At 72.0% G+C, this 114667-nt stretch carries 100 protein-coding genes, 1 pseudogene and 2 riboswitches; of the genes and pseudogenes, 39 read left to right on the top strand and 62 right to left on the bottom strand.

Annotated elements, in window-relative coordinates:
• Positions 1–776, bottom strand: a 776-nt coding sequence (locus ACFY0I_RS27305) for an acyl-CoA carboxylase subunit beta (protein ID WP_388900806.1), incomplete at its 3' end; no start/stop codon positions are given.
• A gap of 296 nt (positions 777–1072) precedes the next feature.
• Between ACFY0I_RS27305 and ACFY0I_RS27310 the strand changes: the two genes are divergently transcribed.
• A complete protein-coding gene (locus tag ACFY0I_RS27310) occupies positions 1073–1675 on the top strand; it encodes a YceI family protein (protein ID WP_388900808.1) in 603 nt (200 codons plus the stop codon).
• Between the two features lie 65 nt (positions 1676–1740).
• On the opposite strand, the gene ACFY0I_RS27315 is transcribed toward ACFY0I_RS27310, so the two are convergent.
• The 6 genes from ACFY0I_RS27315 to ureA form a co-directional block, all read right to left on the bottom strand.
• Positions 1741–3099, bottom strand: coding sequence for a hypothetical protein (locus ACFY0I_RS27315; protein WP_388900809.1), 1359 nt, complete (start codon positions 3097–3099; stop codon positions 1741–1743).
• Positions 3100–3217: 118 nt separating this feature from the next.
• Positions 3218–4858, bottom strand: a complete 1641-nt coding sequence (gene cimA, locus ACFY0I_RS27320; protein ID WP_388900811.1) for a citramalate synthase — start codon at positions 4856–4858, stop codon at positions 3218–3220.
• 282 nt (positions 4859–5140) lie between these two features.
• On the bottom strand, positions 5141–5806 hold the full coding sequence (locus ACFY0I_RS27325; RefSeq protein WP_388900813.1) for a TetR/AcrR family transcriptional regulator: 666 nt from the start codon (positions 5804–5806) through the stop codon (positions 5141–5143).
• A gap of 30 nt (positions 5807–5836) precedes the next feature.
• Positions 5837–6907, bottom strand: a complete 1071-nt coding sequence (locus ACFY0I_RS27330) for an agmatine/peptidylarginine deiminase (RefSeq protein WP_388900815.1) — start codon at positions 6905–6907, stop codon at positions 5837–5839.
• A gap of 28 nt (positions 6908–6935) precedes the next feature.
• Positions 6936–8669, bottom strand: coding sequence for an urease subunit alpha (locus tag ACFY0I_RS27335; protein ID WP_388900817.1), 1734 nt, complete (start codon positions 8667–8669; stop codon positions 6936–6938).
• The gene (gene ureA, locus ACFY0I_RS27340) at positions 8666–9412 is read right to left on the bottom strand and encodes an urease subunit gamma (RefSeq protein WP_388900819.1); all 747 of its coding nucleotides are present in this window, start codon (positions 9410–9412) and stop codon (positions 8666–8668) included. The genes ACFY0I_RS27335 and ureA overlap by 4 nt, the downstream gene beginning before the upstream one ends.
• Positions 9413–9569: 157 nt before the next feature.
• Here ureA and ACFY0I_RS27345 point away from each other — a divergent pair, with 157 nt between their 5' ends.
• On the top strand, positions 9570–11021 hold the full coding sequence (locus ACFY0I_RS27345; RefSeq protein ID WP_388900820.1) for a cytosine permease: 1452 nt from the start codon (positions 9570–9572) through the stop codon (positions 11019–11021).
• Positions 10997–11155: a hypothetical protein gene (locus tag ACFY0I_RS27350; protein WP_388900821.1), complete on the top strand. Its 159-nt coding sequence runs from the start codon at positions 10997–10999 to the stop codon at positions 11153–11155. The genes ACFY0I_RS27345 and ACFY0I_RS27350 overlap by 25 nt, the downstream gene beginning before the upstream one ends.
• 99 nt (positions 11156–11254) lie before the next feature.
• Here ACFY0I_RS27350 and ACFY0I_RS27355 read toward each other — a convergent pair whose 3' ends face one another.
• The 4 genes from ACFY0I_RS27355 to ACFY0I_RS27370 form a co-directional block, all read right to left on the bottom strand.
• Positions 11255–12355, bottom strand: a complete 1101-nt coding sequence (locus ACFY0I_RS27355) for a branched-chain amino acid aminotransferase (RefSeq protein ID WP_388900823.1) — start codon at positions 12353–12355, stop codon at positions 11255–11257.
• 230 nt (positions 12356–12585) lie between these two features.
• Positions 12586–13626 carry a 3-isopropylmalate dehydrogenase gene (locus ACFY0I_RS27360; RefSeq protein WP_388900825.1) on the bottom strand — a complete coding sequence of 347 codons (1041 nt, stop codon included), beginning with the start codon at positions 13624–13626 and terminating at the stop codon, positions 12586–12588.
• 112 nt (positions 13627–13738) lie between these two features.
• Positions 13739–13870: a hypothetical protein gene (locus ACFY0I_RS27365; RefSeq protein WP_362883963.1), complete on the bottom strand. Its 132-nt coding sequence runs from the start codon at positions 13868–13870 to the stop codon at positions 13739–13741.
• A 261-nt stretch (positions 13871–14131) separates the two neighbouring features.
• On the bottom strand, positions 14132–15016 hold the full coding sequence (locus ACFY0I_RS27370) for a LysR family transcriptional regulator (RefSeq protein WP_388900827.1): 885 nt from the start codon (positions 15014–15016) through the stop codon (positions 14132–14134).
• A gap of 101 nt (positions 15017–15117) precedes the next feature.
• Here ACFY0I_RS27370 and ACFY0I_RS27375 point away from each other — a divergent pair, with 101 nt between their 5' ends.
• On the top strand, positions 15118–16131 hold the full coding sequence (locus ACFY0I_RS27375) for an NADP-dependent oxidoreductase (protein ID WP_388900829.1): 1014 nt from the start codon (positions 15118–15120) through the stop codon (positions 16129–16131).
• Between the two features lie 119 nt (positions 16132–16250).
• On the top strand, positions 16251–18278 hold the full coding sequence (locus ACFY0I_RS27380; protein WP_388900831.1) for a phosphocholine-specific phospholipase C: 2028 nt from the start codon (positions 16251–16253) through the stop codon (positions 18276–18278).
• Positions 18279–18294: 16 nt separating this feature from the next.
• Here the strand turns inward: ACFY0I_RS27380 and ACFY0I_RS27385 are convergent, their stop codons facing one another.
• Together ACFY0I_RS27385 and ACFY0I_RS27390 are read right to left on the bottom strand one after the other, a co-directional pair.
• Positions 18295–18846, bottom strand: a complete 552-nt coding sequence (locus ACFY0I_RS27385; RefSeq protein WP_388900832.1) for a GNAT family N-acetyltransferase — start codon at positions 18844–18846, stop codon at positions 18295–18297.
• The gene (locus ACFY0I_RS27390; protein ID WP_388900834.1) at positions 18797–19492 is read right to left on the bottom strand and encodes a tyrosine-protein phosphatase; all 696 of its coding nucleotides are present in this window, start codon (positions 19490–19492) and stop codon (positions 18797–18799) included. Before ACFY0I_RS27390 ends, ACFY0I_RS27385 begins: the two co-directional genes overlap by 50 nt.
• Between ACFY0I_RS27390 and ACFY0I_RS27395 the strand changes: the two genes are divergently transcribed.
• Positions 19491–20192: a nitroreductase family protein gene (locus tag ACFY0I_RS27395; protein WP_385572506.1), complete on the top strand. Its 702-nt coding sequence runs from the start codon at positions 19491–19493 to the stop codon at positions 20190–20192. The genes ACFY0I_RS27390 and ACFY0I_RS27395 overlap by 2 nt on opposite strands.
• Before the next feature lie 97 nt (positions 20193–20289).
• On the opposite strand, the gene pruA is transcribed toward ACFY0I_RS27395, so the two are convergent.
• Together pruA and ACFY0I_RS27405 are read right to left on the bottom strand one after the other, a co-directional pair.
• A complete protein-coding gene (gene pruA, locus ACFY0I_RS27400) occupies positions 20290–21921 on the bottom strand; it encodes an L-glutamate gamma-semialdehyde dehydrogenase (protein WP_388900836.1) in 1632 nt (543 codons plus the stop codon).
• A gap of 51 nt (positions 21922–21972) precedes the next feature.
• Positions 21973–22899 (bottom strand): proline dehydrogenase family protein, encoded by a 927-nt coding sequence (locus tag ACFY0I_RS27405; RefSeq protein WP_388900838.1) that lies wholly within the window; start codon positions 22897–22899, stop codon positions 21973–21975.
• A 199-nt stretch (positions 22900–23098) separates the two neighbouring features.
• Between ACFY0I_RS27405 and ACFY0I_RS27410 the strand changes: the two genes are divergently transcribed.
• Entirely contained in the window at positions 23099–24355 is a 1257-nt protein-coding gene (locus tag ACFY0I_RS27410; RefSeq protein WP_388900840.1) for a PucR family transcriptional regulator, read from the top strand.
• 154 nt (positions 24356–24509) lie between these two features.
• Positions 24510–25484, top strand: coding sequence for an NAD(P)-dependent alcohol dehydrogenase (locus ACFY0I_RS27415; RefSeq protein ID WP_388900842.1), 975 nt, complete (start codon positions 24510–24512; stop codon positions 25482–25484).
• 37 nt (positions 25485–25521) lie between these two features.
• Here the strand turns inward: ACFY0I_RS27415 and ACFY0I_RS27420 are convergent, their stop codons facing one another.
• Positions 25522–26097 (bottom strand): TetR/AcrR family transcriptional regulator, encoded by a 576-nt coding sequence (locus ACFY0I_RS27420; RefSeq protein WP_388900844.1) that lies wholly within the window; start codon positions 26095–26097, stop codon positions 25522–25524.
• Between the two features lie 102 nt (positions 26098–26199).
• Here ACFY0I_RS27420 and ACFY0I_RS27425 point away from each other — a divergent pair, with 102 nt between their 5' ends.
• Complete coding sequence (locus tag ACFY0I_RS27425) at positions 26200–27741, top strand: MFS transporter (RefSeq protein WP_388900846.1); 1542 nt, start codon at positions 26200–26202, stop codon at positions 27739–27741.
• A 74-nt stretch (positions 27742–27815) separates the two neighbouring features.
• Here the strand turns inward: ACFY0I_RS27425 and serA are convergent, their stop codons facing one another.
• The 6 genes from serA to ACFY0I_RS27455 all read right to left on the bottom strand — a co-directional run bounded on the left by serA (position 27816) and on the right by ACFY0I_RS27455 (position 37565).
• Positions 27816–29405, bottom strand: a complete 1590-nt coding sequence (gene serA, locus ACFY0I_RS27430; RefSeq protein WP_388900848.1) for a phosphoglycerate dehydrogenase — start codon at positions 29403–29405, stop codon at positions 27816–27818.
• Between the two features lie 273 nt (positions 29406–29678).
• Positions 29679–30680, bottom strand: a complete 1002-nt coding sequence (gene ilvC / locus ACFY0I_RS27435; RefSeq protein ID WP_281206934.1) for a ketol-acid reductoisomerase — start codon at positions 30678–30680, stop codon at positions 29679–29681.
• A gap of 102 nt (positions 30681–30782) precedes the next feature.
• Positions 30783–31307: an acetolactate synthase small subunit gene (gene ilvN, locus ACFY0I_RS27440; RefSeq protein WP_362880315.1), complete on the bottom strand. Its 525-nt coding sequence runs from the start codon at positions 31305–31307 to the stop codon at positions 30783–30785.
• A 32-nt stretch (positions 31308–31339) separates the two neighbouring features.
• Positions 31340–33223, bottom strand: a complete 1884-nt coding sequence (locus ACFY0I_RS27445; protein WP_388900850.1) for an acetolactate synthase large subunit — start codon at positions 33221–33223, stop codon at positions 31340–31342.
• A gap of 227 nt (positions 33224–33450) precedes the next feature.
• Positions 33451–36342, bottom strand: a complete 2892-nt coding sequence (locus ACFY0I_RS27450) for a putative bifunctional diguanylate cyclase/phosphodiesterase (protein WP_388900852.1) — start codon at positions 36340–36342, stop codon at positions 33451–33453.
• A gap of 275 nt (positions 36343–36617) precedes the next feature.
• On the bottom strand, positions 36618–37565 hold the full coding sequence (locus tag ACFY0I_RS27455) for a 2-hydroxyacid dehydrogenase (protein ID WP_388900854.1): 948 nt from the start codon (positions 37563–37565) through the stop codon (positions 36618–36620).
• A gap of 73 nt (positions 37566–37638) precedes the next feature.
• Here ACFY0I_RS27455 and ACFY0I_RS27460 point away from each other — a divergent pair, with 73 nt between their 5' ends.
• From ACFY0I_RS27460 to ACFY0I_RS27470, 3 genes are all read left to right on the top strand, one after another.
• Positions 37639–38646: an aldo/keto reductase gene (locus ACFY0I_RS27460; protein WP_388900856.1), complete on the top strand. Its 1008-nt coding sequence runs from the start codon at positions 37639–37641 to the stop codon at positions 38644–38646.
• Positions 38647–38888: 242 nt separating this feature from the next.
• Positions 38889–40046 (top strand): PQQ-dependent sugar dehydrogenase, encoded by a 1158-nt coding sequence (locus tag ACFY0I_RS27465; protein WP_388901111.1) that lies wholly within the window; start codon positions 38889–38891, stop codon positions 40044–40046.
• A 48-nt stretch (positions 40047–40094) separates the two neighbouring features.
• Positions 40095–40283 (top strand): DUF6191 domain-containing protein, encoded by a 189-nt coding sequence (locus tag ACFY0I_RS27470; protein ID WP_388900858.1) that lies wholly within the window; start codon positions 40095–40097, stop codon positions 40281–40283.
• A gap of 34 nt (positions 40284–40317) precedes the next feature.
• Here ACFY0I_RS27470 and ACFY0I_RS27475 read toward each other — a convergent pair whose 3' ends face one another.
• The 5 genes and pseudogenes from ACFY0I_RS27475 to ACFY0I_RS27495 all read right to left on the bottom strand — a co-directional run bounded on the left by ACFY0I_RS27475 (position 40318) and on the right by ACFY0I_RS27495 (position 47518).
• The gene (locus ACFY0I_RS27475; protein ID WP_388901113.1) at positions 40318–43401 is read right to left on the bottom strand and encodes an AAA family ATPase; all 3084 of its coding nucleotides are present in this window, start codon (positions 43399–43401) and stop codon (positions 40318–40320) included.
• A gap of 80 nt (positions 43402–43481) precedes the next feature.
• Entirely contained in the window at positions 43482–43649 is a 168-nt protein-coding gene (locus ACFY0I_RS27480; protein ID WP_388900859.1) for a hypothetical protein, read from the bottom strand.
• A gap of 167 nt (positions 43650–43816) precedes the next feature.
• Complete coding sequence (locus ACFY0I_RS27485) at positions 43817–44434, bottom strand: hypothetical protein (RefSeq protein WP_388900861.1); 618 nt, start codon at positions 44432–44434, stop codon at positions 43817–43819.
• 191 nt (positions 44435–44625) lie between these two features.
• Entirely contained in the window at positions 44626–46857 is a 2232-nt protein-coding gene (locus ACFY0I_RS27490; protein ID WP_388900863.1) for an MMPL family transporter, read from the bottom strand.
• Between the two features lie 210 nt (positions 46858–47067).
• Positions 47068–47518: pseudogene (locus ACFY0I_RS27495) on the bottom strand (signal peptidase I).
• Between the two features lie 151 nt (positions 47519–47669).
• Here ACFY0I_RS27495 and ACFY0I_RS27500 point away from each other — a divergent pair.
• Together ACFY0I_RS27500 and ACFY0I_RS27505 are read left to right on the top strand one after the other, a co-directional pair.
• On the top strand, positions 47670–48485 hold the full coding sequence (locus ACFY0I_RS27500) for a GNAT family N-acetyltransferase (RefSeq protein ID WP_388900864.1): 816 nt from the start codon (positions 47670–47672) through the stop codon (positions 48483–48485).
• 51 nt (positions 48486–48536) lie between these two features.
• Positions 48537–49118: a DinB family protein gene (locus ACFY0I_RS27505; RefSeq protein ID WP_388900866.1), complete on the top strand. Its 582-nt coding sequence runs from the start codon at positions 48537–48539 to the stop codon at positions 49116–49118.
• Positions 49119–49151: 33 nt separating this feature from the next.
• Here ACFY0I_RS27505 and ACFY0I_RS27510 read toward each other — a convergent pair whose 3' ends face one another.
• The 11 genes from ACFY0I_RS27510 to ACFY0I_RS27560 form a co-directional block, all read right to left on the bottom strand.
• Positions 49152–49883, bottom strand: a complete 732-nt coding sequence (locus ACFY0I_RS27510) for a siderophore-interacting protein (RefSeq protein ID WP_388900868.1) — start codon at positions 49881–49883, stop codon at positions 49152–49154.
• Positions 49884–50143: 260 nt separating this feature from the next.
• A complete protein-coding gene (gatB, locus tag ACFY0I_RS27515; RefSeq protein ID WP_388900869.1) occupies positions 50144–51658 on the bottom strand; it encodes an Asp-tRNA(Asn)/Glu-tRNA(Gln) amidotransferase subunit GatB in 1515 nt (504 codons plus the stop codon).
• Positions 51659–51674: 16 nt separating this feature from the next.
• Positions 51675–51920 carry a hypothetical protein gene (locus tag ACFY0I_RS27520; protein ID WP_388900871.1) on the bottom strand — a complete coding sequence of 82 codons (246 nt, stop codon included), beginning with the start codon at positions 51918–51920 and terminating at the stop codon, positions 51675–51677.
• Complete coding sequence (gene gatA, locus ACFY0I_RS27525; RefSeq protein ID WP_388900873.1) at positions 51917–53425, bottom strand: Asp-tRNA(Asn)/Glu-tRNA(Gln) amidotransferase subunit GatA; 1509 nt, start codon at positions 53423–53425, stop codon at positions 51917–51919. The genes ACFY0I_RS27520 and gatA overlap by 4 nt, the downstream gene beginning before the upstream one ends.
• Before the next feature lie 5 nt (positions 53426–53430).
• A complete protein-coding gene (gatC, locus tag ACFY0I_RS27530; RefSeq protein WP_281206952.1) occupies positions 53431–53727 on the bottom strand; it encodes an Asp-tRNA(Asn)/Glu-tRNA(Gln) amidotransferase subunit GatC in 297 nt (98 codons plus the stop codon).
• A gap of 105 nt (positions 53728–53832) precedes the next feature.
• On the bottom strand, positions 53833–56034 hold the full coding sequence (locus ACFY0I_RS27535) for a putative bifunctional diguanylate cyclase/phosphodiesterase (protein ID WP_388900875.1): 2202 nt from the start codon (positions 56032–56034) through the stop codon (positions 53833–53835).
• A gap of 388 nt (positions 56035–56422) precedes the next feature.
• Complete coding sequence (gene ligA / locus ACFY0I_RS27540; protein WP_388900876.1) at positions 56423–58624, bottom strand: NAD-dependent DNA ligase LigA; 2202 nt, start codon at positions 58622–58624, stop codon at positions 56423–56425.
• A gap of 30 nt (positions 58625–58654) precedes the next feature.
• Positions 58655–59638: a methionine synthase gene (locus ACFY0I_RS27545; protein ID WP_388900878.1), complete on the bottom strand. Its 984-nt coding sequence runs from the start codon at positions 59636–59638 to the stop codon at positions 58655–58657.
• A complete protein-coding gene (locus ACFY0I_RS27550) occupies positions 59635–60324 on the bottom strand; it encodes an SDR family oxidoreductase (RefSeq protein ID WP_388900879.1) in 690 nt (229 codons plus the stop codon). The genes ACFY0I_RS27545 and ACFY0I_RS27550 overlap by 4 nt, the downstream gene beginning before the upstream one ends.
• A gap of 125 nt (positions 60325–60449) precedes the next feature.
• A complete protein-coding gene (locus tag ACFY0I_RS27555) occupies positions 60450–60794 on the bottom strand; it encodes a DUF1330 domain-containing protein (protein WP_388900881.1) in 345 nt (114 codons plus the stop codon).
• Positions 60795–60891: 97 nt separating this feature from the next.
• Complete coding sequence (locus ACFY0I_RS27560; protein ID WP_388900882.1) at positions 60892–61962, bottom strand: GlxA family transcriptional regulator; 1071 nt, start codon at positions 61960–61962, stop codon at positions 60892–60894.
• A gap of 131 nt (positions 61963–62093) precedes the next feature.
• On the opposite strand from ACFY0I_RS27560, the gene ACFY0I_RS27565 reads away from it, so the two are divergent.
• Positions 62094–63017 carry an NADP-dependent oxidoreductase gene (locus ACFY0I_RS27565; RefSeq protein WP_388900884.1) on the top strand — a complete coding sequence of 308 codons (924 nt, stop codon included), beginning with the start codon at positions 62094–62096 and terminating at the stop codon, positions 63015–63017.
• A 69-nt stretch (positions 63018–63086) separates the two neighbouring features.
• On the opposite strand, the gene mnmA is transcribed toward ACFY0I_RS27565, so the two are convergent.
• Complete coding sequence (mnmA, locus tag ACFY0I_RS27570; RefSeq protein ID WP_388900886.1) at positions 63087–64217, bottom strand: tRNA 2-thiouridine(34) synthase MnmA; 1131 nt, start codon at positions 64215–64217, stop codon at positions 63087–63089.
• A gap of 68 nt (positions 64218–64285) precedes the next feature.
• Here mnmA and ACFY0I_RS27575 point away from each other — a divergent pair, with 68 nt between their 5' ends.
• Positions 64286–64957: an N-acetylmuramoyl-L-alanine amidase gene (locus ACFY0I_RS27575; RefSeq protein WP_388900887.1), complete on the top strand. Its 672-nt coding sequence runs from the start codon at positions 64286–64288 to the stop codon at positions 64955–64957.
• Between the two features lie 66 nt (positions 64958–65023).
• Here the strand turns inward: ACFY0I_RS27575 and ACFY0I_RS27580 are convergent, their stop codons facing one another.
• The 11 genes from ACFY0I_RS27580 to ACFY0I_RS27630 form a co-directional block, all read right to left on the bottom strand.
• Positions 65024–66187, bottom strand: coding sequence for a cysteine desulfurase family protein (locus ACFY0I_RS27580; RefSeq protein ID WP_388900889.1), 1164 nt, complete (start codon positions 66185–66187; stop codon positions 65024–65026).
• A gap of 91 nt (positions 66188–66278) precedes the next feature.
• A complete protein-coding gene (locus ACFY0I_RS27585) occupies positions 66279–67130 on the bottom strand; it encodes a thioesterase family protein (RefSeq protein WP_388900891.1) in 852 nt (283 codons plus the stop codon).
• A gap of 78 nt (positions 67131–67208) precedes the next feature.
• The gene (locus ACFY0I_RS27590) at positions 67209–67865 is read right to left on the bottom strand and encodes a trimeric intracellular cation channel family protein (protein WP_388900892.1); all 657 of its coding nucleotides are present in this window, start codon (positions 67863–67865) and stop codon (positions 67209–67211) included.
• A gap of 85 nt (positions 67866–67950) precedes the next feature.
• Positions 67951–69066 (bottom strand): ABC transporter ATP-binding protein, encoded by a 1116-nt coding sequence (locus tag ACFY0I_RS27595; protein WP_388901115.1) that lies wholly within the window; start codon positions 69064–69066, stop codon positions 67951–67953.
• Between the two features lie 8 nt (positions 69067–69074).
• On the bottom strand, positions 69075–70082 hold the full coding sequence (locus ACFY0I_RS27600) for an ABC transporter ATP-binding protein (RefSeq protein ID WP_388901116.1): 1008 nt from the start codon (positions 70080–70082) through the stop codon (positions 69075–69077).
• A gap of 98 nt (positions 70083–70180) precedes the next feature.
• Positions 70181–71182, bottom strand: a complete 1002-nt coding sequence (locus tag ACFY0I_RS27605; RefSeq protein ID WP_388900893.1) for an ABC transporter permease — start codon at positions 71180–71182, stop codon at positions 70181–70183.
• A 145-nt stretch (positions 71183–71327) separates the two neighbouring features.
• Positions 71328–73094: an ABC transporter substrate-binding protein gene (locus ACFY0I_RS27610; RefSeq protein WP_388900894.1), complete on the bottom strand. Its 1767-nt coding sequence runs from the start codon at positions 73092–73094 to the stop codon at positions 71328–71330.
• 40 nt (positions 73095–73134) lie between these two features.
• A complete protein-coding gene (locus tag ACFY0I_RS27615) occupies positions 73135–74127 on the bottom strand; it encodes an ABC transporter permease (RefSeq protein ID WP_388900895.1) in 993 nt (330 codons plus the stop codon).
• Between the two features lie 576 nt (positions 74128–74703).
• The gene (locus tag ACFY0I_RS27620; protein WP_388900897.1) at positions 74704–75444 is read right to left on the bottom strand and encodes an enhanced serine sensitivity protein SseB C-terminal domain-containing protein; all 741 of its coding nucleotides are present in this window, start codon (positions 75442–75444) and stop codon (positions 74704–74706) included.
• Positions 75445–75500: 56 nt separating this feature from the next.
• Positions 75501–76235 carry an enhanced serine sensitivity protein SseB gene (locus ACFY0I_RS27625; RefSeq protein ID WP_388900899.1) on the bottom strand — a complete coding sequence of 245 codons (735 nt, stop codon included), beginning with the start codon at positions 76233–76235 and terminating at the stop codon, positions 75501–75503.
• A 69-nt stretch (positions 76236–76304) separates the two neighbouring features.
• On the bottom strand, positions 76305–76988 hold the full coding sequence (locus ACFY0I_RS27630) for an AAA family ATPase (protein ID WP_388900901.1): 684 nt from the start codon (positions 76986–76988) through the stop codon (positions 76305–76307).
• A 188-nt stretch (positions 76989–77176) separates the two neighbouring features.
• A riboswitch (glycine riboswitch) is annotated at positions 77177–77280 on the top strand.
• A 185-nt stretch (positions 77281–77465) separates the two neighbouring features.
• On the opposite strand from ACFY0I_RS27630, the gene gcvT reads away from it, so the two are divergent.
• The 9 genes from gcvT (at position 77466) to ACFY0I_RS27675 (ending at position 86145) form a co-directional block, all read left to right on the top strand.
• Entirely contained in the window at positions 77466–78581 is a 1116-nt protein-coding gene (gene gcvT, locus ACFY0I_RS27635) for a glycine cleavage system aminomethyltransferase GcvT (RefSeq protein WP_388900903.1), read from the top strand.
• Positions 78582–78714: 133 nt separating this feature from the next.
• Positions 78715–79098, top strand: coding sequence for a glycine cleavage system protein GcvH (gene gcvH, locus ACFY0I_RS27640; RefSeq protein ID WP_362880262.1), 384 nt, complete (start codon positions 78715–78717; stop codon positions 79096–79098).
• A 17-nt stretch (positions 79099–79115) separates the two neighbouring features.
• Positions 79116–80372, top strand: a complete 1257-nt coding sequence (glyA, locus tag ACFY0I_RS27645; RefSeq protein ID WP_388900905.1) for a serine hydroxymethyltransferase — start codon at positions 79116–79118, stop codon at positions 80370–80372.
• Between the two features lie 184 nt (positions 80373–80556).
• On the top strand, positions 80557–82203 hold the full coding sequence (locus ACFY0I_RS27650; protein ID WP_388900907.1) for an APC family permease: 1647 nt from the start codon (positions 80557–80559) through the stop codon (positions 82201–82203).
• Positions 82204–82362: 159 nt separating this feature from the next.
• The gene (locus ACFY0I_RS27655) at positions 82363–83745 is read left to right on the top strand and encodes an L-serine ammonia-lyase (RefSeq protein WP_388900909.1); all 1383 of its coding nucleotides are present in this window, start codon (positions 82363–82365) and stop codon (positions 83743–83745) included.
• Between the two features lie 280 nt (positions 83746–84025).
• The gene (locus tag ACFY0I_RS27660; protein ID WP_388900911.1) at positions 84026–84340 is read left to right on the top strand and encodes a hypothetical protein; all 315 of its coding nucleotides are present in this window, start codon (positions 84026–84028) and stop codon (positions 84338–84340) included.
• A 220-nt stretch (positions 84341–84560) separates the two neighbouring features.
• Entirely contained in the window at positions 84561–85010 is a 450-nt protein-coding gene (locus ACFY0I_RS27665; RefSeq protein ID WP_388900912.1) for a hypothetical protein, read from the top strand.
• 49 nt (positions 85011–85059) lie between these two features.
• Positions 85060–85473 carry an SsgA family sporulation/cell division regulator gene (locus ACFY0I_RS27670; RefSeq protein WP_388900914.1) on the top strand — a complete coding sequence of 138 codons (414 nt, stop codon included), beginning with the start codon at positions 85060–85062 and terminating at the stop codon, positions 85471–85473.
• 144 nt (positions 85474–85617) lie between these two features.
• Positions 85618–86145, top strand: a complete 528-nt coding sequence (locus tag ACFY0I_RS27675; RefSeq protein ID WP_388900916.1) for a hypothetical protein — start codon at positions 85618–85620, stop codon at positions 86143–86145.
• A gap of 102 nt (positions 86146–86247) precedes the next feature.
• On the opposite strand, the gene ACFY0I_RS27680 is transcribed toward ACFY0I_RS27675, so the two are convergent.
• On the bottom strand, positions 86248–87000 hold the full coding sequence (locus ACFY0I_RS27680; RefSeq protein WP_388900918.1) for a flavodoxin family protein: 753 nt from the start codon (positions 86998–87000) through the stop codon (positions 86248–86250).
• A gap of 66 nt (positions 87001–87066) precedes the next feature.
• A riboswitch (cobalamin riboswitch) is annotated at positions 87067–87263 on the top strand.
• Positions 87264–87291: 28 nt separating this feature from the next.
• Between ACFY0I_RS27680 and ACFY0I_RS27685 the strand changes: the two genes are divergently transcribed.
• From ACFY0I_RS27685 to ACFY0I_RS27705, 5 genes are read left to right on the top strand one after another with little or no spacing between them, the layout of a single operon-like run.
• Positions 87292–87990, top strand: a complete 699-nt coding sequence (locus tag ACFY0I_RS27685) for an energy-coupling factor ABC transporter permease (protein WP_388900920.1) — start codon at positions 87292–87294, stop codon at positions 87988–87990.
• Positions 87987–88376: an energy-coupling factor ABC transporter substrate-binding protein gene (locus ACFY0I_RS27690; RefSeq protein WP_388900922.1), complete on the top strand. Its 390-nt coding sequence runs from the start codon at positions 87987–87989 to the stop codon at positions 88374–88376. Before ACFY0I_RS27685 ends, ACFY0I_RS27690 begins: the two co-directional genes overlap by 4 nt.
• A gap of 4 nt (positions 88377–88380) precedes the next feature.
• Positions 88381–89130: a cobalt ECF transporter T component CbiQ gene (gene cbiQ / locus ACFY0I_RS27695; RefSeq protein ID WP_388900924.1), complete on the top strand. Its 750-nt coding sequence runs from the start codon at positions 88381–88383 to the stop codon at positions 89128–89130.
• On the top strand, positions 89127–89948 hold the full coding sequence (locus ACFY0I_RS27700) for an energy-coupling factor ABC transporter ATP-binding protein (RefSeq protein ID WP_388900926.1): 822 nt from the start codon (positions 89127–89129) through the stop codon (positions 89946–89948). The genes cbiQ and ACFY0I_RS27700 overlap by 4 nt, the downstream gene beginning before the upstream one ends.
• 29 nt (positions 89949–89977) lie before the next feature.
• On the top strand, positions 89978–90550 hold the full coding sequence (locus tag ACFY0I_RS27705) for a PadR family transcriptional regulator (RefSeq protein ID WP_388900927.1): 573 nt from the start codon (positions 89978–89980) through the stop codon (positions 90548–90550).
• Positions 90551–90630: 80 nt separating this feature from the next.
• On the opposite strand, the gene ACFY0I_RS27710 is transcribed toward ACFY0I_RS27705, so the two are convergent.
• A complete protein-coding gene (locus ACFY0I_RS27710; protein WP_362880244.1) occupies positions 90631–90843 on the bottom strand; it encodes an EF-hand domain-containing protein in 213 nt (70 codons plus the stop codon).
• A gap of 254 nt (positions 90844–91097) precedes the next feature.
• Between ACFY0I_RS27710 and ACFY0I_RS27715 the strand changes: the two genes are divergently transcribed.
• Together ACFY0I_RS27715 and ACFY0I_RS27720 are read left to right on the top strand one after the other, a co-directional pair.
• Positions 91098–91919, top strand: coding sequence for a tRNA-dependent cyclodipeptide synthase (locus tag ACFY0I_RS27715; protein WP_388900929.1), 822 nt, complete (start codon positions 91098–91100; stop codon positions 91917–91919).
• Entirely contained in the window at positions 91900–93141 is a 1242-nt protein-coding gene (locus ACFY0I_RS27720) for a cytochrome P450 (protein ID WP_388900930.1), read from the top strand. Before ACFY0I_RS27715 ends, ACFY0I_RS27720 begins: the two co-directional genes overlap by 20 nt.
• Before the next feature lie 150 nt (positions 93142–93291).
• On the opposite strand, the gene ACFY0I_RS27725 is transcribed toward ACFY0I_RS27720, so the two are convergent.
• Positions 93292–94482: a YncE family protein gene (locus ACFY0I_RS27725; protein ID WP_388900932.1), complete on the bottom strand. Its 1191-nt coding sequence runs from the start codon at positions 94480–94482 to the stop codon at positions 93292–93294.
• Complete coding sequence (locus tag ACFY0I_RS27730) at positions 94479–95276, bottom strand: polysaccharide deacetylase family protein (RefSeq protein ID WP_388900934.1); 798 nt, start codon at positions 95274–95276, stop codon at positions 94479–94481. Before ACFY0I_RS27730 ends, ACFY0I_RS27725 begins: the two co-directional genes overlap by 4 nt.
• 459 nt (positions 95277–95735) lie before the next feature.
• On the opposite strand from ACFY0I_RS27730, the gene ACFY0I_RS27735 reads away from it, so the two are divergent.
• Complete coding sequence (locus ACFY0I_RS27735; protein WP_388900936.1) at positions 95736–96845, top strand: ABC transporter substrate-binding protein; 1110 nt, start codon at positions 95736–95738, stop codon at positions 96843–96845.
• Positions 96846–96868: 23 nt separating this feature from the next.
• Here ACFY0I_RS27735 and ACFY0I_RS27740 read toward each other — a convergent pair whose 3' ends face one another.
• The 6 genes from ACFY0I_RS27740 to ACFY0I_RS27765 form a co-directional block, all read right to left on the bottom strand.
• Positions 96869–97480, bottom strand: a complete 612-nt coding sequence (locus ACFY0I_RS27740; RefSeq protein WP_388900938.1) for an ATP-binding protein — start codon at positions 97478–97480, stop codon at positions 96869–96871.
• Between the two features lie 180 nt (positions 97481–97660).
• Positions 97661–98428 (bottom strand): enoyl-CoA hydratase/isomerase family protein, encoded by a 768-nt coding sequence (locus tag ACFY0I_RS27745; RefSeq protein WP_388900940.1) that lies wholly within the window; start codon positions 98426–98428, stop codon positions 97661–97663.
• Between the two features lie 87 nt (positions 98429–98515).
• Positions 98516–99757, bottom strand: a complete 1242-nt coding sequence (locus tag ACFY0I_RS27750) for an Ig-like domain-containing protein (RefSeq protein WP_388900941.1) — start codon at positions 99755–99757, stop codon at positions 98516–98518.
• Between the two features lie 120 nt (positions 99758–99877).
• Positions 99878–100582 (bottom strand): L,D-transpeptidase family protein, encoded by a 705-nt coding sequence (locus ACFY0I_RS27755; protein ID WP_388900943.1) that lies wholly within the window; start codon positions 100580–100582, stop codon positions 99878–99880.
• 135 nt (positions 100583–100717) lie between these two features.
• Complete coding sequence (locus tag ACFY0I_RS27760) at positions 100718–103240, bottom strand: SpaA isopeptide-forming pilin-related protein (protein ID WP_388900945.1); 2523 nt, start codon at positions 103238–103240, stop codon at positions 100718–100720.
• Between the two features lie 203 nt (positions 103241–103443).
• On the bottom strand, positions 103444–104688 hold the full coding sequence (locus ACFY0I_RS27765) for an Ig-like domain-containing protein (protein WP_388900947.1): 1245 nt from the start codon (positions 104686–104688) through the stop codon (positions 103444–103446).
• A 173-nt stretch (positions 104689–104861) separates the two neighbouring features.
• Between ACFY0I_RS27765 and glgX the strand changes: the two genes are divergently transcribed.
• On the top strand, positions 104862–107120 hold the full coding sequence (glgX, locus tag ACFY0I_RS27770) for a glycogen debranching protein GlgX (protein WP_388900948.1): 2259 nt from the start codon (positions 104862–104864) through the stop codon (positions 107118–107120).
• Between the two features lie 42 nt (positions 107121–107162).
• Here glgX and ACFY0I_RS27775 read toward each other — a convergent pair whose 3' ends face one another.
• Positions 107163–107744 (bottom strand): MarR family winged helix-turn-helix transcriptional regulator, encoded by a 582-nt coding sequence (locus tag ACFY0I_RS27775; protein ID WP_388900950.1) that lies wholly within the window; start codon positions 107742–107744, stop codon positions 107163–107165.
• Positions 107745–107840: 96 nt separating this feature from the next.
• Here ACFY0I_RS27775 and ACFY0I_RS27780 point away from each other — a divergent pair, with 96 nt between their 5' ends.
• Together ACFY0I_RS27780 and ACFY0I_RS27785 are read left to right on the top strand one after the other, a co-directional pair.
• Positions 107841–109040, top strand: coding sequence for an MFS transporter (locus ACFY0I_RS27780; protein ID WP_388900952.1), 1200 nt, complete (start codon positions 107841–107843; stop codon positions 109038–109040).
• A 64-nt stretch (positions 109041–109104) separates the two neighbouring features.
• The gene (locus tag ACFY0I_RS27785) at positions 109105–109827 is read left to right on the top strand and encodes a CDP-alcohol phosphatidyltransferase family protein (protein WP_388900953.1); all 723 of its coding nucleotides are present in this window, start codon (positions 109105–109107) and stop codon (positions 109825–109827) included.
• Here the strand turns inward: ACFY0I_RS27785 and ACFY0I_RS27790 are convergent.
• Positions 109808–110296 carry an adenylyltransferase/cytidyltransferase family protein gene (locus ACFY0I_RS27790; protein ID WP_388900955.1) on the bottom strand — a complete coding sequence of 163 codons (489 nt, stop codon included), beginning with the start codon at positions 110294–110296 and terminating at the stop codon, positions 109808–109810. The two genes, ACFY0I_RS27785 and ACFY0I_RS27790, sit on opposite strands and share 20 nt — an antisense overlap.
• 172 nt (positions 110297–110468) lie before the next feature.
• On the opposite strand from ACFY0I_RS27790, the gene ACFY0I_RS27795 reads away from it, so the two are divergent.
• The 3 genes from ACFY0I_RS27795 to ACFY0I_RS27805 are packed head-to-tail and all read left to right on the top strand — an operon-like array spanning position 110469 to position 114648.
• A complete protein-coding gene (locus ACFY0I_RS27795) occupies positions 110469–111674 on the top strand; it encodes a glycosyltransferase family 4 protein (RefSeq protein WP_388901118.1) in 1206 nt (401 codons plus the stop codon).
• Entirely contained in the window at positions 111671–113410 is a 1740-nt protein-coding gene (locus ACFY0I_RS27800) for a lipopolysaccharide biosynthesis protein (protein WP_388900957.1), read from the top strand. Before ACFY0I_RS27795 ends, ACFY0I_RS27800 begins: the two co-directional genes overlap by 4 nt.
• A complete protein-coding gene (locus ACFY0I_RS27805) occupies positions 113407–114648 on the top strand; it encodes a hypothetical protein (RefSeq protein ID WP_388900958.1) in 1242 nt (413 codons plus the stop codon). Before ACFY0I_RS27800 ends, ACFY0I_RS27805 begins: the two co-directional genes overlap by 4 nt.
• Positions 114649–114667 lie beyond the last annotated feature (19 nt).

Genomic DNA, 114667 nt, shown 5'->3' on the forward strand with positions numbered 1-114667 from the left:
GGCAGCATCGTGATGAGGTAGCGGACCTCGGAGATGCAGGTCTCCTCGTCGTCGTACGCGAAGTGCGCGACGCCCGAGGTCTCGGCGTGCACGTCCGCGCCGCCGAGCCCGTTCTGGGTGATCTCCTCACCCGTCACCGCGCGGACCACGTCCGGACCGGTGATGAACATCTGCGAGGTCTCACGGACCATGAACACGAAGTCCGTCAGCGCCGGCGAGTAGGCGGCGCCGCCCGCGCACGGACCGAGCATCACGCTGATCTGCGGGATGACACCCGAGGCCCGCGTGTTGCGCTGGAAGATGCCCCCGTACCCGGCCAGCGCCGAAACGCCCTCCTGGATGCGGGCGCCCGCGCCGTCGTTGAGGGACACCAGCGGGGCACCGGCCGCGATGGCCATGTCCATGATCTTGTGGATCTTCGTCGCGTGGGCCTCGCCCAACGCACCACCGAAGATCCGGAAATCGTGCGCGTAGACGAAGACCGTACGACCCTCGACCGTCCCCCACCCGGTGATCACACCGTCCGTGTAGGGCTTCTTCGCCTCCAGGCCGAAACCGGTCGCCCGGTGCCGACGCAGCTGCTCGACCTCCTTGAAGGACCCCTCGTCGAGCAGGAGCGCGATGCGCTCCCGGGCCGTCAGCTTGCCCTTGGCGTGCTGCGCCTCCGTCGCCCGATCGCTCGGCCCGCGCCGCGCCTCCTCACGGAGGGAGTGCAGCTCGGCCACGCGTCCACGGGCGTCGGTCGGCTCGCTCGAAGTCTGGTCCACAACGGTCATGTACCGACCTTACGAAGTCCGACGGCGAAAACCCTCCGTTGGTTCCGCACAGTCTCGGACCCGATCCGCTGTCCGGCCCGGACAGAACCGGCGAAGGATGCATGGACTCCCCCAGTCGGGACCTTGGCCCTTTGTGGAGGTTCGACAAACCGGCGGGACCCACCTCCATAGAAGTTGAAATTTGAACGGAATGGGTCTAGCGTCTCTCTTGTTGAAAGTTCAACGAGTTCGGAAGTCGCCGAACCGTCGGACGCACCGCCGGACACGCCGGCAGCAACTCTTCCGAGGAGGAAGTCATGGGTCTCTTCACCCGCCGCACCGCCCCCACCGCCGTCGCCACGCTCGAAGTGGACCCGGCGCTCGCCGCACTGACCGGCGACTACGTGATCGACGCCGCGCACAGCAGCATCGGCTTCACCGTCCGGCACGCGATGGTCACCAACGTCCGCGGCGCTTTCGCCGAGCACGAGGGCACCCTCCACCTCGACGGCAGTGACCCGTCCCGCTCCACCGCGGTCATCGACGTGAAGATCGCCTCGATCGGCACCGGCATCGCCGACCGTGACACGCACCTGCGCAGCGGTGACTTCTTCGACGCCGAGGCCTTCCCCGTGATGAGCTTCCACTCCACCTCGGCCGAGACCCTCGGCGGGGACACCTACCGGATCACCGGCGAGCTGACGATCAAGGACGTCACCCGCCCGCTCTCCATCGACCTGGAGTTCACCGGCTCGGCCACGGACGTCTACGGCAACGAGCGCGTCGGCTTCGAGGGCGCCGCCGAGATCCTGCGCTCCGACTGGGGTCTGACCTGGAACGCCGCGCTGGAGGCGGGCGGCGTCATGGTCAGCGACAAGGTGAAGCTGACCTTCGACATCTCGGCGATCAAGCAGGCCTGATCACCCGCGCGCGACGCCGGCCCGGGGCGGCCACCCGGCCGCCCGAGCCGACCGCGCGAGCGGTGCTACCAGCCGCCCCCGCCGTCGAACCCGCCGCCCCCGTCGAACCCGCCTCCGCCACCGAAGTCCCCGCCGCCGAAGTCGGACGGGTTGAAGTCGGCCCCGGAGACGTCCCCGCCCTCGAAGCCGCTCCCCGCGCCACCGAAGTCCGAGGCGTAGGCGGGGCTGGACATCATCGATCCGAGCATCGTGCCCATCAGCAGGCCGGGCAGGATTCCCCCGCCGAAGTACCCGCCGGCCCAGGGACCGTACGCCGGGCCGGCGTCGTAGTACGGACGCGGTCCGCGCTCGGTGTCGACCGTACGGACCGCGGGGTCCAGGCCCTCGCGCAGCCGTACGGCGTCCGCCGCGCAGACCGGAACGGTGCGGGCGGCCCCGGCGGGCGGCGCCCAGGCGGCGTCCTCGGCGCTCGGACCGTGGCGCGGGTCGAAGAAGCAGGGCGAGCGGCGCTCGGGCACGGGCTTGCCCTGACGGCGCGCGTCGAGGGACGCCAGGGCGTAGCGGCCGTCCTCCAGGGCCTCGGTCACGCCCCGCACCTCTTCCGGGCGCCGCACGGAAGCCATGATCTGCTTGGCCTTCTCGTACGAGTCGAGTCCCTGTTCGTAGTCGCGCCGCATGGCGTCGTCGGCTCCCGGTTCGCCGGGGTGGAAGTCCAGGCGCTCCAGCTCCTCGCCGAAGGCCGTGATGTCCTCGTCGACGACCACGGCGAGCCGGTCGATCGCCTCGCGCCGCGCCTCTTCCTTCTTCTTGCGGTTCCGCTTCACCAGCAGGTACGCGCCGCCGCCGCCCGCGACGGCGACCGCGCCGAGCGCGATGAGCCCGCCGACCGGCGCTCCGTCGGAGGCGCCGGTCGTGCCCCAGGACGCCGGGGCGGAGCCCTTGGCCTGGCTCAGGGCCTGGTCGACGAAGCCGTCGAGCTGGGTGGCCGCGTCCACCGGGGTGCCGGTCTTCACGGCCGCGGTGAGGTTCTGCACCGCGTTCCTCGACATGACGGCCGGGTCGGCACCCGCCTTGAAGCCGTCGCCGAGGCGGATCGCGTACAGGCCGGTGACGCCGGTCTCGGCGCGGACCGCGGGGAGCACCCTGTCCTGCGGGAACTCCGCGGTGGCCGGCAGCACGGCGACGAACACCGGCTTGCCGGAGTCCTTGATCTTCTCGGCCAGCGCGTCGGCCTGCGCCGCGGACAGCTGGTCCCGGGCGCCGGGGTCCACGTACACCGGGCCCTTCTTGAGGGCCTCCCCCACCGCGGCGACCCCGGTGGCGGCCGATGCCTGCGGGGCGGCCACGAGCGCGGTCGTCGACAGGGCCAGCAGCAGACCGGCCAGCAGCGGTCCGAAACGTGCGGATATCAGTCTGGTCCTCATGCGTACGACGCTACCTGAACTGGTCGTTTCCCGTGTTAACGGGACATAAGGCCACCCGGTCCGGGCGCCGACGCTCCGGACCCGCGCCCCGCCCCGGGCCGCGGAACCCGAACCCGACCTACTCCGCCGGCTCCACGCCCGCGTGGAGGAGCCCGAAGGTGTAGGCGTCCTCCAGTGCCTGCCAGGACGCGGCGATCACGTTCGGGGCGACGCCCACGGTCGACCACTCGCGGACCCCGTCCGTCGTGGCGATCAGCACGCGGGTCGTGGACTCCGTGCCGTGCGTGCCCTCCAGGATGCGGACCTTGTAGTCGACCAGCTCGAACTTGGCCAGCTGCGGGTAGAACCGCTCCAGCGCCACTCGCAGCGCCCGGTCCAGGGCGTTGACCGGGCCGTTGCCCTCGGCCGTCGCGACGATCCGCTCGCCCTTGGCCCACAGCTTGACCGTGGCCTCGTTGGCGTGGGTGCCGTCCGGGCGGTCCTCCACGATCGCGCGCCAGGACTCGATGCGGAAGTACTTGCGGGCCCGGCCCTCGACCTCGGCCCGCAGCAACAGCTCGAAGGAGGCGTCGGCGGCCTCGTACGTGTAGCCCTGGAGCTCGCGCTCCTTGACCCGCTCGACGACCCGGGCGATCAGCGCGCGGTCGCCGCCCAGGTCGACGCCGAGCTCCTTGCCCTTGAGCTCGATCGACGCGCGGCCGGCCATGTCGGAGACGAGCATCCGCATGGTGTTGCCGACCCGCTCGGGGTCGATGTGCTGGTACAGGTCGGGGTCGACCTTGATGGCCGAGGCGTGCAGGCCGGCCTTGTGCGCGAAGGCGGAGACGCCGACGTACGGCTGGTGCGTGGACGGCGTGAGGTTGACGACCTCGGCGATGGCGTGCGAGATCCGGGTCATCTCGGCGAGGGCGCCCTCGGGCAGGACGGTCCGGCCGTACTTGATCTCCAGCGCGGCCACGACGGGGAACAGGTTGGCGTTGCCGACGCGCTCGCCGTAGCCGTTCGCGGTGCACTGGACGTGGGTGGCGCCCGCGTCGACGGCGGCGAGGGTGTTGGCGACGGCGCAGCCGGTGTCGTCCTGGGCGTGGATGCCGAGCCGGGCGCCGGTGTCGGCGGCGACGGTCGCCACCGTCGCGGAGATCTGCGCGGGCAGCATGCCGCCGTTGGTGTCGCAGAGGATGACGACGTCGGCGCCGGCCTCGTACGCGGCGCGCACGACGGATTTGGCGTACTCGGGGTTCGCGCGGTAGCCGTCGAAGAAGTGCTCGCAGTCGACGAAGACGCGGCGGCCCTGCTCCACGAGGTGGGAGACGGTGTCGCGGACCATCTCCAGGTTCTCGTCGAGGGTGGTGCGCAGCGCGAGTTCGACGTGCCGGTCGTGGGACTTGGCGACCAGGGTGATCACCGGTGCGCCGGATTCCAGGAGGGCGCGGACCTGCGGGTCCGCGGCGGCGGAGCCGCCGGCGCGACGGGTGGCGCCGAAGGCGACCAGCTTGGCGTGCTTGAAGTCGATCTCGGCGGCGGCGCGGGCGAAGAACTCCGTGTCGCGGGGGTTGGCGCCGGGCCAGCCGCCCTCGATGAAGCCGACGCCGAAGTCGTCGAGGTGCCGGGCGATGGTCAGCTTGTCCGCGACCGTGAGGTTGATGCCCTCACGCTGGGCGCCGTCGCGCAGCGTGGTGTCGAAGACGTGGAAGCTGTCGTCGGGCCCGGTGCGCGGCTCCGTCGGCTCGGTCGACTCCGTCGCCTCTGTCGTCGTCATGCTGATCTGGCTCCTGTCGGATGAGTGGTTCCGGAGACCCGGGATCCACTGCCCCCATCATCGCGCGCCGCCCGGTCCCGGCATGATTTCGGGCCGGGAAACGAAAAGACCCCTCGCGGGTGCGAGAGGTCTGCGCGCGGGTCCGAGGCACGGTGGCCGCTGCCGCGAAGGTCTTCCACGGTTCAGCGGTCACAGAGGACCGGCGCGCTGCTGTCCATAATCATGAGCTGAGCAGGCACGTCCGCAGTGTGCCACACGACTCGCCGTACATGGACGGCGATCTCACGATGCGGGCAGCCCCGCACGGGGTGGGGTCCCCGGGTCGGCCGGGGAGGGGGCGGTGAGGGTCTCGGTGAGGAACTCCCGTACGTGTTCCAGGATGTCGCCCCGGCCTATGCCGGGCAGGCCGACGGCGACCTGGATGCTGAAGCCGTCGAGGAGGGCGCGGATCCGGGCGGCGTACCGGTCGGGGTCCACCGGGCGGAGCTCCCCGCGCGAGACGCCTTCCGCGAGGAGGGCGACCAGGTCGCGGTGCCAGGCGCCCTCGATGGCGGCCTGCCGGTCGCGTTCCTGGGGGCCGGCGTTCTGGGAACGGTTCCAGACCTCCAGCCACAGGGTCCAGTGCGGGTCCCGGGGGCCGTCGGGGACGTAGAGGTCGACGTACGCCTGGAGGCGGACGCGGACCGGGTCGCGGCGGGAGAGCAGGGCCCGCCGCTCGGTGCCGAGGGCGGCCTCGCTCCACTCCAGGGTCTGCAACAGGAGCTCGTCCTTGCTGCGGAAGTAGTAGAGGAGGTGGCCGCTGCTCATGCCGACCTGGCGGCCCAGACCGGCCATGGTCAGGCCCTCCAGGCCGCGCTCGGCGATCGTGGCCATGGCGGCGACGAGTACGTCTTCGCGCGGGGGCGCGTTCTTGCGCGCCGCCCGTACCGGTACTCCACCCGCCACCATGGGCCACTCCTTCATGAGGTCCGCCGTAGGTCAGACCTTCGGCTGCTGCTGGGTGATGCAGTGGATACCGCCACCCCCGGCGAAAATCGTACGTGCGTCAACCAGCGTCACGGTCCGCCCGGGGAACAGACCGCGGAAGATCTCGGCGGCCTCCTCGTCGCGCGGGTCGTCGAAGGCGCACAGCACGACCCCGCCGTTGCAGAGGTAGTGGTTGATGTACGAGTAGTCGACCCACTCGCCGTCCTCCTCCAGCACGGTCGGCGCCGGGATCTCCACGACTTCCAGCAGCCGGCCCTGCGCGTCGGTGGCGGCGCGCAGCAGAGCGGCGATGGTCTTGCAGCGCTCGTGGTCCGGGTGGGCCGGGTCGGGCTGCGTGTGGACCATGACGACGCCGGGGCGGGCGAAGGCGGCGACGATGTCGACGTGGCCCTGGGTGCCGTAGGTGCCGTAGTCGCCGGCGAGGCCGTAGGGCAGCCAGATCGCCTTGGTGGTGCCGAGGTGGGCGTGGATCTCGGCCTCGACCTGGGCGCGGGTCCAGTCGGGGTTGCGGCCCCGGCCGAGCTGCACGGTGTCGGTGAGGAGCACGGTGCCCTCGCCGTCGACGTGGATGGCGCCGCCCTCGTTGACGAGGCGGGTGCTGTACGTGCGGGTGCCGATGAGGTCGGACACGTGCCGGGCGACCTTGGAGTCGTGGTCCCAGCGGGCCCATTCCTGGGCGCCCCAGCCGTTGAAGGTCCAGTCGACGGCGGCCAGTTCGCCCGCGTCGTTGGTGACGAAGGTGGGGCCGATGTCGCGCATCCAGGCGTCGTCGAGCTCGCGCTCGACCAGTTGGACGTCGTCACCGACGAGCGCGCGGGCGCTCTCGGCGTCGCCCGGGGAGACCACGAGGGTCACCGGCTCGTACGCGCGGACCGCGCGGGCGACGGCGCCCCAGGCCTCGCGGGCCTCGGCGAGCTCCTGCTCGTTGGTGAAGGTGGGGTTGGGGCTGGGCCAGGCCATCCAGGTGCGCTCGTGCGGGGTCCACTCGGCGGGCATCCGGAATCCGGCGTCGACGGGCTTGGACGGCTGGGCCGGCTGCGTCGGCTGCGTCGGCTGGGTCATGGCGGGGATCCTCACAGGCTGGCTGGGCTTACAAGAAGTACAGGCGGTTCAGGGAGACCGATTCGGCCGCTTCGGAGCGCAGCGGTTCCCCGTCGAGGGAGACGAGTCCGCTGCGCGCGTCCACATCGACCGCGCCCACCCGGGAGTTGCGGAGCATGTCCTTCGGTCCGATGCCGCGGGTGCCGCGGACGGCGACGCGGCGCCGTCGGGTGGGCATCTCGTCGGAGCCGAGCGCGGCGGCCGCGGCGGAGACGAAGGCGACGGAGATGTCGGCGGCGGTGGCTCCGTAGGAGCCGAACTGCGGTCCGAGGACCAGCGGTTCGCAGGTGTCGGTGGCGGCGTTGGGATCGCCGGTGACGCCGTAGGCGGGGAAGCCGGACTTGAGGACGAGTTGCGGCTTGGCGCCGAAGAACTGGGGGCGCCACAGCACGATGTCGGCGAGTTTGCCGATCTCGATGGAGCCGATCTCGTGGGCCAGGCCGTGGGCGATGGCCGGGTTGATGGTCAGCTTGGCCATGTAGCGCAGCACGCGGGCGTTGTCGTCGCCCTCGCCGTCGCCGGCCAGCGGGCCCAGCTCGCCCTTCATCTTCGCGGCCATCGCGAAGGTCCGTCGGATCGTCTCCCCCGCCCGCCCCATGCCCTGCGCGTCCGAGGAGGTGATCCCGATCGCCCCGAGGTCGTGCAGCACGTCCTCGGCGCCCATCGTCCCGGCGCGGATCCGGTCACGGGCCATCGCGGCGTCGCCCGGCAGGTCGGGCTTGAGGTCGTGGACGGAGACGATCATGCCGTAGTGCTCGGCGACGGCGTCCCGACCGAAGGGCAGGGTCGGATTGGTGGAGGAGCCGATGACGTTCGGCACGCCCGCCATCTTCAGCACGTTCGGCACGTGCCCCCCTCCGCACCCCTCGATGTGGAAGGCGTGGATGGTCCGCCCCTCCAACACCCGCAGGGTGTCCTCCACCGACAGGCACTCGTTGAGGCCGTCCGAGTGCAGGGCCACCTGCACGTCGTGCTCCTCCGCCACGCGCAGCGCGGTGTCCAGCGCACGGGTGTGGGCCCCCATGTCCTCGTGGACCTTGAAGCCGCTCGCACCGCCCTCGGCGAGGGCCTCGACCAGGGGGGCGGCGTCCGAGGAGGAGCCGCGGGCGAGGAAGCCGATGTTGACGGGCCATGCGTCGAAGGCGTTGAAGGCGTGCCGCAGCGCCCACGGCGAGTTGACGCCCACACCCCAGACCGGGCCGAACTCCTGGCCGATGATCGTGGTGACGCCCGCGGCGAGCGAGGCTTCCATGATCCGCGGGGAGAGCAGGTGGACGTGGGTGTCGACGGCTCCGGCGGTGGCGATCATGCCCTCGCCGGACACGATCGAGGTGCCGGTGCCGACGACGACGTCCACCCCGTCGAGGGTGTCGGGGTTGCCGGCCCGACCGATCGCGTGGATGCGCCCCTCGCGGATGCCGATGGACACCTTGCGGATGCCGAGCACCGCGTCGATGACCAGCACGTTGCTGATCACCACGTCACAGGTCTCGCGGACCGCCGCCGCCTTCAGGTGCAGGCCGTCGCGCGCGGTCTTGCCGAAGCCGGCCAGGAACTCGTCGCCGGGCTTCTGCGCGTCGTGCTCGACGCGCACCGTGAGGCCGGAGTCGCCGAGGCGGACCCGGTCGCCGGCGCGGGGGCCGAAGACCGAGGCGTACTCGTGCGGGTCGATGTGCCGACCGCCGGGGGCGCAGTGGTCGCTGTGCGGGGTCTTCTTGCTCACGCCGGATCTCCGTCCACGTCGTCCGCGCCATCGGGGAATTCGGCGCCGTCCGTACGGTCGGCGGCGACGCCGAGGTAGCCGCAGGCCGCCGCGCGGCGCAGGGCCTCCTCCTTGGCACCGGGCGCGTCCAGCGGCCCGTCGACCAGGCCCGCGAAGCCGATGGCGATCCGCTCGCCGCCGATCGGGACCAGCCCGACCTCGGCCTCGCCGTGCGGGTCGAACCGTACGGAGGAGCCCGCCGGCACGCACAGGCGCATGCCGTAGGCGGCGGCGCGGTCGAAGTCGAGGCGCGGGTTCGACTCGAAGAAGTGGAAGTGCGAGGTGACGCTCACCGGCACGGACGCGGTGTTGCGCACGTGCAGGTGCAGCTGCGGCTGCGGCTGCGGGGCTCCGGGACCGGGTACGACCGCGCCGGGAGCGGCGTCGCCGAGGGAGCGGGCGCCCCGGATCGGCGCGGAGACCACCGCGAGGCGGGAGCCGTCGTCGAAGACGGCCTCCACGTGCACCTCGGTGACCACGTCGGACACGCCGGGCAGCACGTCCTCGGCGCCCAGCACGTCACGGGCCTCCTCGATGGCCTCGGCCAACCGCTTTCCGTCCCGGGCCGCCTCGCAGACGGTGTCCGCGATCAGCGCGGTGGCCTCCGGGACGTTGAGCCTCAGGCCGCGGGCCCGCCGGGCCCTGGCCAGTTCCGCGGCGCCGCGCAGCAGTAGCCGGTCGCGCTCCGTAGGGGTCAGCCGCACGCCGATCCACCACCTCTTGAGTCGATGGGTTAGAGCATCACTCTAACTCTTCAGTTCCTTGCAGGGAACCATTGACCGGAGGGCAACGCCTGGGCCACATTGAGTGTCGCTCAAATGCCAGCGCAACCACCCCCCGCCCTGCCAAGGGAGTCCCCCCATGCCCATCGAACAGCGCGGAGTCGACACCGTCCCCGAGGAGGAACGGACGAGCGGTCCCCGCGACCTCGTCTCGATCCTGCTCGGTTCCAATCTCTGCCTCGGTGTGATCGTCTTCGGCTGGCTGCCCCCGTCCTTCGGGCTGGGGCTGTGGCCCTCGGTCACCGCGGTGGTGACCGGCACCCTCGTCGGCATCGCCTTCACCGCCCCGCTCGCGCTGGTCTCCCTGCGCACCGCGACCAACCTGTCCACCTCCAGCGGCGCCCAGTTCGGCGTGCGCGGTCGGCTGGTCGGCTCGGTGGTGGGGCTGCTGCTCTCGCTCGGCTACACCGCGCTGACCCTGTGGATCGGCGGTGACGTGATGGTCGGTGCCCTGTCCCGGCTCACCGGACTGCCCGACACGGGCTTCTCCCGGGCCGCGATGTACGGCGCACTCGCCGCCTGTACCGTCGTCGGGGCCGTGTTCGGCTACCGGCTGCTGCTGCGCATGAGCAAGATCCTGTCGGTCGGCATGGTGATCCTGCTGGCCGTCGGCGTCTTCGCGTACGCCCCCGACTTCACCACCGCCGCGCCGCCGGAGACCTCGTACCTGCTGGGCTCCTTCTGGCCGACCTGGCTGCTCGCCACCGTCGCCGCCGGGCTCAGCGGGCCGGTCGCCTTCATCACGCTGCTCGGCGACTACACCCGCTACATCTCCCCGCGCCGGCACAGCCCCCGCAAGGTGCTGTGGGCCACGGTCGTCGGCCTGCTCTTCGGCCTGCTGATCCCGCAGCTCTTCGGCACCTGGACCGCGCTCGCCGCCCGCGCCGGAGCGGACTACGCCGGGCCGCTCGTGGCCGCCTCGCCGTTCTGGTACCTGGTTCCGCTGCTGGTGGTGGCCGCCGCCGGCTCGATCGGCAACGCGGGCCTGATGCTCTACTCCATGGGCCTGGACCTCGACGCCATCGTCCCGAGGGCCACCCGCACCACGGCCACCCTGGTCGCCGCGGCCGTCGCCACCGCCTTCGTGTTCATCGGCTCCTTCGGCTGGAACGCCCAGGCCGCGATGACCTCGTTCGTCCTCGTGCTCACCGCGATCGGCACCCCATGGGCCGTGATCACGCTGATCGGGTACGTGCGCTGCCGCGGCCGGTACGACGAGAAATCGCTCCAGGTGTTCAACCAGCGCGCCCGCGGCGGCGTCTACTGGTACAGCGGGGGGTGGAACCCGCGTGCGACGGTGTCCTGGGCACTCGGAGCGGCAACCGGCCTCGCGGCCGTCACCACACCGTTCTACGAGGGCCCCCTGCTGGCCCTCACGGGCGGCGTGGACTGCAGCTTCGTCCTCTCGGGGCTCGTCGGCGGACTCGTCTACGCCGCGCTGACCCCGCGGTCGGCGGACGCGCCCGCCGTGGTCGCGCAGGAGCAAGGAAAGAACGCGGAACAGACATGGACGAGCTCGCAGGCCCTGTGATCATCCGGACCCTCAAGGGGATCGGCGCGGCGGTGTACCTCTTCGGTGACGCCGTCGTCGCGCTGCTGCCGGACGGCGCGGCCCGCTCCGACGCGCGCCGCGCACGGCGGGCCGCGCGACGCCGGAGCCGCTGACGGCGACCGTTCGAGCCGCGGCGGCGCGACGACGGAAGGCCCCCGACCGGTCCGGTCGGGGGCCTTCCGTGCGAGCGGGCGACGACCGCGCCCGTACGACTAACCGAGCGGGTGCATCCAGCCGTGCGCGTCGGCGGCGCGGCCGGTCTGCAGGTCGAGGAGCGCCTTGCGGAGCTCCATCGTGACCTCGCCGGGCTCGCCGTTGCCCTGGGTCCAGTTGGCGCGCTCGGACTTGACCGAGCCGACCGGGGTGATCACGGCGGCGGTGCCGCAGGCGAACACCTCGGTCAGGGTGCCGTTCTCGTTGTCGCGCTTCCAGTCCTCGGTGGTGATCCGGCCCTCCTCGGCGGTGTAGCCGAGGTCGCGGGCGATGGTGAGGAGGGAGTTGCGGGTGATGCCCGGAAGGAGCGAGCCGGTGAGTTCCGGAGTGACGATCCTGCGGGTGCCGTCCTTCTCGGCGTACACGAAGTACAGGTTCATGCCGCCCATCTCCTCGATCCAGCGGTGCTCGACCGCGTCGAGCCAGACGACCTGGTCGCAGCCGTGCGAGGCGGCCTGGGCCTGGGCGACGAGGGAGGCCGCGTAATTGCCGCCGGTCTTCGCGGCGCCGGTGCCGCCCTTGACCGCACGGACGTACTCCTCGGAGAGCCAGACGGAGACCGGCTTCACGCCGCCGGGGAAGTAGGCACCCGCGGGAGAGGCGATGACCATGAAGAGGAACTCGTTCGCGGGGCGGACGCCCAGGCCGACCTCGGAGGCGAACATGAAGGGCCGCAGGTAGAGGGAGGCCTCACCGGAGTCCGGGACCCAGGCGCGGTCCTGCGCGATGAGGGCGTCGCACGCGGCGATGAACAGCTCGGACGGCAGCTCCGGCATGGCCATCCGGCGGGCGGAGGCCTGGAAGCGCTCGGCGTTGGCCTCCGGGCGGAAGGTGGCCACGGTGCCGTCGGGCTGCTTGTACGCCTTGAGGCCCTCGAAGATCGTCTGCGCGTAGTGCAGGGTCATGTTCGCCGGGTCCATCGACAGCGGCGCGTACGGGACCAGCTCGGCGTCGTGCCAGCCGCGTCCTTCGGTCCACTTGATCGTCACCATGTGATCGGTGAAGTGGCGGCCGAAACCGGGGCTGGCCAGGATCGCTTCCCGCTCCGTGTCGGACAGAGGGTTCGAGGAGGGCTTCAGCTCGATCGTGGGCGTCGTCATGAGTGCTTGTCCTTCACCGGTTGGGTAGGGCGGACCGCGCTCACGGCGTACTAGGACGTCCGAGCTTCCCCGTATTCCGCGGCCTCGCGTTCGATTATCGCCCGCGGCCAGGCTTCGGTGAAACGGGGTATGAGCGGCCCAGGGGAGATGGTGGCACCCGGGGCCGCACAGGAAAAGCCGCCGGGTGCGTTGGTCGCGACCCGGCGGCTTCCTGGGATGGAGCTGCCGGGTCAGCCGGCTACGCGCGCGGCGAGTGCGTCGCCGATGGCGTCGGTGGAGCGGAAGGTGCCGTCGCGCTCGGCGAGGTCGGCGGAGACGGCGTCCTCGATGCGGACGGCCTGGGCCTCATAACCGAGGTGGCGCAGCAGGAGGGCGACCGAGAGGATCGTCGCGGTCGGGTCCGCCTTGCCGGTGCCGGCGATGTCCGGGGCCGAGCCGTGGACGGGCTCGAACATGGACGGGAAGGCGCCGGTCGGGTTGATGTTCCCGGAGGCGGCCAGGCCGATGCCGCCGGTCACGGCCGCGGCCAGGTCGGTGAGGATGTCACCGAAGAGGTTGTCCGTGACGATGACGTCGAAGCGCTCGGGCTGGGTGACGAAGAAGATCGTCGCCGCGTCGACGTGCAGGTAGTCGGTGGTGACCTCGGGGTACTCCTGGCCGACCTTGTCGAAGATGTTCTTCCACAGGTGGCCCGCGTACACGAGGACGTTGTTCTTGTGGACCAGCGTCAGCTTCTTGCGGGGGCGGGCGTTGGCCCGCTCGTAGGCGTCGCGGACGACGCGCTCGACGCCGTAGGCGGTGTTGACGCTGACCTCGGTGGCCACCTCGGCCGGGGTACCGGTGCGCAGCGAGCCGCCGTTTCCGGTGTACGGGCCTTCGGTGCCCTCGCGGACCACGACGAAGTCGATCTCCGGGCGGCCGGCGAGCGGGGTGGCCGTGTTGGGGAACAGCTTCGACGGGCGCAGGTTGATGAAGTGGTCGAAGGCGAAGCGGAGCTTCAGCAGCAGACCGCGTTCCAGCACGCCCGACGGGACCGACGGGTCACCGATGGCGCCCAGAAGGATCGCGTCGTGGTGTCGCAGGGCTTCGAGCTCCGCTTCCGGGAGGGTCTCACCGGTGCGGTGCCAGCGCCGGGCGCCGAGGTCGTATTCCTTGGTCTCCAGCTTCACATCCTGGGGCAGGGCCGCGGTAAGGACCTTGAGGCCCTGAGCCACGACTTCCTGGCCGATGCCATCACCGGGGATCACTGCGAGATTGATGCTGGTCGACATGACGGAACCGTACTCCGCGTCTTAGCCCTCAGACATCTCGCGTCCACGATGTGGACCCGTGTGGACGCGAGACGTCAGCCGGCCGGGGGTGTGCGTGGGAGGAAGGAGCAGCTCAGTGGCCGGTCGAGCCGCCGTTGTCACGGCGGTCCAGGGCGCGCTGGAGGGCTGCGGCGGCGTTCTTGCGGTCCGCGTCGGCCGGGGAGGAGTGGCGGACGCGACGGACTGCGGCGGTGGTGGGGGTCATGGTGATCGACTCCTTGAGATCACGGCGTGGCGGGGCCACGGATGAGGGGTTCCTTCAAGGCGCCGGAAGAGGCGGGGAGCGGTGCGCCGCAGGGATTGCCTGCCAGGGGGCGCGCGCTCTCGACCGCCATTCGCTGGATCAGCGAGACGTTCGGCTCCTACAAAGCTAGGGCAGGTCCGGCTGTATGTCTCCGCAATTACTCGGACTTCCTAGTATCTGAGACGCCGAACCCGCGGAATGACCCCGTCGGGACTTCCGATTTCAGCCCTTCTCAGCCCTGAGTTCCCTGATCAGAGCCCTGACGGCGAGGGTTGACGCCGATTCCGGTGTGGTGACGTATCCCACCTGCCTCACCGGCCCCCGGGGGCCCAATGCGGTGATCTCCACCGCGTCCGTGGCCTCCCTCAACGAGAGTTCCGGCAGGATCGCCATGCCCAGGCCCCGGCCGACCATGGTGAGCACCATGGCGTCGTCCTGCGCCTTCACCGTCGCCGACGGGATCCAGTCCTGGGCCCGCCACCAGTCGCGGGTCCAGGAGCCGCAGTTCTCGTCCCAGTCCAGCAGCGGCAACGCCCTGGGGTCCGGGTGTCCGGCCGGGTGGACGAGCGCGTACGCCTCGTGCGCGAGCACCCCGGTCAGCAGGCCGGGCGGCACGGAGGACCCCGGGCCCAGCGTCGCGATGCCCAGGTCGGCGCGGCCGGCGGCCACCTCCCCCGCGGTTCCGGCGCCGAGTTCGCGCACCACCCGCACCTCGGGCCGGATGCCGGGGTGCCGGGCCGTCAGCCGTTCCAGCGCGGGCGGCAGCAGGTGCAGGGCCGCGCTGCGGAACGCGGCGACCCGCAGGACCCCCGCCGGCTCGTCCCGGCCGGGCCCGGCGCGGCCGGCGGCGCGCGCCTCCTCGCCGAGGACCTCGTACAGCCGCAGGATGCGCCGTCCGAGGGCGACGACCCGCTCCCCCGCCGGGGTGGGCGAGGCGCCGGCGCGGCCGCGCTCGAAGAGGACCGCGCCGACCTTGCCCTCGCTGCCGCGCACGGAGTGCGAGACGGCGGACTGGCCGATCCCGAGCCGGGCGGCCGCGGCGGTGAAGCCGCCCGTCTCGGCGACGGCGACCAGGATCCGCAGTTCCTGCGGGAGTAGCTCGGCCACGGGGGCTCTCACCTCGTTCTATGAGCGATGTTCATGGTGGATCGACTGCCATGAGCGCAACCCCCTGCCCGGCCCGGGGATTCCTTCGTAGCGTCGGCGCCATGACCACGAAGACCGCTCTCGCCGTCCACCAGACCGCCCGTCCCACCGGCTTCCCCGCCACGACCGACTTCACGTACGCCGCGCATCCGATCCCGGAGCCGAGCGCCGGCACCGCCCTGGTGGAGAACCTCCTCCTCTCCGTGGACCCGTACCACCGGGGGCTGATGGACGGCGGCGAGGGCGGCTTCGCGTTGGGCGTCCCGTTGGAGGGGCGCTCCGTGGGCCGGGTCATTGCCTCCCGGGATCCGGGACTCGCCGAGGGCGACCTCGTCTTCCACCGCGCGGGCTGGCGCACCCACGCCCTGGTCACCCGCGGCCACGACGGCGCCCGCAGGCTCCCGGACCACGCGGGTGTCCCGTTGGAGGCGTACTTGTCGATCCTGGGCGGCACCGGCCTGACCGCGTACGCCGCCCTCACCCGGACGGCGGCCCTGCGCGAGGGCGAGGACCTCTACGTGTCCGCCGCCGCCGGTGGGGTCGGCACGGCCACCGGGCACATCGCCCGCCTGCTCGGCGCCCGCCGCGTCATCGGCAGCGCCGGCTCGGCGGCGAAGGTGCGCCGGCTCACGCAGCAGCTCGGCTTCGACGCCGCCTTCGACCACCACGACGGCCCCGTCGCCGAGCAGCTGGCGAAGGCCGCGCCGGACGGGATCGACGTGTACGTGGACAACGTCGGCGGGGAGCACCTGGAGGGTGCGATCGCGTCGCTGCGCGAGTTCGGGCGGATCGCCTGGGTCGGCGCGATCTCGATGTACAACGGCGACCGGGCGCCCGCCGCGCCCCGCAACCTCTTCGAGGTCGTGCACAAGTCCCTTCGCATGGAAGGGGTATTGGTACGCCACCACACCAATCTCCAGGAGGAGCTGGAGGATCTGCTGGTCCCCCACCTCCGTAGTGGTCGGGTGGGCACGGACACCACCGTTTTCGAGGGGTTTGACCGCACTGTGGAGGCCTTCCTCGGAATGCTCCACGGGCAGAACACGGGCAAGATGCTGGTGCGGGTCGCCGACTGACGCCGACCCTCCGGATGTTCACCGATTTCTTACCGCACGGTTGTAGACCTTTGCAGCGGCTGCCGCCACTCTTGCCGTCGATGTGCCGCAGGGGCACCCGAGTTGGAGGCGAGCAGCCAGTGACACCGATCAGCCGCAGAGGGTTCGTGGGAATCGGAGCGGGGCTCGCGGCGGGGGCGACCCTGCCCTCCGTCGGGGCGGCGTCCGCGGCGGCGGCCGCCGCGACGGGCACGATCACCGACGTGAAGCACGTGGTGATCCTGATGCAGGAGAACCGCAGCTTCGACCACTACTTCGGCCGGCTCAAGGGCGTGCGCGGCTTCGCCGACCGCGCCGCCGGCAACATCCCGGGCGGCTGGGGCACCTTCAACCAGCCCAACTGGGGCGGCCGTCAGTACCCGTGGAAGCTGTCCGCCACCCCGCCGGCGGGCGGCGCGGACAGCGAGACGCTGGCCCAGTGCACCGGCGACCTGCCCCACAGCTGGACCTCGCAGCACGCCGCCTGGAACAGGGGCCGGATGGACAACTGGGTCACCGGCGTCGGCCAGACCCGCACCCTGGGCTACCTGGACCGGGGCGACATACCGTTCCACTACGGGCTCGCCGACCACTACACGATCTGCGACGCCTACTTCTGTTCGGCCCTGAGCGCCACCGGCCCCAACCGCACCTTCCTGTGGAGCGGCGCGATCGACGCCACCAGCAAGGACGGCGGCGAGGAGCGGGGCCTGACCTGGGAGACGTACGCGGAGGCCCTCCAGCGGGCCGGGATGAGCTGGAAGGTGTACCAGAACGCCCAGGACAACTACGGGGACAACGGGCTGGCCTACTTCAAGAAGTTCACGGACGCGGCGCCCGGCAACCCGCTGCACGACCGGGGCATGGCCTCCGTCCCGCGCGTCACGGGCTCCACCCCGGACGACATCGCCGCCGCCATCCGCGCGGACGTCGTCGCGGGCACCCTGCCGCAGGTCTCCTGGGTCGTGGCGAACGAGGCCTTCTCGGAGCACCCGTACGCCCCGCCCGGGGACGGCGCGCACTTCGTGGACCTGGTGTACCGGGCGCTGGCCGCGAACCCGGAGGTCTTCGACTCCACCGTCCTGTTCCTCAACTACGACGAGAACGACGGGTTCTTCGACCACGTCCCGCCGCCGGTCGCCCCGCCCGGCACGCCCGGCGAGTACCTCGACGGCCTGCCGATCGGGCTCGGCTTCCGCGTTCCGATGCTCGTGATCTCCCCGTGGACGCGCGGCGGCTGGGTGAGCTCCGAGGTCTTCGACCACACCTCCGTCCTGCGGTTCATGGAGACCTGGACGGCGGCCCTCGGCACCCCGGCCGCCTGTCCGAACATCAGCGCCTGGCGGCGCCGGGTGACCGGTGACCTGACCGGTGTCTTCGACTTCGCCCGCCCGATCCACGGAGTACCCGCCGGTCTCCCCTCGACCGCCAAGGTCATCGGGCAGTCGACCTGCGCCCCGCTCCCCAACCCGACGCCGCAGGACAACGCCCTGCCCACGCAGGAGCCCGGCACGCGTCCGGCGCGCGCCCTGCCGTACCAGGTCAACGGGAACCTGGACCGGCTGGAGTTCGGGGCCGCCGGTCAGATCACGGCCCACTTCTCGATGGCCAACCAGGGCGGGCAGGCCAAGCGGCCCGCGCACTTCTCGATCCACCCCCACCAGCACCGGGACACGGCGGCCTGGCAGTACACGGTCGACGCGGGGGCGGTCACCTCCGACTACTTCCACATCGGGCTCGGGCACGGCTCCGGAAAGTACGACATCTCGATGTACGGTCCGAACCGCTTCCTGCGCCGCTTCATCGGCGACGCCTCCAAGCCCGGCAAGGCGGTGGAGGTCGCGGCCCGCTACGCCGTCGAGCCGGGCACCGGCAAGACGGCGGTGTACTTCAGGATGACCAACGCGTCGGCCGTCCCGGTCACGTTCACCGTCCGGGCGAACGCCTACCGCACGGACGGGCCGTGGACGTACACCGTGCCGGCGAACTCCTCCCGCGAGGACTTCTTCAACGCGGTCGCCTACAGCAAGGGCTGGTACGACTTCACGATCCTCGCCGACAACGACGGCACCTGGTCCCGGCGCTACACCGGCCACATCGAGACGGGCACGCCCAGCGTCTCGGGGTAGTCACCGCACGCGGGGGCTACAGGACGTCCCCGTCGCGCCAGTCGAAGTCGAGCCGCCCGGCCGGGTCCGGCGGGGTCGCGCCCGGCGGCGTCCACAGGTACGTGGAGCCCTCCTCCTCGGGGAGCCGTTCGGGGCCGGTCGGACCGAGGACCCCGATCGTGCCGGGGTACGGGCGCCAGCCGCGGCCCTCGTACAGGGCCGCTCCGGCTTCGGACGCCGAGAGGGCGCCCAGCACGTACGCCCCGCCGATCACCCGCTCCAGCTCGGCCATGACCTGCCCGGCGAGGCCGCGCCGGCGCCGGTCGGCCCGTACGGCCACCGCCTCCACGTAACCGGTGCGCAGGGCCCGGCCGCCGTGCAGGACCCGCCGCTGAACGACGCTGCCGTGCGCGACGAGGGCGCCGCCGGGGCCGTCTTCGCGCAGCAGTACGTGCATCCCGCCGAGGGCGTGCTCGAAGTCCTCGTCGGCGAAGTCCCCGTCGAAGGCGGCGTCCAGCAGGGCCCGGACCTCCCGCGGTTCACCGGGGCCGAGTCCGGCGGTGTGGGTCAGCGTCAGGGTCACGGTCACTGCTCGTCCTCCAGCGGTCGGCCGGCGGCTCCGGGAGCGCCGCGGGTCCCGCCGGGGACGCTACCAGCGCCGCGCGGGGCCGGTCCGCGACGAGCCGGCCGCGCGGCCGGGCCGGTTCGGCCCCGCTCGGCCCGGCCGCCGCCGGGCGGGCCTCGGGGTCCGGCCACCGGGCGGGGCATCGGCCACGGCGCGGGCGACGGTCGCGACCCGGTCGGGGAAGCGTGCCAGGAAAGGCCGGAAATACGCGGGGGTGCCGAATTCCGGAGTGCCCCACCACACGTCCCGCAAGTCCCGGTGCTCGATGCCGTCGAGGGGGATCCGCAGGGTGGTCGCACCGGCCGACCGCGGGGATTGGTCCACTCCCCCGCCCATCGTCGTTCCGCAGGTCGATGACGGTCCGCACCCCGTGTGCGGCGAGCGCGGTCCAGTCGCGGGAGGTCAGCCCGTCGAGGCTGCCGGCGCGCACGAGGCGCCCCGGCCCCGGGCCTCCCACCCCGCCCAGGTCGCGGGCCTGGTGGCAGCCCTCCCGGTCCACGAATCGACCGACGTTCGCCACGGTCATAGCCCCCCTGTCCGTACACAACGGACATGAGGTGACGACGTGACACTGGCCTCCGGCGGTTGCGCGGACCGAAGATCTGGTCATGTCGCCAGAAACGCAGCAGTGGACGCCCACCCACGGCCGGCCCTACCGGCCCGTCGCCTACCGGCCGGCGCGCATGCCGAGCCGGGAATCGCTCGCGCGGGCCGCGGAACTGAGGGAACGGATGGACGAGCGGCGAACCGTACGCCAGTTCTCCTCCGATCCGGTCCCCGAGCAGGTCGTCCGCGACGCCGTCGCCTGCGCGGCCACCGCCCCTTCCGGAGCCCACCAGCAGCCGTGGACGTTCGTCCTCGTCAAGGACCCGGACATCCGCCGGCAGATCCGCGCCGCCGCCGAGCAGGAGGAACAGATCTCCTACGACGGCAGGTTGGGCGACGAGTGGCTCGCCGCCCTGCGTCCGATCGGCACGGACGCCGTGAAGACCCACCTGACGGACGCGCCCGCGCTGATCGTGGTGTTCCAGCAGCGCTACTGGCTCGGCCCGGACGGCGCGAAGCGCAAGCACTACTACGTGGACGAGTCGGTCGGCATCGCGGTCGGCATGCTGCTGTCCGCCCTGCACCTGAGCGGGCTGTCCGCGCTGATCCACACCCCGAGCCCGATGCGCTTCCTCGGACACGTGCTGAACCGGCCCGAGAACGAGAAGGCGTTCGCGGTCATTCCGGTGGGCTACCCCGCCGACGACTGCGAGGTCCCGGACCTGGTGCGCAAGTCCCTGGACCAGGTCATGGTCGAGGTCTGAGCGGTGCCGGTGCCGGTACCGGCCGGGCAACTGGAACCGCCCCCGCTCCGGACTTGGGGGTACCGGAGCGGGGGCGGGGTTCAGCGAGGGGCGGTGATCAGCCCATGTGGGGGTAGCCGTACTCGGTCGGCGGGACCAGGGTCTCCTTGATGGAGCGCGTCGAGGTCCAGCGCAGCAGGTTCGAGGCCGCGCCCGCCTTGTCGTTCGTACCCGAGGCACGGCCGCCGCCGAAGGGCTGCTGGCCGACGACGGCGCCGGTCGACTTGTCGTTGATGTAGAAGTTGCCCGCCGCGAAGCGGAGCTTCTCCATCGTGTCGGCGGCCGCGTAGCGGTCCTGCGCGATGACGGCGCCGGTCAGGGCGTACGCCGAGACGGACTCCATCTGGGCCAGCATCTCGTCGTACTTGTCGTCCTCGTAGACCAGGACCGCGAGGATCGGGCCGAAGTACTCGGTCGTGAAGACCTCGTTCTCCGGGTCCGTGCACTCGATGACGGTCGGGCGGACGAAGTAGCCCTCCGAGTCGTCGTAGGTGCCGCCGGCGACGATGGTGCAGGTCGGGTCGGCCTTCGCGCGGTCGATCGCGGCCTTGTTCTTCGCGAAGGAGCGCTCGTCGATGACCGCGCCGATGAAGTTGTCCAGGTCGCGGACGTCACCCATGGTGATGCCGTCGACCTCGGCCGCGAAGCGCTCCTTGAAGCCGTCGTTCCAGATGGAGGCCGGCACGTAGGCGCGCGAGGAGGCCGAGCACTTCTGGCCCTGGAACTCGAAGGAGCCGCGGGTCAGGGCGGTCTTCAGGATGCCGTGGTCGGCGGAGGGGTGCGCGACGACGAAGTCCTTGCCGCCGGTCTCGCCGACCAGACGCGGGTAGGACTTGTACTTCTCGATGTTGTTGCCGACCGTCTTCCACAGGTACTGGAAGGTCTTGGTCGAACCGGTGAAGTGGATGCCGGCCAGCTCGGGGTGGTTCAGGGCCACCTCGGAGACGGCGATGCCGTCGCCGGTCACCAGGTTGATGACGCCCTTGGGCAGACCGGCGGCCTCCAGGACCTCCATGAGCAGGACCGCGGAGTGCGTCTGCGTCGGGGACGGCTTCCAGACGACCACGTTGCCCATCAGGGCCGGGGCGGTCGGCAGGTTGCCGGCGATGGCCGTGAAGTTGAACGGCGTGATCGCGTAGACGAAGCCCTCCAGCGGGCGGTGGTCGCTGCGGTTCCACACGCCCGCGGAGTTCGCGGCGGGCTGCTCGGCGAGGATCTGCCGGGCGAAGTGGACGTTGAAGCGCCAGAAGTCGACGAGCTCGCAGGGAGTGTCGATCTCCGCCTGCTGGACGGTCTTGGACTGGCCCAGCATGGTGGACGCGGCCAGCTTCTCCCGCCACGGGCCGGCCAGCAGCTCGGCGGCGCGCAGGATGATCGCGGCACGGTCGTCGAAGTCCATCGCGCGCCAGGCGGGAGCGGCGGCCAGGGCCGCGTCGACGGCCTCCTGGGCGTCGGCCCCGGTGGCGTTGGCGTAGGTGCCGATGACGGACTTGTGGTCGTGCGGCTGGACCACGTCGAAGCGCTCGCCGCCACCCATCCGCTTGACGCCGCCGATGGTCATCGGGAGGTCGATCGGGTTCTCGGACAGCTGCTTGAGCTGGATTTCGAGACGCGCGCGCTCGGCGCTGCCGGGGGCGTACGAGTGAACCGGCTCGTTGACGGGCGCGGGGACCTGGGTCACAGCATCCATGGGGCGGGAACTCCTTGAGCTAGGGGGACGGGCCTTGAGCTAGTGGGGTGCCTAGTTCTTGGTGATCATCGAGCGGAGGAAGAACAGCAGGTTGGCCGGCTTCTCCGCGAGGCGGCGCATGAAGTATCCGTACCAGTCCGTGCCGTAGGCCGTGTAGACGCGCATCCGGTGGCCTTCGGCGGCCAGCCGCAGGTGCTCCTCGCTGCGGATGCCGTAGAGCATCTGGAACTCGTACTCGTCCAGCTTGCGCCCCGCCTGCCGGGCCAGCTCCTGGGCGATGGCGATCAGGCGCGGGTCGTGGGACCCGATCATCGGGTAGCCCTCGCCCTCCATCAGGATCTTCATGATCCGGACGTAGGCCTTGTCGATCTCGGCCTTGTCGAGGTACGCGACCTCGGCGGGCTCCTTGTAGGCGCCCTTCACGATCCGGACGCGGCTGCCGGCGGCGGCCAGCCGGTGGGCGTCGGCCTCGGTGCGGAACAGGTAGGCCTGGATCACGCAGCCGGTCTGCGGGAAGTCCCGGCGCAGCTCCTCGTGGATGGCGAACATCGAGTCGAGGGTGGTGTGGTCCTCGGCGTCCAGGGTGACGGTGGTGCCGATGGCCGCTGCGGCTTCGACGACCGGGCGGACGTTGGCGAGGGCCAGCTCGTGACCGCCCTCCAGCGCCTGGCCGAACATCGACAGCTTGACCGACATCTCGACCGTCTCGCCCAGGCCCAGCTCGGCCAGCCGCTCGATGAGCAGGAGGTAGGCGTCACGGGCGGCGTGGGACTGCTCCACCGCGGTGATGTCCTCACCGACGACGTCGAGCGTGACCTCCAGGCCCTTCCGCGTGAGTTCCTCGACGATCGGGATGACCTGGTCGACCGTCTCACCGGGGATGAACCGGTTCACCACGGGCTTGGTCACCGGGGCGGCAGAGACGATTCGGCGCATCTTGTCGCTGCGCGAAGCGGCGAGGATCGCGGGACCCAGCACGGGGCACCTCCAACGGGTGGCAGAAGCAGACATACGGTCCGTCGCCGGATGGGCTGCGGCCGTAAGGAAAACGCAAGTGAAACCACCGTGAAACCTAAGGATCCCCACGATCCTCGGCCATCGACAGCTGTCACGCATCCGTGGCCCGGATCTCATACATCTGTCTGAAGGGCCGGTCGTGGGGTGGGAGAATGTCCGGGTGAAGGACGAGTACCAGGACCTGGTGGACGAGATCTCCGCGCTCCTCGGCGCCCCCGCGACGCTGGAGAACCGGGACTTCCGCCTGATCGCCTTCGGCGCGCACGACAGCGACAGCGACGGCGGCGAGCTCGTCCTGGACCCCGTGCGCACCCGCTCGATCCTGACCCGGCAGTCGACCTCCGCCGTCCGGTCCTGGTTCGAGGGCTTCGGCATCGCCCGCGCGACGGGCCCCGTACGGATTCCGGCGGCCCCGGACGCGGGTGTCTTCCGGGGGCGCATCTGCCTGCCGGTGCGCTACCGGGGCATCGTGCAGGGGTACGTGTGGCTGCTCGACCAGGAGGGCCCGGACGCCGCGGCCGCCGGACCGGGCCCGCAGGCGCTGGCGGCGGCCATGGAGGTGGCCCAGCGGATCGGGGTCCTGCTCGCGCAGGAGGCCAAGGCGGGCGCCGACCTGTCGCGGGAGTTCCTGGCGGTGCTCACCGCGGGGCGCGGCTGGCAGCAGGACATGGCGGTGGCCGCGCTGCGGCTCGCCCTCGGGACGGCCGGGGAGGGCCCGCACACGGTGGTGTGCGTGGCGCCGTGGGCCGGGGAGATCCCCCAGTCGGTCCCCGGCGCGGCGGCGGTGTGCGTGGTCCCGGCGCAGGACGGCGAAGCCGGCGGACGGCTCGCGGCGCTGGTCCGCATGCGCGGTACGGACGCCCTGGCCCCGGCCCTGACCGCCCTGGGGCGACTCCTGCCCCGCGCGGCGGAGCCGCAGGGCGCGGGGGCCGGTGGCCCGCGGGCCGCGCAGCCGACCCCGGGGCAGCCGCCCGCCGGGGCGCCGGCAGCGGGGGCACCGGGTATGAACGCGGGGGTGTCCGATCCCGTCCGGGCCCTCGGGGAGCTGCCGGCCGCCTGGGAGCAGGCCGGCGCGGCGGCGCGGGCCGCCGCGGCGCAGCCGCGGTTCGGCCCGGTGGCCCAGTGGTCGCGGATCGGCCCGTACCGGATGCTCGCGGCGCTCTCCCCCGGCCCGGCGGACGACCCGGCAGCCCGGACCCTGCTGAGCCCGGCCCACCGCGAACTGGCCCGCACGGCCGAGGTGTTCCTCGACTGCGCCGGGCAGGCGGGCCGCGCCGCGGCGGTCCTCGGGGTGCACCGGCAGACGCTGTACTACCGCCTGGGCAAGGTCGAGCAGCTGACCGGCCTCGACCTCGACGAGGGCGAGGACCGCCTGCTGCTCCACATGGCCCTCAAGGCCTCCCGCCTCCACCGGTGAACCCGCCCCGGTGGCGCGGGCGCGGAATCCCGGGGAGCCCTTAGGGGGCGTCCCCCATTCCGCTGCGGACCGTGCTCGCCTACCGTCACCCGCAGCGTCGGCCTCCGGCCGGCCGAACCCTTTCCGCACCGGCCGCGTGCGGTGCGGAGGCGTGATGAAGGCGATCGTCCAGGACCGCTACGGCTCTCCCGACGTGCTGGAGCTCCGGGAGGTCGACCGACCCCCGGTCGCCGACCACGAAGTGCTGGTACGGGTCCACGCGGCCTCGGTCAACGCCCGCGACTGGCACCTGATGCGCGGGGACCCCTACGCGGCGCGCCTGGTGCTCGGGCTCGGCAGACCCAAGGTCGGGATCCGGGGTACGGACTTCGCGGGCCGGGTGGTGGCCGCGGGTCGGGACGTGACGCGGTGGAGCCCCGGCGACGAGGTGTTCGGGGAGGCCGAGGGGGCGTTCGCCGAGTACGTGGCCGCGTCGGAGGACGTGGTGGAGGCCAAGCCGGCCGGCACGGGCTTCGAGGAGGCGGCGGCGCTGCCGCTGGCGGGGAACACCGCCCTGATGGGGCTGCGCGACCAGGGGCGGCTCGAACCGGGTCAACGGGTCCTGATCAACGGGGCGTCGGGCGGTGTGGGGACGTTCGCCGTACAGATCGCGAAGGCGCTCGGCGCGGAGGTGACCGCCGTGTGCGGTGCGCACAACGCGGAGCTGGTCCGGTCGCTGGGCGCGGACCGTGTCGTCGACTACGCCCGGGAGGACTTCGCCCTGGGCGGGCCGCGCCACGACCTCGTCCTGGACCTGGTCGGCAACCGCTCGTTGGCCGACCTGCGGCGCGCGCTCGCCCCCGCCGGGACGCTCGTCCTGTCCGGCGGCGGCGTGTCCGGGGGCGGCAGCCTGTTCGGGCCGATGGGGCTGCTCCTCAAGGGGCGGGCGCTGTCCTCCTTCGCCCGCCACCGGTTGGCCGTGCTCACGGCCACGCCGGACGGGCAGAACCTGGCGGCGCTGCGGGCGCTCGTCGAGGAGGGCCTGATCACCCCCGTCATCGACCGGGCGTACCCGCTCGCCGAGGTGCCGGAGGCCATCCGGTACCTCGAGGTGGAGCACGCGCGCGCGAAGGTGGTCATCACCGTGTGACGCGGCACCCCGACGGCAACGGCCTCGAACTCCGCCCCTATTCGGCCGTGTTGAATCCCCGCGCCACCTGCCGCATGCCCTCGGTGAACTCCTCCGGGGTGGCGGCGCTCGCGGGGTCGAACAGCCACTGGACCATCAGGCCGTTGAGCAGCGCCTGGTAGACGGCCCCGACCGTGCGGACCTCGCCCTCGGTGATGTCCTCCTCCCGGACGCCCGTCATCATCGCGATCAGGCCCTTGCGACCCTCGCCCTGGGAGGCGGCGAGCAGCGTCCGCAGCTCCGGCATCCGGTCCCGGTTCAGGGCCACTTCGAGGCTGGCCGCCCAGATCGGCGCCGTCTCCTCGTGCCGGTCCAGGACCCCTTCGAACAGCGCCCGGAACCGGTCCGGGAAGGCGGAGTCGGCGCCGAGTCCGGTCTGGAAGCCCTCGCCCCACTCCTCCATCAGGGCGATGAACGCCTGCGTGAGCAAGGCGTCCTTGGAGCCGTAGTGGTAGCCGATCGACGCCAGGTTGGTCCCCGACGCGCTGACGATGTCGCGCGCCGTGGTGCGCACGAACCCCTTCTCGGCCAGGCACTTCTTGGCGCCTTCGAGCAGATCTTCACGATGTCCCATGCCGCCACGGTAGCAAGACAGGCGTCTCAGACAGAAGTTCCAGACGAGCGTTCCATACATCCGTCATAGACAGACGTTTATGACGGATGTACATTCCTCCTCATGACGAACCCCGCCACCACGGCGCGCCTCGCCGGCCGCCGCGAATGGACCGCCTTCGCCGTCCTCCTGCTGCCCCTGCTCCTGGTCGCGATGGACGTGTCCGTCCTCTACTTCGCCGTCCCGGCCATCACCCGCGAACTCGACCCGAGCGCCTCCCAGCAGCTCTGGATCTTCGACAGCTACGCCTTCGCCCTCTCCGGCCTGCTCATCACGATGGGCTCGCTGGGCGACCGGATCGGCCGCCGCAGGCTGCTCCTGATCGGCGCGACCGCCTTCGGCCTGGCCTCCGTCGCCGCCGCGTACGCCACCAGCGCCGAGATGCTCATCGCGGCCCGCGTGCTGCTGGGCATCGGCGGGGCGACCCTGATGCCGTCCACGCTGGCCCTCGTGCGCAACCTGTTCCAGGACGACACCCAGCGTGGCAAGGCCATCGCGATCTGGTCCGGCGCCATGACCGGCGGCATCGCCCTCGGCTCGGTGCTGAGCGGGGTGATGCTGAACCACTTCCACTGGGGTTCGGTCTTCCTGATCAACGTCCCCGCGATGCTGCTCCTGCTGGTCCTGGTCCCGGTGCTGGTACCGGAGTTCAAGGACCCGGCCCCCGGTCGCTTCGACCTGCTGAGCGTCCCGCTGTCGATGGCCGCCGTCCTGCCCGTGGTCTACGGACTCAAGGAAATCGCCGCCGAGGGCTTCACCCCCTTCCGCCTGGGCTGCCTCGCCGCCGGCGTGCTCTTCGGCCATCTCTTCGTTCGCCGACAGCGCTCCCGGGCCGACGCGATGATCGGCCGGGCCCTGTTCCGGCACCCCGGCTTCGGGGCGGGCATCGGCCTCAACGCGGTGGCGGCCTTCGCCATGATGGGCTCGGCCTACTTCACCACCCAGTACCTGCAGTCCGTCCTCGGCATGGGCACCCTGGAGGCGGCCCTGTGGAGCCTCGCCCCCTCGCTGTTCATCGGCGCGGCGGCCCCGGCCGGCGCGGCACTGGCCCACCGGATCGGCCGTAGCCGCGTCATCGCCGGCGGCTTCGTCCTCGCCGCGGCCGGATTCGCCCTGATGGCCCTCGCCGGCACCGACTCCCTGTGGCTGCTGCTCACCGCCGCCGGGGTCCTGGCCGCCGGGATCGTCACCGTGATGTCCCTGGTCTCCGACATGGCGCTGGCCGCCGCACCCGCCGAGAAGGCCGGTTCGGCCGCCTCCCTGCTGGAGACGGGACAGGAGTTCGGCGGCGCGCTCGGCATGGCCCTGCTGGGGAGCCTGGGCGCCGCGGTCTACCGCGGCGACCTGTCCGGTGCGGATCCGGCCGTACGGGAGACCCTGGGCGGCGCGGTCGCCACCGCCGACCGACTCGGGGGCGAAGCCGGCGACCATCTGCTGGACCTGGCCCGCGAGGCGTTCGTGCACGGCATGCAGTACGCGGCCTGGGGCGGCGCGGCCCTCCTGCTCGGCGCGGCGTTGCTGACGCCGGTCCTGCTGCGGGGCACTGCGCGGAGCGCTCCCGTCGACGCCGAACCGGCCGGGACTCCCCCGGTCCCGGCCCGCTGAGCCGCGCGGGACGGGGGGACGCGAAAGGGCCCGGGGTAGGCACCCCGGGCCCTTTCGCGTGCGGGTGGTTCCGCTCAGACCAGGTTGACCGTACGGGCCGAGGCCGCGCCGATCTCGGCCGAGATGGTCGCGAGGACGTCCACCGGGACCTCCGCGTCGACGGTGAGCACGACGAGCGCCTCGCCGCCCTCCTCGGCGCGGGCGACCTGCATGCCCGCGATGTTCAGACCGGCCTCGCCGAGCAGCTGCCCGACCTTGCCGACCACGCCGGGGCGATCGGTGTAGCGCAGCACGATCATGTGGTCGGCCAGCGCCAGGTCCACGTCGTACTCGCCGATGCCCACGATCTTCTGCAGGTGCTTCGGGCCCGCCAGGGTGCCGGAGACCGACACCTCCTGACCGTCCGACAGGGTGCCGCGCACGGTCACCACGTTGCGGTGGTCCGGGGACTCCGAGCTGGTGGTGAGGCGGACCTCGACACCGCGCTCCTGCGCGAACAGCGGGGCGTTGACGTAGGACACCGTCTCGTCGACGACGTCCTCGAACACGCCCTTGAGCGCGGACAGTTCCAGCACCTTGACGTCGTGCTGGGTGATCTCGCCGCAGACCTCGACATCGAGACGGACCGCGACCTCGCCCGCGAGGGCGGTGAAGATGCGGCCGAGCTTCTCGGCGAGCGGCAGGCCCGGACGGACGTCCTCCGCGATGACGCCGCCCTGGACGTTGACCGCGTCCGGGACGAGCTCACCGGCGAGCGCGAGGCGCACCGACTTCGCGACCGAGACACCGGCCTTCTCCTGGGCCTCGTCCGTGGACGCGCCGAGGTGCGGGGTGCAGACGACCTGGTCGAGCTCGAACAGCGGGGAGTCCGTGCAGGGCTCCTTCGCGTACACGTCCAGGCCGGCGCCGGCGACGCGTCCCTCCTTGATGGCCGCGTACAGGGCGGTTTCGTCCACGATCCCGCCGCGCGCGGCGTTGACGATGCGGACGGACGGCTTCACCTTGTGCAGGGCCTCGTCCCCGATGAGACCGAGGGTCTCGGGGGTCTTGGGCAGGTGCACCGTGATGAAGTCGGCGACCTCCAGCAGCTCGTCCAGCGCCAGCATCTTGACGCCCATCTGGGCGGCGCGCGCGGGCTGCACGTAGGGGTCGTAGGCGACGATCTTCATGCCGAAGGCCGACATGCGCTGGGCGACCAGGACACCGATGCGGCCGAGGCCGACGACACCGAGGACCTTCTCGCTGAGCTCGACACCCGTGTACTTGTTCCGCTTCCACTCGCCGTTCTTCAGGGCGGTGTTGGCCTGCGGAATGTGGCGGGCCGTGGCGACGAGCAGGCCGCAGGCCAGTTCGGCGGCGGTGACGATGTTCGAGGTCGGCGCGTTGACGACCATCACGCCGGCCTTGGTGGCGGCGGAGACGTCGACGTTGTCCAGGCCGACACCGGCGCGGGCGACGACCTTCAGCTTCTTGGCGGCCGCGATGGCCTCGGCGTCCACCTTGGTGGCGGATCGGACCAGGATCGCGTCGACGTCGACGATCGCGGGCAGCAGCTCGGCGCGGTCCGCGCCGTTGACGTGCCTGATCTCGAAGTCCGGACCGAGCGCGTCCACCGTGGCGGGCGACAGCTCTTCGGCGATGAGTACGACAGGTTTCGAGCTCACGTGGGTCCTCACAAGTCCAGTGCGGACGGCCGTCCCGACGGCCGCAGGCGTGGAGGGGGTAGCCGCGTGGAAGACGCACGACACTGTGGGCCTGACGCGTTGTGTTGAGCAGTGTAGTAGCGGATCCACAGCGGAATTCCGCCTGTACGGAAGGATCACCCGTCCGAGATTGGCCGGGGTGGACAATCCGTGCAGTACGAGGGTTGATTTCCGGCCGCGCCGGAGATGCGCGGCGGGGCCGGGACGTGCGTCCCGACCCCGCCGCGCACGCGATCAGCTCTCGTCGTTGTCGACCCAGCTCATCAGCTTGCGCAGCTTCTTGCCGGTGGTCTCCAGCAGGTGGGCCTCGTCGGCCTTCTTGTACTCGTTGTACTTGGGCAGGCCCGCCTTGTACTCGGCCATCCAGGTGTTGGCGAACTCGCCGCTCTGGATCTCCGCGAGGACCTTCTTCATCTCGGCCTTGGTCGCGTCGGTGATGACGCGCGGGCCGGTGATGTAGTCGCCCCACTCGGCGGTCTCGGAGACCGACCAGCGCATCTTCTCCAGGCCGCCCTCGTACATGAGGTCCACGATGAGCTTCAGCTCGTGCAGGCACTCGAAGTACGCGATCTCCGGCTGGTAGCCGGCCTCGGTCAGGGTCTCGAAACCGGCCTTGACCAGGGCGGAGGCGCCACCGCAGAGGACGGCCTGCTCACCGAACAGGTCGGTCTCGGTCTCCTCGGTGAAGGTGGTCTTGATGACGCCGGCGCGGGTGCCGCCGATGCCGGCCGCGTACGACAGCGCGAGCGCGAAGGCGGAACCGGTGAAGTCCTGCTCGACGGCGGCGATGCAGGGCACGCCGCGGCCTTCCTCGTACTGGCGGCGGACGAGGTGGCCCGGGCCCTTCGGGGCGACCAGGGCGACGTCGACGTTGGCCGGGGGCTTGATGAAGCCGTAGCGGACGTTGAAGCCGTGGCCGAAGAAGAGCGCGTCGCCCTCTTCGAGGTGCTCCTTGATGGACTCCTCGTAGATCTCGGCCTGGAGCGGGTCCGGGGTCAGGATCATGATGACGTTCGCCCATGCGGCCGCCTCGGCCACCGGGACGACCTTCAGGCCCTGCTCCTCGGCCTTGGCCTTGGACTTCGAGCCCTCCTTGAGGCCGACGACGACGTCGACGCCGGAGTCACGGAGCGACAGCGCGTGGGCGTGGCCCTGGCTGCCGTATCCGATGACAGCGACCTTGCGGCCCTGGATGATGGACAGGTCGGCGTCGTTCTCGTAGAACAGCTCGGCCACTGGGATATCTCCTTGGTGCGCTGATGTTGCACCCACCGTACGGCGGGGAACGGAATCTGAGGTTCTTGGTCTCGCGATGCGAGCGGGAGCGTGTCCGGCCCGTCAGGCGCTGCGGTCGAGCGAGCGCAGGCTGCGGTCCGTGATGGACCGGCCGCCGCGCCCTATGGCGATCGTGCCGGACTGGACCAGTTCCTTGATGCCGAAGGGCTCCAGCATCTTGAGCATCGCGCCGAGCTTGTCGGTGCCGCCCGTGGCCTCGATGGTGACGGCGTCCGGGGAGACGTCGACGGTCTTGGCGCGGAACAGCTGGACGATCTCGACGATCTGCGAGCGGGTCTCGTTGTCGGCGCGGACCTTCACCAGAACGAGTTCGCGCTCGATGGCGTTGTGCGCCTCCAGCTCGACGATCTTGAGCACGTTGACCAGCTTGTTCAGCTGCTTGGTCACCTGCTCCAGCGGGAGGTCCTCGACGTTCACGACGATGGTGATGCGCGAGATGTCGGGGTGCTCGGTGACGCCGACCGCGAGGGAGTCGATGTTGAACCCGCGGCGGGAGAACAGCGCGGCGATCCGGGCGAGGATGCCGGGCGTGTTCTCGACCAGGACGGAGAGCGTGTGCTTGGACATGTGAGTCGTTCTCTCTCTTCGGCTCTCTCGGCTCAGTCGTCTTCGTTGTCGCCGAAGTCGGGGCGGACGCCCCGGGCTGCCAGGACCTCGTCGTTGGAGGTGCCGGCGGCGACCATCGGCCACACCATGGCGTCCTCGTGGACGATGAAGTCGACGACGACGGGACGGTCGTTGATCGCGTTGGCCTCGGCGATGACCTTGTCCAGGTCCGCCGGGTCCTCGCAGCGCAGCGCGACGCAGCCCATGGCCTCGGACAGCTTGACGAAGTCCGGGACGCGGGTGCCCTTGCGGGGGGCGTTGGACTCGCCGAGCTGGGAGCCCACGTCGTGGCCGGTCGCGTCGCCGTGGAGCACGGTGTTGGAGTAGCGCTGGTTGTAGAACAGCGTCTGCCACTGGCGGACCATGCCCAGGGCGCCGTTGTTGATGATGGCGACCTTGATCGGGATGTTGTTCAGCGCGCAGGTGGCCAGTTCCTGATTGGTCATCTGGAAGCAGCCGTCACCGTCGATCGCCCAGACCGCGCGGTCCGGCATGCCGACCTTGGCGCCCATCGCGGCCGGGACCGCGTAGCCCATCGTTCCGGCGCCGCCGGAGTTCAGCCAGGTGCGGGGCTCCTCGTACTTCACGAAGTGCGAGGCCCACATCTGGTGCTGGCCGACGCCCGCCGTGAAGATCGTGCCCTGCGGGGCGAGCTCGCCGATCCGCTCGATGACGTGCTGCGGGGAGAGCGAGCCGTCCTCGGGCTGGTCGTAGCCGAGCGGGTAGGTCTCGCGCCAGCGGCTGAGGTCCTTCCACCAAGCGCTGTAGTCACCCGCGTTGCCGTCGGTGTGCTCGGCCTGGACCGCCTGGATCAGGTCGGCGATGACCTCGCGCGCGTCGCCCACGATCGGGACGTCGACCTCGCGGTTCTTGCCGATCTCGGCCGGGTCGATGTCCGCGTGGATGACCTTGGCGAAGGGGGCGAAGCTGTCCAGCTTGCCGGTGACGCGGTCGTCGAAGCGGGTGCCGAGCGCGATCAGCAGGTCCGACTTCTGCAGCGCGGTGACGCCGGTGACCGAACCGTGCATGCCGGGCATGCCGACGTGCAGGGGGTGGCTGTCGGGGAAGGAGCCCAGGGCCATCAGGGTGGTCGCGACCGGGACGCCGGTCAGCTCGGCGAGGACCTTCAGCTCGGCCGTGGCGCCGGACTTCATGATGCCGCCGCCGACGTACAGGACGGGACGCTTGGCCTGACAGATGAGCTTGGCGGCCTCGCGGATCTGCTTGGCGTGCGGCTTGGTGACCGGCCGGTAGCCGGGCAGGTCCTGCGTGGGCGGCCAGGAGAAGGTGGTCTTCGCCTGGAGGGCGTCCTTGGCGATGTCGACCAGGACCGGGCCCGGACGGCCGCTGGCGGCGATGTGGAAGGCCTCGGCGATGGTCTTCGCGATGTCCTCGGCCTTGGTCACCAGGAAGTTGTGCTTGGTGATCGGCATCGTGATGCCGACGATGTCCGCCTCCTGGAAGGCGTCCGTGCCGATCGCCTTGGAGGAGACCTGGCCGGTGATGGCGACGAGCGGGACGGAGTCCATGTGCGCGTCGGCGATCGGGGTGACCAGGTTGGTGGCGCCCGGGCCGGACGTCGCCATGCAGACGCCGACCTTGCCGGTGGCCTGCGCGTAGCCGGTGGCGGCGTGGCCGGCCCCCTGCTCGTGGCGGACGAGGATGTGACGGACCTTCTTGCTGTCCATCATCGGGTCGTACGCGGGGAGGATGCAGCCACCCGGAATCCCGAACACGGTGTCGCACCCCACCTCTTCGAGAGAGCGGATGAGGGACTGCGCACCCGTGACGTGCTCAACTGCGGTGGGCTGGTGCCCACCCGTACGGGGCCGCGGCTGCGGATGGTGGGCCCCGGTGGCCTGCTCGGTCATCGGCATTCTCTTCTCGAAGCTGAGGGTTTTACGAGGAGCGGGGATCCCCCGGGTCAGAACCGGGGGCGTGTGCCAGTGCAACAAAAAACCCCTCGTGCCGGGTGGCAAGCGAGGGGAGCGCGTCGGGAGTGTTGAGCGGGGACATGTGGGTCCCAGCTTCAGCCGACGCGCTTTCCAAGTACGAGAATTCGGGTGCGCATGGCATTGACCCTCCCTCCGGCGGGAGGTGGATGTCAAGCGGGTGGGACGGGCGTCTCATTATTTGAGCCTCTACGGACGATCATCGAACCGCCGGACGAGCCTCCGGCCAAGGCCGGCTGGGCCGTACCGCCCGGTACTGGGAACGTACCGCGCACGAGCGCGCGCCGCAGCCTGTATTCGTCGAGCGGTCCGGAGAAGGCCGTTCCCCGGCCGTGGGTGCACCCCATCGCGCGCAGCGCCATGACCTGTTCCGGCAGGTCCACGCCGTCGGCCACGGACTGCATTCCCAGGTCGTTTGCGATCCGCAACAATCCTGCGGTGATCTTGTGGAGTCGGGCCGACTCCACCACGCCCTCCACCAGGCCTCGGTCCAGTTTCAGCAGGTCCACGGGCAGCCGCCTGAGGGCGCTGATGGCCGCGTAACCGCTGCCGAACCCGTCGAGGGCGATGCGTACGCCCAGCCGGTGCAGGGCCGTCAGGCGGCGCTCCAGCTCGTCGAAGGGCACTCTGGGGTCGGAGGCGGCCAGTTCGACGACGAGCGCGCCGGAGGGCAGCCCGTGGCGCGTCAGCAACGCCTCCACGGAGCCGCGGGGCATGGAGCGGTCCAACAGCCGCTGGGCGGTCATCCGCACGGCCACTGGTACGGCGTGCCCGGCGCGGTGGCGCTCGGCGGCCTGCTCCACGGCCTCCTCCAGCAGCCAGCGGCCCAGTTCGGCGCTGCGGGCGGCGTCCTGCCCGGGGGCGGCGGCCTCGCTGTGTTCGGCCACCCGGAGGAACTCCGCCGGGGTGAACAGGATCCCCTGCGCGGAACGCCAGCGGGCCTGCGCGGCCACGGCCGTGACCTCCCCCGTGGCCAGCGAGACCACGGGTTGGTGCAGAAGGGTGAATTCCCCGTCGTGGAGCGCGGTGCGCAACCGGCCGGCCAGCTCCGCCTTGCGGACCACCTCGGCCTGCATCTGCGGGGCGTACAGCTCGACCCGGTCCTTGCCGCCGGCCTTGGCCCGGTACATCGCGAGGTCCGCGTTGCGCATCAGGTCCGAAGGGGTGATGCCCGGGTCCGCGAAGGCGACGCCGATGCTGGCGGCGACGCGGACCTCGCTCCCGGCGATCCGGTAGGGCTGGGCGAGGGTGGTGCGCAGCCGGTCGGCGATCTCGTGGACCTGGTACTCGCGGGCGCCGCGGTCGCGACTGCCGTCGCCGAGGATCAGGGCGGCGAACTCGTCTCCGCCGAGTCGGGCCGCGGTGTCCCCGGCCCGGACCGCGGCCCGGAGCCGGTGCGCGGCCTCGACCAGCAGTTCGTCGCCGGCCTGGTGGCCGATGGTGTCGTTGACGGCCTTGAAGCCGTCGAGGTCGATGAAGAGCACGGCGGTGCTGTGGTCCCCCGACCGGCGGCCGGTGAGGGCCTGGCGGACCCGACGCGTGAACAGGGCGCGGTTGGGCAGGTCGGTCAGCGGGTCGTGCTCGGCGCTGTGCTGGAGCTGGGCCTGGAGGCGGACCCGCTCGGTGACGTCCCGGCTGTTGAGGATGAGTCCGCCCTGATGCCGGTTGACGGTGGACTCCACGTTGAGCCACTCGCCACTGCCCGATCTGAACCGGCACTCGATGCGGGTGGTGGGTTCCTCGGCCGGCTGGGCCGCGAGGAAGCGGCGCACCTCGTGGACCACCTGACCGAGGTCGTCGGGATGGATCAGGGCGGCGAGCTCGCTGCCGATCAGTTCCTCCGCCTCGCGGCCGTAGACCCCGGCGGCGGCGGGGCTGACGTAGCGCAGGGTGCCGGTGGGCGCGGCGATCATGATGACGTCGCTGGAGCCCTGGACCAGGGAGCGGAAGTGGTTCTCCTTCTGGGCCAGTTCCTGGGTCAGCGCGATGTTGTCGAGGAGCATGATGCCCTGGCGGATGACGAGGGCCAGGACGACGGTGCAGCCGGTGAAGACGACCATGCGGTCGACCTTCCGGCCGTCCACGACGTTGTAGAGGATCCCGAGGGTGCAGACCGCCGCGGCGAGGTACGGCGTGAGGGCGGGCAGCGAGCCCGTGATGGGCCGGCTGTGCGGCCGCTCGACGCCGGGGGGCGCGGCCCGGCCGGACGGGTCGGCCCGGCGGGCGGGGTCGGCCCGGCGGGCGCCCCAGGGCGCGTAGGCGAGCAGGAGGGAGCCGGCGAACCAGCCGGCGTCGAGGATCTCGCCGGAGCGGTAGGTCGTGTTCAGCAGCGGCGAGGTGAACAGGGCGTCGCTGAGGACGGTCAGGGCGAGGGCCGCGATGGCCGTGTTGACCGCGGAACGGTTGTTCGCCGAGCGGCGGAAGTGCAGCACCAGGACCATCGACACGAGGGCGATGTCCAGGAGCGGGTACGCGAGTGAGAGCGCGGCGCGCGGGACGCTGCCGGGTGCTCCCGACTGGGCGGTGCGGGCGGCGTTGGCCAGGGCCAGGCTCCAGGACAGGGTCAGGAGCGAACCGCCGATGAGCCAGGAGTCCAGCCCGAGGCAGACCCAGCCGGCTCGGGTGACCGGGCGTTTGGCGAGGACGAGCAGGCCCACGATGGCGGGCGGGGCGAAGCAGAGGAAGGCGAAATCGGCGAGGGAGGGTTCGGGCACCTCCTGGCCGAGGATGACCTCGTACCAGCCCCAGACCGCGTTGCCGAGGGCGCCCATGAGCGAGGAGAAGGCGAACATCAGCCAGGCGGGGCGTTCGCGGCGGTCGATCGTCCGCGCGTAGTGGTAGCAGGAGACCGCCGCGAGTAAGCCGGCCGTGCTGAGCCCGAAGTCGCCCATGATCTTGGCGACTTCCTTGGACCCCCAACCCAGGGCGGCTCCGACGGCGTATCCGCCGCTGACCACCGCGAGGAGGAGCTGCGCCGCCAGTCCCCGACCGCCGTCGGCCGCGGCGGGGGGCCGGGTCAGGAGCGCCGCCCCCGGGGTGCTCACCGGTCCACCTCGCCGGCTTGTTTCGGCGCGCCCCATCGTCGCCTCCGGCGGCTGTGCCGCGTCGGATCCTTCGTCCATTGGCCGTGCATCGCCCGTCGCCCCCCAAATGGTCCGATCACTCCCCAGCGCCATACGAACGCGCCGCAGCCCCTTCTTCCGGACGATACACCACTTTCGTCACTCAGCGACATAGCTTCTCTACTCTCCGTCACCATCAGGGGAGTTGTGGCCACTGCCTGCGCGCGGGCGGTCGCGGAGCGTGCGCGCGGGGCGCCTCAGTCGGTGACGAGCACCGTGTTCTCCACCGGCTCCCCGGCGGCGAACCGGGCGAGCTGACGGGCCACCAGCCGCTTCGCCCGGGGCTCGAACGCCGAGCTGCTGCCGCCGACATGAGGGGTGATCAGGACGTTCGGCGCGTGCCAGAGCGGGTGGCCGGCGGGCAGCGGTTCCGGATCGGTGACGTCGAGTGCGGCCCGCAGCCGGCCCGATCCGACTTCCGTGAGCAGGGAGTTGGTGTCGACGACGGGGCCGCGGGAGACGTTGACGAGCAGGGCGCCGTCCTTCATGCGGGCGAGGAACTCGGCCCCGGCCAGGCCCCGGGTGTCCTCGGTCAGTGGCGTGCAGAGGATCACCACGTCGGCGTCCGGGAGGAGTCGGGGCAGGTCGGCGAGGGCGTGCACCGGGCCGTGGGGGGCGCTGCGCGCCGAGCGGGCGACGCGGGCGATCCGACCGCATTCGAAGGGGGCCAGGCGGTCCTCGACGGCCGCGCCGATCGATCCGTAGCCGATGATCAGGACCGACTTGTCGGCGAGGGACTCGTAGAAGCCGTCGCGCCACTCCTCGCGGTCCTGACCGCGGACCATGCGGGGGATGCCGCGCAGGGAGGCGAGGGTCAGGGTCAGGGCGAGTTCGGCGGTGCTGGCCTCGTGGACGCCGCGGGCGTTGCACAGACGTACGCCGGGGCCGAGGTCGGCGAGCCCGCCGAGCACGTGGTCGATGCCGGCGGTGAGGGTCTGGACGACCTTCAGGTCGGGCATCGCCGCCAGCGGTCGCAGGGTCACCTCGGGGGACTTCATGTAGGGCGTGACGTAGAAGACGCAGGCGGCGGGGTCCGCGGGGAACTCGTCCTCGCCGTCCCACCGGCGGTAGCGGAAGGAATCGGGCAGGCCGTCGATCTCCCCGGCGGGAAAGGGGAGCCAGACGTCGGCGGTCGGTGCAGTCATGATCACGAGGCTATGCCAAGGGATCCGGATCAAGCCGTTAGTTTGAGGGCCGGACCGGGAGGGGGACGCGGGAGTGGAGCGCAGGTCGATCGGGTCGGGACCGCTGACGGTGGGTGCCATCGGGCTCGGCTGCATGCCGATGAGCTGGGCCTACGCGCCGTCGCTCCGCCGGGGCGAGGAGTCGCTGCGGACCGTGCACACGGCGCTGGACCTGGGGGCGAACCTGCTGGACACGGCCGATCTGTACGGGCCGTTCACCAACGAACTGGTGGTCGGGCGGGTCCTGCGGGAGCGGCGGGCCGACGCCTTCGTGTCGGCGAAGGTGGGGCTGCGGGCGGGCGAGCAGCACGTGGTGGCGGACGGGCGGCCCGGCTACGTGCGGCGGGCCTGCGACGCCTCGTTGCGGCGGCTGCGGACCGACGTCATCGACCTGTACCAGCTGCACCGGGTGGACCCGGACGTTCCGGTGGAGGAGACCTGGGGCGCCATGGCGGAGCTGGTGGGCGCGGGCAAGGTGCGGGCGCTCGGGTACTGCGCGCTGGGCGCGGGGGCCGGGCCGGGCGCGGGGAGGCGCGGTGACCGGGAGTACGGGACGACGCTGCGGCGGCTGGAGCGGGTCCAGCAGGTGTTCCCCGTGACGGCGGTGCAGGCGGAGCTGTCGGTGTGGTCCCCGGAAGCGGCGTGGCAGCTGCTGCCGTGGTGCGCTGCTCGGGGGGTCGGCGTACTGGCGGCGATGCCGCTGGGAAGCGGGTTCCTGACCGGGACGCTGACGCCGGGGCAGGGTTTCGAGGACGCGGACGTGCGGGCCCGGCACCCGCGGTTCACGGCGCACGCGATGGCCTCGAACCAGGTGCTGGTGGCGGGTCTGCGACGGGTGGCGCTGCGGCACGGGCCGCAGGTCACGGCGGCGCAGGTGGCGCTGGCCTGGGTGTTGGCGCAGGGGCCGCACGTGATACCGGTGCCGGGGGCCGAGCGGGCCCGGTGGGCGGCGGAGAACGCCGGGGCGGCGGAGGTGCGGCTGACGGGCGCCGAGCTGTCCGAGATAGCGGCACTGCCGTCGGCGGTGGGAGCCTGGGACTGAGCGGTCCCGGGCAAGTGCACTCGATCGGGTGTACGAGTGGTGGAACTTCGGGAGTTGCCCGGGCTGTTGGAACAGAAGGAGAAGGCAGGCGGTCGACGGAGGGGAGCAGGGCGATGTGGGACGACGGACGGATCGGCGGCGTCGGCGGGGCGCGCGCGGTCGGCGGGGTCGGGGGCCCGAGTGGTCCGCGAGGGCCGCGGCCGGGGGCGTACGGGTCCGCCGGCGCGGGCCGACGCGCTCGGCTGACGGCGCTCGCGCTGGCCGGGTGCGGGGCCCTGCTGGTGGCGGGCTGCTCCGGATCGGGCGGTGCCCAGGCGGGCCCGGCCGGCTCTCCCCCGGGGTCGCCCCCGGCCGGGTCGGCATCCCCGGGGTCCTCGGCCTCCGCGAAGGCCCCCGCGGCGCCGGCGAAGGGCTCGGTGGCGGTGACGGGCGAGCTCGCCAAGGGGCTGGAGTCGCCGTGGGGCGTGGCGGCGCTGCCCGGCGGGGACCTGCTGGTCGCCTCCCGGGACAAGGGCACGATCAGCCGGGTCCGGGCCGACACGGGCGCGGTGACGCCGATCGGCGAGGTCCCCGGAGTGGCGCCGGGCGGCGAGGGGGGCCTGCTGGGCCTGGCGGTGTCCCCGACGTTCGCGACGGACCGGCTGGTGTACGCGTACTTCACCACGGAGTCCGACAATCGGATCGCCCGGATGCGGTACGAGGAACAGAGAGCACCCGGTCAGCAACTGGGCGCGCCCGACACGGTGTTCCGGGGCATCCCCAAGGGGGTCATCCACAACGGGGGCCGGATCGCCTTCGGGCCGGACAAGATGCTCTACGCCGGCACGGGCGAGACCGGTGAGACGGGGCTGGCCCAGGACAAGAAGTCCCTCGGCGGGAAGATCCTGCGGATGACGCCGGACGGCGAGCCGGTGCACGGCAATCCCGAGGCGGACTCGGTCGTCTATTCGTACGGGCACCGCAACGTGCAGGGCCTGGCCTGGGACAAGGACAAACGGCTTTGGGCCGCCGAGTTCGGGCAGAACACCTGGGACGAGCTGAATCTGATCGAGCCGGGAGGCAATTACGGCTGGCCGGAGGCCGAGGGGAAGGCGTCGAAGCCCGGCTTCCGGGATCCTGTGGCCGTGTGGAGAACGAACGAGGCCTCGCCGAGCGGTATCGCCTGGGCGCAGGGCTCGATCTGGATGGCCGGGTTGAAGGGTCAGCGGCTGTGGCGGATCCCGCTGGACGGGGCCGTACCGGTCGCGGAGCCGGAGGCCTTCCTGGAGGGGAAGTACGGGCGGCTGCGCACGGTGGTCCCGCTCGGTGGGGACGGCCTGCTGCTGGTCACGAGCGAGACGGACGGACGGGGCTCTCCGGAGACCGGCGACGACAGGATCCTGACCCTGAAGGTGCGGTGACCGAACGAGGCCCCTACGGGGTGGAAGGCACGGTGCACGATGTTCAACATGATCGACGAACTGTTCAGTCCCGGCAGCAAGCACACGGACGAGGAGCGCAAGCGCCTGGAGCTGTCCCGGACCGACGTGAACGACGGCGACCCGGGACGGGGCCCGATAGACCTGGATTCGGGACGGGTGCTCATACGCCCGGCCGAGGGCCCCGATGCCGACGCGCCCCCGGGGGCCGGTAGCTGACCGGTTCCGCCGAGGGCGACGGGGCGGCTTCGGCCTAGGGTCGGCCGGCGGGCATCCCGGTGGGAGTCGGCGCGGGCGGGGTCGGTGGCGCGACGGGGGTGAAGAGGCGCAGGCGGTGGGCGAGGGCGGCCGCCTCGCCGCGGCCGGCGACACCCAGCTTGGCCAGGATGTTCGACACGTGCACGCTGGCCGTCTTCGGGGAGATGAAGAGCTCCTCGGCGATCCGGCGGTTGGTGCTGCCGCCCGCGACCAGTCGCAGCACCTCCCGTTCGCGGCCGGTCAGGCCGAGGGCCTCGACCGGGTCGGTGTCCGCGACGGGCGGGGCCTGGTCGGCGTCGGCCTCGACGTCCAGCGGGATCCGGGCCCGCTGGGCGAGCAGGGCCAGGTCCTCGCGCAGCCGGCGGGAGCCGAGCCGGTCGGCGGTGGCGTGGGCGTCGCGCAGCAGGGCCACGGCCGCGGTCCGGTCGCCGCCCGCGGTCAGCAGCGCCTCGGCGAGCCGGTAGCGGGCGCGGGCCAGCAGGTAGGGCCGCTCCAGGGTGCGGACCGCGGCTTCGACGGCCGTCCAGTCTGCGACGGTGTCGGCGGCCTCGGCGCGCAGCAACTCGGCGCGCACGTACTCGGCGTGGGCGGTCCACACCGGGGCCGGGGTGGCCAGGGTGCGGGCGGCGGTGCGCAGCAGGCCGAGGGCGGCGCTCCGGCCGGGTTCGGCGGCGGGCAGGCCGCGCGAGTCGGCCTCGGCGGTGGCGCCGGCGAGGAGCAGGGGCCAGGCGTAGCGGTGCTGGCCGAGCCGGAAGCCGATGCTGACGGCATGCTCGATCTCGGTGCGCACGTCGGCGATCCGGCCTTCGCCGGCGGCCACGCCGACGGCGAGCCGGTAGAGCGGGACCCGGTGCTGGGGCTGGGTGTCGTGGGTGCCGAAGTGGGCGTGCGCGGCAGCCAATTGCTGGGCGGCCTCGGCGAGTTCACCGCGGGCCAGGGCCAGGTAGGCGAGGCGGGCCGCGGCGGATCCGCGCGGGGCCGCGCTCTGGCCGACGCTCAGGGTGCGCCGGGCGGCGTCGGCGGCCTCGTCCCAGCGGCCGAGGCTGTACAGGCTCTCCGCCATGTTGCCGCAGACCCAGGCCTCGGTGTCCATGAGCCGTGATTTCCTGACCAGTTGGGCGCCCTGCTCGGCCAGCTCCACGGCTTCGCGGGAGCGACCCAGGCTTTCGAGCTGGGAGGTCAGGTTGATGTGGGCCCGTCCCACGATCGGGGTGAGGCCGAGCTCGCCGGCCCGGTCCTTGACGGCATGCATCTCGGCGAGTCCGGCGCTGCCGTCACCGGAGTCGGTGAGGAGGCAGCCGAGGGTGATGCGGGCGTTGAGTTCGGTGTCCTCGGCGCCGACCATGCGCGCGTACTCGACGGCGCGTTCGGCGGCGGCGAGGTTGCCGGGTCCGGGCTTGTGGAGCATGCCCCAGCCGGCGGCGAGGACGAGGACGTCGGCGTGCACCTGGGACGGGGGCAGCCCCTTGACCAGTTCCTGGGCCCTGGCGATCTCCTCCCAGCCGTCGCTGCGGCCGAGTCCGGCGACGAGTCGGGAGCGTTCGGCCCAGAACCAGGCGGCGCGCAGCGGGTCGTCGCCGTCCTCGGCGAGGGTGCGCAGGGCCAACTTGGTTATCTTCAGCGCGCGTTCGCGCTCGCCCCCGAAGCGGGCGGCGACGGTGGCCTCGGCCAGCAGGTCGAGGCGCTGGAGCGGGGTGGTCTCCGGGTCGCAGCCGCAGGGCGGGTACACGTCGGTGTAGTCGGCGGGGCGCAGGGCCTCACGGACCTCGTGCGGGGTGCTGTCCCACAGGTCCATGGCCCGTTCCAGCAGGCTCAGCTGCTCGGAGTAGGCGTGCCGCCGCCGGGCTGCCACCGAGGCGGCGAGGACGGCGGGCAGGGACTTGGCGGGGTCGTTGGCGGCGTACCAGTAGTTGGCGAGCCGGATGACGCGTTCCTCGGCGCGGACCAGCGTCCGGTCGTCCTCCATGGCTTCGGCGTAGCGCCGGTTGACGCGGGCGCGTTCGCCGGGGAGGAGGTCGTCGCTGACGGCCTCGCGGACCAGGGAGTGGCGGAAGCGGTAGCCGTCACCGTCGGTGGTGGCGAGCAGGATGTTGGCGCCGACGGCGGCCCGCAGCGCCTCGATGAGTTCGTCCTCGCCGAGCCGGGCCACGGCCCGCAGCAGCGGGTACTCGACGGTGGAGCCGCCCTCGGCGACGATGCGCACCACGCGCTGGGCGGCGTCCGGGAGCACTTCGACCCGGACGAGGAGCAGGTCGCGCAGCGATTCGGTGAGACCGGTGCGGCAGCCGCTCTGCCGGGAGGCGACGAGTTCCTCGACGAAGAAGGCGTTGCCGTCGGAACGGTCGAAGACGGAGTCGACGAAGGTCTCGTCGGGCTGCGAGGCGAGGATGCCGACGAGCTGGCGGCGCACCTCGGCGCGGTTGAACCGGGGCAGTTCGATGCGCTGGACGGCGCGGAGCCGGTCCAGTTCGGCGAGGAGCGGGCGCAGCGGGTGGCGGCGGTGGATGTCGTCGGCCCGGTAGGTCGCGACGACGACGAGCCGGCCGCTGCCGAGGGTGCGGAAGAGGTAGGCGAGCAGGTGCCGGGTGGAGGTGTCCGCCCAGTGCAGGTCCTCCAGGACGAGCACGAGGGTGCGGTCGGTGGCGAGGCGCTCCAGCATCCGGGCCGTCAGCTCGAAGAGCCGGGCGGTGCTCTCCTCGTCGTGGGGACCGCGGGGGGTCTCGCCGAGTTCGGGGAGGATCCGGGCGAGTTCGTCCTCCTGGCCGGCGGCCGCGACGGCGAGTTCGTCGGGGAGTTGGCGGCGCAGGGCGCGCAGGGCCGTCGAGAAAGGGGCGAAGGGAAGCCCCTCCGCCCCGATCTCCACACAGCTCCCGACGGCGACGACAGCGCCGCGTCGGGCGGCCTCACCGAGGAACTCCTCGGTGAGCCTGGTCTTGCCGACCCCGGCCTCTCCCCCGATGAGCAGGGCCTGCGGCTCTTGTTCCGCGGCCCTCGTCAGGGCGTCCACGAGTACGGCCAGTTCGTCGGCTCGGCCGACGAACACCGGGCTGACAGATCTGGTCTCCACGCCGCCGAGCATCGCACAGAGCTGCGGCTCGGCGGCACCGGATATCGCTGCGCTTCTCATCACGTATCAGTTCACGTGGCGTGCGACGCGGGTCACGCGGCGCGGGTGAAGAGGCTGCGGACGGCTCTCACCGGCCCTTCGGGTTCCTGGCTGCGGGAAGAGGCGCGGCGCGCCTTCTTGGCCTGCTGGGCCATGCGGTACTCGTCGGCCTCGCGGATGAGGTCGGCGCGGCGGGCGGTGGCCATCTCGTACTCGAACATCTCGTACTCCCTGGTGGTGTTTCTCGGGCACCTCGTTCGGTGTGATCCAAGATTCGCTTCCCAGGGGGTGCCGCCGCATCGGGCGCATGCCGCATCTGTACGGGGTGGGGGTCCTTAGGCCGTGGGCCCGGGCGCTCCAGAACGGGTGGAGCGCCCTAAGGGGGTGCCTACTCGGCGGCCGTCGGCATGGGAACGAGGACGTCGAAGTACATGAGGCCGAAGAGCAGGACGCCGAGGAGTCCCAGGGCGACGGCGGCCCAGGACACGGAGCGGATCCACACGGGCAGGACGCGGCCGGGGGCGCCGAAGGCGGGGCGGGCCAGGACGAAGACGGCGATGAGCAGGGCGAGGGTGGACAGGACACCGTTGACCAGGGCGGTCATGTGCCAGGGGTCGCCGTAGAGGGCGGCGATCTTCTCCTTGGCGGTGGTCGCGTTGGCCGACTCGATCTGGCCGATCAGCGTCTGGCGTTCGGCGATCACGCGGGAGACCCAGCTGCCGCTGAGGGCGACCAGCCCGAGACCGGCGGCGACGATCGCGGAGGCCGCGGCGCCGACGCCGGCGTGCTCCTGCGGGGCGACGGCCTCGTCATCGTCGTCGTACGCGGAATCCTCGGGGTAGTCGGAGGCGTCGTCGGACGCGTCCGCCTCGGCGGGGGTTCCGGCGGCCGGGGCGGCTGCGGCGGTGGTGTCGGCGGGGGCGGCGGGGGTCCCGGCCTCCGTGTCCGCGACGGCGTCCGCGGCCGCCTCGGGGGCGGTCGGGGCGGGGGTCTTCTTGATGTCCATGCCGCGCACGGTAGGCGGCCTTTCTGAGAGGTTTCTGAGAGGCCGGGACGGCGTCCCCCCACGAGGTCCGCAGGTCCCGGGCTCGGAGCCCCCGGCGGGGTGGCCCGGAGGGGGCCCCGGCCCCCGCGTGACCGGCCGGCGGGACGGGACGCCGGCGGAACAGCGGCGGAACGGCGGCGGGACGGCGGCGGTCAGCGGGACGGGACGGCCGGCTCCGCGCGGTCCGCGTCCGGCCGCTGGGCGGGCAGGCCGGCGCGGCTGCGGCGGTCCGGCGCTTCGATGCTGATGCGGGGCAGCCTGCGGTCGAGCCAGGCGGGCAGCCACCAGTTGGCCCCGCCGAGCATGTGCATGAGGGCCGGTACGAGCAGGGTGCGCAGGACGAAGGCGTCGAGGGCGACGGCCGCCGCGAGGGCGATGCCGAACATCGCGATGATCCGGTCGCCGCTCAGGACGAACGCCAGGAACACGGCGATCATGATGACGGCCGCCGAGTTGATGACCCGGCTGGTCTCCGCCAGGCCGACGCGGACGGCCCTCTTGTTGTCGCCGGTTTCGAGCCACTCCTCGTACATCCGGCTGACGAGGAAGACCTGGTAGTCCATGGAGAGCCCGAAGAGCACCGACACCATGATCACCGGCAGGAAGGGTTCGATGGGCCCGGCGCTGCCGAGGCCCAGCAGTTCGCTCCCCCAGCCCCATTGGAAGACCACGACGACGACGCCGAAGGAGGAGGCGACGGCCGCGACGTTCATGGCGGCGGCCTTGAGCGGGATGCCCACGGACCGGAAGGCCAACAGCAGGAGCACGCAGCCGAGGGCGATCACGACGGCGACGAACAGCGGCAGCTTCCCGACGATCACCTCGGCGAAGTCGTCGTAGCCGGCCGTCACTCCGCCGACGTGGGTCTGCGCCGAGCTGCCGTGGGAGGCGCGCGGGATGACGTCCTGGCGGAGGGTGTCGACGAGTTCGCTGGTGGCCCGGGCCTGCGGGGCGAAGTCCGGTACGACGGTCAGGACCGCGGTGTCCCCGCTGCGGTTGAGGACCGCCGGGCCCACGGAGGCGACGCCGTGGGTGTCGCGCACCGCCTCGGCGATCCGGTCGACGGCGATCCGGTCGCCGGGGCCGTCGAGGCGGGTGACGACGGTGAGGGGGCCGTTGGTGCCGGGTCCGAAGCCCTCGGCGAGCAGGTCGTAGGCCTTGCGGGTGGTGGAGCCCGCCGGGTTGTTGCCCTGGTCGGAGGTGCCGAGGTGGAGCCAGAAGGTGGGCAGGGCCAGCGCCACCATGACGGCGGTGGCGACGGCCCCGAGCAGTTTGGGGTGTCGCTCGACGAAGGCCGACCAGCGGGCGGCGAAGCCGCTGGGCTGCTCGGGCCGGGGCCCCTCGGCGGCGAGCCTGCGCCGCTCGCGGCCGGAGAGGGCGCGCGTGCCGATGCAGGAGAGGAGCGCGGGGAGCAGCGTCACGGACGCGGCCACGGTGAGGACGACGGTGAGGGAGGCGGCTATCGCCACGCCGTTGAGGAAGTTCAGCCGCAGCACCAGCATGCCGAGGAGCGCGATGCACACGGTGGCGCCGGCGAAGACGACGGCCCGGCCGGTGGTGGCCACCGCGTTCTCGCCCGCCTCGTCGACGGTCAGTCCGCGGGTCAGGCCCTTGCGGTGCCGGGTGACGATGAACAGGGCGTAGTCGATGCCGACGCCGAGGCCGACGAGGGTGCCGAGCATGGGCGCGAAGTCGGCGACGGGCATGGCGTGCCCGAGGAGGGTGATGCCGAAGTAGGCGCTGCCGACGCTGACGAGGGCGGTGGCGATGGGCAGCAGGCTCGCGGCGAGGGAGCCGAAGGCGAGGAAGAGGACGACGGCGGCGATGACCACGCCGATGACCTCGGCGAGGTGGGCCCCGGGTGCCTCGGTCAGGCCGATGGCCCGGCCTCCGAGTTCGACCTGGAGGCCGTCGGCCCGCGTGGTGTCGTTGCGCGCGGCGTCGACGACGGCCCGGGCCTGCTCCTTGGGTACGGCGTCGGCCGGCCGGTCGAAGGTGACGACGGCGTAGGCGGTGCGGCCGTCGGGGCTGATCTGCGCGGCACTGCCCGGGCCGGGACCGTAGGGACTCGCGACGGATCCGACGCCGGGGAGGGCGGCCACCTTCTCCAGGGCGCGGGTCATGCGGTGTTCGACGTCCGCGGTGCGTGCCGTCCGGTGCTCCGGGGTCCGCCACACGATGGTGTCGGTGTCACCACCTTGGCCCCGGAAGCCTTCGCGGAGCAGGGCGTGGGCCTTGGCGGACTCGGTGCCGGGGACCTCGTAGTCGGTGGAGAACGCGCTCCCGGCAAGGCCGGCGGCCACGGCGGTCCCTCCGAGGGTCAGCAGCCAGATCAGGACGGTGACCAAGCGGTGCCGCATGCACCACCGTGCGATTGCTGCCAACGGACGTGCTCCCTGGTGGTTCGGATCTTCACCGGGAGTCGGCCCGACGCAAAGAACGCTTGAACGCGTGCGGACGGCCGCCGCGCACGGGGGGTCGCCCCGTCACGGCCGGGAGGGTCTGCACCTCGGGGCCACGATCTCAGCGTTTCGTGATCGTTGGCCCGTTTCGTGTGCATCGTCACAGGCCTGCGGGGAAGTACGGGACCTTGGTCAGTCGTTGACGGGGCCGACCGGAACGTCGGCCGCGCCGGCGGTCGGTGGAGCGAGCGGAACAGCGGACGGGACAGCGGACGGAGCGTCCGCGCGGTAGCCCGCCACCGACGGCCACCGGACGGTGAGGACGACGCTGTCCTCCTCCGCGTACCAGGAGTGGTCGACGCCGCCCCCACACGACGTAGTCCCCCTGGTCGGCGAGGACCACGGTGCGGCCGGGGAACTCCAGTCGGAACCGGCCGCTGATCAGCACCTGGAGGGCGGTGCGCCGCTCGCCGGTCACCCAGCGCCCGCGCTCCTCGCCCTTGGGGTGGACGCCCCACTTGATCTCCACGTCCTCGCTGTGGCGGGGGTCGCCGGGCGGCTTGAAGTGCCCGAGGAGCCAGCCGCGGTCGGCGGCGGCGTCGGGGCCGGCCTTACCGGTGTGGACGACGAGGTCCGCGTGCACGGCGCCCGCGTCCACCGCCACGGCGTCCGCGTCCGCGGCGTCCTCGCTCACGGCGTCTTCGCTCACGGCGTCCTCGTTCACGGGGGAAGTGTTCACGCACGCGAGATTAATGCAGTTGCCGGGGCGTACCGGCGGCTGGTCGGCTGGCCCGATGAACAAGGCGATGGACGACGAAGAGCTGTTGGCGGTACGCGCCCTCCACGACGCGCAGATGCGCCGGGACGCGGTGCCCGACGTGGCGGCGGCGCGGGTGGAGCGGGTCGGTCCGGTCGTCCGGCAGACCGTGCCGGGCCCGGGCTGGAACGGGGTGCTGTGGTCGGACCTCGACGAGGGGACGGCCGACGCGGCCATCGCGGAGCAGGTGGCGTTCTTCGCGGCGCGGGACGACCTCGGCGCGGGGACGGAGTTCGAGTGGAAGCTGTACTCCCACGACCGGCCGGCCGACCTCGGGGACCGGCTGCGCGCGGCGGGCTTCGTGCCGGAGCCGGCGGAGACGGTGTTGGTGGCCCGCACGACCGATGTCGCCGTGCTGCCGGTGGAACCGCCGGAGGGGATCACCCTGCGGGTGGTGCGGGACGGCGCCGGGGTGGACCTGATGATGGAGGCCCACCACCGGGCCTTCGGCAGCGAGCGGCCGGCGATCCGGGAGACGTTGCTGCGGCTGCTGCGCGACGAGCCGGAAACGATCGAGGCCGTGGTGGCGATGGCCGGGGACGTGCCGGTGAGCGCGGCCCGGATGGAGATGCGGCCGGGGTCCTCCTTCGCGGGGCTGTGGGGCGGCGGTACCGACCCGCACTGGCGCGGCCGGGGCATCTACCGGCTGCTGGTGGCCCACCGCGCCCGCGTGGCGGCGCAGCGGGGCATTGCGTACCTTCAGGTGGACGCGTCGCAGGACAGCCGGCCGATCCTGCAGCGCCTCGGTTTCGGGGTGTTGGGGGTCACCGTCCCGTACGTGTGGCAGGGCTGACGCGGCCCGGAGCCCTTTCCCGCAGGGTGAGGGAGAGGGCAGGATCGCCCCATGAACAGCCGTACGAACACCGAAGGCACACTCCCCGGCGCCACGGACCCGGCTCCGGGCGCCCCCGTCGTCCGGGACGTCGAGCGCACCGGCCCGCCCCTCACCGCCGGGGAACGCGAGACCCTGCGGGCGTACCTCGACTTCCACCGGGCCACCCTCGCCATGAAGTGCGAGGGCCTCGGGGACGAGGACCTGCGCCGCCCGGCCTCGCCGCCGTCCACGCTGTCCCTGCTGGGGCTGGTCCGGCACATGGCCGAGGTCGAGCGGCAATGGTTCCGCCGCACCCTGGGCGGTGACGCGGACGTGGCGCACGTGTGGTCCGACCGGCACGACTTCCAGGCCGCCTACGACACGACCGGCGCCACGATGGCGGAGGCCTTCGCCGCCTGGCGGGCCGAGGTGGAGCACGCCCGGTCGGTCGAGGCGTCGTTGGAGTCCCTCGACGTGACGGCCCACGTCACGAAGTGGGAGGCGGACGTCTCGGCCCGCGTGGTGATGCTGCACATGATCCACGAGTACGCCCGCCACAACGGCCACGCGGATTTCCTGCGCGAGGCCGTGGACGGCACGGTCGGGGCCTGAGTCCTGTCGGCGGGCGCCGCCGGGATCCGCGCCTCAGGCGGCGCGCCAGTACCCCAGGCTGTTGACCCGCTGCTTCGGCAGGGCCAGGTCCTTGCGCAGGTACGCCGTCAGGGCGCGGGTGGTCGCGGTGTCGCAGGCCATCCACACGTAGGCCGAGCCCGGATCGGCGACCAGCTCGGGCAGTTCGGCCCGGACCCGGTCGGCGAGCGCCGTTCCGCCCCGCTCCACCCGCCGGACGTCGTGCCGGCCGGTGTCGATCCGCAGCGGCAGGTCCACGTCCGAGGCGTGCTGCGTCTCGAACCAGACGGTGGCCGGGGTCGCCGGGTAGGCGTCCAGCAGGGAGTTGATGGCGGGCAGGGAGGCCGGGTCGCCGATCACCAGCAGCCGCTCGGGCGCCGGGTCGGGCGCGGTGAAACCGGTGCCCTGCACGGTGGCTTCGACGGTGTCACCGGGCGCGGCGCCGCGCGCCCACCGGCTGGCGAGCCCGTCGTGCAGGGCGAACTCGAACGCGAAGGTGCCGGTGGCCGGGTCGGGGTCGACGAGGGTGTACGCCCGCTGGTGCGGTCGGCTGCCGCCCTCGAACCAGACCCGGACCCACATGGTCGGGTGGAGGGATTCCCCGGCGGCCGCGAGCAGCCCGCCGTCGGTGAAACGGATCCGCCGGAAGTGCTCGGTGACCTGCTCGACCTCCGTCACGGTGAACGTGAAGTCCTTGCCCCGCAGCAGCTTGAGGACCATGCCCTCCCAGCCCTTGCCCACAGCCATGTCCGCCCACCCCTTCACCCGACACCCCTTTGGTTAGGTCACCCTAACCCACCCCTCCGAAACCACACGGCCCCGTACGCCGACCCTCCCGCCGGGAGGGTCGCTCGGGCCGTGTTGGGTGTGGTGGGACGGGCTCGGGGCGGGGACGCGGAAGGGCCCCGCACCCCCTGATCGGGGTGCGGGGCCCTTCCGGCCGTACGTGCGGACCTGCTTGCGGCCGTACGCGTGGCGCGGGCCGTGGCCGGCGCCGTCGTGGGGGCTCAGCCCTCGGTGACGCCGAGGCGTTCGAGGATGAGTTCCTTCACGCGCGCCGCGTCGGCCTGGCCGCGGGTGGTCTTCATGACCGCGCCGACCAGGGCTCCGACGGCGGCGACCTTGCCGCCGCGGATCTTGTCCGCGATGGCCGCGTTGCCCGCGATGGCCTCGTCCACGGCCGCGCCGAGCGCGCCCTCGTCGGAGACGACCTTCAGGCCTCGCTTGTCGACGACCTCGTCCGGGGTGCCCTCGCCGGCGAGGACGCCCTCGATGACCTGACGGGCCAGCTTGTCGTTGAGCGAGCCGTCCGCGACCAGCGCCGCGACCCGGGCCACCTGCGCCGGGGTGATCGGCAGCTCATCGACGACGACGCCCTGCTCGTTCGCGTTGCGCGCCAGCTCGCCCATCCACCACTTGCGCGCGGCGGCCGAGTCGGCACCCGCCTCGATCGTGGCGACGATGGAGTCCACCGCGCCCGCGTTGAGGATCGACTGCATGTCGTGCTCGCTGACGCCCCACTCCTCGCGGAGCCGGTTGCGGCGCACGCGCGGCATCTCGGGCAGACCGGCGCGCAGTTCCTCGACCCAGGCGCGGGCCGGGGCGACGGGCACGAGGTCCGGCTCCGGGAAGTAGCGGTAGTCCTCGGCGTTGTCCTTGATGCGGCCGGCCGTGGTGGAGCCGTCCTCCTCGTGGAAGTGCCGGGTCTCCTGCACGATCGAGCCGCCCGACGAGAGCACCGCCGCGTGGCGCTGGATCTCGAAGCGGGCCGCCCGCTCGACGGAACGCAGGGAGTTGACGTTCTTGGTCTCCGAGCGGGTGCCGAACTCCGACTCGGGGGTCGGACGCAGCGACAGGTTGACGTCGCAGCGCATCTGGCCCTTGTCCATGCGGGCCTCGGAGACGCCGAGCGCCTTGATGACCTCGCGCAGCTCGGCGACGTACGCCTTGGCGACCTCGGGGGCCCGCTCGCCCGCGCCCTCGATCGGCTTGGTGACGATCTCGATGAGCGGGATGCCGGCGCGGTTGTAGTCCAGCAGGGAGTGGGACGCGCCGTGGATGCGGCCGGTGGCACCGCCGACGTGCAGCGACTTGCCGGTGTCCTCCTCCATGTGGGCGCGCTCGATCTCCACGCGGAAGATCTCGCCGTCCTCCAGCTGTACGTCGAGGAAGCCGTTGAAGGCGATCGGCTCGTCGTACTGGGAGGTCTGGAAGTTCTTCGGCATGTCCGGGTAGAAGTAGTTCTTCCGGGCGAAGCGGCACCACTCGGCGATCTCGCAGTTCAGCGCGAGACCGATCTTGATGGCGGACTCGATGCCGATCTCGTTGACGACCGGGAGCGCGCCGGGCAGACCGAGGCAGACCGGGCAGGTCTGCGAGTTGGGCTCGGCGCCCAGCTCGGTCGAGCAGCCGCAGAACATCTTGGTCCTGGTGCCGAGCTCGACATGGACCTCCAGGCCCATGACGGGGTCGAACGAGGCGAGAGCGTCCTCGTACGACAGGAGTTCGGTGAAGGTGGTCACGGTGAAACTTTCCCTCTCAGCCCAGCAGGACGTCGTCGTCGCCCAGGCGCTTCAGCTCGCGGTACAGGATCGCGAGGCCGGTGACGATGGCGGCGGCGGACACGGCGGCGTCGACGAGCTTGAGCACGTCGTGCTCGGAGCGGGCCTTCTTCACCTGCTTCAGCACGCTGAGCGCGCCGAAGGCGGTGGTGCCGATCGACAGGTAGGTGCCGGTCTTGGACTTCTTGAAGCCCTTGGCCTTGGACAGTGCACTGGTGCTCACAGCGACGGTGCCTCCTCAAGCAACGGGTGACCCCAGCGCTCGATGAAGGCGGCCTCGACGGCGGCACCGACCTTGTACAGCCGGTCGTCCTTCATCGCCGGGGCGATGATCTGGAGCCCGACCGGGAGACCGTCCTCCGGTGCCAGGCCGCAGGGCAGCGACATGGCGGAGTTGCCGGCCAGGTTGGTCGGGATGGTGCACAGGTCCGCGAGGTACATGGCGAGGGGGTCGTCGGAGCGCTCGCCGATGGGGAAGGCGGTGGTCGGGGTCGTCGGGGAGACGATCACGTCGACCTGCTCGAAGGACTTCTCGAAGTCCTTCGTGATGAGCGTGCGGACCTTCTGGGCCGAGCCGTAGTACGCGTCGTAGTAGCCGGAGCTGAGCGCGTACGTACCGAGGATGATGCGGCGCTTGACCTCGTCGCCGAATCCGGCTTCGCGGGTCAGGGCGGTGACGTCCTCGGCGGACTTCGTACCGTCGTCGCCGACGCGCAGGCCGTAGCGCATGGCGTCGAAGCGTGCCAGGTTCGAGGAGCACTCGGACGGCGCGATGAGGTAGTACGCGGCCATCGCGAGGTCGAAGGAGGGGCAGTCCAGCTCGACGATCTCGGCGCCGAGCTCGCCCAGGAGCGCGACGGACTCGTTGAAGCGCTGGACGACGCCGGCCTGGTAGCCCTCGCCGGAGAACTGCTTGACGACACCGACGCGCATCCCGGCGACGGAGCCGTTGCGGGCCGCCTCGACGACCGGCGGGACCGGCGCGTCGATGGAGGTGGAGTCGAGCGGGTCGTGCCCGGCGATGACCTCGTGCAGCAGGGCCGCGTCCAGGACCGTGCGGGCGCAGGGACCGCCCTGGTCGAGGGACGAGGAGAACGCCACCATGCCGTAGCGGGAGACGCCGCCGTACGTGGGCTTCACGCCGACGGTGCCGGTGACGGCGGCGGGCTGGCGGATGGAACCGCCGGTGTCCGTGCCGATGGCGAGCGGGGCCTGGAAGGCGGCCAGCGCGGCGGCGGAGCCGCCGCCGGAGCCGCCGGGGATCCGGGTGAGGTCCCACGGGTTGCCGGTGGGGCCGTAGGCGCTGTTCTCGGTGGAGGACCCCATGGCGAACTCGTCCATGTTGGTCTTGCCGAGGATGACGACGTCGGCTTCCTTCAGCTTGCGCGTCAGGGTGGCGTCGTAGGGCGGGATCCAGCCTTCGAGGATCTTCGAACCGACGGTGGTCGGGACCCCGATGGTGGTGAAGATGTCCTTGAGGGCGAGCGGTACGCCGGCCAGCGGGCCGAGCTCCTCGCCCGCCTCGCGCTTGGCGTCGACGGCGCGGGCCTGCGCGAGGGCGCCCTCGCGGTCGACGTGCAGGAAGGCGTGGACCTTCTCGTCCGTCGCCTCGATGCGGGCCAGGTGTGCCTCGGTGACCTCGACGGCCGTGAGTTCGCCGGAGGCGATCTTCGCGGCGGTCTCGGCGGCGGTGAGCTTGATGATGCTCAGGATGTTTTCGGTGGTCATGGTGATTAGTCCTCCCCCAGGATCTGCGGCACCTTGAAACGCTGCTGCTCCTGGGCGGGAGCGCCGGAAAGCGCCTGCTCGGGGGTGAGCGACGGGCGGACCTCGTCCGCGCGCATGACGTTCGTCAGCGGCAGCGGGTGGGAGGTCGGCGGTACGTCTTGGTCGGCTACCTCGGAAACGCGGGCGACCGCGCCGATGATGTCGTCGAGCTGTCCGGCGAAGTGGTCCAGCTCATCGCTGGCCAGCTCAAGACGTGCCAGCCGAGCGAGGTGAACGACCTCCTCGCGCGTAATGCCAGGCATGCGGCGATCCTCTGGGGTTGGAGTTCTGGGCGTAGGGCCCAATCCTAGAGGGCGGCGCTGCCCGGCATCGACTCACATGGTCACCTCGCCGGTCCCGTCACCTGGTCACGAGGACTGCGGCTCCGCGGCGGCCGCGGCCGCGGCGAGCTCGGCGTCGATGTCCGCCGGGCGGCGCCAGCCGCGCTCACCGCGGGCCAGCAGCCACGCGGTGGCCTCCTGCGGCGGCATCGCGGCGGCCACCAGCCACCCCTGTACGGCGTCGCAGCCCAGGTCGCGCAGCCGCTCCCACGTCTCGTCGTCCTCGACGCCCTCGGCGACGACGAGCAGCCCCAGGGAGTGCGCCAGGTCGACGGTGCACCGGACGATCTCCGCGTCCTGGGCGTCCACGGCGAGCCGGGCGACGAAGGAGCGGTCGATCTTCAGCTCGCTGACGGGGAGGCGGCGCAGGTGCACCAGCGAGGAGTAGCCGGTGCCGAAGTCGTCCAGGGACATCTTCACGCCGTGCCCGGTCAGTCCGGCCATGGTGTCGGCGGCCCGCTGGGGGTCCTCCAACAGGACGTGTTCCGTTATCTCCAGCTGCAGGCCGCTCGCCGGCACCCCGTGCCGGGCGAGGCGGGCGGCGACGGCGCCGGCGAAGCCCGGGGTGTGGACGTCGCGGGGCGACACGTTGACGGCGACGGGCACCTTGAGGCCCTGGGCGCGCCAGCGCGCGACCTGGGCGAGGGCCGTCTCCAGGACGTACTCGGTGAGGTGCGGCATCAGTCCGGAGGTCTCGGCGATCGCGATGAACTCGTCCGGGGGGACGCGTCCGCGCTCCGGGTGCACCCAGCGCACCAGGGCCTCCAGGCCGGCGACCTGTCCGTCGAAGCGGACCTTCGGCTGGTAGTGGAGTTCGACCTCGCCGGCATCCAGGGCGCGCCGCAGGTCGCCGAGGAGGCCCAGGCGGTCGGGGGTGTTGCTGTCCCGCTTGGACTCGTAGACCTCCACGCCGGTGCGGTCGCGCTTCGCCTGGTACATGGCGACGTCGGCCCGGCGCAGCAGGCCCTCCGCGTCCAGGGCGTGGTCGGGGAAGACCGCGAGTCCGGCGCTGGCCTCCAGGACGAGGGTGAGGCCGTCGAGGTCGAGCGGGGAGCTGAGTTCGGCGACGAGGTGGCGGGCGACCCGCTGGGCGCTGGTGGTGGAGTCGGCGACGGGCAGCAGTACGGCGAACTCGTCGCCGCCGAGCCGGGCCACTTCCGCGTCCTGGGGCAGGGCCTGGCGCAGCCGGTCGGCGATCTGGAGCAGCAGTCGGTCCCCGGCCAGGTGGCCGAGGGTGTCGTTGACCGCCCGGAAGCGGTCGAGGTCGATCAGCACGAGGGCGGACCGGGTGCCCAAACGTTCAGCCTCATCGAGGGCCGACCAGGCGCGTTCCAGCAGCCACTGGCGGTTCGGCAGCCCGGTCAGCGGGTCGCGCAGCTGTTCCTCGGCCCGGGCCCGGGCGATCCAGAGGGTGGAGTCGAGGGCGATGAGCGGTACGGCGAACAGGGGCAGCAGCACCGGCTGGCTGACGGCGACCACGCAGATCAGCGGGGCGATGCCGAGGAGCGCGGCGGCGACCAGGGCCTGCCGGAGCAGGGCGGTGCGGGCGACGGTGGGCAGCCCGCCGCCGCGGGGCGCGAGCGAGCACCAGAGCAGCAACCGGGTGACCGCGAGGTAGGACACGGCGACGAGGACGACCTCGGGGACGTCGGCCAGGCCCCAGGTGCCGGGCAGCCAGGGCTCCTCGACGTTGGGCGTGTCGTCGAAGGCGGTCAGGACGAGGGCCCCCGCGCCGATGCCGAGGATGTCGACGCAGCCGTGGAGCAGTCCCTGGCGCCAGCGGTGCCGGCGCGCGGCGCCGACCAGGGTGACCACGGCCAGTGAGACGAGTCCGGCGGGGACCCAGCCGTAGAGGAGGAGCACGCCGAGGGTGAGGGCGGCGCCCGAGCCGGTGCCGCCCCACCAGCGGTCCCGGCCGAGGGCGACGAGGTGGCCGACGATGACGCCGGTGAGGAGGGCCAGTGCCCAGCCCACGCGGCCCCCGGGGAAGAGCGCTTGACGGTTCGTCAGCGTGGAGACGATGCCGCCGGCGAGGACCACCGCGGCCATGCCGATGACCACCAGGGGCAGCACGGTGCGCCGTTGTCCCCGGGTTCCGCCGCCCGTACCGGTGTCGAGGGGGCGGGTCTGCGGCGTTCTGGCGCCCAGGAGACCGAGCCGGCCCGTCCGCACGGGCGGGGGTTCCCCGCCGAACTCAGGTGACGGGTCGGCGCTTTCGGTGGGTTTCATGCCCGTCCCTCTCACAGCCGGCGATGCCGATGTCACGCGATGGCCCCGATGTCATGCCATCACGGCCGCGATCGCATCCAGGCAGCCGTGCACGACAGGCGCACCCCACAACAGTAGGACGCGAGAGGCACCCAGGGGCAGCGGTCGGCAGTGGTTGCCCGAATGCGACCCAGCCATCCTCATCAGTACGGTATCCGCCGAACGGGTGAGTTTGGACCAGGCCCCCCGTCGCCATTCCGATGATCCGACAGCCCACCCCGCCACGGCCAGGCCTGTACCGGCCGTTTACCACCGGGTGCCGCGCCGGGCGTGCGCCCGCCCGTACGGCCGCACGCCATGCATCCGTTCGCCTCCGACGCGCCCTTCGCGGCGGCTCCCGTGTGGGTTACTACTCCGCCGCGGCCCCGTCGTCCAGGGGGAGCGCGGCTTCGCGTGCCGCCTCGGCCCCCTGTTCGAGCAGCACCTCGAAACCGGCGTCGTCCAGGATGGCCAGTTTCAGCTGCACGGCCTTGTCGTACTTCGATCCGGGATTGTCGCCGACCACCACGAACGAGGTCTTCTTCGACACCGATCCGGTGACCTTGGCGCCGCGGCTCTGCAGGGCCTCCTTGGCACCGTCGCGGGTGTGGCCCAGAAGGGTCCCGGTGACGACCACGGTCAACCCCTCCAGCGGACGCGGGCCCTGCTCCTCGGCCGAGCCCTCCTCCTCCATGCGGACGCCGGCCTCCCGCCACTTGCGGAGGATCTCCTGGTGCCAGTCGACGGCGAACCACTCCTTGAGGGAGGCCGCGATGATCGCGCCGACGCCCTCCGTGGCCGTCAGCTCCTCCTCGGAGGCCTGCTCGATGCGCTCGATGGAACGGAACTCGCGGGCGAGGGCCTCCGCCGCGACCGGGCCGACGTGACGGATCGACAGGCCGTTGATGATGCGGGCGAGCGGGCGCTCCTTGGCCGCCGCGATGTTCTCCAGCATCGCCAGGGCGTTCTTCTTCGGCTCGCCCTTCTGGTTGGCGAAGACCGTGACGATCTTCTCCTCGCCGGTCTTCGGGTCCCTCTTGGGCAGTCCGCTGTCCGCGTCGAGGACGTACGCCTTGATGGGCAGCAGCTGCTCGATGGTCAGGCCGAACAGGTCGCCCTCGTCCAGCAGCGGGGGCGTGGCCGGCTCCAGCGGGCCCGTCAGGGCGGCGGCCGCGACCATGCCGAAGTTCTCGATGTCCAGGCTCTGCCGGCCGCCGAGGTAGAAGAGCCTCTCGCGCAACTGGGCCGGGCAGGTCTGCCCGTTGGGGCACCGGACGTCGATGTCCCCTTCCTTCATCGGCCGCAGCGGCGTCCCGCACTCGGGGCACTCGGCCGGCATGACGAACTCCCGCTCGCTGCCGTCGCGCAGGTCCACCACCGGGCCGAGGATCTCGGGGATGACGTCGCCCGCCTTGCGCAGCACGACGGTGTCGCCGATGAGGACGCCCTTGGCCTTGACGACCTCCTGGTTGTGCAGGGTCGCGAACTCGACCTCGGAACCCGCCACCGTGACCGGCTCGACCTGCGCGTACGGGGTCACCCGCCCGGTGCGCCCGACACCGACCTTGATGTCGATCAGCTTGGTGTTGACCTCTTCGGGCGCGTACTTCCAGGCGATGGCCCAGCGCGGGGCGCGGGCGGTGGAGCCGAGCCGGCCCTGGAGGGCGATCTCGTCGAGCTTGACGACGACGCCGTCGATCTCGTGCTCCACCGAGTGCCGGTTCTCGCCGAAGCGGGTGATGAACTCCCGCACCTCGGCGAGCGTGGAGACCACCGCGTTGTGCTGGGCGGTGGGCAGGCCCCACTCGCGCAGCAGCTCGTACGCCTGCGACTGGCGCTCGATGTCGAAGCCCTCGCGCGCTCCGATGCCGTGCACGACCATGTGCAGCGGCCGGCCGGCGGTCACCTTGGGGTCCTTCTGCCGCAGCGATCCGGCCGCCGCGTTGCGCGGGTTGGCGAAGGGCTTGCCCTCCGCCTCGACGAGCCGCGCGTTGAGCTCCTCGAACTTCTCCATCGGGAAGAAGACCTCGCCGCGGATCTCGACGAGGGCCGGGATCCGCTCGCCCTTCAGCCGGTCCGGGATCTCGGCGATGGTGCGGACGTTGGGCGTGATGTCCTCACCCGTGCGGCCGTCGCCGCGGGTGGCGGCGCGGGTGAGGCGGCCGTTCTCGTAGGTGAGGTTGACGGCGAGGCCGTCCACCTTCAGTTCGCACAGGTAGTGGTAGTCGGAGGTGTTGGCGTCCCGGGCCACGCGCTCGGCCCAGGCCGCCAGTTCCTCGTCGTCGAAGGCGTTGTCGAGGGAGAGCATCCGCTCCCGGTGCTCGACGGAGGCGAAGTCCGTCGCGTACGCCCCGGCCACCTTCTGGGTGGGCGAGTCGGGCGTACGGAGCTCCGGGTACTGCTCCTCCAGCGCCTCCAGCGAGCGCAGCAGCGTGTCGAACTCGGCGTCGCTGACGACCGGCTGGTCGTTCACGTAGTACCGGAAGCGGTGCTCCTCGACCTGCTCGGCCAGCAGCGCGTGCTGCTCACGCACCGCTGTCGGTACTGCCATGTCCTGCTGTTCGGCTGCCATGCCGTGTCCTCCCGTGGCCCGTCCCGACCGTCACTCAGGGTTGTCGGCGAGCGACCTCGCCGCCCTGACGCAATGGGCCTGCGCCGCGCGGGCGTAGGCGGGCGAGGCGCCCGCCAGTCCGCACGAGGGAGTGACCACGACGGACTCGGCGAGAGTCCCCGGAGCCAGCCCCAGCCTGCGCCAAAGCATCCTGACACCCATGACGCTACCGCCCGGGTCCGACAACGCGGCGTCGGTGCCGGGCACCACTCCGGCGAAGAGTTTCAGGCCGCCCTCGACGGCTTCCCCGAGGGCGTCGTCCTCGCGCTCGGTGAGCAAGGAGAAATCGAACGAGACGCCCGCGGCGCCGGCCCGCCGCAGCAGCCCGAAGGGGACCTCGGGGGCGCAGGAGTGGACGACGACCTCGCCGTCGTGGACGGCGAAGAGCTCGCGCAGGGTGCCTTCGACGACCTGCCGGTCGACGGCCCGGTAAGTGCGGTAGCCGCTCGCCGAGCGGACCCGACCGAGGAGGACGGAGGTGAGCGAGGGCTCGTCGTACTGGAGGACGATCTCGGCGCCGGGGATGCGCTTGCGGACGTCGGCCAGGTGCTCGCGCAGGCCCTCGGCGAGGGAGGCGGCCAGGTCCCGGCAGGCTCCGGCGTCCTGCAGCACGGCCTCACCGCCGTGCAGTTCGAGGGCGGCGGCCAGCGTCCACGGTCCGACGGCCTGGACCTTGAGCTTCCCGCGGTAGCCCTGGGTGAATTCCTCCAGGGCGTCGAGGTCCTCGCCGAGCCAGGAGCGGGCGCGGCGGGTGTCGCGGCCCGGACGGTCGCTGATGCGCCAGCCGCTCGGCTCGACGTGGGCGTACAGGTCGACGAGCAGCCCGAGGGAACGGCCGATCATGTCCGCGCCGGGCCCGCGGGCGGGCAGCTCGGCGAGGTGGGGGAACTCCTCGAAGGAACCGGTGACGGTCTTGGCGGCCTCCCGGGCGTCCCCGCCGGGCAGCGATCCGACACCGGTGGCGCTCGCGGTCATCGGCCGGGCCTGACGGACAGGTCGTTCACCTCGGCGTCGCGGGGCAGGTCGACGGCCATGACGATGGTGGTGGCCACCGACTCGGGGTCGATCCAGGCTGCGGGGTCGTAGTCCTTGCCCTCCTGCGAGTGCACCTTGGCCTGCATGGGGCTCGCGGTGCGCCCGGGGTAGACGGAGGTGACGCGGATGCCGTGCTCCTTCTCCTCGGCCCGCAGCGAGTCGGCGAGGGCCTTGAGGCCGTGCTTGGAGGCGGCGTACGCGCTCCAGTCTGCGTGGGCCGTCAGGCCGGCGCCGGAGTTCACGAAGACGATGGTGGCCTTGGAGGCCCGCAGGGTGGGCAGCAGCAGCCGGGTGACCTCGGCGGGGGCGATCAGGTTGACGTTGAGCTGCTGGTGCCAGGTCTTGGGGCGGAGCTCGCCGACGGGGCCGAGGTCGACGATTCCCGCGATGTGCAGCAGCGAGTCGATGCGCTCCGGGATCGGCTGCTTGGAGAAGGCCCAGGAGAGGCGGTCGGGGTCGGCCAGGTCTCCCACGAGGGTCCGCGCGCCGGGGTGGAGCTCGGCGAGCTGCCGGGCCCGACCGGCGTCACGGGCGAGGAGGACCAGGTCGTCGCCGCGGGCGTGGAGGCGGGCCGCGACGGCGGCGCCGATGCCGGAGCCGGCGCCGGTGATGAGATGAGTAGGCATACGGGCCATGCTCGCACCCCCGAGGGGGGCGCCCGCCCCACCGGCCGGAACCCGGCGGTGGCGGGCGGCGGGACGGCGGGGAGGCGGGCCGTGGGTCCTGTGGGGGCGGGCCCGCCCCCACGGGGTCAGAGGCCGGCTTCGGCGCGGAGGGCGGCGGCGGTCTTCCGGGCGTCGTAGTCGGCGGGGACTCCCTCGACCAGGACGACCTCGCCCGCGATGTGGGCCGTGCGCAGCGGCAGGATCGCCTGGTAGCCGGGCGAGGCGTACCAGGCGCGGGCCCGCTCGATGTCCGGGAAGCCGATCATGACGACGGTGCCGGGGAAGGGGCCTTCCAGGACCTCGACCTCGGCGCCGTGGACGAGGAAGCGGCCGCCGAAGGGCTCCACGGTCGACTGGATCTCCTCGATGTAGCGGAGGATGTCCTCGTTCACGGGCTCGGGACGTATGTGGGCGATGGCGTACGCGGTCATGGTGCTCTCCCCTGTCAACGGGCCCGCGGTTCCCGGGCCGTCGGCTCCCATCCTGCCCCGCGGGGCACCCCCCGTGTCGATGACCTCCCAGGTCATGTCAGGTCGCGGCGACGGCCGCCGCGAGGTGGGAGGGCTCGGCCGGGCCGTGCGGGTGGAAGGTGCGGCGGTAGGCGATCGGGGAGACGCCGAGGGCCGCGCGCATGTGCTGGCGCAGGGAGTTGGCGGAGCCGAAGCCGGCGCGGTGTGCCACGAGGTCGACCGGCAGGTCGCTGGACTCCAGCAACTGCCGCGCGATCTCCAGGCGTTGGGCGGTGAGCCACTGCACGGGGGTCATGCCGACCTCGTCGCGGAAGCGCCGGGTGAAGGTGCGCAGGCTCATCCGGGCGTGGGCGGCGAGTTCGGCGAGCGCGATGGGTTCGGCGAGGCGCTCCAGGGCCCACGCCCGGGTGGCCGTGGTCGTGGCGACGGTGGGTTCGGGGACGGGCCGGTCGATGTACTGGGCCTGCCCGCCGTCCCGCCACGGCGGTACGACGCACATCCGGGCGGCCCGGTTGGTGATGGCGGCGCCGTGGTCGCGGCGGACCAGGTGCAGGCACAGGTCGACACCGGCGGAGACTCCGGCGGAGGTCAGGACGTCTCCGTCGTCGACGAAGAGGACCTCCTCGTCGACCAGGACCCGGGGATAGGCGCGGCGGAATTCGGGGGCGAGGTTCCAGTGGGTCGTCGCGGGCCGGCCGTCGAGGAGCCCGGCGGCGGCGAGCACGTAGGAGCCGCTGCAGATGGAGACCAGGCGGGTGCCGGGGCGGATGCCGGCGATCGCCGCGGCCACCTCGGGCGGCAGCGGCCCGCCGAGGGCCAGCTCGGGCATCGCGTGGGTGGGCGGGATGATCACCGTGTCGGCGGCGGCGAGGGCCTCGGGCCCGGCGACGGGCTGGATCGCGAAGCCGGAGTCGCTCGTCACCGGGCCGCCGTCGGCGGTGCAGACGACGACCTCGTAGAGCTCGTCGCCGTGCTCGTCCACGGCGCTGCCGAAGACCCGGGAGGGGATCCCCAGCTCGAACGGCGGAAAGCCGGGCAGGGCGAGGACGGCGACCAGGTGGCGGCCGTCCGTGCCGCTGCGCCCGGTCGGTGCCCCGGATGTCGTCGGTTCCGTACGCGCCTCACTCATGGCCAGATCCTGTCACACAGTGGCCGGACGGCCAACACCGTCGGGCCTCGCGCTGGCCGAATCTGGAACACGTCGCCGGGAAACGGAACGGCCCGGTACGACACCAATCGGATGGAACGAGGCGGACAGTCATGCGCGCGATGGTCGTGAACGAGTGGGGCGGACCCGAGAACCTGGTCGAGCGGGAGGTCGAGCGCCCGGAGCCGGGCCTGGGCGAGATCCTGGTCCGGGTCCACGCGGCCGGCGTGAACCCGGTCGACTGGAAGACCCGCGCCAGCGGGGCCCTGATCGCCTGGGGCGAGACCCCGATCCTGGGCTGGGACGTCTCCGGCACCGTCGAGGCGGTCGGCCCCGGCGTGACCCTGCACCGCGCGGGCGACGAGGTCTTCGGGATGCCGCTCTTCCCGCGGCAGGCGGGCGGCTACGCCGAGTACGTGGTGGCCCCGGCCCGGCACTTCGCCCGCAAGCCCGCTTCCCTGGACCACGTGCAGGCGGCCGCGCTGCCGCTGGCGGCGCTGACCGCGTGGCAGGCGCTGGTGGACACCGCCGGCGTCACGGCCGGTCAGCGGGTCCTGGTGCACGCGGCGGCGGGCGGCGTGGGCCACCTGGCGGTGCAGATCGCCAAGGCGCGCGGCGCGTACGTCATCGGCACCGCGAGCGCCGCCAAGCACGAGCTGCTGCGCGGGCTGGGCGCCGACGAGCTCGTCGACTACCGGGAGCAGGACTTCACCGAGGTGGTCTCCGAGGTGGACGTGGTGATCGACGCCCTCGGCGACGGGACCGCGGAGCGCTCGCTGAAGGTGCTGAAGGCAGGCGGTCACCTGATCTCGCTGCCGGGCCCGGACTCCGTCCCGGCGGACGCCGGCGCCGCGCGTGCCGTGTGGCTGCTGGTCGAGCCCGACCTGGGGGGCCTGGAGGGCATCGCCGCCCTGGCCGACCAGGGGCTGCTGAAGCCCGTGGTGGACACCGTGCTGCCGCTGGAGCAGGCCGCGAAGGCCCACGAGATCGGCGAACTGGGCCGCACCACCGGCAAGATCGTCCTGACGGTGGCCTGACCCGTAGGACCCGCGGCGGCCCGTACGGCCACGCGGCCCCGACGACCGGACGACCCGTACCGCGCCGCCTCAGACGGTGGCCGCGGCCCGGGTCGTCGTCGCGATGGTGGCGGAGCCGACGACGCGGGTGCCGTCGTAGAGCACGATCGCCTGGCCGGGGGCCACACCGCGGACCGGCTCGGTGAAGGCGACGCGCAGCTCGCCGTCCACGAGCTCGGCGAAGACCTCGGTCTCGCCGCCGTGAGCGCGCAGCTGCGCGGTGTAGGTACCGGGGGCGGCGGCCGTGGAGCCGCACCAGCGGGGTCGGATCGCGGTGAGCGCGCTGACGTCGAGGGCCTCGACGGGTCCGACGGTGACGGTGTTGTTCACCGGCGAGATGTCGAGGACGTAGCGGGGCTTGCCGTCGGCGGCGGGATGGCCGATGCGCAGGCCCTTGCGCTGGCCGATGGTGAAGCCGAAGGCGCCCTCGTGGGTGCCGACCTTCTCCCCGGTCTCGTCGACGATGTCGCCCTCGGCCTTGCCGAGGCGGTTCGCGAGGAACCCCTGGGTGTCGCCGTCGGCGATGAAGCAGATGTCGTGGCTGTCGGGCTTCTTCGCGACGGCCAGACCGCGCTCCTCGGCCTCGGCGCGGATCTCCTCCTTGGTGGTGAGGGTGTCACCGAGCGGGAAGAGGGCGTGGGCGAGCTGCTTCTCGTCGAGCACGCCGAGGACGTACGACTGGTCCTTGGCCATGTCGGAGGCGCGGTGCAGCTCGCGGGAGCCGTCCTCGTTGAGGACGACGGTGGCGTAGTGGCCGGTGCAGACGGCGTCGAAGCCGAGGGCCAGGGCCTTGTCCAGCAGCGCCGCGAACTTGATCTTCTCGTTGCAGCGCAGGCAGGGGTTCGGGGTGCGGCCGGCCTCGTACTCGGAGATGAAGTCCTCGACGACGTCCTCGCGGAAGCGCTCGGCGAGGTCCCACACGTAGAACGGGATGCCGATGACGTCGGCGGCGCGGCGGGCGTCCCGGGAGTCCTCGATGGTGCAACAGCCGCGGGCCCCGGTCCGGAAGGACTGCGGGTTCGCGGAGAGCGCCAGGTGGACGCCGGTGACGTCGTGCCCGGCTTCGACCGCGCGGGCGGCGGCGACGGCGGAGTCCACGCCGCCGGACATGGCGGCCAGGACGCGAAGGGGACGGGCGGTGCGCGGCAGGTTCTCAGTCATAGCACCGTCCAGGGTACGGGGAACCGAGCGGGGCCACGGCGCGTTATCGGCTGTGGGGGGTGGATCACATGACGGAACAGGCGGACAAGGCCGGGAAACCGGCGCGCAGGACGCGCAGGGCGGTGCTCTTCGGCGGCCTCGGCGTGCTCGCGGCGGCGGCGGTCGTCGGGCGCGAGGAGATCGGCCGGGCCTGGTGGCTGATGCCGGGGGTGTCCAAGCCCCGCAAGGAGGGCGAGCTCGACCACGTGGGCGCGAGTTGGACGGCGGCGTCGCCCGCGAACTGGCGGCTGGCCGACCGGCCGGACGACTACCGGGTGGACCGGATCGTCGTGCACGTCACACAGGGTGGGTTCGCCTCCTCGGTGGACGCGTTCAAGAACCCGTGGCACAAGGCGTCGGCGCACTACATCGTGCGCCAGGACGGCCACATCGAGCAGATGGTGCGCGAGCTGGACGTCGCCTACCACGCGGGCAACCGCTCGATGAACGAGCGCAGCGTCGGCATCGAGCACGTGGGCTTCGTGCACCGGCCGCAGGACTTCACGGACACGATGTACGCGGCCTCGGCGAAGCTGGCGGCGGATGTCTGCCGGCGCTACGACATACCCGTCGACCGCGAACACATCGTGGGCCACTCCGAGGTGCCGGGCGCCGACCACACGGACCCGGGCCGCTACTGGGACTGGGACCGCTACATCCGCATGACCGCCGAGGCCCTCGCCGCCACGCCCAAGGGCTGAGGCGCGACCGGGCCCCGCGCCGGGCGGAGGGAACCGTGGCCCGACGCCCCACCGCGGGCCGGTGGGTCAGCTGAGGCCGGCCGTGCGGGCGCGGGCGACCGCCGGGCCGATGGCGGCGGCGACCGCGGCGACGTCCTCCTTGGTGGAGGTGTGGCCGAGGGAGAACCGCAGCGTGCCGCGGGCCAGCTGCGGGTCGGTGCCGGTGGCCAGCAGGACGTGGCTCGGCTGGGCGACGCCGGCGGTGCAGGCGGAGCCGGTGGAGCACTCGATGCCCTGCGCGTCCAGGAGCAGCAGTAGGGAGTCCCCCTCGCAGCCGGGGAAGCTGAAGTGGGCGTTGGCGGGGAGCCGGTCGTCGGGGTCGCCGCCGAGGACGGCGTCGGGGACGGCCCGCAGCACGGCGCCGATCAGTTCGTCGCGCAGGGCGCCGACCTCCGCCGCGAACCGCTCCCGCCGCTCGGCGGCGAGTACGGCGGCGACCGCGAAGGCCGCGACGGCCGGTACGTCGAGGGTGCCGGAGCGGACGTGCCGTTCCTGCCCGCCGCCGTGGAGCACGGGGACGGGGCTCTGGTCACGACCGAGCAGCAGCGCGCCGATGCCGTAGGGGCCGCCGATCTTGTGCCCGCTGACGGTCATGGCGGCGAGGGCGCTGTCGCCGAAGCGGACGTCGAGCTGCCCGAAGGCCTGGACGGCGTCCGAGTGCAGGGGGATCCCGTACTCGCGGGCGATCGTCGCCAGTGCGCGGACCGGCATGACGGTGCCGATCTCGTTGTTGGCCCACATGACGGTGGCCAGGGCCACGTCCTCGGGGTCGCGTTCGACGGCTTCCCGGAACGCCTCGGGGCGCACGCGTCCGTGCCGGTCGACGGGCAGGTACTCGACGCGCGCGCCCTCGTGCTCGGCGAGCCAGTGCACGGCGTCGAGGACGGCGTGGTGCTCGACGGGGCTGGCGAGGACCCGCGTGCGGACGGGTTCGGCGTCGCGGCGGGCCCAGTACAGGCCCTTGACGGCGAGGTTGTCGGCCTCGGTGCCGCCCGAGGTGAACACCACCTCGCTCGGCCGGGCTCCGAGGGCTTCGGCGAGGGCCTCGCGGGCCTCCTCGACGGTGCGGCGGGCGCGGCGGCCGGCGGCGTGGAGGGAGGACGCGTTACCCGTGGTGGCGAACTGCGCGGTCATCGCCGCAGCGGCCTCCGGCAGCATCGGGGTGGTGGCGGCGTGGTCGAGGTAGGCCATGATCCCCCGATTCTACGAGTCCCCCGGGCGCCGGGTCCCCGGCGGGCGGGGGTAACCGCACGGCCCCCGCCGGCCGGCACCGCGGGGAGCCCTACCTCGGCGCCCGCGCGAGCTGGCGGGACTGGGCCACGAGCCGGTCCGCGGAGTCCCAGACCTCGGCGTCCTCCTCCAGGAAGCCGCCCGCCATGTTGCGGGTGGTGATGGAGACGCGCAGCGGACCGGGGGCCGGGCGGCAACGGATGTGGGTGGTCAGTTCGACGGTCGGGGCCCAGCCGACCAGCCCGAGGTCGAAGGCGGTCGGCGGCAGCGCGTCCACCGCGAGGAGCAGCGAGAACGGGTCGGGGTCGCGCCCGTCGGCCAGCTCGAACCAGGCCCGCATCTCGCCCTTGCCGGAGGGCGCCCCGACGGCCCAGCCGGCGGTCGCCGGGTCCAGCCGCAGCCGGAGGCGGTCGACGATGGCGGAGCTGCCGGGGATGGGGGCCGGGCCGGCCTCGGCTCCGAAGCAGTCCTCGTACGCGGGGAAGGCGGGCGGCGCGGCGGCGGTGTGCACGGCGTCGGGCAGCGCGGCGAGGTCGCCGTAGGAGGCGAGGACGCGGATGCGCTCGACCTCGGCGCCGTTCTCGTCGAACTGGAACAGCGAGGCCTGGCCGGTGGACAGGGTGCGGCCGACGCGGACGACCTGGGTGCGGATGACGGCGGGACCGGGCACCGAGGAGGTCAGGTAGTGCGCGGAGACGGTGAACGGGTCCGGGTGCGGCAGGGCGGCCGACAGGGCCCGGCCGACCAGGGCCAGCAGGTAGCCGCCGTTGACGGCGGTGATGATCGTCCAGCCGGCGGAGAGTTCCGCGTCGTACGCGCCGGGCTCGCCCGCGCGCGGGGAGATGCCGGTGTCGCGGTCGAATTCGCTGTCGCCGATGGAGGCCTGGGCCGCTGCGTATGCCATGGAACGACGGTATACCGGGAGGCTACTAAGCGGTAGCTTTTGTTTGCGTGCCCGGCCCCGGCCGCCCCACCGCCCCCGCTACGGCTCCTCGGCCACCGACGAGCGCCGGTTCCAGGCCAGCGGCGCCCGCCAGTGATAGCGCATGGCGAGCAGCCGCAGCACGAAGGTGGTGACGATCGCGAGGCCGGTCGTCACGGCGTTCAACGTGTCGAAGGCGATGAAGAGGGCCACCATGGCCGCCCCCACGACGGCCGGCACGGCGTACATCTCCCGGTCGCGCAGCAGCGACGGCACCTCGTTGGCCAGGACGTCGCGCAGCACGCCGCCGCCGACCGCCGTGGCCAGGCCGAGCGCGGCGGAGGCGGTCAGCCCGAGGCCGTACTCGTACGCCTTGGTGGTGCCCGTGACGCAGAACAGGCCGAGGCCGGCGGCGTCGAACACGTTGATGGCCCGGTTGATGCGCTGGACCTCGGGATGCAGGAAGTAGACGAGTGCGGCGGCGATCAGGGGCGTGACGAAGAAGCTCAGCTCCCCGAAGGCCGCCGGCGGGACGGCACCGATGCACAGGTCGCGCAGCAGCCCGCCGCCGAGGGCGGTGACCAGGGCGAGCACGGCGATGCCGAAGACGTCGAAGTTCTTGCGCACGGCGAGCAGCGCGCCCGCGGTGGCGAAGACAAAAATGCCCGCGAGGTCCAGGGCGTGCTGGATGCCGGGCGGGAAGAGATCGTGGAGCACCCCGCCATTGTCGCCCGGAAACGGTGCGGGGCCCCCGGGACGTGTCCCGGGGGCCCCGCACCGTCGCCGGTGTCGGTCTCGTCCGCTACTCCGGGACCGACACCACCGCGTCCGCCGCGCCGGGCAGGGCCTTGTCGCCCGGAGCCTGGTCCGGGGCGTTCTCGGGGTGGTGGCAGGCGACCTGGTGGCCGGTGGCCAGGGACAGCATCGGCGGCTCCTGCGTCGTGCAGATCTGCGTGGCCTTCCAGCACCGGGTGTGGAAGCGGCAGCCGCTCGGCGGGGAGATCGGCGAGGGCACGTCGCCCTTGAGCAGGATGCGGCCGCTCTTGGCGCCGCGCCGCCGCGGGTCCGGCACGGGCACGGCCGACAGCAGCGCCTTGGTGTAGGGGTGCATCGGGTTCTCGTAGAGCGACTTGCGGTCGGTCAGCTCCACGATCTTGCCGAGGTACATCACCGCGATGCGGTCCGAGACGTGCCGGATGACCGACAGGTCGTGCGCGATGATCACGTACGTGAGGCCGAGCTCCTCCTGGAGGTCGTCCAGCAGGTTGACCACCTGGGCCTGGATCGACACGTCCAGCGCGGACACCGGCTCGTCGGCGACGACCAGCTTCGGGTTCAGGGCCAGGGCGCGGGCGATGCCGATGCGCTGGCGCTGGCCGCCCGAGAACTCGTGCGGGTAGCGGTTGAAGTGCTCCGGGTTGAGGCCCACGAGCGACAGCAGCCGCTGCACCTCGGTCTTGAGCCCGCCTTCCGGGGAGACCCCCTGGAGCTTGAACGGGGCGCCGACGATGGTGCCGACGGTGTGCCTCGGGTTCAGCGAACCGTACGGGTCCTGGAAGATCATCTGCACGTCGCGGCGCAGCGGACGCATCCCGGCGACCCCGAGGTGCGTGATGTCGCGTCCCTCGAACTCGACCGTGCCGCCCGTCGGCTCCAGCAGGCGCGTGATCAGCCGGCCCATCGTGGACTTGCCGCAGCCGGACTCGCCGACGACGCCGAGCGTCTCACCGCGGCGGACGTCGAAGTCGATGCCGTCCACGGCCTTCACCGCGCCGGTCTGGCGGCGCAGCAGTCCCTTGTTGATGGGGAAGTGCTTGACCAGGCCGGTCACCCTCAGCAGCGGCTCCGCCTCGGATCCCTTGGCGCCGGCGTCCGCGGTGGGGTCCGTCGCGGTGCCCTTCGCGGTGTCCTTCTTCATGTCGTCGGTCACAGCTTCGGCGCAATCTCTTCGGTCCAGATCCGGGTCCGCTCGTCCTGCGACATGTGGCAGGCGGACCAGTGCCGGCTGTCGTCCTGGACCAGCTCGGGCCGCTGGGTGCGGGTGATGCCGCCCTTGGGGACGTCGGCGTAGGGGCAGCGCGGGTTGAAGGCGCAGCCGCTCGGGATGTTGATGAGGCTGGGGGGCGAACCCTTGACCGGGATGAGGCGCTCGGTCTGGTCGCGGTCGATGCGCGGCATCGAGCCGAGCAGGCCCCAGGTGTAGGGGTGCCGGGGCTCGTAGAAGACCTTCTCGGCGGTGCCGCGCTCGACGCACCGGCCGCCGTACATCACGAGGATCTCGTCGGCCATCTCGGCGACCACGCCCAGGTCGTGCGTGATCATGATGACCGCGGAGCCGAACTCCTTCTGCAGGTCTCGGATCAGGTCCAGGATCTGCGCCTGGACGGTGACGTCCAGGGCGGTGGTCGGCTCGTCCGCGATGAGCAGCTCGGGGTTGTTGACGAGCGCCATGGCGATCATCGCGCGCTGGCGCATGCCGCCGGAGAACTCGTGGGGGTAGCCGTCCACGCGCCGGTGGGGCTCGGGGATGCCGACCCGGTCGAGCATCTCGACGGCCCGCTTGCGGGCGGTCTTCTTGTCGACCTTGTGGTGGGTGCGGTAGGCCTCGATGATCTGCGCGCCGACCGTGTAGTACGGGTGCATCGCCGAGAGCGGGTCCTGGAAGACCATCGCCATCTTGCGGCCGCGGAGCTTGCGCACGTGGTCGGCGTCGGCGGCGACGAGGTCCTCGCCGTCCAGCCGGACCTCGCCGGAGATGTGCGGGCGGCTGCGGGCGTTGCCGGTGCGGTGCAGGCCCATGATGGCCAGCGAGGTCACCGACTTGCCGGAGCCGGACTCCCCCACGATGCCGAGGGTCTTGCCGCGTTCCAGGTCGAAGGAGAGCCCGTCGACGGACTTGACGAGGCCGTCGTCGGTCGGGAAGTGCACCCGCAGGTCGCGTACGGAGAGGTACGCGCCGTCCCGCGGGCCGGCCTGTTCGGGGACGAAGGCGGGCCCGCCGGAGGCGGTGGGGGTGGAGGCGGGGGTCTCGGTCACGTCAGCCTCACGCGCGGGTCGATGACGGCGTACAGCAGGTCCACGATCAGGTTTGCCATCACCACGAAGAGCGCGGCGAGCAGGGTCACTCCCATGATCACGGGGAGGTCGCCGGCGCCGATGGCGGCCACGGCGGCCGTGCCCAGGCCCTGGAAGTTGAAGGTCGTCTCGGTGAGCACCGCACCGCCGAGGAGTCCGCCGAGGTCGAGGCCGAACATGGTGACGATCGGGGTGAGCGTGGAGCGCAGGGCGTGCTTGCGGATGACCACGCCCTCCTTGAGCCCCTTGGCGCGGGCGGTGCGGATGTAGTCCTCGCCGAGCACTTCGAGCATGGTCGCCCGGGTGATGCGGGCGTAGGTCGCGGCGAAGAGGAAGGCCAGGGTGATCCAGGGCAGGATCAGGCTGTTCAGCCAGGCCAGTGGATCCTCGGTGAGTGGTTGGTAGTTGGAGACGTCCAACCAGCCGAGGCCGTAGACGAAGATCGCGGGGGCCACCATGCCGGTGAAGAAGATCGGCAGGGAGACGCCGGCGAGGGCGCCGACCATGACGGTCCGGTCGATGGCGGTGCGGCGCTTGAGCGCGGAGACGACGCCCGTGGCCACACCGGCGATGACCCAGATCACGGCCGCCCCGAGGGCGAGCGAGAGGGTGACCGGCATGCGGTCGATCATCGTCTCCCAGACGGGGGCCTCGGTCTTGAAGGAGTAACCGAAGCAGGGCGCCGCGCAGTGCGTGACATCCGTGCCGCCGTCGTAGTCGCGGCCGACGAAGATGCCCTTGAGGAAGAGCAGGTACTGCTCGGAGATGGGCTTGTCGAAGCCCATCTTCACGCGGATGCCCGCCAGGGCGGTCTCGTTGGTCTCGCGGCCGGCGTACATGAGCGCGGGATCGCTGCCGGTCAGCTTCGGGACCGCGAAGAAGATGCCGAAGGTGACCACGGAGACCACCAGCAGCGTGGCGGCGACGTTGAACAGCCGCCGTATGAGGTAGACGAGCACTGCAGTCGGCCGCCCGGGGCGGGTGGCCGCCGTCCCTCGTGGGGACGGCGGCCACCGCCTGCGGCCTTCACCTGCCCTTCGGACTAGCGCATGTGCGGTGAAGGCACTTACTTGCGTGCTGAGTTGCTTTGAACCTGGCCTGCGACTACTTGGCGGCGATGCCCACCGTGGCAAGGTCGATCTTGCCCATGGAGTCGTTGAAGTAGACGTTCGTCAGGCGCGGGTTGTGGTAGACGAAGGCCTTGTCGAAGTTGATCGGCAGGTAGAGGGCCTTCTCCATGACCTTCTTGTTGATCTCCGTGTAGAACGGAGCGGCGGCCTCGGGCGTGGCCGCGGAGGCGGCCTTGTCGAAGAGACCGTTGACCTCGGGGTCGTTCAGCTCGGTGTAGTTGTTGTTGCCGTTCGGCAGGATGAACGAGCCGTCGACCAGGGGCTGGAGGAAGCCGGCGCCGGAGTTGTAGTCGGCACCCCAACCCATGACGATGATGCCGTAGTTCTTCTTCTTCACGTTCTCGGGCGAACCGATCGTGGAGGAGGAGAGCTTGCCGTCGTACTGGTCGATCGTCGCCTTGATGCCGACCTTGGCGAGGGCCGCCTGCAGGGACTCCGCGCTCTTCACCTCGGGCGCGCGGTTGTTGCGCACGGCGATGGTGGTCTCGAAGCCGTCAGGCTTGCCACAGGCCTTGAGGGCCTCCTTGGCCTTGGCCTCCTGCGGCTCGCCCTTCGTCAGGCCGAACGGGTCGAAGCCCTTGTCCGAGCCGGGGATGCCGGGCGGCAGCATGTTGGCGCCGAGGTCACCGCTGGTCGGGCCGCCACGGGCGGTCTGCAGCGACTTCGGGTCGGCCGCGTAGATGACGGCCTTGCGGCACTCGACGTTGTCGAACGGCGCGACGGACTGCGGGAAGGCGAAGTAGCGGATGTAGCCCGTGAACGGGTTGTCCGCGTTCTTCTTGAGCTTCTCGTCCTTGAGGACCTTGTTCTTGCCGGCCTGCTGCATGCCCGTGCCGTCGACCGCGAGGTCGATGTCACCGGACAGCAGGCGCTGGTCCATGTCGTCCGGGTTGGTCGTCACCGTGAAGGTCACCTTGTCCGGCAGACCCTTGCGGATCGTGTCGGTCTTCGGGTCCCAGTTCTCGTTGCGGACGAAGGTGGCACCCTTGCCCGCGGTGAAGCTCTCCACCTTGTAAGGGCCGGTGGACAGCGGCTTGTTGGTGTAGGTGGCGCCCGTGTCCTTGGCCGCCGGGACCGGCGAGGAGGACGGCATGGCCAGCAGGTAGCTGAAGTCGGAGTTGGCGGACGCCAGGTTGAAGACGACCGTCTTGTCGTCCGGCGTCTCGACCGACTTCAGACCCATCTTGTTCGGGTCGGTGTCCTTGTACGGGCCGGGGTACTTCTGGCCCTGGTCGAGCAGGTCGATCAGGTACGTCGGACCACCGGACAGCACGTCCTGCGCGAAGACGCGCTCGATGCCGTACTTGATGTCCTTCGAGGTGACCGGCGTACCGTCCTCGAACTTGACGCCGTCCTTCAGCTTGACGGTGTAGGTCTTGCCGTCGTTGCTGAGCACCGGCAGGGCCTCGGCGAGGTCCGGGACCAGCTTGGTGCCCGCCTCCCCCGGCTTGCTGTCGTACGCGAGCAGCTGGCGCACGTAGAGGCGCTGCATGTTCCACACGAAGCCGTAGTAGGCACGCGCCGGGTCGAGGTAGTCGACGTCCTGCGGCGACCAGAGCTTGAGCTCCCCGCCCTTGGCGTCCGACGGGTTCACGAGGCCGGTGGTGGCCGCGTTGAACGCGGCTCCGCCGTCACCGCCCTTGCCCTCGGACTTCTTGCCGTCGCCGTCACCGCACGCGGCGGTCAGGGACAGGGCGGCGATCACGGCGGTGATCGCGAGTGCCTGCTTTCTGCGGATCACTATTGTCCAACCTCCATAGGTGGGTGAATCGAGAAGCGGTTCAGCTGCCCTTGGGGTCGAGTGCGTCACGCAGCCCGTCCCCGAAGAGGTTGAACGCCAGGACGGTGATGAAGATCGTGATACCCGGGACCACCATGTACATGGGGTCGTCCTGGTAGATGGGGATGGCGTCGGACAGCATCTTTCCCCAGGAGGCGGTGGGCGGCTTGACGCCGGCGCCGAGGAAGCTGAGGGCCGCTTCCGTCAGGATGTTGGTCGGGATGATCAGCGTCGCGTAGACGAGGATCGGCGCGACCAGGTTGGGCAGCAGCTCCTTGATCAGGATGTAGCCGCGGCCGGCGCCCAGGCTGCGGGCCGCCTCGACGTACTCGCGCTCCCTCAGGGAGATCGTCTGGCCGCGGACGATGCGGCCGATGTACGGCCAGCCGAAGAAGCCGATGACGATGATCAGCACGCCCATCCGGACGCCCGAACCCTCGAAGCCCAGAAGGGAGTTGGGGACGACCGAGACCAGGGCGATGGTGAACAGCAACTGCGGGAAGGCCAGCAGCAGGTCCATCAGGCGGCTGATGACGCCGTCGACCCAGCCGCCGAGGAAGCCCGCCAGCGCGCCGAGGAAGCTGCCGATGACGACCGACACGAAGGCCGCCAGGAAGGCCACGACCAGCGAGATGCGGGCGCCGTAGACGATCCGACTGAACACGTCGCGCCCGTTGGTCGGTTCGACGCCCAGCAGGAACTCGGAGCTCATGCCGCCGAAGGAGCCGATCGGTGTGCCCAGGTCCGGGTCGATCATGTCCTCGTGGAACTCGTTGGGCGGGTGGCCCAACAGGCTCACGATCTGCGGTGCGAACACCGCGATCAGGATCAACAGGATCACGACCACGCCGCCGGTCAGCGCGACCTTGTCACGCTTGAGCCGCATCCAGGCGATGCGGCCGGGCGAACGGCCTTCGATGGCTTTGGCAGGGACGTCGGCTACGGACACGGGTGCGGGTGTTTCCGCGCTCGTGTCGTGCAGTGGTGCCGTCATCGTGGTGGGGACCCCTCTCGGCCGACGGGTGGTCGGCCCATGCCCGCCGCTGTGGCGGCGTTGGTGCGGAGTGGCGCTCGGAGTGCGTGGTACACGCAGAACGCGTGCGGAGTGCAGGGTGCGGAGCAGCTGAAGTGCGGAAAGTGCGGGAAGTGCCGTGCGGAAACAACAAGCGAAGTCCACGTGCCGAACCGGGTCCTGGAGGACTGACCGGCTCTTGGGTGGGGAGTCTTCATCGGGCGCTCGACCAGCCGCCAGACCCGCAGATGAATGGATGCGCAACCGTGATCTGACGCATCGGTTCCCGTTATCCGGACTCCGCTGTCGGCTCAGCGGAGCAAGACCGGCCGTTCGGTACCTAACCGGACATCACGCCCAACTCCCTGGAGGAGTGCGTCTATTGGGCGCCCAACAGGGATGAAATCCGGACAAGGCGAAGGCCGCCGGGAACCGTGGTTCCCGGCGGCCCGAAGTCCGTCGAAGGGGTCCGTCCCAGAGTGCGGGAAGCTGCCCGTTTTCCCTGTAGGTGACCTGGTGAAGGCCCTCCGGGAGCGCCCCGGCGGCCTCCGGCGCCCGCTAGTGGACCGCCGCCTGACCCTCCCGGTCGTAGAACGGCCGGGTCTGCGCGCGCAGCCACATCGCCACCGGGTCGTGCTCGTCGGCCAGCGCGACCGTGCACACCGGCACCCCCTCGGGCACCGCCCCGACCGACTGCCGCATCATCTCCCGTACGGATTCCAGCGCGGGCGCGGAGGCGTCGTAGAGGTCGAGCCCCACCGCCAGGTACGCCGACCCCAGCGAGGGCTGCACCCAGGCGCGGCGCAGCGAGCGCACGGCGGGCGTGCGGTGCGCGTGACGGGTCAGCAGCCCGTAGAACTGGGGCAGCTCCAGGGAGGGCTCGGAGAGCCGCAGCGGGCCCGCCGGCATCCGGTCCAGGCCGGTGGCGATCCGGCGCAGGTCGGCCCACGGCACGCCGAGGCCGCCGCCCTGGGCGTGCGGATTGACCCACAGCCCCCAGCGGTCCGGGTACAGGGCGCGGGCGATGTCCCGGCCGGTGACCACTTCGTAGCCGCGGTTCCAGCCGCTCGCGGCCAGTTCCTGCGGCGAGGTCACGCAGGGCGCGTAACCGAGGCCCTCGACCTCCATGCCGCCGTACTGGGCGTCCGGTGAGCCCGGCTGCCCCTGCCACAACAGCATCCACAGCCGCCCCTCGGCGAGGCCGTGCAGCAATGACTCGTAGCTCTCATAGCGCCCGGGAGTCACCTGGCGCAGCATGTGCTCGACCTGCCCGGCCGCGGCCGTGCCTGACGCACTCACCCGGTACCCCTCTTCGTCCGCCCGTCGTCCACCCGTACCGACCAGCTTAAGCGGCGCTACGGGAGGTAGAAGGGGCGTACGCGCTCACGAATCCACTCCGTGACCGGGTCCTCGGCGGCGTCGAGCAGGATCAACTGCACGGTCCAGGGCACCGGTACGCGCGCCAGGGCCCGCCCGAGGGCCTCCAGCGGGGCGCCGCGGAACTCGGGGTCCCATCCCACCAGCCGGACACCGACGTACAGCTCGGGGGCCCCGCCCTCCACGCTCGCCAGACAACGGTGGGCGGCGGCGACCACTCCGGTGCCGCGGAACTCCTCTGCGGCGACGGCCAGGAAGTCGACCGGGTCCTCCTGCCAGTCGGGCTCGAAGAGCCGTACGCGGCCCCCGGTGGCCGGGCCGTCCAGCGGACCCCGCCCGGCCCGGCAGAGCTCGGCGACGGCGGCCGGCGGCAGCGGCACCCCGACGGCCCCCTCCGGGTTCACGGCGATGCCGAGCTGCGGGGGCAGGCCGCGCGCGAACTCCACGGCGGGGGCGATCACGAAGTCCATGCCGGGGCCGGCGCAGTACCGGAACTGGGCCTCCGAGCTGTAGACGGGGACGTACGCCTCCCCGCCGATCAGCATCGTGGGAAGGCTGAGGCTGCCCTGCTCCGGGCCGCCGCCCTCGGGCAGCGGCACCCAGAGCGGGCTGCGCCCGAGCACCTCGACGATCCGCTCCCCGGCGTCCGTCCGCCCGAGCGCCGCCCCGAGCACCTGCTCCAACTCGTTCGCCGGCCAGCCGCTGCCCTGCATGTACCCCTGCCCTCCGTGTGGCGCCGATGTGCTGCCGAGGCTATCGGCTGCGGACGGGCCCGGTCGGAGTCAGCCGTGGAAGGCGATGGAGGTCACGGCGGCGGCCGAGCGGCGGTCGAGCAGCGTCGCCGAGGCGCAGCCCGCGGGCGGCCGTCCGGCCTCGGCCTCGCGGAGCAGCCGGCGGACGGCGCCGCGGTGGCGCGCGAAGGCGTACGCGGACACCCGACGCCCCCGCGCCGCCTGCCCGGAGAGCGCCTCCTCGGCGGTGGTGTCCAGCAGCAACAGGTGCAGCGAGCGGCCCCGGCGGCGGGCGACGGCGGCGAGCAGGCCCCGTACCCAGCTCTGCGTGCCGCAGTCGTGCACCACTACGGAATCGCCGGAGCTGAGCTTGCGCCACAGCCCCCAGTAGTGGGCGACGCGGACGAGCGGCCGGTACGCGGCGTAGGGCAGCGCGGCCGGCATCCGGCGCTCCCAGCGCTCGCGGGCGTCCTGGGAGTCGATGCCGCCGCCTTCGGTGGCGCGCTTGATCAGGGTGCTCTTGCCGCCGCCGGGCAGCCCGGACACCACGACGATGTCCCCCGCCGACCAGCCGAGCCGGTGCGGGCCGCGCGCGGCGGATCCGCGCAGGTCACGGACCGGGCCGACGCCCTCCGCGTGGATCCGCGGATCCACGCCCGCGCCCCGCTGGGTCGGGACCCCGTCCAGCCCGTCGAGCCCGTCGAGCCCGTCGATGGGTCCCGTTGTGGTGACCACTCCGAACCTCCACACAGCGTCTCCCCCCGAAACGGGGCCGCACGAGCCCCCTGCCCACTGAGTGTAAAGAGACGGTAATCCGGCGCGCCCGGTTCCGCTCTCCGCTTTCTTCCGGGCCCCGCCACCCGGTCCCCGACGTCCCGTGCAATGATGTGCGCCATCTGGACACCAACTGCATACCGGCCGCTTGAATCCGCGCGGGAGAGTCCCGGCAGGCCGCAAGGCCGTGCCCGGGCGCCGAAGGAGCAAGTACCTCCCTTGAATCTCTCAGGCCCCGTACCGCGTGGATGAGGCAGATCTGAAAAGCGAGCCGCGACACGACCGTCCCGACGGTCGTCGGAGCGTGCTCCACCCAAGGTGCAAACCGTGGAGTTGACCCGTACGCGCGGGAACTCCCGGCGAACCTCTCAGGTTCCGATGACAGATGGGGAGGATCGTCCTCGTCATGTCATGCCCTGGGACCCGGGAGCCACACCCATGAGCACTGCCCCCCGCCTGACCGCGCTCGACGCGCTGCACCGCTCGCTCGGTGCGACCATGACCGATTTCGCGGGCTGGGACATGCCGCTGCGGTACGCCAGTGAGCGCGACGAGCACAACGCCGTGCGCACCCGCGCCGGCCTGTTCGACCTGTCCCACATGGGCGAGATCACCCTGACCGGCCCCGAGGCCGTCAAGGTGCTGGACTACGCGCTGGTCGGCAACATCTCGACCGTCGGTGTCGGCCGCGCCCGCTACACGCACATCTGTCGGGAGGACGGCGGGATCCTCGACGACCTGATCGTCTACCGCCTGGGCGAGACCGAGTTCATGGTCGTCGCCAACGCCTCCAACGCCCAGGTCGTGCTGGACGCGATCACCGAGCGCGCCGCCGGCTTCGACGCCGAGGTCCGTGACGACCGTGACGCGTACGCGCTGATCGCCGTCCAGGGCCCCGAGTCCCCCGGCATCCTGAAGTCCCTCACGGACGCCGACCTGGACGGGCTGAAGTACTACGCGGGCCTGCCGGGCACCGTCGCGGGCGTGCCCGCGCTGATCGCGCGTACGGGCTACACGGGCGAGGACGGCTTCGAGCTGTTCGTCTCCCCCGAGCACGCCGTGGCGCTGTGGCAGGCGCTCACCGAGGCGGGCGCGGGCGTCGGCCTGGTCCCGGCCGGCCTGTCCTGCCGCGACACGCTGCGCCTGGAAGCGGGCATGCCGCTGTACGGGCACGAGCTGACCACCTCCCTCACCCCGTTCGACGCGGGTCTGGGCCGGGTCGTGAAGTTCGAGAAGGAGGGCGACTTCGTCGGCCGCGCCGCGCTGGAGGCCGCCGCCGAGAAGGCCGCCACGAAGGCGCCGCGCAAGCTGGTCGGTCTGATCGCCGAGGGCCGCCGCGTCCCGCGCGCCGGCTTCCCCGTCGTCGCCGACGGCCGGGTCATCGGCGAGGTCACCTCGGGCGCCCCGTCCCCGACGCTGGGCAAGCCGATCGCGATGGCGTACGTCGACGCGGAGCACGCCGCACCGGGCACGTCCGGCGTGGGCGTCGACATTCGCGGTACGCATGAGCCGTACGAGGTCGTGGCCCTGCCGTTCTACAAGCGGCAGAAGTAGTCCCGCACACGGCGACGCGGCACGGACCGGCCGTACGGACACCCGTACGGTGGCGTCCCGTGCCGTCCCGTGGCGTCCCAGCATCCAAGACCGCTGTTCGTATCCACTCCCCCGCATCCAGGAGAATCAGGTCATGAGCAACCCCCAGCAGCTGCGTTACACCAAGGAGCACGAGTGGCTGTCGGACGCCGTGGACGGCGTCGCGACGGTCGGCATCACGGAGTTCGCGGCCAACGCGCTCGGTGACGTCGTCTACGCCCAGCTCCCCGAGGTCGGCGACACCGTCACCGAGGGCGAGACCTGTGGCGAGCTGGAGTCGACCAAGTCGGTCAGCGACCTGTACTCCCCCGTCTCCGGCGAGGTCGTCGAGGCCAACCAGGACGTCGTGGACGACCCGGCCCTCGTGAACACGGCCCCGTTCGAGGGTGGCTGGCTGTTCAAGGTGCGACTCTCGGACGAGCCCAAGGACGTGCTCTCGGCCGAGGAGTACGCCGCGCTCACCCACTCCGACAACTGACACCCCAGGGGATCTTGATGTCCGTACTGAACACGCCCCTCCACGAGCTCGACCCCGACGTCGCCGCCGCCGTCGACGCCGAACTCGTGCGCCAGCAGTCCACCCTGGAAATGATCGCGTCGGAGAACTTCGCTCCCGTCGCCGTCATGGAGGCCCAGGGCTCGGTCCTGACCAACAAGTACGCCGAGGGCTACCCCGGCCGCCGCTACTACGGCGGCTGCGAGCACGTCGACGTCGTCGAGCAGATCGCGATCGACCGGATCAAGGCGCTCTTCGGCGCCGAGGCCGCGAACGTGCAGCCGCACTCCGGTGCGCAGGCGAACGCCGCCGCGATGTTCGCGCTGCTGAAGCCGGGCGACACGATCATGGGCCTGAACCTGGCCCACGGCGGTCACCTGACCCACGGCATGAAGATCAACTTCTCCGGCAAGCTCTACAACGTGGTCCCGTACCACGTCGACGAGACCGGCGAGGTCGACATGGCCGAGGTCGAGCGCCTCGCCAAGGAGTCCAAGCCGCAGCTGATCGTCGCCGGCTGGTCCGCGTACCCGCGCCAGCTGGACTTCGCCGCCTTCCGCCGCATCGCGGACGAGGTCGGCGCGTACCTGATGGTCGACATGGCGCACTTCGCCGGTCTGGTCGCCGCGGGTCTGCACCCGAACCCGGTGCCGCACGCCCACGTCGTCACCACCACCACGCACAAGACCCTCGGCGGTCCGCGCGGCGGTGTCATCCTGTCGACGCAGGAGCTGGCCAAGAAGATCAACTCCGCGGTCTTCCCGGGCCAGCAGGGCGGCCCGCTGGAGCACGTGATCGCGGCCAAGGCCGTCTCCTTCAAGATCGCGGCCTCGGAGGACTTCAAGGAGCGCCAGGTGCGCACCCTGGAGGGCGCGCGCATCCTGGCCGCCCGCCTGGTCCAGGACGACGTCAAGGCCGTGGGCGTGGACGTCCTCACCGGCGGCACCGACGTGCACCTGGTCCTGGTGGACCTGCGCAACTCGGAGCTCGACGGCCAGCAGGCCGAGGACCGCCTGCACGAGGTCGGCATCACGGTGAACCGGAACGCCATCCCGAACGACCCGCGGCCGCCGATGGTGACCTCGGGCCTGCGGATCGGTACGCCTGCGCTCGCCACCCGCGGTTTCGACGCCGAGGCCTTCACCGAGGTCGCCGATGTCATCGCGCAGGCGCTGAAGCCGGAATACGACGCGGCGGACCTGAAGGCGCGCGTCTCGGCGCTCGCCGCGAGGTTCCCGCTGTACCCGACGCTCTAGTCGCTCCGGTCCCTCCGGTCGACGGACGGGGCCCGGCCGTGTTGTCCACAGGGCCGGGCCCTTTTCATGACCAATGTCCTCGGCGGATGCCGCCCATCGCCTCTTAAACGTTCAAAAAGTGGCAAATAGTCTCGCGATAAAGACAGCACGCCACGGCATCCCCGTCAGGACGGACACCCTCCCCATGGACATGAGCGCAGCGAACAGGAAGGGACTCAGTCTCTTCGCGCTGATCATGATCGGCATCGGCTCGATCTTCGGATCGGGCTGGCTCTTCGGTGCGGGCACGGCCGCGCAGGTCGCGGGCCCCGCGGCGCTCGTCGCCTGGGTCATCGGGGCCGTCTTCATCGGCATGATCGCCATGTCCTACGCCGAGGTGGGCGCCGCCTACCCGATCCCCGGCGGCATGGCCCGGTACGGGGCCATCTCGCACGGCCCGGTGCTCGGCTTCATCACCGGCTGGGCGGTGTGGATCGCGGTCGCCTCCCTGATCCCCATCGAGTCGATCGCGGCGACCCAGTACATGTCCTCCTGGAGCTTCGGCTGGGCGCAGGACCTGGTGGACGCCGGGTCCCACCAACTGACCGGCTTCGGGATGGCCGTCGCGCTGGCGCTCACCGTGGTGCTCTGGCTGTCCTGCTACTGGTCGGTCCAGCTGCTGGCGAAGATCAACGCGGCGCTGACCCTGGTCAAGTTCGCGATCCCGGTGCTCGCCGTCGGCGCGCTGATCGCCTCCGGCTTCCACTCCGAGAACTTCTCCGCCCACGGCGGCTTCGCACCGAACGGCTGGACCGCCGTCCTGACCGCCGTGACCACCTCGGGCGTCGTCTTCGCCTTCAACGGCTTCCAGGCCGTCGTGAACCTCGGCGGGGCCGCCAAGAACCCGGGCCGGGCCATCCCGATCGCCCTGGTCGGCGCGCTGTCCCTGGGCCTGGTCATCTACCTCGCCCTCCAGGCGGCCTTCCTGGGCGCCGTACCGCCGGAGCACCTGGCGCAGGCCGGCGGCTGGTCCGGGGTGAACTTCAACTCGCCGTTCGCCGACCTCGCCAAGCTGCTGATGATCCACTGGGTGGTGGTGATGCTCCAGTTCGGCGCCTTCATCTCCCCCGCCGGCTCCAACATCGCCAACGTGGCCTCGGCGGCCTACATGGTCCAGAACCTCTCCGAGACCGGGTTCTTCCCCAAGCGGCTCAAGGAGACGCACCCCGTGTACGGGACCGCCCGCCCGGCGATGTGGCTGAACCTGGGGTTCTCCGTCCTGCTGCTGGTGACCGTCGGTCACAGCTGGAAGACCCTGGCGCCGGTCATCTCGGCCGCGATGGTGATCTCGTACCTGATCGGTCCGGTCGCGGTCGGCGTCTTCCGTCGCACCAAGCCCGACCTGCCCCGCCCCTTCCGGCTGCCCGCGGCGAAGGTCCTGTGCCCGCTCACCTTCGTCTTCGCCGCCTGCGCCCTGTACTGGTCGAAGTGGCCGAACACCGGCATCGTCACCGCGCTGACCCTGCTGGCCGCCCCGATCGCCGCGCTCGTGCTCTCCCGCAAGGGCGAGCGGAACCTCTCCCGCCAGTTCGCCCCGGCCTGGTGGATCGTCTTCTTCCTCGGAGCCCTGTCCCTGCTGTCCTGGCTCGGCTCCACCGACTTCGGCGGCCGCGGCGCCATCCCGGGCGGACTGGACATCGCCCTCGTGGCGGCCATGGCCCTCGTCACGTACTTCTGGGCCGTGCACGCCGGCGTCAAGGCCCACCGGGCGGGCCTGCCGGGCCCGGACCCGGTGCTGGACGGCTCCGCCGCCCCGGCGCCGGAACCGGAACGCGAGCCGGCCCACGCCTGAACGCCACGTCCGGCAGCAGAGGCGTTCACCTGCACGCGTTAGGCTCGACCAGCGGACAAAATCCGCAGATCCGCCCCTTTGATCACCACACCGCTCGATCAGCACACCGCTCCACCTCCTGCCCCCTCCCACCCCACGAGCAGACAAGGGAGTCCGCCAGTGGCCATCTCCGTCTTCGACCTCTTCTCCATCGGTATCGGCCCGTCCTCCTCCCACACGGTCGGCCCGATGCGCGCGGCGCGCATGTTCGTCACGCGGCTGAAGAAGGACGGCGTCCTCGCCCAGACCGCCTCCGTCCGCGCGGAGCTCTTCGGGTCGCTCGGCGCCACCGGCCACGGCCACGGCACTCCCAAGGCGGTGCTGCTGGGCCTGGAGGGGCATTCCCCCCGCACGGTGAACGTGGAGACCGCCGACGCCGAGGTCGAGCGCATCCGGCAGAGCGGCCGGCTGCGGCTGCTGGGGGCGGAGATAGGCGATGGCCACGAGATCGCCTTCGACGAGCCCAACCAGCTGATCCTGCACCGCCGCCGATCGCTCCCGTACCACGCGAACGGCATGACGCTCTTCGCCTACGACGAGGCCGGCAACCCGCTCCTGGAGAAGACGTACTACTCGGTCGGCGGCGGCTTCGTCGTCGACGAGGACGCGGTCGGCGAGGACCGGATCAAGCTCGACGACACCGAGCTGAAGTACCCGTTCCGCTCGGGCGACGAGATGCTGCGCCTCGCCAACGAGACCGGCCTGTCGATCTCCTCCCTGATGATGGAGAACGAGAAGGCCTGGCGCACCGAGGAGGAGATCCGCGAGGGCCTCCTGGAGATCTGGCGGGTCATGCAGTCCTGCGTCGCTCGCGGCATGTCCCGCGAGGGCATCCTGCCGGGCGGCCTGCGGGTCAAGCGCCGGGCCGCCTCCACGGCGCGCCAGCTGCGCACCGAGGGCGACCCGATGATGCACCGCAGCGAGTGGACCACCATCTACGCGATGGCGGTCAACGAGGAGAACGCGGCGGGCGGGCGCGTGGTGACCGCCCCGACGAACGGCGCGGCCGGGGTGCTGCCCGCGGTCCTGCACTACTACATGAACTTCGTGCCGGGCGCGGACGAGGACGGCGTGGTCCGCTTCCTCCTCGCGGCGGGCGCGATCGGCATGCTGTTCAAGGAGAACGCCTCGATCTCCGGCGCCGAGGTCGGTTGCCAGGGCGAGGTCGGCTCGGCCTGCTCGATGGCGGCCGGCGCCCTCGCCGAGGTCCTGGGCGGCACCCCGGAGCAGGTCGAGAACGCCGCCGAGATCGGCATGGAGCACAACCTGGGGCTGACCTGCGACCCGGTCGGCGGCCTGGTGCAGATCCCCTGCATCGAACGCAACGGCATGGCGGCCGTGAAGGCCGTCACCGCCGCGAAGATGGCCATGCGCGGCGACGGCAGCCACAAGGTCTCCCTCGACAAGGTCATCAAGACCATGAAGGAGACCGGCGCGGACATGAAGGTCAAGTACAAGGAGACCGCCCGCGGCGGCCTCGCGGTCAACGTCATCGAGTGCTGACCGGCGCCGACCCGGGCTGACCGGGCGGCGGTGACGGAGGGGCCCGGCGCAGGTGCGCCGGGCCCCTCCGCGCCAGTACCTATCCGGACATTCCCGGTATGCGAAATTGCCACCGGTTCGGGGTTTGGATCGAGTTGATCACGCTTGAGGGGGAACAACCCGGTCTGGGCTGGTTCTTGATGATCACGTGCGCAAGGGTGATCCCACGACGTCGCGTCCCACCCGGCGGTCGGCCAACCGCCTTGGAATCATGCCGTTTTGCGTACTGGAGGACTTCACCATGGCAAGCACCCGCAGCATCCGCGTGATGGCGGCGCTCGCATCGCTCCCCCTCGCCGCCGCCTTCTTCACGGGCGCGGCACAGGCCGACAACGGGGCCGGCGCCGCGGGCACCGCCTCGAACGCCGCCCTCGCCGAGATCCTCGGCAGCGGGGTCGGCGGCAGCAACGCCGGCAACTCCTCCACAGCACAGCAGGTCGCCTCCGGCTTCGGCGCCTCGAACCAGAACAACGGCGCGCAGGCGAACGGCTCCGGCTTCACCGCCATCGGCCAGTCCAACTCGCACGAGTCGCTGGTCTGGAACCCGCTGCCGTAGCGACCGCGCGGCCCGCCGCCGCGCCCGAAGAGCCCGTCCTCCTTGCCGGAGGGCGGGCTCTTCCGCGTACGGAACCAGGGGCGGGGCAGGGGCGTCGCAGGAGGCGGCTACGATCTCGCGTACCGGCGAGGGGGGAAGCGTGGAAACATCGCACTGGGCTCCAAGTCCGCATGCCTCGGGGTCATTTGAAGGGCACAATCCGATCGCCCTGATCACGATCGTGCTGGTCGGACTGGTCGCCGCCGCCGGCCTCCTGGCGTACGCGCTCAACGCGCGAGCACCCCGGCGCAGGATCGCCGCGGCCTGCGGGGCCGGGGCCGTCGGCCTCTACGTGTGGGGCACCCTGCCGCTGCTGTTCCTCGACGAGAGCCGCACCTTCGACGCCTGCCTGAAGGCGGTCGGGCAGGACCGGATGGCCCGCGTGGACGGCTACCGGGCGACCTTCCTGCCGCTGGAGCTGGAATGCCACATCCCCGGCGACCCGCACCGCCGGCTCGCCGCCGTCCCCCCGTACGTCAACCCGGGCGCGGCCCTGCTGCTGCTCGGCGCGCTCGGCGCCGGGGTCTCCGCCCTGGTCGGCCTGCGGCTGCCCGCGGGCCCCGAGGACGGGTCCAGGGGCCCGTCCGCCTCGGGACCTTCGGCGCCCGGCCGGGCCGAGGGGGTCGGCTAGCGTGCCGGAAGGGCCCCGGAAGACCCCGTTCGAGAGGAAGGCTCACCCGTTGGACACCGTCGTCACCGAGCACCGCGTCCTGCCGCTCCGGCTGGAGGCGGCTCCCGTGTCCGTCCCCCTCCAGGGAGTCTTCGTGTACCGCACGGACCGGCCGTACGAGCTGGCCGTGGACTTCCGCGGCGCGGGGGTCCACCTGGCGCGCTGGGTCTTCTCCCGGGAGCTGCTGCTCGACGGGGAGGCCACCGCGACGGGCGAGGGGGACATACAGGTGTGGCCCCGTCGGCAGCGTTCGGAGCCGCGGGTCTTCCTCGCCTTCAGCAACGGCCTGCAGAACTGCGTGGTCTCCGCCCGCGCCAAGGACGTCCGCGAGCTGTGTCGCCGGATGACCGTCCTGGTCCCGCGCGGTCAGGAGCGCCGCCACTACGACCTCGACGCCGAGGTGAGCGCCCTGCTGGCGCACTGACCGGCCGCCCGGTGCGCCGCGCGGCCGGGGGGGGCGCCGGAGCGGGCGGAAACGGGGCGGCGCGGGCGTGCAACCGTGGGCGCCCCTCGGGTGTCCTACCCGATGACAACCCTGTCCCCGTCTCTGAAGAATCGGGGGGACGTCATGCGTCACCTGCTTCGCCCTCGTCGTCGGCGGATCGTGGCCCTGGCCACGGGCGCGCTGCTCACCGCCGGACTCGCACTCGCCGGTCCGGCCACCGCCGCCTCCGCCGCCGCTTCCACCACCAGGACCCAGACTCCGCTCGTCGTGAACGCCCGCTGGGGCGGTCACTGCACCTTCGACCGGATCGTGATCGACCTCCAGGGCTACGTCCCGACGGTCAACGTCAGTCCCGTTTCCAAGCTGGTCTACGACGGGTCGGGCAAGCCCGTCCCGCTGGCCGGGAAGTACTTCCTGGAGATCCGCCTGAACCCGGCCGCGGGCCACGACGACGCCGGCCAGAACGTCTACCAGGGCCCCCGGCTGCAGAAGATCTACCTGCCCAAGCTGAAGGGCATCGCCATGACCGGCGACTACGAGGGGTACGTGACCTTCGGCGCCGCCTTCGACACCAAGCCGGCCTACGGCGTCACCGTCCTGCACAACCCGGAACGGGTCGTGGTGGACGTCTCGCACCCCAACGTGTGCTGACCTGACGGGACCCGCGCGCGGTCGGGGGCCCGGGGTGTCGCACACCCCGGGCCCCCTGTCGTCACCGGTCGGGGTCGGCCCACCGGTCCGCCTCCGGACGGCTCAGCGGTGCTCGGGGTTGGGGAAGTCGAGGCGACAGCCCGCGTCCCACTCGGAGCGCTGGTTGCCGTGCGCGGGGAAACCGCCGGCGCGCTTGATGAGCGCGGCCAGGTGCATGAGGTTCCAGGACATGAAGGCCGTGTTGCGGTTGGTGAAGTCGTTCTCGGGGCCGCCCGAACCCGGGTCCAGGTAGGAGGGTCCCGGCCCGGCCTCGCCGATCCAACCGGCGTCGGCCTGCGGCGGGACGGCGTAGCCGAGGTGCTGGAGGCTGTAGAGGACGTTCATGGCGCAGTGTTTGACGCCGTCCTCGTTGCCGGTGATCAGGGCTCCGCCGACGCGCCCGTAGTAGGCGTACTGGCCCCGTTCGTTGAGGATCGAGGAGCAGGCGTAGAGCCGCTCGATCACCTGCTTCATGACGGAGCTGTTGTCGCCCAGCCAGATCGGGCCGCAGAGCACGAGGATGTCGGCGTCCATGATCCGGCTGTACAGGACCGGCCACTGGTCGCTCTCCCACCCGTGCTCGGTCATGTCCGGCCAGACCCCGGTGGCGATGTCGTGGTCGACGGCCCGGATCAGGGACGTACGGGCGCCGGCGGCCTCCATGACGGCGCGGCTGCGCGCGATGAGGCCCTCGGTGTTGCTGGGTTCGGGCGAGCGTTTGAGGGTGCAGTTCACGTAGACGGCGGAGAGGTCCGAGTAGTCGAAGGAGTCGTCAGCCACTCCCCCACGCTGGCCCGGCCGGGCCCCGGGCGCCATCGGGCCGCACCCACCCGGGTCACCGCCCGCCGGCGGGGCCGGGTTGTTGCCGGTCCGCGCGGCCGACTACTGTCAGCGGGCCTTGGTGTTCGGGAAACCGGTGGAAAACCGGTGCGGCCCTCGCCACTGTGATCGGGAAGTCCGGCTCCATTCCTGCGGGAAGCCACTGGGTTCCGCGCGGGAGACCGCACGGCCCCGGGAAGGCGGAGTCAGGGCATCAGTACCCGTGAGCCAGGAGACCGGCCGGGGCACGTCGTCCATCCACGAGGTGCTGGAGAGGTCTCCCTACTCATGCATATAGCCGAGGGGTTCCTGCCCCCTTTGCACGCGGTCGCCTGGGGCGCCGCATCCGCTCCCTTCGTCGTCCACGGTGTGCGCGCCCTCACCCGCGAGGTGAAGGCCAATCCCGAGAGCACCCTGCTGCTCGGGGCGTCCGGAGCGTTCACATTCGTCCTTTCCGCCCTGAAGATCCCTTCGGTGACGGGCAGTTGCTCGCACCCCACCGGCACCGGGCTGGGAGCGATCCTGTTCCGGCCGCCGATCATGGCGGTCCTCGGCACGATCACCCTGCTGTTCCAGGCCCTGCTGCTGGCGCACGGCGGGCTCACCACGCTCGGCGCCAACGTCTTCTCGATGGCCATCGCCGGACCCTGGGCGGGCTACGGGGTCTACCGACTGCTGAAGAGGTTCGACGTGCCGCTGATGGTGACCGTCTTCTTCGGCGCCTTCTTCGCCGACCTCGTCACCTACTGCGTGACCTCCGTCCAGCTGGCGCTGGCCTTCCCGGACCCCGCGAGCGGGTTCGTCGGCGCGCTGGAGAAGTTCGCGGGCATCTTCGCCCTCACCCAGATCCCGCTCGCGGTCAGCGAGGGCCTGCTGACGGTCCTCGTGGTGCGGCTGCTGATGCAGTCGAGCAAGTCCGACCTGGTGCGCCTGGGCGTCGCCCGGCTGACCGGTACCAAGTCGAAGCAGGAGGCGGCGGCGCGATGACCAGGAACGCGAAGATCAACACCCTGCTGCTGCTCCTGGTGGCGGCGCTGGCCGTGCTCCCGCTCGCGCTGGGGCTCGGGGACGGCAAGGAGGAGCCGTTCGCCGGCGCCGACGCGCAGGCCGAGGCGGCCATCACCGAGCTGAAGCCGGACTACGAGCCCTGGTTCTCCCCCCTGTACGAACCCCCGTCGGGCGAGATCGAGTCGGCCCTGTTCGCCCTCCAGGCGGCGCTGGGCGCGGGCGTGCTCGCGTACTACTTCGGCGTGCGCAAGGGGCGCCGGCAGGGCGCGGCGCTCGCGGCCGCCGAGGCCGACGGCGCTGCCGGGACGGGCGTCGGGACCGGCGGCGACGCGGGTACGGCCCCCGCGGCCGGCGCGGAGCGCTAGCGCGGTGCTGCCGATCGACGTCGCGGCGCACGGCAGCCGCTGGCGGCGGCGCCATCCGCTGGAGAAGGCCCTGCTGGGGCTGGGGCTGACGGTCACCGCCGTGTGCCTGCCGCCCTGGCCCGGCGGGCCGCTGGTCGCCGCGGCGACCCTGGCGGTGCTGCTCGGCCCCGCCGGGGTCGCCGGCCGGCAGTTGTGGCGGGCCTTCCGGGTGCCGCTCGGGTTCTGCTGCACGGGGGCGCTGCCGCTGCTGGTGTCCCTGGGCGGGCCGGCGGGATTCGTCTCGCTCGCCCCCGACGGGCCCCGGCACGCCGCCGAGCTGCTCCTGCGCACCTCGGCGGCCTCGCTCGGGGTGCTGCTGTTCGCCTTCACCACCCCGGTCTCCGACGTGCTGCCCCGGCTGGTGCGGGCCGGGGTGCCGGCCCCCGTCGTGGACGTGGCCCTGGTCATGTACCGGATCGGGTTCCTGTTGCTCGACTCGATGGCCCAGGTCCGCCGGGCCCAGGCGGCCCGCCTCGGGCACACGAACCGGGCCGCGGTGTGGCGTTCGCTGGCCGGGCTCGCGGCGACCTCGTTCGTACGGGCCTTCGACCGCGCTGGCCGACTCCAGGAGGGGCTGGCCGGGCGCGGCTACGACGGCGCGCTGCGGGTGCTCGTCCCCGAGGCGGCCCTGTCCCGGCGCTTCCTGGCGGCGTCCGCCGCCCTGCTGGCCTCCCTGGTCGGCCTGACCCTCGTACTGAAGGAGCTGTATCCGTGACCCCGTTGGTGGAGCTGGTCGGCGCGGGCTACGCCTACGAGGACGGTCCCGCCGTCCTGTCCGGCGTGGACTTCGGCATCGCGCCGGGCCGCGCACTGGTCCTGCTGGGCCGCAACGGCAGCGGCAAGACCACGCTGATGCGGCTGCTCAGCGGCGGCTTGCGGCCCGGCTCGGGCGAACTGCGCCTCGACGGCGCCGTGGTGACGTACGACCGGTCGGGCCTGACCCGGCTGCGGACGTCGGTGCAGCTGGTGGTCCAGGACCCGGACGACCAGCTGTTCGCGGCCTCCGTCGAGCAGGACGTGTCGTTCGGCCCGATGAACCTGGGGCTGGCCGCGCCGGAGGTCCGCGAACGGGTCGACTCCGCACTGGCCGCCCTGGACATCACCGCGCTGCGGGACCGTCCCACGCACCTGCTCTCGTACGGCCAGCGCAAGCGCGCGGCCATCGCGGGAGCGGTCGCGATGGCCCCGCGCGTGCTGATCCTGGACGAGCCGACGGCCGGCCTGGACCCGGACGGCCAGGAACGGCTGCTGGACGTCCTGGCGGGGCTGCGGCGGGCGGGCACGACGGTGGTGATGGCCACCCACGACGTGGACCTCGCGGTCCGCTGGGCCGACGACGCGGCCGTCCTCACCCCGACGGGCATCCGCACCGGGCCGGCGACGGCCCTGCTCTCGGACCCGGACCTGCTGGCCTCGGCGGGCCTGCGCCAGGCCTGGTCGCCTGCCGTGACGGCCTTCCTGCGCGCCCGCGGCCTGCTCGACGAGGACTCCCCGGGCCCGCGCGTCCCCGAGGCGCTCGCCGCCTGGCGTTGAGCGGCGCCGCGCCTCCCTAGGATGGCGGCATGTCGCTCCCGCACGCCATCCTCACCGCCCTGCTCGAAAGGCCCTCGTCGGGGCTGGAGCTGACCCGGCGGTTCGACCGGTCGATCGGGTACTTCTGGTCCGCGACGCACCAGCAGATCTACCGGGAGCTGGGTCGGCTGGAGGAGAGCGGGCTGATCCGGGCGCTGCCCGGCGAGGTGCCCGTCCGGGGCCGGAAGAAGGAGTACGAGGTGCTGCCCGCCGGCAGCGCGGAGCTGGCCCGGTGGGTCGGCGAGAGCCAGGACCCCAAGCCGATGCGGGATCCACTGCTGCTGCGCATCCGGGCGGCGGGCGTCGTGGGACCGCAGGGGTTGCTGCCCGAACTGCGGCGCCATCTGGATCTGCACCGGGGGCAGTTGGAGACGTACGAGGCCATCGAGGCGAAGGACTTCCCGCCGGGCCGCGACGCCGTCGAGGACCGGCTGCGCCGGCTCGTGCTGCACGGGGGCATCGCCCTGGAGACGTTCTGGCTGCGCTGGCTGGAGGAGGCCTTGGCCGAGGTCGACGGCATGACCGCACCGGACGCCCCGCGGGAGGACGGCGACACGGCCTGACGCGCCCCCGCCGGCGCGGGCGGGGGCGGTGGGCGGGCGTGGGCCGGCTCGGCTCGCGGGCCGGCTCGCCGCGCGTGGGCCTACTTGTTGAGGGAGGCCCAGAACTCGTCGAAGCTGAGCAGCTTGTCGCCGTTCGCGTCCTTGGAGGCGACGACGGCGTCCGCGACGGCGCCGGTGACGAACGCGTCACCCATGGCCTTCATGGCCGCGCTGTACTCGTCGGCCGTGACGAAGCCGTCGCCGTCCGCGTCGAACCTGCCGAACGTCGCCCGTGCGCTCTCGATGTCCGCCACTGGGTCCACCCCTTCTTGGTGCTTGTTGACCGGCTCAGGGTAGCGGCCGCCGGGCCGACCGCCTCCCGCGGGTCCCGTTCGGTCGGCAGAAACAAATTCAATTACCCTTCCGTAACGCGGAAGTGATAATTCCGGCCAAGAAATCCGGCCGCCACTTGTCACGCTCCGGGATCACGGCATAACGTTCAGACATTGCCGCCACACCGGGAGCGCAGGGCTCCCAGGGACAAGCGGCAACAAGGGCGATCACACAGGTGACGATCACAGCTGACGCATCATTCGAAGTTCTGCCCTTCACCCGCACCTGCCGCCATATCTGGGAAGACGGCGACCATGTGCTCATCGGAGTGAGTCCTGGCAACAGCTACTTCAGTGCCGAGCGCGTGTCCAGTCTGGCCCGATGGGCCACGACCCGCTTCGCGCAGGTCGACTTCGTCTACGCCGACCTCCATGTCGACCGCATGTTCGCCGCCTTCGGATACACCCCGGAGCACGCGGAGAAGCGCGCGGCGAAAGAGATCAAGGCGGTCCGGAGGAGGATTCTCAAGGGCGTTGAGGAATCAGGACCTCAGCAGGCCGAGATCCGAGTGAGGGCGCTTTCGGAGTTCGAGTCGAACCCCGTGTACCAACTTCTGCACCGGCGCGTGCTCCATTTCCTGGAGACCGATGACGCATTCCGCAAGGGTTGTGAGGAAATGGCCCTCCATTTCGTCGGATCCAAGTTGCCGGAAGGTGAATCCATCACCGACGCCCAGTTGCAGGTCTGTTTCGATTACATGGCAGCGGAGCTGCCCTTCTTCGTGGACACCCCGAGCATTCTCGACGTGCCGTCCTCCGTGGCGGCCTACCACGTCAAGATGCCGATGACGGACCTCCTCTTCGCCCGGGGCGGGGGCCTGCGCGCCACCCGCAACCAGGCGTACGCCGTCGTGCGCCCCGAGGCCGTCGGGGCCTCGGACACCGGGCCGGCGAACGCCGCGCCCCCGACCACCACCGCACCGCAGGGCACGGCACCTCAGAGCACCGTGGACCGCGCGACCACCGAGAGGACCGCCGATGAGCGTCGAGCAGCTTGAGGGCCCGGGCGGGCGGGAGCAGGAGCCGCTCCTCGACTTCCCGCTCTCGCGGCGCGGTGACGTACTGCCCGAGGAGTGCTCCTGGCTCCGCGAGAAGGCGCCGGTCGCCAAGGTCCGCACCCTGACCGGGGACCCGGCCTGGCTGGTGAGCAGCTACGCGTTGGCCAAGCAGGTCCTGGAGGACGAGCGCTTCAGCCTCAAGGACACCGCGAACGCCGGGGTGCCCCGACAGTACGCGCTGACGATCCCGCCCGAGGTCGTCAACAACATGGGCAACATCAACAGCGCCGGCCTGCGCAACGCGGTCATGAAGGCGCTCAACCCGCGCCAGAAGGGGCTCCAGGACCACTTGCGCGCCCGGGCCGGCGAGCTCCTCGACCTGCTCGCCGCCGAGGGCGGTCCGGCGGATCTCCGGGCGGGGTTCGCCGACCCCTTCTCGGCGGCGCTGCACTGCCAGGTGCTGGGGGTTCCGTTCGAGGACTGGCGCCGGCTGATGTCGGGTCTGGACGTCGCGTTCATGACCGCCCGCGAGCCGTTCGCCGACTCCGCGCTCAACTGGTACAAGGACGTCGGCTATTTCGCCGGGCAGTTGCAGGCTCAGCTCGCGCTGCCGGCCGAGGAGCGTACGGGGCTCCTCGGACGGTTCGCGGACCTGAAGGAGGCCGATCCGGAGTCGGCGCACCTGACGGACGAGATGTTCGCGACGGTCGCGGTGTCCCTGTTCGGGGCGGGCGCGGTGTCCACGTCGGCGTTCCTGGTCCTCGCGGTCCTCGCGCTGCTCCAGAGGCCGGAGCTGATCGGCTACCTGCGCGCGCATCCGGAACGGATGGGCAAGGCGGTCGACGAGCTGCTGCGCTGGAACCTGTCCGTCGGGGACGGGCTGCCGCGCATCGCGCTGGCGGACGTCCGGGTAGGAGACGTCCTGGTGAAGGAGGGCGAACTGGTCCTGGTCCTGCTGGAGGGCGCCAACTTCGACCCGGAGGCGTTCGAGAGCCCGGACGAACTGGACCTGGAGCGGGAGAGTGCGAACGCGCACCTCGCCTTCGGCGCCGGGCGGCACTTCTGCCCGGCTTCGGCGCTGGGCCGGGCGCACGCCGAGATCGCGCTGGAGGTGCTGGTCGAGCGGCTGCCGCAGCTGCGGCTCGCGGTGCCGGCGGAGAACCTCGTCTGGCGGACGGGGTTCATCAAGCGGCTGCCCGAGCGGCTGCCCGTGGCCTGGTGACCACGGGCCCCTGAGCAGGGGGGCGTCCGGCGGGCCGCCCCCCTTCGACCCGGTGTCCCGGGAGCTGTGCGAGCTCCCGGGGCACTGTCGTGCCCGGACGCGGTCCGGCCGGCCGGATCGGCAGGATCCGCAAGATCGGCAAAATCCGGCCTAGCGGAAGATCCCGGTGTGCCCCAGCGAGTAGCGCCCGGGCTGCGGGTACACGGCGAGTCCGTGCGGGCCGTCGCCGACCGGGATGCGGGCCAGCTCCTTGCCGGACGCGGTGTCGATCGCGTAGACCTCCGAGTTGTAGCGGCCCGACAGCCACAGCACCTTGCCGTCGGCGGAGACCCCGCCCATGTCGGGGCTGCCGCCGTCCGGCAGTTCCCACTTCTTGGTGAGCCGGTTCTGCTTGAAGTCGAAGACGGAGATGCTGCCCTCGCCCCGGTTGGGGACGTACATCTCCTTGGAGTCACGACTGATGTACAGGCCGTGGCAGCCCTTTCCGGTGGGCAGCAGCTTCGGGGTGTCGAACTTGTCGCCGCTGAGCACCCACATGCCGTGCGCCATCATGTCGGCGACGTAGAACGTCTTCCCGTCCGGGGACACCTTGACGTCCTGCGGCATCGCCCCCTCGAACGGGAGTTTCTGCTGGCCGATGACCTCCATCTTCTCGGTGTCGACCTTGAGCAGTTCGCCGGAGAACTCGCAGCTCACGATGAAGTAGCGGCCGTCGGCGGAGAAGTCCGCGTGATTGACGCCGAAACAGGTCACGGGGACGGTTTTCACGCGATTCATGGTGTGCGGATCGCGGAACACCAACTCGCGGTCCAAGGAGGCCATCACGATGGCGTACTTGCCGTTCGGCGTGAAGTAGAGGTTGTACGGGTCGTGCACCTCGACTTCCTTGCCCGACTCGCCCGTGGCCGGATTGATCGGGGTGAGCGTGTGACCGCGGTTGTTGTTGACCCACAGCGTCTTCATGTCCCAGGAGGGGACCACGTGCTGGGGTTGGACGCCGACCGGGATGGTGTCGATGACCTTGTAGGTGGCCGGGTCGATGACGGACACCGTGTTGGAGTTGGTGTTCGGCACGTAGACCCGGGACGGGAAGTCCTTGACCACCGGGGAGAGCTTGTTGGGCCGGTCGGCCGCGTACACGTCGTTGGGGTCGAGGACCGGTGGCATGCCCGGGAGCCCGGGGGGCGCGACCGGTGCGACCTTGGCGGGGCGGGCCGGCCCGTTGGAGCCCAGCGCCGCGGGCTCGCCCTTCCCGCCGGATCCTCCGCAGCCGGCCAGGGCGGCGAGGACCAGTCCGGCGAGGAGCGCGGTGGCCTTCCGTGGAAGGCGGTTCGTGGTCATGGGGTCAGCAGCTCCGTGGTGGTCACCGCGCGCAGTTCGCGGCGCGCGAGTTCTTCGAGGAGGGGCGGCATCGCGTCGACCGTGTCCGCGTAGCCGAAGTGCAGGCTCACCACCGATCCGCCGAGGATCGTCCCGGTGACGTTGCGGATGACGGCCGCGGCGCCGGGCGAGGTGAAGTCGAGGGAGTCCACGTCGTACGACAGGACGTGCGGGTAGCCGGCCCGCTGGGCCAGGGTGCGCACGAGCGCGCTGGCGTACTGGGTCTGAGAGGGGCGGAACCAGGTCCCGATGGAGCCGGTGAGGCGCTTGAGGCGTTGGGCGCAGCCGGTGATCTCCGCGTAGGCCTCCGCCTCGGACATCTCGTTGATCGCGAGGTGGCGCTGGGTGTGGTTGCCGAGCTCGTGGCCGCCGTCCAGGACCCGGCGGGCCATGTCGGGGTGCTCGTCGAGCCAGCCGCCGATCGCCAGTACGGTGACCCGGGCCCCGCCCCGCTCGGCCTCGGCCAGGACGGAGCGGGCGATGGCGGGGTCCCCGTTGCCGTGGAAGGTGAGGGCGACCCGGGGGCGGTCGCGCGCTCCGTGGCCGATCTCGACGGGCTGCCCGGCGAAGCGGCGGGGGGCGGGCGCGGGGGCGGCCGGTGCGGGCTTGGCCGTCGCCCCGCCGGTGGCCTTCGGTGTGGCGGTGGGGGTGGGCCCCCGGTGGACCGTCCGCTCCGTCCCGCAGCCGGCGGCGAGACCGGCCAGCGTGGCGACGCCCGCGCGCAGGGCCGCCCGGCGGCCTGATGGTGAGAACACCTGCCCATTTAAGGGGTGGATGGCCCGGAAGGTAATGATTGACCCAATTCGGGACCTTCGCGGGCCGGGCCTTCCGGCCCGCCCGTCCACTATGTGATCAACGATTCACTCAGAGCAGTCGATACTTATTCGTAGATTACGAGGTGAGTGGCCCATCTCACCTAGGATTTAGGTGGAAACTCTTAGGATATGCACATTTATGTCCGACTTAGGACTTTTGGCGTTCGGCCCCTCTTCTGCCATAGTCGCCATCACGGCTTCCCCTTGACCCGAGCGAAGTCGCCCGCCGAGGATCACACCCCCTTCGATCCTCGGCGCACCCATGAAACCCCCGCACCGCCCCACTACGGCGCCAGGGGGTTTCTGGCGTTCCGGGCCCTCGCGGGCCCGACGGCGCCGGCGTTCCCCGCCGGTGATAAACGGTTGCCCCGGGTGGGGGCGGCGGATCCAATGGCCGCCATGAGCCCGAACCCCGCACCCCGGCCCGCTCCCCCGAACGAGGCGCCCCTCCGCCTGGGCGCCCTCGCCCCGCTGACGCGCCCCGGCTGGCCGGCGGCGGGCCGGCACCTGCTCGCGGGGCTCGACCTGGCCGTCCGCGAGGTCAACGCCGCCGGCGGCATCGACGGCAGACCGCTGGAGCTGGTGGTCCGCGACACCGCGGCCGATCCGGAGCGGGCCGCGGCGGCCGTGGCGGAACTCGCCGGCCTGGGTGTGGCCGCCGTGGTGGGCGAGTACCACAGCGTCGTCGCCCGCGCCGCCGCCGCCCGGGCCGACGCCCTCGGGGTGCCGTTCCTCTGCTCGTCGGCGGTCCTCGACGCGCTCACCGAGGAGCCGACGGAATGGGTCGCGCGGCTGGCTCCGGCCCAGTCCCGGGGCTGGCGGACGTACGGGGACTTCCTGCTGGGCACGGGCCGGACGAGGATCGCCGTGGCGACCCAGCCGAGCGTCTACTGGGAGTCCGGGACCCGCCTCCTGCGCGAGCACCTCACCCCGCACGGCGGCTCCGTCGTCGAACTCGACGCGAACGCGCTCACCCCCGGGGCCCTGTGCGACGCGCTGGTCGCGCACGGCGCGACGGCGCTCCTGCTACTGGTCGGCGATCCCGAGCCGGCGACGGCGATCGTCCGGGCCGTACGGGGCGACGGGCGGCTCGCGCGGCTGCTGATCGGCGCTCCGGCCGGACAGCCGGAGTTCGAGGAATGGGCCGAGCGACTGGGCGGGGACGGCGCCGGGATCCCGTTCCTGCGCTACCTGCCCGTGCGCCTCGGCCCGCTCGGCGAACGCGTCGGCCGGGAGCTCCAGGAGCAGTTGGGCGAGAGCCCCTCCTTCGTGGCCCTCGAGGGCTGGGACACCGTCACCGTCCTCGCCGAAGTGCTGCGCTCCCACGGCACGGACCGGGCGGCCGTCGCCGCGGCGTGGCCGTACGTGGCGGTCGAGGGCACCCGCGGGCCGATCCGGTTCTCGCGCGCGCCGGGCATCGGCGTGCGGCAGTGGACCTGGGCGCCGATCCAGGTCGCCGATCGGGATCCGGCGCGGCCGGGCCGCTTCCGTACCCTCCACACCGGCTGAGGCGGCGGGCGCCGACCGCCCGCTCAGCGGTCGGCCACGCGCATCTCGAACCAGGTGATCTTGCCGCGCGGCAGCAGGTCCGCGCCCCAACGGTCGGACAGCTTGTCGACGAGGAACAGCCCGCGGCCCGTGGTGTCCAGCTCGTGGACCGGCATCAGACAGGGCAGTCCGCGCGAGGGGTCGCGCACCTCGACGCGGATCCAGCCGCGCCGGCGGACCATCTTCAATCCGAAGGACCGGGCCCCCGTGTGGCGCACTGCGTTGCCGACGAGTTCCGAGACCAGCAGGACGGTGTGCTCGGCGATCTGCGGCGAGAGGCCCCAGAACCGGATCACCACGCTCTGGGTCAGCCGGCGGGCCGTGCTCGCCGATTCCGGCATGGAGGGCAGGGTCACCTCCCCCTCGGCCGGGTTCCCGTACAACTCCAGCGCCTTGAGACCCTGTTCGTCCTCAAGCGCCGCCGTGAGCCGTACGGCCGAAGCGCTACTGATGCGCTGCCGCGGCTGCTCCACACCCTCCAGGCCCGCCATGCACCCATCATGGACGGCCGGTGCGCCCGTCCGGGCCGTTCCGTGGGAAAACACCCCCCGGAACCCATGATTCCGGGAGGGTGCATCGGCATATGCACAGGGCAACAGGGGTCCTGCGAGACCCACTTGACCTGCGGTGACAGCCTGTTCGGGGACGATCACACCGAGTGGATCACCGTTTCCCCTTAAGGCTCCCTTAAGGCCTGGCTAATCCACCCCCAGGGAGGAGGGCGCCGCAGGGGTCGGCCCGGCACCCGTCACCCGGCCGCGCCGACCCCGGTGCGCTCAGAGGAACTTGGCCTTGCCCGGGCCCTCCTCGACGAAGCTGCGCATGCCGCGCTCGCGGTCCTCGGTGGCGAACAGGCCCGCGAACCAGTTGCGTTCGATGGTCAGGCCGGTGTCGATGTCGGCCTCCAGGCCCGCGTCCACGCACTCCTTCGCGGCGCGCAGCGCGAGCGCCGGGCCCTGGGCCAGCTTGGCAGCCCACGCGTGCGCCTGCTCGTACACCTCGGCGGCGGGCACGATCCGGTCGACCAGGCCGAGGGCGAGGGCCTCCTCCGCCTTCACCATCCGGCCGGTGAAGATCAGGTCCTTGGCCTTCGACGGGCCGATCAGCCGGGACAGCCGCTGGGTGCCGCCCGCGCCCGGGATCAGGCCGAGCAGGATCTCCGGCTGGCCGAGCTTGGCGTTGTCGGCGGCGATCCGGAAGTCGGCGCACAGCGCGAGTTCGCACCCGCCGCCGAGCGCGTAGCCGGTGACGGCCGCGACCACGGGCTTGGGGATCCGGGCGACGGCGGTGAAGGCGTCCTGGAGGCCGCGGGACCGGGCGACCATGGCCGCGTGGTCCATGACCTGCATCTCCTTGATGTCCGCGCCGGCCGCGAACACCTTCTCCCCGCCGTAGAGGACGACCGCGCGCACGTCGGCGCGGTCGGTGGCCTCCACCGCGAGCTCGCGGAGCCGGTCCTGGGTGGCGACGTCCAGGGCGTTCATGGGCGGCCGGTCCAGCAGGATCGTGCCGACGCCTTCGGAGACTTCGAGAGAGAGGGTCATACGGGTCAGGTTAGCGGCGGTTAACCACAAGTGGCCCGGTGCCGTGGGTCACAGCACCGGGCCACTTCGCTCACGCGCGGGAGCGGCTTACTTGGTCCACTCCGCCCAGTCCATGTTCCAGCCGTTCAGGCCGTTGTCCGGGGCGATCTGCTTGTCCTTGGAGTTCTTCACGACGACCACGTCGCCGATCAGCGACTCGTTGAAGAACCAGGCGGCCGGGGTGCTGTCGTCACCGGCGCCGCGGACGTCGCGCAGGCCGACGCAGCCGTGGCTGACGTTCTCCGAGCCGAAGGTGCCCGAGGAGGCCCAGTAGTTGCCGTGGACGAAGGTGCCCGACTGCGACAGACGCATCGCGTGCGGAACGTCCGAGATGTCGTACTCGCCGCCGAAGCCGACGGTGGCGCCGTTCATCCGGGTCACCTTGTACTTCTCGCTGATGACCATCTGCCCGTTGTAGGTGGTCGTAGCCGGGGCGCCCGCGGTGATCGGGATGTTCTTGAGCACCTGCCCGTCGCGGACGACCTCCATCTGCTTGGCCTCCGCGTCGACCGTCGTGACCTGGGAGCGGCCGACGGTGAAGGTGACCGTGCGGGTCTGCTTGCCGTAGACCCCCGGGCGGCCCTCGACCCCGTCGAGGGCGAGCTTCACGGTGACCTTGGTGCCGGCGGCCCAGTACTTCTCCGGGCGGAAGTCGAGGCGGTCGTTGCCGAACCAGTGCCCCTCGACCGGAACGGACGGCTCGGCGGTGACCGTGATGGCCTTCTCGACGGCCTCGGGGTTGGTGATCCCACGGGTGAAGTTGATCGACACCGGCATGCCCACGCCGACGGTCGAACCGTCCTCGGGCGTGTAGTGGCCGACGAACGTGTTGACGGGGGTCAGGGTGGAGAAGGTGGTGTCCTTGGCGGACTCGCGCCCCGCCTCGTCCTTCGCGACCGCGTGCACCTTGTACTCGGTGGCCGAGGCGAGGTGGCGGTTGGGCTCCCAGCTCGCGCCGTCCGCGGCGAGCTTGCCCTCGACCGCGTTGCCCTTGGTGTCGGCGACGGTCACCGTGGTGAGCTTGCCGCCCGTGCTGGTGATCTTCAGGACGCCGCTCGTGGCGACCTCCTTGGCCCCGTCGTCCGGCTTGACGGCGACCACGGCCTTGGACGCCTCGGTGCCGGCCTTGCCGGCTCCCCCGGACCCGCCGTTCTTCCCGTCGCCGCCCCCGCTGTCGCCCCCGCCGCCGCACGCGCTGGTCAACAGCAGCGCCGCTCCCAGCAGGAGGGCCGGCAGGCCGGTGCGGACGCGGCCGCGTATCGGCTGCAGGTTCACTCGTGTACTCCCCATGTCCCCCGCGCGCGGGCTGTCGCGCGCATGTCGACAGGTAATCACAGGGGAACAACACGAAAAGGCACGGTCTTGTCACCGTTCCGTCCCAAGTGCCCTGGGTGTCCCGGGCCCCGGACGTCAGTCCTCGGTACCGGGTTTGACGCCCCATACGTAGACGGCGTCGCCCTCTCGCAGCAGGTCCCACAACCGCTTCGCGTCCGCCACCGTGAGGTTCACGCAGCCCGCCGAGCCACCGTGTTCGAAGAGCGGGCCGGGGCGGCCGTGCAGGGCCTGGCCCTTGTCGAAGAACTGGGCGTACGGCATGGGGGCGTCGTCGTACAGGGTCGACCTGTGGTCCTTGCTGCGCCAGTAGACCTCGTGCAGGCCGGGCCGGGTCTCCTCGTCGTCGCGGCCGGTACGGATGGGCACGGGCGGGAACACGACGCGGCGGCCGCTCTGCACCCACAGCAGTTGGCGCGCGAGGTCGACACAGGTCACCCGGTACCCGCGGACGGGGCAGGCTCCGGCGGCGTTCGGGTTCGCGCGGGCGGCGACGGCGACGGCCGTGCGGTGGGCGGCGAGACCCGCGTAGCCGTCTGCGGGGGTGAGGCCCTGTTCGCGCTGGAAGACGCGGACGGCGAGGCAGTCGGCCGGGGACTGCTTCCCGTCGACCGGCAGGCGCAGTTGGGCCTCCAGCTCCCGCTGGTAGGGGCCGGTACCGGCCGTGCAGGCCCGCTCCGGTTCCGGTGCGGCCGCGGCGGCGGGTGCGGGCGCGGCGAGGGCGAGGACCGCCCACAGGAGGGCGGTTCCGGCTGCCGTGACCGGCGCCTGACGTGTTGCCATCGGGCCTCCTCCGGCCCGCCGGTCGGGCCGCCACGCTCCACCCAACCGGCGCCGGAGACGGTGCGCGCGCGCAGGTGCGCCGCCGGAGTGAGGAGATCACTCCGGCGGCGCACCGGGCGGGTGGTACCGGTGGTCCTACTCGGGCCGGCTGCCCTTGCCGGTCTCCTTGCCGGGCTTGCCGCCCTTGCCCGGCTTGCCGCCCTTGCCCGGCTTGCCCTTGCCGTGGTCGTCGCGCTCGTTCTGGAGCGGGACCACGAGCCGCGTGCCCGGGGTCGTCGCGTCCAGCTTCAGCGGGCCGGTCACCCGGTCGCGGGGCAGTACGTAGCCCTCGGGGACGTCCGTCTCCACCAGGTAGTACCAGCCCTCGGAGAGCCGGTCGAAGTCGCAGACGCCGTTGCGGTCGGTGGCGCAGCCGGGGCCGGTCTTCCGGTCGGGGTTGATGCCTCGGGTCTGCAGGCCCCTGGTGTTGTTGGTCTCCTTCCAGACCTCGAACACCGCTCCGCGCAGCGGCCGCTTCGTCTTCGCGTCCTTCTTCAGGACCCGGATCGAGCCGCGGTGCTGCTCCTTCTTGCTGTTCGTCACGTTGAGGACGATGCCCTCGGCGACGTCGCCCTCGTCCAGCTCGAAGGCCGTGACCGGGTCGCGGGAGAGCTCGTAGCCGGGCGGGACCGCGGTCTCCCGCCAGTAGTACGTCTCGCCGACGGGCAGTTCGACCGTGCAGGTGCCCTCCGCGTCGGTGACGCAGACGTCGTCGAGGCGCTCGTCCGGGTTCTGGCCGCCGGTCTGCAGGCCGGGCCGGTCGTTGGTCTCGCGCCACAGCTCGAACGTGGCGCCCGGCAGGGCGGCCCCGGTGTCCTTGTCGGACTTCCAGAGGACCACCTTCGCGTTGTCCGGGGTGGTCCCGCGCTCGTTGTCGACCTGGTACTGGACGCCGCCCGAGGCGTTCTCCCGGGTCAGCGTCAGCGGGAAGACGTTGTCGGCGGGCAGCACGTACCCGGCCGGGGCGGCGGTCTCGCGCCAGTAGTAGGTGCCGAGTTCGGCGTTCTCACGGGCGCAGACGCCGTCGGCGGGCGTGACGCAGTCGGAGATCCTGGTGTCGGCGCCGGGGCCGGCGACCTGGAGGCCCGGGGTTCCGTTGGTCTCGCGCCACAGTTCGAAGCGGGCGCCGGCCAGCGGCTCGCCCTCCTCGTCCCGCTTGAGGACGGAGACGGTGCCGGTCACCGGGACCGTCGTGCGGGCGTTGACGGCCCGCGCGCGGGGCGTGCGCCCGTTGCCGGCGTCCTGCGCCGTCAGGACCAGCGGGAAGACCGGGTTCGCGGGCAGGTCGTAACCGGCCGGTGCGGCCGTCTCCCGCCAGTAGTACGTCCCCGGCATCAGGTTCGCCCGTGAGCACTCGCCGTCCGCGGGGGTGGTGCAGTCGGACACCTTGGTGTCCGGGGTGTCGCCGGCCGGCTGGAGGCCGGGGCGGTCGTTGGTCTCGCGCCACAGTTCGAACGTGGCGCCCGCCAGCGCGTTGCCCGCCTCGTCCACCTTGGTGACGGCGACCTCACCGGTCACCGGGGGCGTGCCGCAGTCGGGCAGGTCGCCGGTGAAGGGGTAGGCGTGGAACTCCTGGCCGCCGCCCCCGACGGTGTCGCTGCCGTGGGTGACGGATCCCGTGCTGAAGAACCGGCCGTTGATGCCGGGCAGGGTGACCGTGGTCTCCGAGGCCTGGTTGCCCACCAGGAAACTGCCCTGGAACTGGCCGCTCCCGGCCAGGTTCACCGTCGTGGCGTCCGGGAAGTTCCACAGCAGCCGCTCGCGGTAGGTGTTCAGGTCCGGGGAACCGGAATCGACGAGGGTTCCGCTGTAGGTGTTGATGGTCCGGGTGCCGGTGCCCAGGACGTTGACCAGGATGGTCGCCCCGGCCGGGATCTGCGTGAACCGGATGCCCTGGGCGCCGCCCGTGCCGCTGACCAGGTCGGCGTCCACGTTGAAGACCTGGAGCGGTGAACGGTTGTCACCGGTGAACAGGGTCTCGGAGCCGCTGTTGACGGCGGTGCCGGTCGGCGGGCGCGGGCTGCCGTCGACCCGGGCGTAGCACTGGGCGGCGGCGGTGAGGCGGTCGCGCAGGCCCGCGTACGGGGCGACGGCGGCCGGGTCGCGGGTGGTGGTGCCGGTGACGGTGCCCCCTCCGGTGAGGGCGCCCGCGTACCGGACTTCGCCGCCGTCGGCGATCAGGCTCTCCCCCGCGGCGACGGCGACGTCGGCGCCGCTGGTGAGGAAGGCGGCCCCGGCGGGCGGCGGGACGAGTGAGCCGGCGCCGACGATGCCGACGTTGTAGCGGCTGTCCCCGCCGGCCGACTTGTCCTGGTCGAAGCCGCCGAGGACGACGAGCCGGCCCTCGGCCTCGGAGGCGCGCCCGCGGACGCGGAACTGGCCTCCGGCGAAGATGTTGACGGCGTTGTCGCGGCCCTTGATGCTGCCGTCGCTGCCGATCTGCGGGAACGGGCTCGGGCAGTCCCCCGGTACGCAGGGACCGAGCCCGCCGGGCAGGGGGGCGCGCACCGTGCCGGCCGCCGGGGGGACCGCGCCGGGACCCGCGGCGAGTGCCGTGGGAGCGGCGGTGGCCAGTACGGCCCCGATCGCTAGCCCGAGGGTCCAGTTCCTTGCTGACATGACGCTCCGTCCGTATCCGCGCTGTGGGCCCTGACAGGCTGCGGTCGGGCTTCGGCGCGGCGGACGGACGACACCGGCGACTACGTCATTCCGGTCCGACAATCACTCGGATGCTGCGGCCGGACGGGTGGCCGGCCCGCGACCGGCCCGGTGGGGCTCGGGGCGGGCCGGGGGCCGGCGCGATCAGGTGAAGGAGGACGCGATCAGGTGAGGGAGGACCCGGCGACCCAGTCCGCCCAGGACATGTTCCAGCCGCCCAGGCCGTTGCTCGGGGACACCGTCTTGTCCTGCGAGTTCACGACCTCGACGACGTCCCCGACCAGGGTGCGGTCGAAGAACCAGCCGGCCGGGGTGTCGGAGCCGCCGCCCTTGTCGTCGCGCAGCCCCACGCAGCCGTGGCTGACGTTGGTGGAACCGAAGGTGTCGGGGCTGGCCCAGTAGTTCCCGTGCAGGAACGTGCCCGAGTTGGTGAGTCGCATGGCGTGCGGCACGTCCGGAATGTCGTACTCGCCCTTGCCGTCCTCGCTGGTGAAGCCGACGGTGGCACCGTTCATGCGGGTGACGTCGAACATCTCCATCACCACCATCTTGCCGTTGTAGGTGGTGTTCTCGGGGGCCCCGGCGGTGATCGGGATCGTGGACAGCAGCTGCCCCTCCCGGCGGACCTGCATGGTGTGCGCCTCGGCGTCCACGACGGTGGTCTGGGAGCGGCCGACGGTGAAACGGACGGTCTTCTCCTGGATGCCGTACGAACCGGGGGCGCCCTCGATGTCGCGCAGGTCCATCTTGATGGTGACCTCGGTGCCGGGCTTCCAGTACTCCTTGGGCCGGAAGTCGAGGCGTTCGTCGCCGAACCAGTGGCCGGCGACCTCGACGGGCGGGTTCGAGGTGACGGTGATGGCCCTCTCCACGTCCGTGCGTTCCTTGATGGCCCGGCTGAACTTGAACGAGACGATCATGCCGGTGCCGACGGTGGAGCGGTTCTCGGGCTTGAAGTAGCCGATGAACCGTTCCTCGGGGACGTAGGTGGTGAAGGTGGTGTGCCGGGCCTGGCGGCGGTTGTGGCCGTCGAGGGCGACCGCGTCCACGGTGTACTTGGCGGCGAGCGAGAGCCGTCCGGCCTTCGGGTCGGGGCTCCAGCTGAGGCCGTCCGCGGCGATGCTGCCCGGCACCCTTTCCTGCTGGGCGTCCTCGACCTTGGTGACCACCACCCGCTCCAGGCGCCCCTCGGGGACGGTCACCCGCAGCGGGCCCTCGGCCGGGACCCCCTTCGCGTTGTCGTCGGGGGTGATCCGGATGGCCTCGGCCGGCGGCTTGGGTCTGCCGGGAAGTTGTACCTCCACCGGGGACTTGCCGTCCCCGGTGCAGCCCGTCAGCCCACCCAGCAGGGCCGCACATGCCGCCACGGCGGCCCACCCCGCCCCTGCCCGCCTCGTCAAAAGAGTCACGAGGGGTCCAACGATCGGCCCCCTCCGGGGGAAACGTGAGGGCGGGGCACGTTCCGGGCAGAACAGTCCGGGCAGAACAGTGTGAAGGCACCAGACGGGGGCGGGCCCAGGCCGGGACGCCGGGGCCACGATCCCCTGCCCCCTTCGGTACCCAGGAGCCGTGGAGGCGGGCATTGTCTAGCGCAGCCGAACAAGAGGCGGTGGATGCCGCCGAGGGCACCGCGAACGCGGTGAACACCCGGGAGCGGGTCCACACGAAGGTGTTGCGGGCTTCCGCCCGCCCGGGGCCGCCGGTGTGGCCGGGGTCCTCGCACCCCCTGGGGGCCCGCTACCGCACCGGCCCCGACGGGGTCGCGGGCACCAACTTCGCCCTCTGGGCGCAGGGCGCGGAGGCGGTGGAGGTCTGCCTGTTCGACGAGGCCGGCGCCGAGACCCGCTGCGCCCTGACCGAACTCACGCACGAGATCTGGCACGGGTTCCTGCCGGGCGTGCGCCCGGGACAGCGGTACGGGTTCCGGGTGCACGGCCGCTGGGACCCGTGGACGGGCGCCCGGCACAACCCGGCCAAGCTGCTCCTGGACCCGTACGCACGGGCCGTGGACGGGGACTTCACGCTCCCGCCGGAGGTGTACGGGCACGTCCGGGACTGGCCGCAGCAGTACATCGCGGACACCGTGCGCGACGACCGGGACTCGGCGCCGTTCGTCCCGAAGGGGGTCGTCGTCCACGATGACGACGACTGGGCCGACGACGTCCGGCCGAAGACCCCCTGGGCCGATTCGGTGATCTACGAGCTGCACGTGCGCGGTTTCACGATGCGCCATCCGGGTGTTCCCGAGGCACTGCGCGGCACCTACGCGGGCCTCGCGCATCCGGCGGCGATCGAACACCTCTCGAAGCTCGGCGTGACCGCGGTCGAACTGCTGCCCGTGCACCAGTTCGCCCACGAGGACCACCTGCTGCGCCGGGGGCTGCGCAACTACTGGGGCTACAACTCGGTCGGCTACTTCGCCCCGCACGCCGGCTACTCGTCCAGCGGGACGACCGGGCAGCAGGTCGGCGAGTTCAAGCGGATGGTGCGCGCCCTGCACGCGGCCGGCATCGAGGTCATCCTCGACGTGGTCTACAACCACACGGCGGAGGCCGGCGAGCTGGGCCCGACGCTGTCCCTGCGCGGGATCGACAACCGGGGCTACTACCGGCTCCAGTCCGACCAGCGCCGGTACTCCGACTACACGGGCTGCGGCAACACCCTGCACGCGGGGCGTCCGCACGTGCTGCGGCTGATCACGGACTCGCTGCGCTACTGGGTCACGGAGATGGGGGTGGACGGCTTCCGCTTCGACCTGGCGGCGGCGCTGGCCCGGTCCATGCACGACGTGGACATGCTGTCGCCGTTCCTGGCGGTGATCGCCCAGGACCCGGTGCTGCGGCGGGTCAAGCTGATCGCCGAGCCGTGGGACGTGGGCTCGGGCGGCTACCAGGTGGGGGCGTTCCCGCCGCTGTGGACCGAGTGGAACGACCGCTACCGGGACGCCGTCCGGGACTTCTGGCGGGGCGCGCTGCCCGACGTACGGGACCTCGGGTACCGGCTGTCGGGCTCCAGCGACCTGTACGCGTGGGGTGGCCGGAGGCCGTACGCCTCGGTGAACTTCGTGACGGCGCACGACGGGTTCACCCTGCGGGACCTGGTGACCTACGAGCGCAAGCACAACGAGGCCAACGGGGAGGACGGCCGCGACGGCACCAACGACAACCGGTCGTGGAACTGCGGGACGGAGGGCGAGAGCGACGACGACCGGATCGGCGCGCTGCGCCGCCGCCAGCTGCGCAACCTGCTCACCACGCTGCTGCTGTCGACCGGGGTGCCGATGCTGGTCGCGGGCGACGAGTTCGGCCGGACCCAGGGCGGCAACAACAACGCCTACTGCCAGGACAACGAGACGGGCTGGGTGGACTGGTCGCTGCTGGAGGACCCCACCTGGAACGAGCTGTTCGCCCTGACCCGCCGGCTGATCTCGCTGCGCCAGGCCCATCCGGTGCTGCGGCGCCGGGCCTTCTTCTCCGGCCGGGCACAGGGCGCCGACGGACTGCGGGACCTGGCCTGGTTCACCCCGGGCGGCGCGGAGATGACGGAGCGGGACTGGTACGCGCCGGCCGCGGCGGTGGGGCTGTACCTGTCGGGGCGGGACATCCCGGGCCGCGACGAGCGGGGCCGTCAGGTGACGGACGACAGCTTCCTGGCCCTGCTGCACGCCGGGGACCGGCCGGTGGAGTGGCTGTTGCCGGGAGCGCCCTGGGCGGAGGTGTACGAGCTGGTGCTGGACACCGGGCGGGAGTCGCAGGACGCGCCGCCCGCGACCCGACACCGGGGCGGGGAGCACCTCACCGTGCCGGCCCGGTCGGTGCTGCTGCTGCGCGTCCTGACGTGAGGGGCGGGGCCGGGGCGGGATCCCGGCCCCGGAACCCGCGGGTCAGCGCGTTTCGACCTGGATCAGCATCCGCTTGAGGAGGGCGGCGAGCGCGGCGCGGTCGGCGTCGTCGAGGGGCTCGATCATCCGCGCCTCGGCGATGCCGCGCCAGCGCATGGCGTCGGTCCAGCGCCGGTGTCCCTCTCCGGTGAGCTCGACGTCGACCCGTCGGCGGTCCGCGGCGGCGCGCAGCCGGCGGATCAGGCCCGACTTCTCCAGGGTGTCCAGGCGTCCGGTCATGCCGGCCGGGGAGAGCAGCAGTTCGGCGGCGAGTTCGGAGGAGGGGGCCCGCCAGGGGGCGCCGCGGGAGGCGAGGCGGTGCATCGTCTCGAACTCGAAGGCCTGGAGCCCGGTCTCGGCGAGGGCCCGTTCCTTGCCGTGCGCGACGTGCTTGGCGAGCAGTTGGATGCGGGTGATGACGGCCTCGGTGGGCACGTCGAAGGGGACCTTGCCGCTCCAGCGCGCGATGTGGCGGTCGACCGAGTCCTGCGCCGGGAGCGCCGACTCCGACCGGCCGGCGCCGGGGCGGGGGGCGGGTTCCGTGGTCCCGCGCGATGCCGGGCTCGCGCCCGTCTCTGTGCCCATGTCCGCATTATGACCCGGCCCGTGGCGGCCCCGTCCCCACCCCGGGGCTAAAAATTTCGCCGGCGAATTCTTCGCCGGCGAAATAATCTGCGCGACATGACCCCGACCCTCCTGCGGCTGCTCGCCGGCCGCACCTGCGCCGCCTTCGCGACGGCGCTGATCCCCACCACCCTCACCCTCGCCGTGATGCGCACCGGTTCGGCCGGCGACCTCGGGCTGGTGCTCGCGGCCGAGATGCTGCCGATGCTCCTGCTGCTGCCCGTCGCGGGGGTGGTCGCCGACCGGTTCGCCGCCCGACGGGTGGTGCTCGCCGCCGATCTGGTGCGGGCCGCCGCCCAGCTGGCCACCGGGGCGCTCCTGCTGTCCGGTCCCGTGCGGGTCCCCGAGCTGGCCGCGCTGTCGGCGCTGACCGGCGCCGCCGTCGCCTTCGGCACCCCCTCGGCGCGCACCCTCGTGGCGGCCGTCGTCGCCGGACCGGGGCGGCTGCGCGCCAACTCCCGGCTGATGGTGGCCCAAGGGCTCGCCGCCATCGCCGGACCGGCCGCCGCGGGCGCGCTGATGCTGGCCGCCGGAGCCGGCTGGTCCTCGCTGGTGACCGGCGCCCTGTTCCTGGCCTCCGCCCTCACCCTGGGCGGTCTGCGGACGCCGACCCGGGAACGCGGCGGCGCCCGGAGCGGGTTCACGGCCGAGCTGCGCGCCGGCTGGGCGGAGACCCGTCGACACCCGTGGTTTCTGGCCAACGTCATGGCGCACGGGGTCTGGCACCTGACGGCCGGTGTCCTGCTGACCCTCGGTCCGCTGATCGCCGTGGAGTCCCTGGGCGGCGAGGGGTCCTGGGTGCTCGTCGCCCAGGCCGGCACCGCGGGGCTGCTCGCGGGGGCCTGGGCGGCCGGCCGACTGCCCGTGCGCAGGCCGCTGGTGTGGGTCGCCGTCGCCTCCGCGGCCCTCGCCCCGACCCTGGCCGCGTTCGCGTTCCGACTGCCCGTGGCGGTGTGCGCGGCCGCGTACTTCGTCGGCATGGGCGGGGTCGGACTGCTCAGCCCGCTGTGGGAGACGGAGATCCAGCGGCGGGTGCCGGCCGAGGCCCTGGGGCGGGTCGGCTCCTTCGATTCGCTGATCTCCTTCGCGGCCCGGCCGCTCGGGCTCGCGGTGGCGGCGCCGCTCGCCGCCGCCACCGGAACCACGGCGCCGCTGCTGGCCGCGGCGCTGCTCGTGGCCCTCGCGAACCTGTCCGTACTACTGCTTCCGGACGTGAGGGCGGATCCGGAGCGGAAGCCCTCACTCGCCCTGCGATGATGTGGCCCTCATACGAACACGCGTGCATCGTGCGCGCGTGCCATCGAAGGGTTCAGGGGTACGCATGGCGAGAGTCGGGACCGCGCTGCGGGAGCTGCGCGGGGCGCAGAAGTCGGCGAAGGGGGTGTCGCTCTACTCCCGGTTCGTGAACCGGCCCGCCGGGCGGTACCTGGCCGCCGGGTCGTACGCGCTGGGCCTCACTCCCAACCAGGTGACGCTGATCAGTGCCGTCTTCAGCTTCGCGGCGGTGGCGGCCGTCGCGCTGGTCGCGCCCTCCTGGGGGCTGGGCGTCGCGGTGTGGGCCGCCCTCGCGGTCGGCTTCGCCTTCGACTCCGCCGACGGACAGCTGGCCCGCCTGCGCGGGGGCGGCAGCGCGGCCGGTGAGTGGCTCGACCACGTGGTGGACTGCGCGAAGCTGACGGCGCTGCACACCTGTGTGCTGATCGCCTTCCACCGCTTCCCCGAGGCCTACGGGACCGGCTCGCAGGGCTGGCTGCTGGTGCCGCTGGTCTTCCAGTTCGCCGCGGTCGTCACCTTCTTCGGCGGGCTGCTGACCGAGAAGCTCAAGCCCAAGCCGGCCCCCGGCAGCCCCGCCGCCGCGCCGTCGACCCTGCGCGCGGTGGCGTTGCTGCCCGTGGACTACGGCGTGTTCTGCCTGGTGTTCCTGCTGCTCGGCGGCGGCGAGCTGTTCCGTTGGGCGTACGCCGGGCTCGGCGCGGTCGCCGTGCTGTTCCTGCTGGCGTTCCTGACGAAGTGGTTCCGGGAGCTCAGCGCCGTTCGGCGGTGAGCGCCTCCGGCCCCGCGAGGGGCTGGGCCAGCGCGTCCAGGGCCCGGCGCAGCTGGGTGCTGGACGTGTGGACGGTGTAGGGGAAGTAGACGACGTCGACCCCGTGGGCGGCGAAGTCCTTCTCCAGCCGGTCACCCTTGGCGGTGCCCCGCCAGTCGTCCCCCTTGAAGATCACGTCGAAGCGGACCTGCTTCCACGTCTCCACCTTGTCGGGGACCGTCTCGACGAAGGCCGCGTCGACGTACTTGACGCTGCGGACGATCTCCAGCCGTTCGACCAGCGGAATCATGGGGCGACGCCCCTTGGCGAGCTCGGCCATCTCGTCGGAGACCACTCCGGCCACCAGGTAGTCGCACTGACTCCGGGCGTGCCGAAGGATGTTCAGATGTCCGATGTGGAACAGGTCGTAGGCACCGGGCGCGTACCCGACCCGGTACGGTCTGCGCGCGGACGGCCCAGGCTCGGACATATCGTGCTCCATCATCAATTACCCCCCAGCGGCCACACCCCCGGGTGTGGCGGATTAGCAGACAATAGCGTGCACGTTCCGCACCCTGTCGGTGAACGAATAGGGTGACGTGCGCATCATCCAGGGGAGAAGGGGACGTTCAGTGTCCAATTCCGGTCACCGGCGCCTGCTGCTGGTTTCCACCAACTACGCCCCCGAGCACGCGGGCATAGGCCCGTACGCCACCCAGATCGCGGAGCACTGGGCCAGTATCGGCCACGAGACCCACGTCCTGGCGGGCATGCCGCACTATCCGGCGTGGTCGGTCGAGCCGGAGTACAAGGGGGCGCTCCGGCGCACGGAGGGGCGCGCGGGCGTCACCGTGCACCGGCGTGCGCACACCGTGCCCCAGCGGCAGACCGCCGTGAAGCGCGCGCTTTTCGAAGGATCGATTCTGCTTCACGGCGCCGTGGCCCCGCCCCGGATGCCGAAGCCGGACGCGGTCCTCGCCCAGATGCCGAGCCTGGCCGGTGGCGTGCTCGCCGCACGACTGGCGGCGCGCTGGAAGGTTCCCTACGTACCCGTCGTCCAGGACCTGATGGGGGCCGCGGCGGCGCAGAGCGGGATCAGCGGCGGCGACAAGGCCGCGGCGATCGCGGGTCGCGCCGAGGCGTACGCCCTGAAGCGGGCCACCCTGGTCGGCGTGATCCACGAGACCTTCGTGGACCGGGTCGTCGGCATGGGCGTGGACCCGAAGCGGATCCGCCTCGTGCCCAACTGGTCGCACGTGCCGCAGCCCACCAAGCCGCGCGGGGAAACCCGCCGACACCTGGGCTGGGCCCCCGGTCAGACGGTGGTCCTGCACTCCGGGAACATGGGCCTGAAGCAGGGGCTGGAGGTCCTCGTCGGCGCCGCCCGACGGGATCCGTCCGTCCGCTTCGTCCTGATGGGTGACGGCAGTCAGCGAGCGGCGCTGGCCGCCCTCGCGGCGGACGTCCCGAATCTCGACATCATCCCCCCTGCCGCTGACGGCGAGTTCCCCGATATCCTCGCCGCGGCGGACGTGCTCGCGGTCACGCAGCACGCGGCCGTGCTGGACATGAGCGTTCCGTCCAAACTCACCTCCTATTTCCAGGCCGGCCGGCCGGTCGTCGCGTCCGTCGCGGCGGAAGGCGGAACCGCCCAGGAAGTGGCACGTTCGGGCGCCGGGGTGCTCGTACCGCCGGAGGACCCCGACGCGCTGCTGAAGGCCGTACGGGCTCTGGCGGAGGACCCCGAGGGCGCGGACGCGCTGGGCGCTGCCGGGCCCGTCCACGTGGCGGCCCACCTGAGCCGGGAAGCGGGTCTCGCCCGCATCGACGCACTGATAGACGAAGCACTTGGGGGCACCCAGCCGTGATCGAGACGAACCGCCCAGCAGCGGCCCCGGCCGAGGACGAACCCGATCTCCTCAGGGACCAGTTCAAGCAGCTCCTGCGCTACCGCAAGCTCATCGGCGCGGGCGTGGGCATCGGCCTGCTGGGCGGCGTCTACCTCGGCATATCGACGGCGGACACCTACGTGGCGACCGCCGACGTGGTGCTGCGGGCGCCCACCGACGACCCGTTCAACCCGAGCCTGGCGCCCGACAAGGCGATCAACATCGGCTCCGAGCGGCAGGTCGCGCTTTCCAGCTCCATCGCCGAGGCGGCCAAGAAGAGCCTCAAGATCGCCGACCAGGACTTCGCGTCCCTGCGCAGCGGCCTCCAGGTGACCAACCCGCCGCAGACCATGGTGCTCCGCTTCACCTACACCGCGTCCTCCCCCAAGGAGGCCGCCCGGCGCGCCAACGCGATGACGCAGGCCTACCTGCTCAAGCGGCAGGAAGCCCTCGACGCCACCCGCGACAAGATGGTCAAGGGCTACAAGGAGCAGCGCGACCCGGTCGCCAAGCAGCTCGACGAGCTCTCCAAGGAGATCTCCCGGATGCCCGCGGGCACCGCGCGCGACGCCGCGACCTCCAGCAAGACCGACCTGCAGAGCGAGGTCGGCGGCTACAACGGCAAGATCACCAAGCTGGAAGCCCTCGACATGACCCCGGGACGGGTCACCAGCGCCGCGACGGTTCCCACCTCCCCCGACGGCCCCGGCATCCTCATGTCGCTGGCGCTGGGCGCGGCCGTGGGCCTGGCGCTCGGCCTGCTCGCCGCCTGGGTCCGGCTCGTCTTCGACCCGGCGCCGCGTTCCGAGGGTGACGTCTCGCGGGCCCTGCGGGCGCCCGTACTGGGCTCCCTGCCCCGGGACAAGACCGGTGGCGGGCCGCTCCTCGCAGCCGGCGAGGCCGACCCACGGCTCGCCGAGGAGTACCGCTCGGTGGCCTTCCGGCTCGCCTACGACTCCCGTTTCGCCGACCGCCGGCGGCTCCTCGTCGTCGCCCCGCGCGGCAGCAGCGAGACCGCCGCCGCGGTGGCCGTGAACCTGGCCGCCTCCTTCGCCGAGACCGGCAAGGACGTCCTGCTCATCGAGGCCGACCTGCGCACCCCGGTGCTGGCCAGCCAGTTGCCCACCGACGCCGGTGGGCGGCCCCGCTGGAGCCAGATGCCGGGCGGCCCCGCCGCGGGCGGGCACAGCGACTCCGACTGGCCCGACGGCCGTCAGCTCGTCGTGGACGCCGGGGAATCGGGCACCTTCGACCTGATCCCGGGCGAGCGGGTCCGCAACGTGCCCCGCGCCCTGACCTCCCCGCGCGCCACCCGGCTGATCTCCGAGGCCGACTCCCCCAACTCCACCGTCGTGGTGCTCGCCCCGCCCGTGCTCTCGTACGCCGACGCCCTCGCGCTCGTCGACCGCGTCGACGGCGTCCTGGTGGTCTGCGACCCGCGCGCCGTGCACCGCACCGACCTGTCCCGGATCCGCGAGCTCATCAGCGGCGCCGGCGGAACGGTGCTGGGCGCCGTACTGCACACCCCGCTGCCGACCGAGAAGCGCGGCCGCGGCAAGGGCAAGGGCGCGCCCGCTCCGGAGGTCGCGCCGCCCGCGCCGGCGAAGTCCGCGCCGCAGCCCCTCACCCGCGAGCCGGCCGAACCCGAGCAGCACATCCCGGGTGACGGCACCGACACCGTCGCCCTGCGCACGGTGCGCACGGGCCGGCGGTGAGCCGGCGGGGCCTCGCCGCGGTCTCCTCGGTCCTGGACCAGGCGGCGTCCAGCGCCACGAACATCCTGGTGCTGGTGCTCGCCGCCCGACTGTCCTCGGCGTCCGGCTTCGCGGACTTCTCGATGGTGTACGTGGCCTTCAGCGTGCTCCTCGGGCTGAACATGGCCTACGTCGGGCAGACCGTGGTCCTGGAGAAGGGCGAGCGCCTCGGCGCCGTCTGCCGTTCCTCCGTCCTGTTCACGGCCGCCGCCTCGGTGGTGGCCGGCCTGGTGCTCGCGGCCGTGGGCCTGGCGCTGCCCGGCGACGTCGGGACGGCCTTCATCGCGCTGGGCGTCGTACTGCCGCTGGTCCTCGTCCAGGACGGGCTGCGCTACTGCTTCTCCGCCCTGCGGGTGCCCCAGCGGGCGCTGGCCGCCGACACGTTGCGGCTGGTCTGCGTCGTCGCCGCGCTGGCCGTGCAGCCGTCGGGCGCCTCCGCCGGACGGCTGGTGCTCGTATGGGGTCTCTCCGCCCTTCCCGCGCTGGCACTCGGCCTGTGGCTGCTGCGGCCCTCGGTCCGCGGGGTGCGCGCCGAACTGCGCCCCTACCTGCGCCGCGGGCACCTGGGGCAGCGGTTCGTGGTGGAGTTCGCCGTGGGGAACGGCTCCAGCCAGCTCGCCGTCCTCGGACTCGGCGTCTTCGCGACCCCACTGGCCGTCGGCGCGCTGCGCGGGGCCACCACCCTCTTCGGGCCGCTGAACGTGCTGTTCAACTCGGCGAGCGCCTTCGGCCCGCCCGTCGTCGGCCGCGCCGACGGCAAGCGCGGCATCGTCCGCCTGACGGCCCTGATGGGAGCAGCCCTCGCGGTGCTCGGCGCCGGGTGGGCGGCGGTCCTGTACGCGCTGCCCGACCGACTGGGCCGCCAGCTGCTCGGCGACACCTGGGCCGCCGCGTCCGCGCTGCTGCCGGCGACGGGAGCGCAGTACGCCGTCATGGGACTCGGTACCTGCGCGCTGCTGACCCTGCGCGTCCTCAACCCGAAGGCCACCCTGTCCCTGCAAGTCGTCTTCTCCCTGCTGTCGGTGGCCCTGCTGCTCGGCGGGTACGCCGTGTGGGGCGTCGCGGGGGCCGCCTGGGGCCTGGCCCTGGGCTCCGCCGCGAAGGCGGCGGCCGGCTGGCTGCGCGTCGTCCGCCTGGAGGCGCCGGCCGCGGAAGCGGCGCCCGCCGCCCCGGACACCGCCGGGCGGACCACCGCCTGAGCGGCGGCGAGGGGAGACG

It is taken from the genome of Streptomyces sp. NPDC001568, assembly GCF_042893755.1.
Taxonomy (GTDB): domain Bacteria; phylum Actinomycetota; class Actinomycetes; order Streptomycetales; family Streptomycetaceae; genus Streptomyces.

Coding starts and splice junctions, on each gene's coding strand:
- ACFY0I_RS27310 (WP_388900808.1), top strand. CDS start 1,073: ATGGGTCTCTTCACCCGCCGCACCGCCCCCACCGCCGTCGCCACGCTC.
- ACFY0I_RS27315 (WP_388900809.1), bottom strand. CDS start 3,099: ATGAGGACCAGACTGATATCCGCACGTTTCGGACCGCTGCTGGCCGGT.
- cimA (WP_388900811.1), bottom strand. CDS start 4,858: ATGACGACGACAGAGGCGACGGAGTCGACCGAGCCGACGGAGCCGCGC.
- ACFY0I_RS27325 (WP_388900813.1), bottom strand. CDS start 5,806: ATGGTGGCGGGTGGAGTACCGGTACGGGCGGCGCGCAAGAACGCGCCC.
- ACFY0I_RS27330 (WP_388900815.1), bottom strand. CDS start 6,907: ATGACCCAGCCGACGCAGCCGACGCAGCCGGCCCAGCCGTCCAAGCCC.
- ACFY0I_RS27345 (WP_388900820.1), top strand. CDS start 9,570: ATGCCCATCGAACAGCGCGGAGTCGACACCGTCCCCGAGGAGGAACGG.
- ACFY0I_RS27350 (WP_388900821.1), top strand. CDS start 10,997: ATGGACGAGCTCGCAGGCCCTGTGATCATCCGGACCCTCAAGGGGATC.
- ACFY0I_RS27355 (WP_388900823.1), bottom strand. CDS start 12,355: ATGACGACGCCCACGATCGAGCTGAAGCCCTCCTCGAACCCTCTGTCC.
- ACFY0I_RS27360 (WP_388900825.1), bottom strand. CDS start 13,626: ATGTCGACCAGCATCAATCTCGCAGTGATCCCCGGTGATGGCATCGGC.
- ACFY0I_RS27365 (WP_362883963.1), bottom strand. CDS start 13,870: ATGACCCCCACCACCGCCGCAGTCCGTCGCGTCCGCCACTCCTCCCCG.
- ACFY0I_RS27375 (WP_388900829.1), top strand. CDS start 15,118: ATGACCACGAAGACCGCTCTCGCCGTCCACCAGACCGCCCGTCCCACC.
- ACFY0I_RS27395 (WP_385572506.1), top strand. CDS start 19,491: ATGTCGCCAGAAACGCAGCAGTGGACGCCCACCCACGGCCGGCCCTAC.
- ACFY0I_RS27390 (WP_388900834.1), bottom strand. CDS start 19,492: ATGACCAGATCTTCGGTCCGCGCAACCGCCGGAGGCCAGTGTCACGTC.
- pruA (WP_388900836.1), bottom strand. CDS start 21,921: ATGGATGCTGTGACCCAGGTCCCCGCGCCCGTCAACGAGCCGGTTCAC.
- ACFY0I_RS27415 (WP_388900842.1), top strand. CDS start 24,510: ATGAAGGCGATCGTCCAGGACCGCTACGGCTCTCCCGACGTGCTGGAG.
- ACFY0I_RS27420 (WP_388900844.1), bottom strand. CDS start 26,097: ATGGGACATCGTGAAGATCTGCTCGAAGGCGCCAAGAAGTGCCTGGCC.
- ACFY0I_RS27425 (WP_388900846.1), top strand. CDS start 26,200: ATGACGAACCCCGCCACCACGGCGCGCCTCGCCGGCCGCCGCGAATGG.
- ilvN (WP_362880315.1), bottom strand. CDS start 31,307: ATGTCCAAGCACACGCTCTCCGTCCTGGTCGAGAACACGCCCGGCATC.
- ACFY0I_RS27445 (WP_388900850.1), bottom strand. CDS start 33,223: ATGCCGATGACCGAGCAGGCCACCGGGGCCCACCATCCGCAGCCGCGG.
- ACFY0I_RS27455 (WP_388900854.1), bottom strand. CDS start 37,565: ATGACTGCACCGACCGCCGACGTCTGGCTCCCCTTTCCCGCCGGGGAG.
- ACFY0I_RS27470 (WP_388900858.1), top strand. CDS start 40,095: ATGATCGACGAACTGTTCAGTCCCGGCAGCAAGCACACGGACGAGGAG.
- ACFY0I_RS27475 (WP_388901113.1), bottom strand. CDS start 43,401: ATGCTCGGCGGCGTGGAGACCAGATCTGTCAGCCCGGTGTTCGTCGGC.
- ACFY0I_RS27480 (WP_388900859.1), bottom strand. CDS start 43,649: ATGTTCGAGTACGAGATGGCCACCGCCCGCCGCGCCGACCTCATCCGC.
- ACFY0I_RS27485 (WP_388900861.1), bottom strand. CDS start 44,434: ATGGACATCAAGAAGACCCCCGCCCCGACCGCCCCCGAGGCGGCCGCG.
- ACFY0I_RS27500 (WP_388900864.1), top strand. CDS start 47,670: ATGAACAAGGCGATGGACGACGAAGAGCTGTTGGCGGTACGCGCCCTC.
- ACFY0I_RS27505 (WP_388900866.1), top strand. CDS start 48,537: ATGAACAGCCGTACGAACACCGAAGGCACACTCCCCGGCGCCACGGAC.
- ACFY0I_RS27510 (WP_388900868.1), bottom strand. CDS start 49,883: ATGGCTGTGGGCAAGGGCTGGGAGGGCATGGTCCTCAAGCTGCTGCGG.
- gatA (WP_388900873.1), bottom strand. CDS start 53,425: ATGACCACCGAAAACATCCTGAGCATCATCAAGCTCACCGCCGCCGAG.
- gatC (WP_281206952.1), bottom strand. CDS start 53,727: ATGCCTGGCATTACGCGCGAGGAGGTCGTTCACCTCGCTCGGCTGGCA.
- ACFY0I_RS27535 (WP_388900875.1), bottom strand. CDS start 56,034: ATGAAACCCACCGAAAGCGCCGACCCGTCACCTGAGTTCGGCGGGGAA.
- ligA (WP_388900876.1), bottom strand. CDS start 58,624: ATGGCAGCCGAACAGCAGGACATGGCAGTACCGACAGCGGTGCGTGAG.
- ACFY0I_RS27545 (WP_388900878.1), bottom strand. CDS start 59,638: ATGACCGCGAGCGCCACCGGTGTCGGATCGCTGCCCGGCGGGGACGCC.
- ACFY0I_RS27550 (WP_388900879.1), bottom strand. CDS start 60,324: ATGCCTACTCATCTCATCACCGGCGCCGGCTCCGGCATCGGCGCCGCC.
- ACFY0I_RS27555 (WP_388900881.1), bottom strand. CDS start 60,794: ATGACCGCGTACGCCATCGCCCACATACGTCCCGAGCCCGTGAACGAG.
- ACFY0I_RS27560 (WP_388900882.1), bottom strand. CDS start 61,962: ATGAGTGAGGCGCGTACGGAACCGACGACATCCGGGGCACCGACCGGG.
- ACFY0I_RS27565 (WP_388900884.1), top strand. CDS start 62,094: ATGCGCGCGATGGTCGTGAACGAGTGGGGCGGACCCGAGAACCTGGTC.
- mnmA (WP_388900886.1), bottom strand. CDS start 64,217: ATGACTGAGAACCTGCCGCGCACCGCCCGTCCCCTTCGCGTCCTGGCC.
- ACFY0I_RS27575 (WP_388900887.1), top strand. CDS start 64,286: ATGACGGAACAGGCGGACAAGGCCGGGAAACCGGCGCGCAGGACGCGC.
- ACFY0I_RS27580 (WP_388900889.1), bottom strand. CDS start 66,187: ATGGCCTACCTCGACCACGCCGCCACCACCCCGATGCTGCCGGAGGCC.
- ACFY0I_RS27585 (WP_388900891.1), bottom strand. CDS start 67,130: ATGGCATACGCAGCGGCCCAGGCCTCCATCGGCGACAGCGAATTCGAC.
- ACFY0I_RS27595 (WP_388901115.1), bottom strand. CDS start 69,066: ATGAAGAAGGACACCGCGAAGGGCACCGCGACGGACCCCACCGCGGAC.
- ACFY0I_RS27615 (WP_388900895.1), bottom strand. CDS start 74,127: ATGACGGCACCACTGCACGACACGAGCGCGGAAACACCCGCACCCGTG.
- ACFY0I_RS27625 (WP_388900899.1), bottom strand. CDS start 76,235: ATGCAGGGCAGCGGCTGGCCGGCGAACGAGTTGGAGCAGGTGCTCGGG.
- gcvT (WP_388900903.1), top strand. CDS start 77,466: ATGAGCACTGCCCCCCGCCTGACCGCGCTCGACGCGCTGCACCGCTCG.
- gcvH (WP_362880262.1), top strand. CDS start 78,715: ATGAGCAACCCCCAGCAGCTGCGTTACACCAAGGAGCACGAGTGGCTG.
- glyA (WP_388900905.1), top strand. CDS start 79,116: ATGTCCGTACTGAACACGCCCCTCCACGAGCTCGACCCCGACGTCGCC.
- ACFY0I_RS27650 (WP_388900907.1), top strand. CDS start 80,557: ATGGACATGAGCGCAGCGAACAGGAAGGGACTCAGTCTCTTCGCGCTG.
- ACFY0I_RS27660 (WP_388900911.1), top strand. CDS start 84,026: ATGGCAAGCACCCGCAGCATCCGCGTGATGGCGGCGCTCGCATCGCTC.
- ACFY0I_RS27675 (WP_388900916.1), top strand. CDS start 85,618: ATGCGTCACCTGCTTCGCCCTCGTCGTCGGCGGATCGTGGCCCTGGCC.
- ACFY0I_RS27680 (WP_388900918.1), bottom strand. CDS start 87,000: ATGGCGCCCGGGGCCCGGCCGGGCCAGCGTGGGGGAGTGGCTGACGAC.
- ACFY0I_RS27685 (WP_388900920.1), top strand. CDS start 87,292: ATGCATATAGCCGAGGGGTTCCTGCCCCCTTTGCACGCGGTCGCCTGG.
- ACFY0I_RS27690 (WP_388900922.1), top strand. CDS start 87,987: ATGACCAGGAACGCGAAGATCAACACCCTGCTGCTGCTCCTGGTGGCG.
- ACFY0I_RS27705 (WP_388900927.1), top strand. CDS start 89,978: ATGTCGCTCCCGCACGCCATCCTCACCGCCCTGCTCGAAAGGCCCTCG.
- ACFY0I_RS27720 (WP_388900930.1), top strand. CDS start 91,900: ATGAGCGTCGAGCAGCTTGAGGGCCCGGGCGGGCGGGAGCAGGAGCCG.
- ACFY0I_RS27725 (WP_388900932.1), bottom strand. CDS start 94,482: ATGACCACGAACCGCCTTCCACGGAAGGCCACCGCGCTCCTCGCCGGA.
- ACFY0I_RS27735 (WP_388900936.1), top strand. CDS start 95,736: ATGAGCCCGAACCCCGCACCCCGGCCCGCTCCCCCGAACGAGGCGCCC.
- ACFY0I_RS27745 (WP_388900940.1), bottom strand. CDS start 98,428: ATGACCCTCTCTCTCGAAGTCTCCGAAGGCGTCGGCACGATCCTGCTG.
- ACFY0I_RS27750 (WP_388900941.1), bottom strand. CDS start 99,757: ATGGGGAGTACACGAGTGAACCTGCAGCCGATACGCGGCCGCGTCCGC.
- ACFY0I_RS27755 (WP_388900943.1), bottom strand. CDS start 100,582: ATGGCAACACGTCAGGCGCCGGTCACGGCAGCCGGAACCGCCCTCCTG.
- ACFY0I_RS27760 (WP_388900945.1), bottom strand. CDS start 103,240: ATGTCAGCAAGGAACTGGACCCTCGGGCTAGCGATCGGGGCCGTACTG.
- ACFY0I_RS27775 (WP_388900950.1), bottom strand. CDS start 107,744: ATGGGCACAGAGACGGGCGCGAGCCCGGCATCGCGCGGGACCACGGAA.
- ACFY0I_RS27780 (WP_388900952.1), top strand. CDS start 107,841: ATGACCCCGACCCTCCTGCGGCTGCTCGCCGGCCGCACCTGCGCCGCC.
- ACFY0I_RS27785 (WP_388900953.1), top strand. CDS start 109,105: ATGGCGAGAGTCGGGACCGCGCTGCGGGAGCTGCGCGGGGCGCAGAAG.
- ACFY0I_RS27790 (WP_388900955.1), bottom strand. CDS start 110,296: ATGTCCGAGCCTGGGCCGTCCGCGCGCAGACCGTACCGGGTCGGGTAC.